The sequence below is a fragment of the Guyparkeria sp. SCN-R1 genome (assembly GCF_003932495.1).
Lineage (GTDB): Bacteria > Pseudomonadota > Gammaproteobacteria > Halothiobacillales > Halothiobacillaceae > Guyparkeria.
On the sequence record NZ_QZMT01000013.1, the window covers coordinates 1 to 84,734 of the forward strand.

At 64.0% G+C, this 84,734-nt stretch carries 89 protein-coding genes and 3 tRNA genes; 75 read left to right on the forward strand and 17 right to left on the reverse strand.

What is annotated here, in order from left to right:
• The first annotated feature begins 128 nt into the window (after window positions 1–128).
• The 40 genes from D5687_RS08025 to rplQ all read left to right on the forward strand — a co-directional run bounded on the left by D5687_RS08025 (window position 129) and on the right by rplQ (window position 30,085).
• Window positions 129–204, forward strand: a tRNA-Trp gene (locus D5687_RS08025).
• A 75-nt stretch (window positions 205–279) separates the two neighbouring features.
• Window positions 280–651 (forward strand): preprotein translocase subunit SecE, encoded by a 372-nt coding sequence (secE, locus tag D5687_RS08030; RefSeq protein ID WP_125199260.1) that lies wholly within the window; start codon window positions 280–282, stop codon window positions 649–651.
• Between the two features lie 10 nt (window positions 652–661).
• Window positions 662–1,195, forward strand: coding sequence for a transcription termination/antitermination protein NusG (gene nusG, locus D5687_RS08035; RefSeq protein ID WP_125199261.1), 534 nt, complete (start codon window positions 662–664; stop codon window positions 1,193–1,195).
• A 62-nt stretch (window positions 1,196–1,257) separates the two neighbouring features.
• On the forward strand, window positions 1,258–1,689 hold the full coding sequence (gene rplK / locus D5687_RS08040; protein WP_125199262.1) for a 50S ribosomal protein L11: 432 nt from the start codon (window positions 1,258–1,260) through the stop codon (window positions 1,687–1,689).
• A gap of 1 nt (window position 1,690) precedes the next feature.
• Window positions 1,691–2,386, forward strand: a complete 696-nt coding sequence (gene rplA / locus D5687_RS08045) for a 50S ribosomal protein L1 (RefSeq protein WP_125199263.1) — start codon at window positions 1,691–1,693, stop codon at window positions 2,384–2,386.
• A gap of 266 nt (window positions 2,387–2,652) precedes the next feature.
• Window positions 2,653–3,180 (forward strand): 50S ribosomal protein L10, encoded by a 528-nt coding sequence (gene rplJ / locus D5687_RS08050; protein ID WP_125199264.1) that lies wholly within the window; start codon window positions 2,653–2,655, stop codon window positions 3,178–3,180.
• Window positions 3,181–3,210: 30 nt separating this feature from the next.
• Window positions 3,211–3,591, forward strand: a complete 381-nt coding sequence (gene rplL / locus D5687_RS08055; RefSeq protein WP_125199265.1) for a 50S ribosomal protein L7/L12 — start codon at window positions 3,211–3,213, stop codon at window positions 3,589–3,591.
• Between the two features lie 237 nt (window positions 3,592–3,828).
• Complete coding sequence (gene rpoB / locus D5687_RS08060; protein WP_125199266.1) at window positions 3,829–7,995, forward strand: DNA-directed RNA polymerase subunit beta; 4,167 nt, start codon at window positions 3,829–3,831, stop codon at window positions 7,993–7,995.
• A gap of 77 nt (window positions 7,996–8,072) precedes the next feature.
• Window positions 8,073–12,287 carry a DNA-directed RNA polymerase subunit beta' gene (gene rpoC, locus D5687_RS08065; RefSeq protein ID WP_125199267.1) on the forward strand — a complete coding sequence of 1,405 codons (4,215 nt, stop codon included), beginning with the start codon at window positions 8,073–8,075 and terminating at the stop codon, window positions 12,285–12,287.
• Between the two features lie 100 nt (window positions 12,288–12,387).
• Entirely contained in the window at window positions 12,388–12,762 is a 375-nt protein-coding gene (gene rpsL, locus D5687_RS08070) for a 30S ribosomal protein S12 (RefSeq protein WP_125199268.1), read from the forward strand.
• A gap of 18 nt (window positions 12,763–12,780) precedes the next feature.
• Window positions 12,781–13,251, forward strand: a complete 471-nt coding sequence (gene rpsG / locus D5687_RS08075; protein ID WP_058574778.1) for a 30S ribosomal protein S7 — start codon at window positions 12,781–12,783, stop codon at window positions 13,249–13,251.
• A gap of 29 nt (window positions 13,252–13,280) precedes the next feature.
• Complete coding sequence (gene fusA, locus D5687_RS08080; RefSeq protein WP_125199269.1) at window positions 13,281–15,377, forward strand: elongation factor G; 2,097 nt, start codon at window positions 13,281–13,283, stop codon at window positions 15,375–15,377.
• Between the two features lie 46 nt (window positions 15,378–15,423).
• The gene (tuf, locus tag D5687_RS08085) at window positions 15,424–16,614 is read left to right on the forward strand and encodes an elongation factor Tu (RefSeq protein ID WP_125199270.1); all 1,191 of its coding nucleotides are present in this window, start codon (window positions 15,424–15,426) and stop codon (window positions 16,612–16,614) included.
• Window positions 16,615–16,620: 6 nt separating this feature from the next.
• Window positions 16,621–16,932, forward strand: a complete 312-nt coding sequence (gene rpsJ, locus D5687_RS08090) for a 30S ribosomal protein S10 (protein WP_125199271.1) — start codon at window positions 16,621–16,623, stop codon at window positions 16,930–16,932.
• Window positions 16,933–17,107: 175 nt separating this feature from the next.
• Window positions 17,108–17,752 carry a 50S ribosomal protein L3 gene (rplC, locus tag D5687_RS08095; RefSeq protein WP_125199272.1) on the forward strand — a complete coding sequence of 215 codons (645 nt, stop codon included), beginning with the start codon at window positions 17,108–17,110 and terminating at the stop codon, window positions 17,750–17,752.
• An 11-nt stretch (window positions 17,753–17,763) separates the two neighbouring features.
• On the forward strand, window positions 17,764–18,372 hold the full coding sequence (rplD, locus tag D5687_RS08100; protein WP_125199273.1) for a 50S ribosomal protein L4: 609 nt from the start codon (window positions 17,764–17,766) through the stop codon (window positions 18,370–18,372).
• Window positions 18,369–18,662 (forward strand): 50S ribosomal protein L23, encoded by a 294-nt coding sequence (locus D5687_RS08105; RefSeq protein ID WP_125199274.1) that lies wholly within the window; start codon window positions 18,369–18,371, stop codon window positions 18,660–18,662. Before rplD ends, D5687_RS08105 begins: the two co-directional genes overlap by 4 nt.
• Before the next feature lie 19 nt (window positions 18,663–18,681).
• Window positions 18,682–19,509: a 50S ribosomal protein L2 gene (gene rplB, locus D5687_RS08110; RefSeq protein WP_125199275.1), complete on the forward strand. Its 828-nt coding sequence runs from the start codon at window positions 18,682–18,684 to the stop codon at window positions 19,507–19,509.
• 20 nt (window positions 19,510–19,529) lie between these two features.
• Window positions 19,530–19,805 (forward strand): 30S ribosomal protein S19, encoded by a 276-nt coding sequence (rpsS, locus tag D5687_RS08115; RefSeq protein WP_125199276.1) that lies wholly within the window; start codon window positions 19,530–19,532, stop codon window positions 19,803–19,805.
• Between the two features lie 12 nt (window positions 19,806–19,817).
• Window positions 19,818–20,150: a 50S ribosomal protein L22 gene (gene rplV / locus D5687_RS08120; RefSeq protein WP_125199277.1), complete on the forward strand. Its 333-nt coding sequence runs from the start codon at window positions 19,818–19,820 to the stop codon at window positions 20,148–20,150.
• Between the two features lie 9 nt (window positions 20,151–20,159).
• Window positions 20,160–20,831: a 30S ribosomal protein S3 gene (rpsC, locus tag D5687_RS08125; protein ID WP_125199278.1), complete on the forward strand. Its 672-nt coding sequence runs from the start codon at window positions 20,160–20,162 to the stop codon at window positions 20,829–20,831.
• A gap of 28 nt (window positions 20,832–20,859) precedes the next feature.
• On the forward strand, window positions 20,860–21,273 hold the full coding sequence (gene rplP / locus D5687_RS08130; RefSeq protein WP_125199279.1) for a 50S ribosomal protein L16: 414 nt from the start codon (window positions 20,860–20,862) through the stop codon (window positions 21,271–21,273).
• Window positions 21,273–21,464: a 50S ribosomal protein L29 gene (gene rpmC, locus D5687_RS08135; protein ID WP_125199280.1), complete on the forward strand. Its 192-nt coding sequence runs from the start codon at window positions 21,273–21,275 to the stop codon at window positions 21,462–21,464. The genes rplP and rpmC overlap by 1 nt, the downstream gene beginning before the upstream one ends.
• Window position 21,465: 1 nt before the next feature.
• Window positions 21,466–21,735: a 30S ribosomal protein S17 gene (rpsQ, locus tag D5687_RS08140; protein ID WP_125199281.1), complete on the forward strand. Its 270-nt coding sequence runs from the start codon at window positions 21,466–21,468 to the stop codon at window positions 21,733–21,735.
• A gap of 11 nt (window positions 21,736–21,746) precedes the next feature.
• The gene (gene rplN / locus D5687_RS08145) at window positions 21,747–22,115 is read left to right on the forward strand and encodes a 50S ribosomal protein L14 (RefSeq protein WP_058574709.1); all 369 of its coding nucleotides are present in this window, start codon (window positions 21,747–21,749) and stop codon (window positions 22,113–22,115) included.
• Between the two features lie 12 nt (window positions 22,116–22,127).
• Window positions 22,128–22,448, forward strand: a complete 321-nt coding sequence (rplX, locus tag D5687_RS08150; RefSeq protein WP_125199282.1) for a 50S ribosomal protein L24 — start codon at window positions 22,128–22,130, stop codon at window positions 22,446–22,448.
• Between the two features lie 14 nt (window positions 22,449–22,462).
• Window positions 22,463–23,002: a 50S ribosomal protein L5 gene (rplE, locus tag D5687_RS08155; RefSeq protein ID WP_125199283.1), complete on the forward strand. Its 540-nt coding sequence runs from the start codon at window positions 22,463–22,465 to the stop codon at window positions 23,000–23,002.
• An 18-nt stretch (window positions 23,003–23,020) separates the two neighbouring features.
• Window positions 23,021–23,326: a 30S ribosomal protein S14 gene (gene rpsN, locus D5687_RS08160; protein WP_125199284.1), complete on the forward strand. Its 306-nt coding sequence runs from the start codon at window positions 23,021–23,023 to the stop codon at window positions 23,324–23,326.
• A 12-nt stretch (window positions 23,327–23,338) separates the two neighbouring features.
• The gene (gene rpsH / locus D5687_RS08165) at window positions 23,339–23,731 is read left to right on the forward strand and encodes a 30S ribosomal protein S8 (protein ID WP_125199285.1); all 393 of its coding nucleotides are present in this window, start codon (window positions 23,339–23,341) and stop codon (window positions 23,729–23,731) included.
• A 15-nt stretch (window positions 23,732–23,746) separates the two neighbouring features.
• Window positions 23,747–24,274 (forward strand): 50S ribosomal protein L6, encoded by a 528-nt coding sequence (rplF, locus tag D5687_RS08170; RefSeq protein ID WP_125199286.1) that lies wholly within the window; start codon window positions 23,747–23,749, stop codon window positions 24,272–24,274.
• Window positions 24,275–24,288: 14 nt separating this feature from the next.
• The gene (rplR, locus tag D5687_RS08175) at window positions 24,289–24,642 is read left to right on the forward strand and encodes a 50S ribosomal protein L18 (protein WP_125199287.1); all 354 of its coding nucleotides are present in this window, start codon (window positions 24,289–24,291) and stop codon (window positions 24,640–24,642) included.
• Between the two features lie 12 nt (window positions 24,643–24,654).
• On the forward strand, window positions 24,655–25,170 hold the full coding sequence (rpsE, locus tag D5687_RS08180; RefSeq protein WP_125199288.1) for a 30S ribosomal protein S5: 516 nt from the start codon (window positions 24,655–24,657) through the stop codon (window positions 25,168–25,170).
• On the forward strand, window positions 25,167–25,364 hold the full coding sequence (gene rpmD / locus D5687_RS08185) for a 50S ribosomal protein L30 (protein WP_125199289.1): 198 nt from the start codon (window positions 25,167–25,169) through the stop codon (window positions 25,362–25,364). Before rpsE ends, rpmD begins: the two co-directional genes overlap by 4 nt.
• Complete coding sequence (rplO, locus tag D5687_RS08190) at window positions 25,364–25,792, forward strand: 50S ribosomal protein L15 (protein ID WP_125199290.1); 429 nt, start codon at window positions 25,364–25,366, stop codon at window positions 25,790–25,792. Before rpmD ends, rplO begins: the two co-directional genes overlap by 1 nt.
• Before the next feature lie 3 nt (window positions 25,793–25,795).
• Window positions 25,796–27,130, forward strand: a complete 1,335-nt coding sequence (gene secY, locus D5687_RS08195) for a preprotein translocase subunit SecY (protein ID WP_125199291.1) — start codon at window positions 25,796–25,798, stop codon at window positions 27,128–27,130.
• 80 nt (window positions 27,131–27,210) lie between these two features.
• Window positions 27,211–27,570: a 30S ribosomal protein S13 gene (gene rpsM / locus D5687_RS08200; protein ID WP_125199292.1), complete on the forward strand. Its 360-nt coding sequence runs from the start codon at window positions 27,211–27,213 to the stop codon at window positions 27,568–27,570.
• Window positions 27,571–27,604: 34 nt separating this feature from the next.
• Window positions 27,605–27,994: a 30S ribosomal protein S11 gene (gene rpsK, locus D5687_RS08205; RefSeq protein ID WP_125199293.1), complete on the forward strand. Its 390-nt coding sequence runs from the start codon at window positions 27,605–27,607 to the stop codon at window positions 27,992–27,994.
• 28 nt (window positions 27,995–28,022) lie between these two features.
• A complete protein-coding gene (gene rpsD / locus D5687_RS08210) occupies window positions 28,023–28,646 on the forward strand; it encodes a 30S ribosomal protein S4 (RefSeq protein WP_125199294.1) in 624 nt (207 codons plus the stop codon).
• 20 nt (window positions 28,647–28,666) lie between these two features.
• On the forward strand, window positions 28,667–29,662 hold the full coding sequence (rpoA, locus tag D5687_RS08215) for a DNA-directed RNA polymerase subunit alpha (protein ID WP_125199295.1): 996 nt from the start codon (window positions 28,667–28,669) through the stop codon (window positions 29,660–29,662).
• A 24-nt stretch (window positions 29,663–29,686) separates the two neighbouring features.
• A complete protein-coding gene (rplQ, locus tag D5687_RS08220; RefSeq protein WP_125199296.1) occupies window positions 29,687–30,085 on the forward strand; it encodes a 50S ribosomal protein L17 in 399 nt (132 codons plus the stop codon).
• A gap of 102 nt (window positions 30,086–30,187) precedes the next feature.
• Here rplQ and D5687_RS08225 read toward each other — a convergent pair whose 3' ends face one another.
• A complete protein-coding gene (locus tag D5687_RS08225) occupies window positions 30,188–30,577 on the reverse strand; it encodes a DUF302 domain-containing protein (protein WP_125199297.1) in 390 nt (129 codons plus the stop codon).
• Between the two features lie 262 nt (window positions 30,578–30,839).
• Between D5687_RS08225 and D5687_RS08230 the strand changes: the two genes are divergently transcribed.
• Complete coding sequence (locus tag D5687_RS08230) at window positions 30,840–31,481, forward strand: hypothetical protein (protein ID WP_125199298.1); 642 nt, start codon at window positions 30,840–30,842, stop codon at window positions 31,479–31,481.
• An 88-nt stretch (window positions 31,482–31,569) separates the two neighbouring features.
• Here D5687_RS08230 and uvrB read toward each other — a convergent pair whose 3' ends face one another.
• Window positions 31,570–33,618, reverse strand: a complete 2,049-nt coding sequence (uvrB, locus tag D5687_RS08235; RefSeq protein WP_125199299.1) for an excinuclease ABC subunit UvrB — start codon at window positions 33,616–33,618, stop codon at window positions 31,570–31,572.
• 149 nt (window positions 33,619–33,767) lie between these two features.
• On the opposite strand from uvrB, the gene rnr reads away from it, so the two are divergent.
• The 9 genes from rnr (at window position 33,768) to D5687_RS08280 (ending at window position 44,615) form a co-directional block, all read left to right on the forward strand.
• Window positions 33,768–36,230 carry a ribonuclease R gene (gene rnr / locus D5687_RS08240; protein ID WP_125199300.1) on the forward strand — a complete coding sequence of 821 codons (2,463 nt, stop codon included), beginning with the start codon at window positions 33,768–33,770 and terminating at the stop codon, window positions 36,228–36,230.
• 11 nt (window positions 36,231–36,241) lie between these two features.
• A complete protein-coding gene (gene rlmB / locus D5687_RS08245; RefSeq protein ID WP_125199301.1) occupies window positions 36,242–37,012 on the forward strand; it encodes a 23S rRNA (guanosine(2251)-2'-O)-methyltransferase RlmB in 771 nt (256 codons plus the stop codon).
• Window positions 37,013–37,148: 136 nt separating this feature from the next.
• Window positions 37,149–38,330, forward strand: a complete 1,182-nt coding sequence (locus tag D5687_RS08250; RefSeq protein WP_125199302.1) for a pyridoxal phosphate-dependent aminotransferase — start codon at window positions 37,149–37,151, stop codon at window positions 38,328–38,330.
• Window positions 38,331–38,417: 87 nt separating this feature from the next.
• Complete coding sequence (recA, locus tag D5687_RS08255) at window positions 38,418–39,464, forward strand: recombinase RecA (protein WP_125199303.1); 1,047 nt, start codon at window positions 38,418–38,420, stop codon at window positions 39,462–39,464.
• Between the two features lie 15 nt (window positions 39,465–39,479).
• Window positions 39,480–39,965: a regulatory protein RecX gene (locus D5687_RS08260; protein WP_125199304.1), complete on the forward strand. Its 486-nt coding sequence runs from the start codon at window positions 39,480–39,482 to the stop codon at window positions 39,963–39,965.
• Between the two features lie 95 nt (window positions 39,966–40,060).
• On the forward strand, window positions 40,061–42,676 hold the full coding sequence (gene alaS / locus D5687_RS08265) for an alanine--tRNA ligase (protein WP_125199305.1): 2,616 nt from the start codon (window positions 40,061–40,063) through the stop codon (window positions 42,674–42,676).
• 151 nt (window positions 42,677–42,827) lie between these two features.
• The gene (locus D5687_RS08270; RefSeq protein WP_125199306.1) at window positions 42,828–44,060 is read left to right on the forward strand and encodes an aspartate kinase; all 1,233 of its coding nucleotides are present in this window, start codon (window positions 42,828–42,830) and stop codon (window positions 44,058–44,060) included.
• A gap of 80 nt (window positions 44,061–44,140) precedes the next feature.
• A complete protein-coding gene (gene csrA / locus D5687_RS08275; RefSeq protein ID WP_125199307.1) occupies window positions 44,141–44,338 on the forward strand; it encodes a carbon storage regulator CsrA in 198 nt (65 codons plus the stop codon).
• 184 nt (window positions 44,339–44,522) lie between these two features.
• Window positions 44,523–44,615, forward strand: a tRNA-Ser gene (locus D5687_RS08280).
• A 155-nt stretch (window positions 44,616–44,770) separates the two neighbouring features.
• Here D5687_RS08280 and D5687_RS08285 read toward each other — a convergent pair.
• The 5 genes from D5687_RS08285 to glyQ form a co-directional block, all read right to left on the reverse strand.
• Complete coding sequence (locus D5687_RS08285; protein WP_125199308.1) at window positions 44,771–45,535, reverse strand: SDR family NAD(P)-dependent oxidoreductase; 765 nt, start codon at window positions 45,533–45,535, stop codon at window positions 44,771–44,773.
• A gap of 11 nt (window positions 45,536–45,546) precedes the next feature.
• Complete coding sequence (locus D5687_RS08290; RefSeq protein WP_125199309.1) at window positions 45,547–46,473, reverse strand: fructosamine kinase family protein; 927 nt, start codon at window positions 46,471–46,473, stop codon at window positions 45,547–45,549.
• Window positions 46,436–47,182 carry a 1-acyl-sn-glycerol-3-phosphate acyltransferase gene (locus tag D5687_RS08295; protein ID WP_125199310.1) on the reverse strand — a complete coding sequence of 249 codons (747 nt, stop codon included), beginning with the start codon at window positions 47,180–47,182 and terminating at the stop codon, window positions 46,436–46,438. The genes D5687_RS08290 and D5687_RS08295 overlap by 38 nt, the downstream gene beginning before the upstream one ends.
• A 17-nt stretch (window positions 47,183–47,199) precedes the next feature.
• Window positions 47,200–49,278 (reverse strand): glycine--tRNA ligase subunit beta, encoded by a 2,079-nt coding sequence (gene glyS / locus D5687_RS08300; protein WP_125199311.1) that lies wholly within the window; start codon window positions 49,276–49,278, stop codon window positions 47,200–47,202.
• 73 nt (window positions 49,279–49,351) lie between these two features.
• Window positions 49,352–50,278: a glycine--tRNA ligase subunit alpha gene (glyQ, locus tag D5687_RS08305; RefSeq protein WP_125199312.1), complete on the reverse strand. Its 927-nt coding sequence runs from the start codon at window positions 50,276–50,278 to the stop codon at window positions 49,352–49,354.
• A 902-nt stretch (window positions 50,279–51,180) separates the two neighbouring features.
• Between glyQ and D5687_RS08310 the strand changes: the two genes are divergently transcribed.
• From D5687_RS08310 to speD, 8 genes are all read left to right on the forward strand, one after another.
• Window positions 51,181–51,852, forward strand: coding sequence for a hypothetical protein (locus tag D5687_RS08310; RefSeq protein ID WP_125199313.1), 672 nt, complete (start codon window positions 51,181–51,183; stop codon window positions 51,850–51,852).
• A 90-nt stretch (window positions 51,853–51,942) separates the two neighbouring features.
• Window positions 51,943–52,110, forward strand: a complete 168-nt coding sequence (locus D5687_RS11290; RefSeq protein WP_158611818.1) for a hypothetical protein — start codon at window positions 51,943–51,945, stop codon at window positions 52,108–52,110.
• A 47-nt stretch (window positions 52,111–52,157) separates the two neighbouring features.
• Entirely contained in the window at window positions 52,158–52,343 is a 186-nt protein-coding gene (locus tag D5687_RS08315; RefSeq protein ID WP_125199314.1) for a hypothetical protein, read from the forward strand.
• Between the two features lie 110 nt (window positions 52,344–52,453).
• Window positions 52,454–53,623, forward strand: coding sequence for an endonuclease/exonuclease/phosphatase family protein (locus tag D5687_RS08320; RefSeq protein WP_125199315.1), 1,170 nt, complete (start codon window positions 52,454–52,456; stop codon window positions 53,621–53,623).
• A 164-nt stretch (window positions 53,624–53,787) separates the two neighbouring features.
• Entirely contained in the window at window positions 53,788–54,810 is a 1,023-nt protein-coding gene (trpD, locus tag D5687_RS08325) for an anthranilate phosphoribosyltransferase (RefSeq protein ID WP_125199316.1), read from the forward strand.
• Window positions 54,811–54,887: 77 nt separating this feature from the next.
• Window positions 54,888–55,697: an indole-3-glycerol phosphate synthase TrpC gene (gene trpC / locus D5687_RS08330; protein ID WP_125199317.1), complete on the forward strand. Its 810-nt coding sequence runs from the start codon at window positions 54,888–54,890 to the stop codon at window positions 55,695–55,697.
• Between the two features lie 10 nt (window positions 55,698–55,707).
• Window positions 55,708–56,130 carry an OsmC family protein gene (locus D5687_RS08335; RefSeq protein ID WP_125199318.1) on the forward strand — a complete coding sequence of 141 codons (423 nt, stop codon included), beginning with the start codon at window positions 55,708–55,710 and terminating at the stop codon, window positions 56,128–56,130.
• 438 nt (window positions 56,131–56,568) lie between these two features.
• Entirely contained in the window at window positions 56,569–57,405 is an 837-nt protein-coding gene (speD, locus tag D5687_RS08340; RefSeq protein WP_125199319.1) for an adenosylmethionine decarboxylase, read from the forward strand.
• Window positions 57,406–57,416: 11 nt separating this feature from the next.
• Here speD and D5687_RS08345 read toward each other — a convergent pair whose 3' ends face one another.
• Complete coding sequence (locus tag D5687_RS08345) at window positions 57,417–58,673, reverse strand: (Fe-S)-binding protein (RefSeq protein WP_125199320.1); 1,257 nt, start codon at window positions 58,671–58,673, stop codon at window positions 57,417–57,419.
• A gap of 405 nt (window positions 58,674–59,078) precedes the next feature.
• On the opposite strand from D5687_RS08345, the gene rplM reads away from it, so the two are divergent.
• Window positions 59,079–59,507 carry a 50S ribosomal protein L13 gene (gene rplM, locus D5687_RS08350; protein ID WP_125199321.1) on the forward strand — a complete coding sequence of 143 codons (429 nt, stop codon included), beginning with the start codon at window positions 59,079–59,081 and terminating at the stop codon, window positions 59,505–59,507.
• A 12-nt stretch (window positions 59,508–59,519) separates the two neighbouring features.
• On the forward strand, window positions 59,520–59,912 hold the full coding sequence (rpsI, locus tag D5687_RS08355) for a 30S ribosomal protein S9 (RefSeq protein ID WP_125199322.1): 393 nt from the start codon (window positions 59,520–59,522) through the stop codon (window positions 59,910–59,912).
• A 348-nt stretch (window positions 59,913–60,260) separates the two neighbouring features.
• Here rpsI and D5687_RS08360 read toward each other — a convergent pair whose 3' ends face one another.
• Both D5687_RS08360 and D5687_RS08365 read right to left on the reverse strand, forming a co-directional pair.
• Window positions 60,261–61,541 (reverse strand): SEL1-like repeat protein, encoded by a 1,281-nt coding sequence (locus D5687_RS08360; protein WP_158611819.1) that lies wholly within the window; start codon window positions 61,539–61,541, stop codon window positions 60,261–60,263.
• A gap of 294 nt (window positions 61,542–61,835) precedes the next feature.
• Complete coding sequence (locus tag D5687_RS08365) at window positions 61,836–62,657, reverse strand: outer membrane protein assembly factor BamD (protein ID WP_125199324.1); 822 nt, start codon at window positions 62,655–62,657, stop codon at window positions 61,836–61,838.
• Between the two features lie 220 nt (window positions 62,658–62,877).
• Here D5687_RS08365 and rluD point away from each other — a divergent pair, with 220 nt between their 5' ends.
• The 8 genes from rluD to pyrE all read left to right on the forward strand — a co-directional run bounded on the left by rluD (window position 62,878) and on the right by pyrE (window position 71,258).
• Window positions 62,878–63,870, forward strand: coding sequence for a 23S rRNA pseudouridine(1911/1915/1917) synthase RluD (gene rluD / locus D5687_RS08370; RefSeq protein WP_125199325.1), 993 nt, complete (start codon window positions 62,878–62,880; stop codon window positions 63,868–63,870).
• A complete protein-coding gene (gene pgeF, locus D5687_RS08375; protein ID WP_125199326.1) occupies window positions 63,851–64,624 on the forward strand; it encodes a peptidoglycan editing factor PgeF in 774 nt (257 codons plus the stop codon). Before rluD ends, pgeF begins: the two co-directional genes overlap by 20 nt.
• A gap of 16 nt (window positions 64,625–64,640) precedes the next feature.
• Entirely contained in the window at window positions 64,641–65,165 is a 525-nt protein-coding gene (locus D5687_RS08380) for a glycine cleavage system protein R (RefSeq protein ID WP_125199327.1), read from the forward strand.
• A 2-nt stretch (window positions 65,166–65,167) separates the two neighbouring features.
• Entirely contained in the window at window positions 65,168–65,659 is a 492-nt protein-coding gene (gene def / locus D5687_RS08385; protein WP_125199342.1) for a peptide deformylase, read from the forward strand.
• A gap of 149 nt (window positions 65,660–65,808) precedes the next feature.
• The gene (locus D5687_RS08390; protein WP_125199328.1) at window positions 65,809–66,669 is read left to right on the forward strand and encodes a DMT family transporter; all 861 of its coding nucleotides are present in this window, start codon (window positions 65,809–65,811) and stop codon (window positions 66,667–66,669) included.
• Window positions 66,670–66,868: 199 nt separating this feature from the next.
• Window positions 66,869–69,457: an ATP-dependent chaperone ClpB gene (gene clpB, locus D5687_RS08395; RefSeq protein ID WP_125199343.1), complete on the forward strand. Its 2,589-nt coding sequence runs from the start codon at window positions 66,869–66,871 to the stop codon at window positions 69,455–69,457.
• Window positions 69,458–69,571: 114 nt separating this feature from the next.
• Entirely contained in the window at window positions 69,572–70,558 is a 987-nt protein-coding gene (locus D5687_RS08400) for a TIGR00341 family protein (RefSeq protein WP_158611820.1), read from the forward strand.
• A gap of 52 nt (window positions 70,559–70,610) precedes the next feature.
• Window positions 70,611–71,258, forward strand: coding sequence for an orotate phosphoribosyltransferase (pyrE, locus tag D5687_RS08405; RefSeq protein WP_125199330.1), 648 nt, complete (start codon window positions 70,611–70,613; stop codon window positions 71,256–71,258).
• 104 nt (window positions 71,259–71,362) lie between these two features.
• On the opposite strand, the gene rpsT is transcribed toward pyrE, so the two are convergent.
• Complete coding sequence (gene rpsT, locus D5687_RS08410) at window positions 71,363–71,623, reverse strand: 30S ribosomal protein S20 (protein ID WP_125199331.1); 261 nt, start codon at window positions 71,621–71,623, stop codon at window positions 71,363–71,365.
• Window positions 71,624–71,762: 139 nt separating this feature from the next.
• On the opposite strand from rpsT, the gene D5687_RS08415 reads away from it, so the two are divergent.
• Window positions 71,763–74,078: a primosomal protein N' gene (locus D5687_RS08415; protein ID WP_240031464.1), complete on the forward strand. Its 2,316-nt coding sequence runs from the start codon at window positions 71,763–71,765 to the stop codon at window positions 74,076–74,078.
• A gap of 57 nt (window positions 74,079–74,135) precedes the next feature.
• On the forward strand, window positions 74,136–74,474 hold the full coding sequence (locus D5687_RS08420) for a P-II family nitrogen regulator (protein ID WP_125199332.1): 339 nt from the start codon (window positions 74,136–74,138) through the stop codon (window positions 74,472–74,474).
• A 36-nt stretch (window positions 74,475–74,510) separates the two neighbouring features.
• Here the strand turns inward: D5687_RS08420 and thiO are convergent, their stop codons facing one another.
• The 5 genes from thiO to D5687_RS08445 all read right to left on the reverse strand — a co-directional run bounded on the left by thiO (window position 74,511) and on the right by D5687_RS08445 (window position 79,922).
• Window positions 74,511–75,587: a glycine oxidase ThiO gene (gene thiO / locus D5687_RS08425; RefSeq protein ID WP_158611821.1), complete on the reverse strand. Its 1,077-nt coding sequence runs from the start codon at window positions 75,585–75,587 to the stop codon at window positions 74,511–74,513.
• 416 nt (window positions 75,588–76,003) lie between these two features.
• Window positions 76,004–76,077, reverse strand: a tRNA-Gly gene (locus D5687_RS08430).
• A gap of 260 nt (window positions 76,078–76,337) precedes the next feature.
• Complete coding sequence (locus tag D5687_RS08435) at window positions 76,338–77,492, reverse strand: PilT/PilU family type 4a pilus ATPase (RefSeq protein WP_125199334.1); 1,155 nt, start codon at window positions 77,490–77,492, stop codon at window positions 76,338–76,340.
• 93 nt (window positions 77,493–77,585) lie between these two features.
• Window positions 77,586–78,731, reverse strand: a complete 1,146-nt coding sequence (locus D5687_RS08440) for a PilT/PilU family type 4a pilus ATPase (protein WP_125199335.1) — start codon at window positions 78,729–78,731, stop codon at window positions 77,586–77,588.
• 141 nt (window positions 78,732–78,872) lie between these two features.
• Complete coding sequence (locus D5687_RS08445) at window positions 78,873–79,922, reverse strand: type IV pilus twitching motility protein PilT (RefSeq protein WP_125199336.1); 1,050 nt, start codon at window positions 79,920–79,922, stop codon at window positions 78,873–78,875.
• A gap of 131 nt (window positions 79,923–80,053) precedes the next feature.
• On the opposite strand from D5687_RS08445, the gene D5687_RS08450 reads away from it, so the two are divergent.
• The 5 genes from D5687_RS08450 (at window position 80,054) to metW (ending at window position 84,069) form a co-directional block, all read left to right on the forward strand.
• Complete coding sequence (locus D5687_RS08450; protein ID WP_125199337.1) at window positions 80,054–80,716, forward strand: YggS family pyridoxal phosphate-dependent enzyme; 663 nt, start codon at window positions 80,054–80,056, stop codon at window positions 80,714–80,716.
• 75 nt (window positions 80,717–80,791) lie between these two features.
• Window positions 80,792–81,631, forward strand: a complete 840-nt coding sequence (gene proC, locus D5687_RS08455) for a pyrroline-5-carboxylate reductase (protein ID WP_125199338.1) — start codon at window positions 80,792–80,794, stop codon at window positions 81,629–81,631.
• A gap of 59 nt (window positions 81,632–81,690) precedes the next feature.
• Window positions 81,691–82,242 (forward strand): YggT family protein, encoded by a 552-nt coding sequence (locus D5687_RS08460; RefSeq protein ID WP_125199339.1) that lies wholly within the window; start codon window positions 81,691–81,693, stop codon window positions 82,240–82,242.
• A 31-nt stretch (window positions 82,243–82,273) separates the two neighbouring features.
• Window positions 82,274–83,467 carry a homoserine O-acetyltransferase gene (locus D5687_RS08465; protein ID WP_125199340.1) on the forward strand — a complete coding sequence of 398 codons (1,194 nt, stop codon included), beginning with the start codon at window positions 82,274–82,276 and terminating at the stop codon, window positions 83,465–83,467.
• Window positions 83,464–84,069: a methionine biosynthesis protein MetW gene (metW, locus tag D5687_RS08470; RefSeq protein WP_125199341.1), complete on the forward strand. Its 606-nt coding sequence runs from the start codon at window positions 83,464–83,466 to the stop codon at window positions 84,067–84,069. The genes D5687_RS08465 and metW overlap by 4 nt, the downstream gene beginning before the upstream one ends.
• A 26-nt stretch (window positions 84,070–84,095) precedes the next feature.
• Here the strand turns inward: metW and D5687_RS08475 are convergent, their stop codons facing one another.
• A complete protein-coding gene (locus D5687_RS08475) occupies window positions 84,096–84,629 on the reverse strand; it encodes a class I SAM-dependent methyltransferase (protein WP_370271313.1) in 534 nt (177 codons plus the stop codon).
• Window positions 84,630–84,734 lie beyond the last annotated feature (105 nt).

Consider the following 84,734-nt stretch of genomic DNA (forward strand, 5'->3'; position numbering starts at 1 on the left):
CCGCGAAGGCGGCCGCACCGTCGGCGCCGGCGTCGTTTCCAAGATCATCGAGTAACCCGCAACGGGTTGCGTCAAGGCGCGGAGTCGGATAGACTTCGCGCTCTTTTTTCGCGGTAGGCGAAAACACTAGGGCAGTAGCTCAACTGGCAGAGCAACGGTCTCCAAAACCGTAGGTTGGGGGTTCGAGTCCCTCCTGCCCTGCCACTTCCGTGCAGGGGGTGCCCGCCGGGTCCGGTTCGCCGGCCGGCGGGTGCTGTCTTTGAAGCGTGAGTTCCTAACATGTCGGAAAAGTCCGTACAGCCCACGTCGTCTGGCCTGGATTCAGCCAAGATCGCGATCGCGATCCTGCTGATCATCGCCGGCATCGTGGGTTATTACCTGCTTGATGACCAGCCGTTGTTCCTGCGCATCCTGGCTGTTGTGGCAGGCGCGGGGCTCGCGATCGCCGTGGCGTACACCACGGCTGTCGGGCGGTCGATCTGGCAGTTCACCTTCGACTCGCGTCTCGAGGTCAAGAAGATGGTCTGGCCGACGCGTCAGGAAGCGACGCAGACGACCCTCGTGGTCATCCTGCTCGTCATCCTGATCGGCCTGTTCCTCTGGGGCGTCGACTCGCTGCTGGGTTGGATCGTTCGCAGCATTACCGGTTAGGAGGCTTTACATGGCGATGCGCTGGTACGTCGTCCAGGCGTTCTCACAGTACGAAAACAGCGTCAAGAAGGCGCTTGCCGAGCGCATCGAGCGCGCCGGTCTGGAGCATCTGTTCGGCGAGATCCTGGTTCCCTCCGAGGAAGTGGTCGAGATGCGCGACGGCGTCAAGCGTCGTTCCGAGCGCAAGTTCTTCCCGGGTTACGTGCTGGTCCAGGTCGACATGACGGACGAGGCGTGGCACCTGATCAAGTCGGTGCCGCGGGTGCTGGGCTTCATCGGTAATTCCGGTGGTAAGCCGACGCCGATCACCGAGCGCGAGGCCGAGCAGATCCTCAACCGGGTCAAGGACTCGACCGAAAAGCCGAAGCCGAAGACGCTGTTCGACGTAGGCGAGATGGTGCGTGTCTGCGACGGCCCGTTCAACGACTTCACCGGCACGGTCGAGGAAGTCAATTACGAAAAGAGCCGCCTGCGCGTTGCGGTCAGCATTTTCGGACGTTCCACTCCGGTGGAACTGAATTTCGACCAGGTCGAGAAGACCTGATTAGTCGACAAACGGGGAGCCTGGCCCTGCGCCGGGCGCTACTACCCACTTGAGAGGTCATCATGGCTAAGAAAGTCTCCGCTTACATCAAGCTTCAGGTGCCTGCCGGTCAGGCCAACCCGTCGCCCCCCATCGGTCCTGCGCTGGGTCAGCACGGCGTCAACATCATGGGCTTCTGCAAGGAGTTCAACGCCGCGTCGGGCAACATCGAGCCGGGTCTTCCCGTTCCGGTGGTGATCACTGTCTATCAGGACAAGTCGTTCACCTTCATCATGAAGACCCCGCCGGCGGCGATCCTTCTCAAGAAGGCCGTTGGCATCAAGAGCGGTTCCGCCGAGCCGAACAAGACCAAGGTCGGCACGGTTACCCGTGATCAGCTCGAAGAAATTGCCAAGACCAAAGAGCCGGACCTGACGGCCAAGGATCTCGACGCCCGTGTGCGCACCATTGCCGGTAGCGCCCGCAGCATGGGCCTGAACGTGGAGGGTGTGTGAGATGGCCAAGTTGAGCAAGCGTCAGAAGCAGATCGCCGAGAAGATCGATCGTAACCGCCAGTACGGTGCCGAAGAAGCCTTCGCCCTGCTGAAGGAAGTCTCCACGGTCAAGTTCAACGAGTCCGTTGATGTCTCCGTCAACCTGGGCGTTGATCCGCGCCGTTCGGACCAGATGGTTCGTGGGTCCACCGTCCTGCCGCGTGGCACCGGCCAAGACGTGCGTGTCGCCGTATTCGCCCAGGGCGCGAACGCCGAGGCCGCTACGGAAGCCGGTGCCGACATCGTCGGCATGGACGACCTGGCCGCCGAGATCAAGCAGGGCCGTATGGACTTCGACGTCGTCATCGCCTCTCCGGACGCGATGCGAGTGGTTGGTCAGCTGGGCCAGATCCTGGGTCCGCGTGGCCTGATGCCGAACCCGAAGGTAGGCACGGTTTCCACCGACGTGGCCACCGCGGTCAAGAATGCCAAGGCCGGTCAGGTGCGCTACCGCACCGACAAGAACGGCATCATCCACTGCACCATCGGCAAGGTGGATTTCGAGCCGGCGGCGCTGATCGAGAACCTCAATGCCTTGGTCGGTGACCTGAACAAGGCCAAGCCGTCCGCGGCCAAGGGCGTATACATGAAGCGTGTATCCGTCTCCACCACGATGGGCCCGGGCCTGGTGGTGGATCAGGGTTCGCTCGCGGAATAACCGCAGCGCAACCCACTGAATAACCGGCCTCGACCGTCGTGTCGAGGCCGGTCACGTTCTTTGGACTGCCGGTATTGATACCGGTGGCGTCAAAGACCGCAGGCGCGGGCGAGCGTGCTCTCCCGCTTAATCAAGAAAGCCTGCGCAGACGGTCAGAGTCCCGATGATTTCATGTCTGGGTGGCCGTTGAGAAGGGCGATTCGTGCACCGCATGAATCGGTTTCAAACGAAAAGGGCTTGTCCCTTTGCAACCGTAGGTAAGAGACGTGGCATTAACCTTCGATCGCAAGAAGTTGGTTGTCGCAGAAGTCGCCGAGGTTGCATCCAAGGCCTACTCGGCGGTTGGCGTCGAGTATCGAGGCTTGACGGTCTCGCAGGTCACCGAGCTTCGCGTCAAGGCGCGTGAGCAGGGTGTTTACCTGCGTGTCGTCAAGAACACCCTGGCCAAGCGCGCCCTGGAAGGCACCGAGTACGAATGCATGAGCGATGCCCTGCGTGGCCCGCTCATCCTCGCGTTCTCGATGGACGACCTGGGCTCCGCGGCGCGTCTGATGAAGGACGCGACCAAGGAGATGTCGCAGCTTGAAGTCCAGTTCGTGTCCTTGGGTGGCGAACTCCTCCCGGCTTCCGCTCTTGAACGCGTTGCCAGCCTGCCGACCCGTGAGGAAGCGCTTGCGCAACTCATGGCGACCATGCAGGCGCCGGTCACCAAGCTGGCCCGTACCTTCAACGAGGTTCCGGGCAAGCTGGTGCGTACCGTGGCAGCGATTCGCGACCAGAAAGAAGCGGCTTAACCTTTTTCATCACTTTTCAGGTACTCAATCATGGCAGTTACAAAAGACGATATCCTCGAAGCGATCTCCAACATGTCCGTCATGGAGGTCGTTGAACTGATCTCCGACATGGAAGAGAAGTTCGGCGTAAGCGCGGCAGCCGCCGTTGCCGCCGCTCCGGCAGCCGGTGGTGGCGAAGGCGCCGCTGCTGCAGAAGAGCAGACCGAATTCGACGTGGTCATGACCTCGTTCGGCTCCAACAAGGTTTCCGTCATCAAGGCGACCCGCGAGCTGACCGGTCTGGGCCTCAAGGAAGCCAAGGAACTGGTCGAAGGTGCTCCGAGCACCATCAAGGAAGGCGTCGAGAAGGCAGAGGCCGACACCATGAAGGCCAAGCTCGAAGAGGCAGGCGCTTCCGTCGAGCTCAAGTAAACGAGTGCAAGGGTCGCTTAACCACAGCACCCAGGTACAGGCTGGTGGCCTTCGGGTTGCCGGCCTTTACGCGCTTGTTGGGCGTCCTTTCGCGATCGGATTATCGGTCTGATCGCGAAAGGTTGCCCGGGGCGGCTGGCTGCCGCCCCACACAGGGGGATTGGATCCCCGCGCGCCACGGCGTGCATCGCCAGTTCGCTGGCGATCACACTCAGATTGTCCCGACGAGGAAAGTAGATGAGCTATTCATTCACTGAGAAGAAGCGAATCCGCAAGGACTTCGGCAAGCGTGCCGAGGTCCTGCCGGTCCCCTATCTGTTGACCACGCAGGTGAAGTCCTATGAGGGCTTCCTGCAGCAGGGTGTGGCGCAGAAGGAGCGCCGCAACATCGGGCTCCACGCGGCGCTGGGTTCGGTGTTTCCGATCGCAAGCCACTCGGGCAATGCTGAAATCGATTACGTCGATTATCACTTCGGCGAGCCGGCCTTCGACGTGCGCGAATGCCAGATTCGCGGGCTGACCTACTCGGCACCGCTGCGGGTCAAGCTGCGCCTGGTGATCTATGACAAGGAAGCCCCGGCGGGTTCCAAGGTGGTCAAGGACATCCGAGAGCAGGATGTCTACATGGGCGAGATCCCGCTGCAGACCGAGAGCGGTACCTTCGTCGTCAACGGGACCGAGCGCGTCATCGTCTCCCAGCTGCACCGTTCGCCGGGCGTGTTCTTCGACCACGACAAGGGCAAGACCACCACCTCCAAGCGGATGCTCTTCTCCGCGCGGGTCATCCCGTACCGCGGCTCCTGGCTCGACTTCGAGTTCGACCAGAAGGACCTCGTCTACGTCCGCATCGACCGTCGCCGCAAGATCCCGGCGTCGATCCTGCTGCGCGCGCTGGGCTACAACAACGAGGAGATGCTCGACATCTTCTTCGAACACGACGAATTCCGCGTCGACGGCGAGGAACTGGCCCTCACGCTGGTCCCCGAGCGTCTCAAGGGCACCGATGCGGCCTTCGATATCGAGGTCAACGGCGAGACCGTCGTCAAGGCGGGCAAGCGCATCACCGCCAAGCACGTGCGTGATCTCAACAACGCCAAGATCGACAGCCTGCCGGTACCGGCCGAGTTCGTCGTCGGTCGTACGCTGGCGAAGGACGTGGTCGACACCGACAGCGGTGAAGTGATCGCGAACGCCAACGACGAGATCACCGAGGAGATGCTGGCGACCTTCCAGAAGGCCGGCATCGAGTCGTTCAAGACGCTGTACTACAACGAGGTCGATCGCGGCCCGTACATGTCGCTGACCCTGCGCAACGATCCGTCGACCACCCCGCTCGAAGCGATGGTCGAGATCTACAAGATGATGCGTCCGGGCGAGCCGCCGACCAAGGATGCCGCCGAAGGCCTGTTCCATGGTCTGTTCTTCTCCGAAGAGCGTTACGACCTCTCCGAGGTTGGCCGGATGAAGTTCAACCGTCGACTCGAGCGCGAGGGCGATTCCGGTCCGGGCATCCTCTACGACGCCAAGTACTTCGGTCGTCTGGCCGAAGGCGGCAACGAGGATGCCAAGAAGCGGTTCGAGGAAAGCGGCGACCTGTCCGACATCCTCGACGTGCTGATGGAGCTGATCGCCATCCGCAACGGTAACGGCAAGACCGACGATATCGACCACCTCGGCAACCGTCGCATCCGTTCGGTGGGCGAGATGGCCGAGAACGTCTTCCGCATCGGCCTGGTGCGTGTCGAGCGCGCCGTCAAGGAGCGCCTGACCCAGGCCGAGAGCGAAGGCCTGACTCCGCAGGACCTGATCAACGCCAAGCCGGTCGCGGCCGCGGTGAAGGAATTCTTCGGCTCCTCGCAGCTGTCGCAGTTCATGGACCAGAACAACCCGCTCTCGGAGGTCACGCACAAGCGTCGTATCTCCGCGCTCGGGCCGGGCGGTCTCACCCGTGAGCGCGCCGGCTTCGAGGTGCGTGACGTACACACCACGCACTACGGTCGCGTCTGCCCGATCGAGACGCCGGAAGGCCCGAACATCGGCCTGATCAACTCGCTGGCCGTGTTCGCCCAGACCAACACCTACGGCTTCCTCGAGACGCCGTACCGCAAGGTGGTCGACGGCAAGGTGACCGCCGACGTCGACTGGCTGTCGGCCTACGAGGAAGAGAAGTTCACCATCGCCCAGGCAAACGCTCCGCTGGCCGAGGACGGCACGCTGACCGGTGAGCTGATCTCGGCACGCAAGTCGGGCGAGTTCATGCTCTCCGATCCGTCCGAGATCCAGTACATGGACGTCTCGCCGAAGCAGATCGTTTCGGTGGCGGCTTCGATCATCCCGTTCCTGGAGCACGATGACGCCAACCGCGCCCTGATGGGCTCGAACATGCAGCGTCAGGCCGTGCCGACCCTCAAGGCGGACAAGCCGCTGGTCGGCACCGGGATGGAGCGCGTGGTCGCGACCGACTCCGGTGCCTGTGTGGTTGCCAAGCGCGGCGGTCTGGTCGACCGCGTCGACGCCTCGCGCGTCGTGGTGCGGGTCAAGGCCGAGGAGGCCACCCAGGGCGAGGTCGGTGTGGATATCTACAACCTCACCAAGTACACCCGTTCGAACCAGAACACCTGCATCAACCAGCGTCCGCTGGTGAAGGTGGGTGACCGGATCGAGAAGGGCGACGTGCTCGCCGACGGCCCGTCCGTCGACATGGGCGAGCTGGCACTGGGCCAGAACATCTTCTGTGCCTTCATGCCCTGGAACGGTTACAACTTCGAGGATTCGATCCTCATGTCCGAGCGGGTCGTGCGTGAAGACCGCTTCACCACCATCCACATCGAGGAACTCAACTGCGTCGCCCGCGACACCAAGCTGGGCGCGGAAGAGATCACCTCGGACATCCCCAACGTCGCCGAGAACCTGCTGAACAAGCTGGACGAGGCGGGCGTGGTGCACATCGGTGCCGAAGTCAGCCCGAACGACATCCTCGTGGGCAAGGTGACGCCGAAGGGCGAAACACAGCTCACCCCGGAGGAAAAGCTCCTCAGAGCCATCTTCGGTGAGAAGGCCTCGGACGTGAAGGACACCTCGCTTCGCGTTCCGCAGGGGATCGAGGGCACCGTCATCGACGTACGTGTCTTCACCCGTGACGGCATCGAGAAGGACAGCCGGGCCCGTGCCATCGAAGAGGCCGATCTCGACGCGGTGCGCAAGGATCTCAAGGATCGCATGCGCATTATCGAGGGCGACATCCAGGCCCGCGTTCGCGAGCTGCTGCTGGGCAAGGTCGCCGTTGGTGGCCCGACCGGCGTGAAGGCCGGTGGCAAGATCACCGCGGCCCAGCTCAACAAGGTCGATCCGGCCAAGTGGTTCGAGATCCGCGTCGAGGACGAGGCCGCCGCCGGTGCGCTGGAGGAATACAAGGCCCAGCTCGAGCGCGAGAAGGCCGACGCCGAGGCGCGCTTCGAGGACAAGAAGCGCAAGATCCAGCAGGGCGACGACCTGCAGCCGGGCGTGCTCAAGATGGTCAAGGTGTATGTGGCGGTCAAGCGTCGCATCCAGCCGGGCGACAAGCTCGCCGGCCGTCACGGCAACAAGGGTGTCATCTCGATGATCGTGCCCGAGGAAGACATGCCGTACATGGAAGACGGCACGCCGATGGACATCTGCCTCAACCCGCTGGGTGTCCCGTCGCGGATGAACATCGGTCAGATCCTCGAGACGCACCTGGGCCTGGCGGCTCGCGGTCTGGGTCACCAGATCGAGAAGCGCCTCAAGCTCGAACGTGAGAAGGCGATCAAGGAGTTGCGCGCGTTCCTCGACAAGGTCTACAACCACCGGGACGAGCCGACCGTCGACCTCGACAGCCTGACCGACGACGAGCTAATCGAGATGGCCGGCAACCTCAAGAAGGGCGTGCCGATGGCGACTCCGGTCTTCGACGGCGCGGTCGAGGACGAGGTCAAGCACATGCTCAAGCTCGCCGAGATGCCGGAGAACGGCCAGGTGCAGCTGTACGACGGTCGCAGTGGCGAGCCGTTCGAGCGTCAGACCACCGTCGGTTACATGTACATCCTGAAGCTCAACCACCTGGTCGACGACAAGATGCACGCGCGTTCGACCGGCCCGTACAGCCTGGTCACCCAGCAGCCGCTGGGCGGCAAGGCGCAGTTCGGCGGCCAGCGCTTCGGCGAGATGGAGGTCTGGGCACTGGAGGCATACGGCGCGGCGTACACGCTGCAGGAAATGCTGACGGTCAAGTCCGACGACGTCGACGGCCGGAACAAGATGTACAAGAACATCGTCGATGGCGATCACCGTATGGACGCGGGCATGCCGGAGTCCTTCAACGTGCTGTTGAAGGAGATCCGTTCGCTCGGGATCAACATCGAGTTGGAACAAGACGACGAGTGATTTCCGGGGCATGGGCCAACCGGGCGGGTGCCCGGGTCCATGGTGCCGTGTGACAGAACACGTTAGGCAGGTAGTCAATGAAAGAATTGCTTAATCTGATGAACCACGAGGTCGGCGAAGAGGACTTCGACCACATCCGTATCTCGCTGGCCTCCCCGGAGATGATCCGTTCCTGGTCGTTCGGCGAAGTGAAAAAGCCGGAGACCATCAACTACCGCACCTTCAAGCCGGAGCGCGATGGCCTTTTCTGCGCCAAGATCTTCGGCCCGGTGCGGGACTACGAGTGCCTCTGCGGTAAGTACAAGCGCCTCAAGCACCGCGGTGTGGTGTGCGAGAAGTGTGGCGTCGAGGTCACGCTCTCCAAGGTCCGCCGCGAGCGCATGGGCCACATCGAGCTGGCCTGCCCGGTAGCGCACATCTGGTTCCTGAAGTCGCTGCCGAGCCGTATCGGCCTGCTGCTCGACATGACGCTGCGCGACATCGAGCGGGTGCTGTACTTCGAGGCCTTCATCGTCACCGATCCGGGCATGACCACCCTGAACAAGGGCGATCTGCTCACCGACGAGATGTACATCGAGGCGCTCGAGCAGTTCGGCGACGAGTTCGAGGCCGGCATGGGTGCCGAGTCGATCCAGAAGCTCCTCAAGGAGATCGTGCTGGACGACGAGATCCTCAAGCTGCGCGACGAACTGGCCGAGACCGGTTCCGAGACCAAGATCAAGCGCATCACCAAGCGCCTGAAGCTGCTCGAGTCGTTCCGCTCTTCCGGTAACCGTCCGGAGTGGCTGGTCCTGACCCAGCTGCCGGTCCTGCCGCCGGACCTGCGTCCGCTGGTACCGCTGGACGGCGGCCGGTTCGCGACCAGTGACCTCAACGATCTCTATCGCCGGGTCATCAACCGCAACAACCGCCTCAAGCGTCTGCTCGAGATCAACGCGCCGGACATCATCCTGCGCAACGAGAAGCGCATGCTGCAGGAGTCGGTCGACTCGCTGCTGGACAACGGTCGTCGCGGTCGCGCGGTCACCGGCACCAACAAGCGCCCGCTGAAGTCGCTCGCCGACATGATCAAGGGCAAGCAGGGGCGCTTCCGCCAGAACCTGTTGGGCAAGCGCGTCGACTACTCGGGCCGTTCGGTCATCGTGGTCGGCCCGACCCTGCGTCTGCACCAGTGCGGTCTGCCCAAGAAGATGGCGCTCGAGCTGTTCAAGCCGTTCATCTTCGGCAAGCTCCACCGTCGTGGTCTCGCCACCACCATCAAGGCCGCCAAGAAGCTGGTCGAGCGGGAAGGTGCCGAGGTCTGGGACGTGCTCGAGGAAGTGATCCGCGAGCACCCGGTGCTGCTCAACCGCGCGCCGACCCTGCACCGTCTGGGCATCCAGGCGTTCGAGCCGACCCTGATCGAGGGCAAGGCGATCCAACTGCACCCGCTGGTCTGCTCGGCCTACAACGCCGACTTCGACGGTGACCAGATGGCCGTGCACGTGCCGCTGTCGCTCGAGGCGCAGTCCGAAGCGCGCGCACTGATGATGTCGACCAACAACGTCCTGTCGCCGGCCTCCGGCGAGCCGGTCATCGTGCCGTCGCAGGACATCGTGCTCGGCATCTACTACATGACGCGTTCCAAGGTGAATGCCCGTGGCGAGGACATGATCTTCGCGGACCTCGACGAGGTGCAGCGCGCCTACGACAACGGTCAGGTCGAGCTGGGCGCGCTGGTGCGCGTTCGGATCACCGACTGGACCCGCGAGGAAGACGGCACGGTCGAGTCCAAGACGGCGATCGTCGAGACGACCGTCGGCCGGGCCCTGCTGTACCGTATCGTGCCGGAGGGCATTCCCTTCGCGCAGATCAACAAGGACATGGGCAAGAAGCCGATCTCGGCCCTGCTCAACTACGTCTACCGTCACCTGGGCCTGAAGGACACCGTGGTCTTCGCCGACCAGCTGATGTACACGGGCTTCCGGTACGCGACCCGTTCGGGCATCTCCATCTGTTCCGACGACATGATCGTCCCGGAATCCAAGGATGCCGAACTGGCGTCTGCCGAGGCCGAGGTCAAGGAGATCCAGGACCAGTACGGTCAGGGTCTCGTGACCGAGAAGGAGCGTTACAACAAGGTCGTCGACATCTGGTCGCGCGCCAACGACTCCATCTCCCGCTCGATGATGGAGCAGCTGGGTGCGCATACCGTCAAGGACAAGGAAGGCAACGACGTCACGCAGAACTCGTTCAACGCCATCTTCATGATGGCCGACTCCGGCGCCCGGGGTTCGGCGGCGCAGATCCGGCAGCTGGCCGGCATGCGTGGCCTGATGACCAAGCCGGACGGGTCGATCATCGAGACGCCGATCACCGCGAACTTCCGCGAGGGTCTGAACGTACTGCAGTACTTCATCTCGACCCACGGCGCCCGTAAGGGTCTGGCGGATACCGCCCTGAAGACCGCGAACTCCGGTTACCTGACCCGTCGCCTGGTCGACGTGGCGCAGGATCTGGTGGTCACCTCCGACGACTGCGGCACTACCACCGACGGTCTGAAGATGACCGCCGTGATCGAGGGTGGCGACGTGGTCGAAGGTCTGGGCAACCGGATCCTGGGTCGCGTGACCGCCAAGGACCTGGTCGTGCCGGGTTCCGAGGAAGTCCTGCTGCCTGCCGGCACGCTGATCGACGAGGCGATGGTCGCGCGGATCGAGCAGTCGGGCATCGACGAGGTCTGGGTCCGTTCGGCGATCACCTGTGAGGCACGCCACGGCGTCTGTGCCAAGTGTTACGGGCGTGACCTGGCGCGCGGCGAGCCGGTCAACCTCGGCGAGGCGGTCGGTGTCATGGCGGCCCAGTCCATCGGTGAGCCGGGTACCCAGCTCACCATGCGGACGTTCCACATCGGTGGGGCGGCCTCCCGTTCGGCCGCGGCCAGTTCCGTGGAAAACAAGGCCACCGGTACGGTTCGCCTGCACAACCTGCGTACGGTCAAGAACCGCGATGCCGACCTGGTGGCGGTTACCCGCTCCGGTGAGCTGGGCGTGCTGGACGAGCAGGGCCGTGAGCGCGAGCGCTACAAGGTCCCCTACGGCTCGGTCATCCGCGTCAAGGACGGCGAGAAGGTCGACGCCGGCACCACGCTGGCCAACTGGGATCCGCACACGCACCCGGTTGTCAGTGAGGTAGAAGGCTTCGCCCGTTTCTCGGACTTCGTCGATGGTCAGTCGGTAAAGACCGAGACCGACGAAATCACGGGCCTGTCCTCGCAGATCATCATCGACCCGGCGCAGCGTTCCGGCACCGCCAAGGACCTGCGTCCGGCGATCGCCCTGACCGATGGTGACGGCAACCCCGTTAACCTGCCGGGTACGGAGATCCCCGCGATCTACGTCCTGCCGGCCGGCGCAATCATCGGTATCAACGATGGTGCCGAGGTGCAGGTGGGTGACGTCGTGGCGCGCATTCCGCAGGAGTCGCAGAAGACCCGCGACATCACCGGTGGTCTGCCGCGTGTTGCGGATCTCTTCGAGGCCCGCAAGCCCAAGGAGCCGGCGATCCTGGCCGAGCACACCGGTACGGTCAGCTTCGGCAAGGAGACCAAGGGCAAGCAACGTCTGGTGATCACCGACGAGAACGGCGAGCAGCACGAAGAGCTGATCCCGAAGTATCGCGTGATCAATGTCTTCGAGGGCGAGCACGTCGAGCGTGGCGAGATTATCGCCGATGGCGAACTCGCACCGCACGACATCCTGCGTCTGCGTGGTATCGCGGATCTCGCGAACTACATCGTCAAGGAAATCCAGGACGTCTATCGCCTGCAGGGCGTCGGCATCGACGACAAGCACATCGAGGTGATCGTTCGCCAGATGCTGCGCAAGGTCGAGATCGTCGAGTCGGGTGACTCCGGTTACCTGCGTGGTGACCAGGTCGACAAGGCGCGGCTGGTCGAGGAGAACGCAGCACTCGAGAAGGACGGCAAGTTCCCGGCGAAGTCCGAGCCGATGCTGCTCGGCATCACCAAGGCTTCCCTGGTGACCGAGTCGTTCATCTCCGCGGCGTCGTTCCAGGAGACCACTCGGGTGCTCACGGATGCCGCCACCCGCGGCGGTCGCGACGAGCTGCGTGGCCTCAAGGAGAACGTCATCGTCGGTCGCCTCATCCCTGCGGGCACCGGTCTGGCGCACCACGAGGAGCGTCGCCGTCGGCGTCACGCCGCGCTCGATCAGGCCAACGACCTGTTCGGTGCGCCGGCTGAAGCCGCCGAGGTCGAGGTGACTGCCGAGGAGAATGGCAACGAGGAGTGAGCTTGCGTTGACAGCAACGCGGCAACTGCATAGAATCACTGCCCTTTACGGCGGGCAACTGTGCCCGTCGTGCTAGTTTTTGGTCGGAGAATACGGATACATGGCTACTATCAATCAGCTAGTGCGCAAGCCGCGCAAGCGCATGGTCGAAAAGACCAGCGTGCCCGCGCTGGAGCGCTGCCCCCAGCGTCGCGGCGTTTGCACGCGCGTTTACACCACCACCCCGAAGAAGCCGAACTCGGCCCTGCGTAAGGTTGCCCGTGTGCGCCTGACCTCAGGATACGAGGTCACCGGTTACATCGGTGGTGAAGGTCACAACCTGCAGGAGCACTCGGTCGTGCTGATCCGCGGCGGTCGTGTAAAGGATCTCCCGGGTGTGCGCTATCACGTCGTCCGCGGCAGCCTCGATACCCAGGGTGTCGAGAAGCGCCGTCAGGGTCGTTCCAAGTACGGCGCCAAGCGTCCGAAGAGCTAATCAACGGTAGGATTTGAGATGCCCCGTAGAAGAGAAGTCCCCAAGCGCGAGATTCTGCCGGATCCGAAATTCGGCAACGTCACCGTCGCGAAATTTATCAACATGATCATGCTCAGCGGCAAGAAGGCCGTTGCCGAGCGTCTGCTGTATGACGCGATGGACATGATCGAGTCCAAGGGCAAGGGTCACCCGGTCGAGGTCGTCGAGAAGGCGTTGGAAAACGTCGCCCCGTCGGTCGAGGTCAAGTCCCGCCGTGTTGGTGGTGCGACCTACCAGGTGCCGGTCGAGGTTCGCCCGGTGCGTCGCTCGTCACTGGCCATGCGCTGGTTGATCGAGGCCGCCCGCAAGCGTGGCGAGAAGACCATGGCCCAGAAGATGGCCGGTGAGCTGTCGGACGCTGCCGAAGGTCGTGGTTCCGCTGTGAAGAAGCGTGAAGACACGCACCGCATGGCCGAGGCCAACAAGGCCTTCGCGCACTTCCGCTGGTAACCCGACGCTTTATTTAAGAGGTACTTTTCGTGTCCCGTACGACTCCGCTCGAGCGCTATCGCAACTTCGGCATCATGGCCCACATCGATGCCGGCAAAACCACGACCTCCGAGCGCATCCTGTTCTACACGGGTGTGTCCCACAAGATCGGTGAGGTCCATGAAGGCGCCGCCACGATGGACTGGATGGAGCAGGAACAGGAGCGTGGTATCACCATCACCTCCGCTGCGACCACCGCGTTCTGGCAGGGTATGGACCAGCAGTTCCAGAAGCACCGTCTGAACATCATCGATACCCCCGGGCACGTCGACTTCACCATCGAGGTGGAGCGTTCCCTGCGTGTACTCGACGGTGCGGTCTTCGTTCTCTGCGCGGTCGGCGGCGTCCAGCCGCAGTCGGAGACGGTCTGGCGGCAAGCGAACAAGTACCGTGTCCCGCGCCTGGCGTTCGTCAACAAGATGGACCGCCAGGGCGCCGACTTCTTCCGTGTCATGGACCAGTTGAAGAAGCGCCTCGGTGCGGTTCCGGTGCCGGTCGTCATCCCGATTGGTGCCGAAGACGAGTTCCAGGGCGTGGTCGACCTGATCCGCATGAAGGCGATCTACTGGAACACCGACGACATGGGCATGACCTATGACGAGCGGGACATTCCGGCAGAGCTGCAGGACGACGCCGAGACCTATCGCGAGCAGATGGTCGAGGCCGCTGCCGAGGCCTCCGAAGAGTTGATGGAGAAGTACCTCGAGAACGGCGAGCTGAGCGACGACGAGATCAAGCAAGGTCTGCGTCAGCGCACGCTTGAGAACGACATCATCCCGGCGCTCTGTGGTACCGCGTTCAAGAACAAGGGCGTGCAGCGCCTGCTTGATGCCGTCATCGAGTTCCTGCCGGCCCCGACCGAAGTGCCGGACATCAAGGGCGAGCTGCCGGACGGCACCGAGGCCTACCGCAAGACCGGTGACAACGAGCCGTTCTCGGCGCTGGCGTTCAAGATCATGACCGATCCGTTCGTCGGTTCGCTGGCGTTCTTCCGGGTCTACTCCGGTAGCGTCAACGCCGGTGACGCCGTCCTGAACTCCACTCGTGGCAACCGCGAGCGCATCGGCCGTATTCTCCAGATGCACTCCAACTCCCGCGAGGAAATCAAGTCGGTCTACTCCGGTGATATCGCCGCGGCCGTCGGTCTGAAGAACGTCACCACCGGCGAGACGCTCTGTGATCCGAACAGCCCGATCATCCTGGAGCGCATGGAGTTCCCGGAGCCGGTTATCGCGGTAGCCGTCGAGCCCAAGACCAAGTCCGACCAGGAAAAGATGTCGCAGGCCCTCGGGCGTTTGGCGCAGGAGGATCCGTCCTTCCGTGTCCGCACCGACGAGGAGTCCGGTCAGACCATCATCTCCGGCATGGGCGAGCTGCACCTGGACATCCTGGTCGACCGCATGCGCCGTGAGTTCAAGGTCGAGGCGAATATCGGCAAGCCGCAGGTCGCCTACCGCGAGACGATTCGCGGCACGGTCGAGCAGGAAGGCAAGTTTGTGCGTCAGTCCGGCGGTCGTGGTCAGTACGGTCACGTCAAGCTGCGCATCGAGCCGATGGAAGAAGGCGGTGGCTTCGCGTTCGAGAACAAGATCGTCGGCGGCGTGGTACCGAAGGAATACATCCCGGCGGTTGAGCGCGGCGCGGAAGAGCAGCTGCAGAACGGCGTCATCGCCGGTTACCCGATGGTCGACGTCAAGGTCACGCTGTACGATGGCTCGTACCACGAGGTCGACTCGAACGAGATGGCGTTCAAGGTGGCTGGCTCCATGGCCACGAAGGAAGGCTGCGCCAAGGCCAACCCGGTATTGCTCGAGCCGATGATGAAGGTCGAGATCGAGACCCCGGAAGAGTACATGGGCGACGTCATCGGCGACGTCAACCGGCGCCGCGGCATGGTGCAGGGCATGGAAGACGTGCACGGCGGCAGCAAGCAGATCAAGGCCGAAGTGCCGCTGTCCGAAATGTTCGGTTACGCCACCGACCTGCGCTCCGCGACCCAGGGCCGTGCGACCTACTCCATGGAGTTCGGTCGTTATGCCGAGGCCCCGAAGAGCGTGGTCGAGGAAGTGATCAAGGGTAATTCCTGATAACGCCGCGATCTCCTGAATTTGTTTCCAGTTGAGGATGTAAGACATGTCCAAAGAAAAATTTGAACGTTCCAAGCCGCACGTAAACGTCGGCACGATCGGTCACGTAGACCACGGCAAGACCACGCTGACCGCGGCGATCACGCACGTGATGTCCACCACCTACGGTGGCCAGGGCATGGCGTTCGACCAGATCGACAAGGCGCCGGAAGAGAAGGCGCGTGGCATCACGATCTCGACCTCTCACGTCGAGTACGAGTCCGACAAGCGTCACTACGCCCACGTCGACTGCCCGGGTCACGCCGACTACGTCAAGAACATGATCACCGGTGCCGCCCAGATGGACGGCGCAATCCTGGTGGTTTCCGCCGCTGACGGCCCGATGCCGCAGACCCGTGAGCACATCCTGCTCTCGCGTCAGGTTGGCGTTCCGTTCATCGTCGTGTTCCTGAACAAGGCCGACATGGTCGACGATCCGGAGCTGCTGGAACTGGTCGAGATGGAAGTCCGTGACCTCCTCTCCCAGTACGACTTCCCGGGCGACGACACCCCGATCATCACCGGTTCGGCCCTCAAGGCGCTGGAAGGTGACACCTCCGAAATTGGTGCCCCGGCCATCGTCAAGCTGGTCGAGGCCATGGACGACTACATCCCCGAGCCGGATCGCGCCGTCGACGGTGCCTTCCTGATGCCGGTCGAGGACGTGTTCTCCATCTCCGGTCGTGGCACCGTGGTGACCGGTCGCGTCGAGCGCGGCATCGTCAAGGTCGGCGAAGAGATCGAGATCGTTGGTCTGAAGGACACCCTCAAGACCACCGTTACCGGTGTCGAGATGTTCCGCAAGCTGCTCGACCAGGGTCAGGCTGGTGACAACATCGGCGTCCTGCTGCGCGGCACCAAGCGCGACGAAGTCGAGCGTGGTCAGGTTCTCTGCAAGCCGGGCACCATCAAGCCGCACACCCAGTTCGAGGCCGAGGTCTACGTTCTGTCGAAGGAAGAGGGTGGTCGTCACACCCCGTTCTTCAACGGCTACCGCCCGCAGTTCTACTTCCGTACCACCGACGTGACCGGCGCTTGCGAGCTGCCGGAAGGCACCGAGATGGTCATGCCGGGTGACAACGTGGCGATGACCGTCACGCTGATCGCGCCGATCGCGATGGAAGAAGGTCTGCGCTTTGCTGTCCGCGAAGGCGGCCGCACCGTCGGCGCCGGCGTCGTTTCCAAGATCATCGAGTAATTAAGTATGTCAGGACAAACGATTCGCATCCGGCTGAAGAGCTTCGATCACCGTCTGATCGACCGTTCGACCGCGGAGATCGTCGAGACCGCGCGCCGTAGTGGCGCGCGGATCAAGGGCCCGATCCCGCTGCCGACCCGCAAGGAGCGGTACACCGTGCTGACTTCGCCGCACGTCAACAAGGACGCGCGCGACCAGTACGAGATCCGCACCCATAAGCGCGTACTCGACATCGTCGACCCGACCGACAAGACGGTCGACCTGTTGATGCAGCTTGACCTGGCCGCCGGCGTGGATGTCCAGATTCGTCTGAACTGATCCGCCCGCAAGCCAACTGAAACGCGCCGGCCAAAAGCCTTTTGGCCCGGCGCGTTTTCTGTTATAGTGCCGCGCTCTTGTTCAGCCCGATGCGTGCTCAAACCGCGTCGGGCTGGTTTTTTCCGGCGATCCGGTCAATCGAAATCGGCGTCGAAGTGCATAAGAGGAAATAACAATGGCTTTAGGTGTTGTCGGTCGTAAGGTCGGCATGACCCGAGTGTTTGACGAGTCCGGCGCTTCCACGCCGGTGACCGTCATCGAGGTCGAGCCGAACCGCGTGACTCAGAAGAAAGTTGATGATGTCGACGGGTACACCGCCCTGCAGGTAACCGTAGGCGAGCGTCGCCCGAATCGGGTGACCAAGCCGATGGCCGGTCACTTCGCCAAGGCGTCGGTCGCTGCCGGTCGTACCGTGCGCGAGTTCCGCGTTGATGCCGACGTGCTCGGTAACTACGAGGCGGGTAACGAGATCACGGTCGAGATCTTCAACGACGTGCCGTCCGTTGATGTCACTGGCACCAGTAAGGGTAAGGGCTTCGCCGGCACGGTGAAGCGTCACAACTTCCGTACCCAGGACGCCACTCACGGTAACTCCCTGTCCCACCGTGTGCCGGGTTCCATCGGCCAGAACCAGACCCCGGGTCGCGTGTTCAAGGGCAAGAAGATGGCCGGCCACATGGGTGACGAGCGCGTCTCCGCGATGAACCTCAAGGTGGTTCGCGTTGACGTCGAGAACGGTCTGCTGCTGGTGAAGGGTGCCGTTCCGGGCGCCACCGGTGGCGACGTGCTCGTTCGTCCGTCGGTCAAGATCAAAGCGTGAGGTCGTCAGGTATGGATATCCAAGTCAAGAACGGTTCCGCGCTGAATGTCTCCGAGCAGGTCTTCGGCCGGGAATACAACGAAGCGCTGGTCCACCAGGCCGTGGTCGCATACCTGGCCGGTGGTCGCGCCGGAACGAAGCGTCAGCTGAGCCGCGCCGAAGTCTCCGGTGGCAACACCAAGCCGTGGCGTCAAAAGGGCACGGGCCGCGCCCGTGCCGGCACCACCCGTGGGCCGATCTGGCGCACCGGTGGTGTCACCTTTGCCGCCCGTCCGCGTGATTTCTCGCAGAAGATGAATCGCAAGGCGTACCGCGCCGCGATGCGTTCGATCTTCTCCGAGCTGCTGCGCCAGGACCGCCTGGTCGTGGTCGAGTCGCTCACCGTCGATGCGCCCAAGACCAAGCAGGTCATCAAGGCCCTCAACGACCTCGGCGTCGAGAAAGGCAAGCGCCTGATCGTCACCGAGGCAATGGACGAGGCATTGCTGCTGGGGTCGCGCAACGTGATCGAGCTGGGTTACCGCACGGCCGGCACGCTGGACCCGGTCAGCCTGGTGGACGCCGACAAGGTCGTCATCACCCAGGGCGCGCTGAAGATGGTTGAGGAGTGGCTGTCATGAATTCGGAAAAGCTTTACGACGTGCTGCGCGCCCCGGTGGTCACCGAGAAGACCGCCCGCGCCGGCGAGTTCAACCAGTACGTGTTCCAGGTGGCGACCTCCGCCTCCAAGTCGCAGATCAAGGCGGCGGTCGAGCAGGTGTTCGAGGTCAACGTCGAGGCCGTTCAGGTGGTCAACCAGCGTGGCAAGACCCGCCGGTTCCGTGGCATGCCGGGTCGGCGTGCCGACACCAAGAAGGCCTACGTCACGCTCGCCGAAGGTCAGACCATCGATTTCGGCGCGGCCGGCTAAACAGTAGGGGATTCAACTCATGGCTTTGAAAGTTGCAAAACCGACTTCTCCGGGTCGCCGTGGCGTCGTCGAGGTAGACCGCTCCAAGCTCTATAAGGGCAAGGGCTACGCGCCGCTGCTCGAGAAGAAGCACGGCTCGGGCGGGCGTAACAACGCCGGTCGGATCACCACCCGTCACATCGGTGGTGGTCACAAGCAGCACTACCGCAAGATCGACTTCAAGCGCATCAAGGACGGCATTCCCGCCCAGGTTGAGCGCATCGAGCACGATCCGAACCGCTCGGCGCACATCGCGCTGCTGAAGTACGCCGACGGTGAGCGTCGCTACATCATCGCGCCGCGTGGCGTCGAGGTGGGTCAGGCGATCGTTTCCGGCGTGGATGCCCCGATTCGTCCGGGCAACGCCCTGCCGCTGTACTCGATCCCGGTTGGTACCACCATCCACGCGGTCGAGCTCAAGCCGGGCAAGGGCGCCCAACTGGCACGCAGTGCCGGCGGCGCCGTCCAGCTGGTTGCTCGGGACGGTTCCTACGCCACCATCCGCCTGCGTTCCGGCGAGATGCGCAAGGTGCTCTCCGAGTGCCGTGCCACGGTGGGCGAGGTGTCCAACCAGGAGCACAGCCTTCGCCAGCTCGGCAAGGCCGGCGCCAAGCGCTGGCGCGGCGTCCGTCCGACTGTCCGTGGTGTCGTGATGAACCCGGTCGATCACCCCCACGGCGGTGGTGAAGGTCGGACCTCCGGCGGTCGTCATCCGGTTACGCCCTGGGGCGTGCCGACCAAGGGTTACAAGACACGTACGAACAAGCGTACTGACAAGTACATCATTCGTCGTCGTAACAAGAAATAGAGCAATAAGAGGGCTTTAAGGTGCCACGTTCACTCAAGAAAGGTCCCTTCGTGGACCACCACCTGATGAAAAAAGTGGAAGAGGCCGCGGCCGCTAACAGCCGCCGGCCCATAAAGACCTGGTCGCGCCGCTCGATGATCCTTCCCGACATGATCGGGTTGACCATCGCGGTGCACAACGGTCGTCAGCACATCCCGGTGCTGGTCAACGAGAACATGGTTGGCCAGAAACTCGGCGAGTACGCACCGACGCGTACTTACCGAGGCCATGCCGCCGACAAGAAAGCCAAGCGTTAAGGAGGCTCCGTGATGCAAGCAGTAGCACTACACCGGTTTGCCCGGATCTCCCCGCAAAAGGCTCGTCTGGTGGCCGACCAGGTGCGTGGCGTCAACGTCGCCAACGCGCTGGAGTCCCTCCAGTTCTCGACCAAGAAGGGTGCCGCGATCATTCGCAAGGTGGTCGAGTCGGCCATCGCGAATGCCGAGAACAACGAAGGTGCGGACGTCGATCGTCTTTGCATCTCCGAGATCATGGTTGACGAAGGCCCGACCCTGAAGCGGTTCCGTGCGGCGGCGAAAGGCCGCGGTGTGCGGATCCTCAAGCGGACCAGCCACATCAAAGTCGTCGTCAGCGAGCGCTAAGGAGCAGTCATGGGTCACAAAGTACATCCGGTAGGCTTCCGGCTTGGGATCTCCTCCGACTGGAGCTCTCGCTGGTATGCCGACAACAAGAATTTTTCCGACTACCTCGAGCAGGACGTCCGTACTCGCAAGTACATTCGTCAGCGTCTGAAGGACGCCTCCGTCTCGCGTGTACAGATCGAGCGCCCGGCCCGTTCGGCCGCCGTCACGATCCACACCGCGCGTCCGGGCATCGTTATCGGCCGCAAGGGCGAGGACATCGAGCGTCTGCGTACCGAGATCGCCCCGATGCTGGGTCTCGAGCGCAGTGCGGTGAAGGTCTCCGTCGAGGAGATCCGCAAGCCCGAGCTGGACGCGCAGCTGGTTGCCGAGTCCATCGCTCAGCAGCTCGAGCGCCGCGTCATGTTCCGTCGCGCGATGAAGCGGGCGGTACAGACCACCATGCGTCTTGGCGCGGGCGGCGTGAAGGTAAACGTGGCGGGTCGCCTGGGCGGCGCCGAGATCGCGCGTACCGAGTGGTACCGCGAAGGCCGCGTACCGCTGCACACGCTCCGTGCGGACATCGACTACGGCATGGCAGAGGCCCAGACCACCTACGGCATCATCGGTGTCAAGGTCTGGATTTTCAAAGGCGAGGTGTTCGGTGTGCCGGGCAGCGACGACGGCAAGTCGGCCGCCTGATCAACGAATTGAAGTGGAGCTTTGAAAAATGCTGCTGCCAAAACGTACAAAATTCCGCAAGCAGTTCAAGGGCAAGAATCGCGGCGTTGCCAATAACGGCAACAAGGTGAGCTTCGGCGAATTCGGCCTGAAGACCCTTGAGCGCGGAAATATTACTTCCCGTCAGATCGAGGCTGGCCGTCGTGCCATCTCTCGTCACGTGAAGCGGGGCGGTAAGATCTGGATTCGGATCTTCCCGGACACCCCGATTACCCAGAAGCCCCTGGAAGTCCGTATGGGTAAGGGCAAGGGCAGCGTCGAGCACTGGGTTGCCAAGGTGCAGCCGGGCAAGATGCTGTACGAAATCGAGGGGGTCAGCGAGGACGTGGCGCGCGAAGCTTTCGAACGCGCTTCCGCCAAGCTGCCCGTGAAGACCACGTTCGTAACACGGTTGGTGATGTGATGAAGGCAACAGAATTGCGTGAGAAATCCGTCGACGAGCTGCGCGAAGAGCTGTTGGCCGTCAAGCGCGAGCAATTCAACCTGCGCATGCAGCATGCCACGGGCCAGGAGGCGAAGACCCACCTGGCGCTGGAAGCGCGTCGCAATGTTGCTCGTATCAAGACCGTGATTGCGGAAAAGGAGCGTGCCTGAGATGACGACGGTATCCGAAGAAAAGAATGTCCGCACCCGTGAAGGGGTGGTTGTCAGCGACAAGGGCGACAAGTCCATTACGGTCGCGGTCGAGCGTCGCGTGCAGCATCCGCTGTACGGCAAGTACATGACGCGCACCAGCAAGTTGCGGGTGCATGACGAAGAGAACACCTGTCGCCAGGGCGACCGCGTCGAAGTTCGCGAGACGCGTCCGATCTCCAAGAACAAGACCTGGACCCTGGTCCGCGTTGTCGAACGCTCGGCTGAGTAAGGAGTTTCGTCATGATTCAGATGCAAACCGTGCTGAATTCGGCAGATAACAGCGGCGCGCGCAAGGTCCAGTGCATCAAGGTGCTGGGCGGCTCGCATCGTCGTTACGCCGAGATCGGCGACGTAATCAAGGTGTCCGTGAAGGACGCGATCCCGCGTGGCCGCGTCAAGAAGGGCGAGGTCTACAACGCGGTGGTTGTTCGCACGGCCAAGGGCGTGCGTCGTCCGGACGGGTCGCTGATCCGTTTTGACGGCAACGCGGCGGTTCTTCTGAACGCCCAGCTGCAGCCGATCGGTACCCGGATCTTTGGCCCGGTCACCCGCGAGCTGCGTGGCGAGAAGTTCATGAAGATCGTCTCGCTCGCGCCAGAAGTGATTTAAGAGGGGGTCGAGATGCGCAAGATTCGCCAAGGTGACGACGTGGTCGTCGTCACCGGTAAAGACAATGGTCGTCGTGGCACCGTGCTGCGGGTCGTTGAAGATGGGGCCCGAGTGGTCGTCGAAGGGGTCAACATGGTGAAGAAGCACCAGAAGCCCAATCCGATGATCGGACGGACCGGCGGCATCATCGAAATGGAGAAGCCCATTGATATCTCCAACGTGATGCTGTTTAATCCGGCCTCCGAAAAAGGCGACCGGGTCGGCTTCAAGACGCTTGAAGACGGTCGAAAGGTTCGTTATTTCAAATCCAACGGCGAAGTCGTTGACGCTTAACAGGAAACAGAGAAATGGCTCGACTTCAGGAATACTACTCCAAGACGTTGCGTGGCGAGCTCGCCAAGAAGCTCGAACTCGACAACGTAATGGCCGTTCCGAAGCTGACCAAGATTACGTTGAACATGGGCCTGGGTGATTCCGCTCGTGACAAGAAGGTAATCGATAGCGCAGTGGAAGAACTCGGCCTGATCACCGGTCAACAGCCGGTGGTGACGTATGCGCGCAAGTCGATCGCGGGCTTCAAGCTCCGCGAAGGCATGCCGTTGGGTGTCAAGGTCACCCTCAGGGGACGTACCATGTACGAATTCCTCGATCGGTTGATCCATGTGGCGAGTCCCCGTATCCGTGACTTCCGTGGCCTGAGCCCGAAGTCGTTCGATGGTCGTGGCAACTACAGCCTCGGGGTTCGCGAACAGATCATCTTCCCGGAAATCGACTTCGACAAGGTCGATCAGGTCCGGGGTATGGATATCACGATCACAACGACCGCGAAGGACAACGACCAGGCCCGGGCATTGCTCGACGGCTTCGGTTTCCCCTTCCGTCGTTAACAGAGACGAAACGAGACTATGGCTAAGAAAAGCATGATTGCTCGCGAGGTCAAGCGCCAGAAGCTTGCTCGCCAGTATGCCGACAAGCGTGCCAAGCTGCGCGCGATCGTCGCCGACCCCGAAGTGGAGTTCGACGAGAAGATGGCGGCCTCCGCCGCGCTGGCAAAGCTGCCGCGCGATTCTTCCTACACCCGCCAGGTGCGCCGCTGCGCACTGACCGGTCGTCCGAAGGGCGTCTACCGGAAATTTGGCATGGGTCGCAACAAGCTGCGCCAACTGGCCATGTCCGGGGAAATCCCGGGCCTGCGCAAGTCGAGCTGGTAAGGAGAACGCGTTATGAGTATGAATGATCCGATCGCGGACATGCTGACGCGCATCCGCAACGGCCAGGCCGCGCGCAAGCCGGAGGTTCGCATGCCGGCCTCCAAGTTCAAGAAGGCAGTTGCCGAGACGTTGAAGGACGAAGGCTACATCGCCGACATCCGCGTCGAGGGCGACAAGAAGCCGACACTGGTGGTCACCCTGCGTTATTTCGAAGGCAAGCCGGTCATCGAAAAGCTGAACCGCGTTTCCCGTCCCGGGTCGCGCAAGTTCTTCGGCGCCGAGGACCTCCCGCAGGTACTCGGTGGTCTGGGTGTTGCCGTGGTTTCCACCTCCGAAGGTGTGATGCCGGACCGTGAAGCACGTCGTCGCAATATCGGCGGCGAAGTCGTCTGCTTTGTTTCGTAACCGGTTGGGGGATTTATGAGTCGAGTAGCACGAAAGCCGGTCGCGGTCCCCAAGGGTGTCGAGGTCAAGCTCGAAGACCAGGTTCTGTCCTTTAAGGGCAAGAACGGTGAGCTGACCCTGAATGTTCACCCGACGGTCGGCGTGACCTTCGAAGACAACGAGATCCGATTCGCACCGAACAGTGATGACAACATTCCGATGGCCGGCACCATGCGTTCCCTGGCACAGGGTAGCGTCGACGGTGTCGCCAACGGGTTCGAGATCAAGCTCCAACTGGTCGGCGTCGGTTACCGCGCTCAGGTACAGGGTCGGACCCTGAACCTGCAGCTGGGTTTCTCGCATCCGATCGATTACCCGCTGCCGGACGGCGTCACCGCGGAAACCCCGTCGGCGACGGAAATCATCATCCGTGGCGCGGACAAGCAGAAGGTCGGCCAGGTGGCTTCCAACGTGCGGGCACTGCGTCCGCCGGAGCCTTACAAGGGTAAGGGTGTCAAGTACGCGGATGAGCGCATCCTGCGTAAGGAAGCCAAGAAGAAATAATCGAGGGTGACGCGATGAATGAAAGTACAAAACAGCGGCTGCGCCGCGCACGTCGCACCCGGGCGAAGATCAAGCAGCTCGGCGTCCATCGCCTGAGCGTGCACCGGAGCAGCAACCATACCTACGCTCAGGTCTTCGCACCGGAAGGTCAGGTAATCGCCACTGCTTCCACGGTAGGCAAGGGTGTACTCGCCGACGGCGAATTCGGTGGCAACGTGGCCGCCGCCAAGAAGGTGGGCGAGGCCATTGCCAAGGCTGCCCTGGAGAAGGGCATCGAGTCCGTGGCGTTTGATCGCTCGGGTTTCATTTACCACGGGCGTGTCAAGGCACTTGCCGACGCGGCACGCGAAGCCGGCCTGAAGTTCTAAAGAGGTGAAGCAATGAGCCGTAACGCAAAAGACGTCTCGAACGAAGGCCTGATCGAGAAGCTGGTCACGATCAACCGCGTGTCCAAGGTCGTCAAGGGTGGCCGCCAGTTCTCGTTCACCGCGCTGACCGTGGTGGGTGATGGCGAAGGCCGTGTTGGCTATGGCTACGGCAAGGCAAAAGAAGTGCCGGCCGCTATCCAGAAGGCAATGGACCGTGCACGCAACAGCATGATTGACGTGCCGCTCCGTGACGGGACCCTCCACTACCAGACCAAGGGCCGTCATGGTGCCGGTCGGGTGTTCATGAAGCCGGCATCGGAAGGTACTGGTGTCATCGCCGGCGGCGCAATGCGTGCCGTCTTCGAGGCAGCAGGCGTCCGTAACGTGCTGGCCAAGTGCATCGGGACCCGCAATCACATGAACGTGATCCGGGCGACGATCAATGGTCTCTCCCAGATCCAGTCGCCGGAAGCGGTTGCTGCCAAGCGCGGCAAGCGTGTCGAGGAAATCCTGGGGGATGAGGCATGAGTCAGAAGGCTAATGGCAAGATCCGGGTGCGCCTGGTTCGGTCGATGAATAATCGACTCGAGTCCCACAAGGCCTGCGTTCGTGGGCTGGGCATCCGCCGTATGCACCAAGAGGTGGAAGTGGCCGGTACCCCGGAAAACCGGGGCATGATCAATCGCGTCCACTACATGCTCGACGTACAGGAAGCGAAGTAATGCGTTTGAACAAACTTTCCCCTGCCGAGGGTAGCCGCAAGGACGCCAACCGCGTCGGTCGCGGTATCGGTTCCGGGCTGGGCAAGACCGGCGGTCGTGGCCACAAGGGCCAGAAGTCTCGTTCCGGCGGCTTCCACAAGACCGGCTTCGAGGGCGGTCAGATGCCGTTGCAGCGTCGTCTGCCGAAGATGGGCTTCCGTGCGGCCAAGTCGCTGTACCGGGCGGAGATCCGCACCGCGGAACTCAATCGCCTGGACGGCGAGGTCACACTCGCGTCGCTCAAGGCCGCTAACCTGATCCGCAACGACGTCAAGAGCGTCAAGATCATCCTTCAGGGTGACGTGGAGAAGAAGCTGCAGGTCAAGGGTCTGGCGATCAGCAAAGGCGCGCGCCAGGCGATCGAAGCCGCCGGTGGTTCAGCGGAGTAAAGAGTGGCACAGGCAAACTCAGGGATAGGCGCACTTGCCGGGGCCGGTCGTTTGACCGAGCTCCGGCAACGTATTTTCTTCGTCATCATGGTGCTCGTGGTGTACCGGATCGGGACGTTCATCCCGCTGCCGGGCATCGACGTGGATGTCATGAAGGCGCTTTTCGAGCAGAACTCCGGCGGCATCCTGGGCATGGTGAACATGTTCTCCGGCGGGGCGCTCTCGCGCATGTCCCTGTTTGCCCTGGGCGTGATGCCGTACATCTCGGCGGCGATCATCGTGCAGTTGCTCACGGCAGTGGTGCCGTCGCTGGAGAAGCTGAAGAAAGAAGGCGAGGCGGGTCGGCGCAAGATCACCCAGTACACCCGCTACGGCACACTCGGCCTGGGCCTAGTCCAGGCGCTGGGCGTGTCGATCGCGCTGCAGGGTCAGTCGGTCGGCGGTTCGCCGCTGGTGTTCGCCCCCGGCATCGCCTTCGTGTTCATCGCCACCCTGACCCTAGTCAGTGGCACGATGCTGCTGGTCTGGCTGGGCGAGCAGATCACCGAGCGCGGCGTGGGTAACGGGATTTCCCTGATCATCTTCGCCGGCATCGTCGCGGGGCTGCCGAGCGCCATTGGCGGCACGGCCGAGTTGGTCCGCACCGGTGAGCTGCACGTGTTCACGATGTTGATCCTGGGCGTGCTGATCCTCGCGGTCACTGCGTTTGTCGTGTTCGTCGAGCGCGGTCAGCGCCGGATCACAGTGAACTACGCGCGGCGCCAGCAGGGTCGCGGCATGGCGGGGCAGCAGTCCTCCCACCTGCCGTTGAAGCTGAACATGGCGGGCGTCATTCCGCCGATCTTCGCCTCGAGCATCATTCTGTTCCCGGCGACGGTGGGTAACTGGTTCGGGCAGCAGGAAGGCATGGGTTGGCTCGCCGACCTGTCCAACACGTTGTCGCCGGGTCAGCCGCTGTATGTGCTGTTCTACGCGGCCGCGATCATCTTTTTCTGCTTCTTCTACACCGCGCTGGTGTTCAATGCCCGCGAGACCGCGGACAACCTGAAGCGCTCGGGTGCGTTCGTTCCGGGGATCCGCCCCGGCGAGCAGACCGCGCGCTACGTGGACAAGGTGCTGACCCGTCTCACCTTCTGGGGCGCGATCTACATCACCGCGGTCTGCCTGCTGCCGGAGTTCCTGATCCTGTACTGGAACGTGCCGTTCTACTTCGGCGGTACGTCTCTGCTGATCATCGTGATCGTGTTGATGGACTTCATGTCGCAGGTGCAGTCTCACCTGGTTTCGCACCAGTACGACAGCCTGGTTCGCAAGGCACATTTCAAGAACGGGCTGTAATCACACGGCCCGTCGTTTCCGTTTGCTATTGACGGCGCGTTGCGTTACGCTTTCGCGCTCTTTTTTGGGGTGATATATCGATGGCACGTATTGCTGGGATCAACATTCCCGTTCAGAAACATGTGGTCATTGGCCTGACTTCCATCTACGGAATCGGCTCGACCCGCGCCAAGCAGATCTGCGAAGCCACCGGCGTGGCCGAGGATCGCAAGGTGCGCGACCTGTCCGAGGCAGAGGTTGAGGCCCTGCGTGCGGAAGTCGGCAAGTATGTAGTAGTCGAAGGCGACCTGCGTCGCGACGTTTCCATGAACATCAAGCGTCTGATGGACCTTGGTTGTTACCGTGGTCTGCGTCATCGCCGTGGTCTGCCGTTGCGTGGACAGCGCACACGCACTAACGCACGGACTCGCAAGGGTCCGCGGCGCCTGGTCAAGCGCTAATCAGGCTTAATATTCTTTCGAGAGTAGGATCTTAATGGCTAAAGCAAGTCAAGGTACCCGTAAAAAGGTAAAACGCGTCGTCACCGATGCGGTCGCGCATATCCATGCGTCGTTCAACAATACGATCGTGACGATCACCGACCGTCAGGGCAACACCCTCAGCTGGGCGACTTCCGGGGGCTCGGGCTTCCGCGGTTCTCGCAAGTCGACCCCGTTCGCCGCCCAGGTTGCGGCCGAACGTGCCGGCGAGGCAGCCAAGGTATATGGGGTCAAGAACGTCGATGTTGAAGTCAAGGGCCCCGGCCCGGGTCGCGAGTCGACCATCCGCGCGCTCAACGCCGTGGGCTTCAAGGTGGGCGTAATCACTGACGTTACCCCCATCCCGCACAATGGTTGCCGTCCGCCCAAAAAGCGTCGCGTTTGACGGTGCGTTTGTAAGGAGTATTTGACTTATGGCTCGTTATCTCGGTCCTACTTGTAAGCTTGCCCGGCGCGAAGGCACGGATCTTTTCCTCAAGTCCGGCGTCCGCGCACTGGAAGACAAGTGCCATCACGATCGCGCCCCTGGCCAGCACGGCTCCGGCCGTCGCCAGAAGGTGTCGGACTACGGTCTGCAGCTGCGCGAGAAGCAGAAGCTGCGTCGTATCTACGGTGTGCTCGAGCGGCAGTTCCGTAACTACTACAAGCGCGCTGCGCAAATGAAGGGCTCCACCGGCGAGAACCTGTTGCAGATTCTCGAGTGCCGCCTGGACAACGTTGCGTATCGCATGGGCTTTGGCGCCACGCGCGCCGAGGCACGGCAATTGGTGTCGCATCGCGGCCTGCTGGTCAACGGCGAGGTGGTCAACATCCCGTCGTACCAGGTTTCCATGGAAGACGTGGTCTCGGTTCGCGAAAAGGCGAAGAAGCAGCAGCGCGTCAAGGATGCCCTCGAACTGGCCGCCCAGCGCGAAGTCGTGCCGTGGGTCACGGTCGATTCCAGCAAGATGGAAGGCGTCTTCAAGGCCGTTCCGACTCGGGACGAATTGCCGGCGGACATCAACGAATCGCTCGTAGTCGAGCTGTATTCGAAGTAAACGGTTTTCGGGGGTACGTAATGCAACTGGGTTCTACAGAGCTTCTCAAGCCGCGCCTGGTCGACGTGGAAACGATCGACGACACCCATGCGCGCGTCGTGCTGGAGCCGTTGGAGCGTGGATTTGGCTACACGCTGGGCAATGCGTTGCGGCGTATCCTGCTCTCGTCCATCCCGGGCGTTGCCGTCACTGAGGCGGAGATCGAAGGCACACTCCACGAGTACAGCGCACTCGAGGGCGTCCAGGAGGACGTGCTCGAGATCCTGCTCAATCTCAAGGGGCTGTCGATCACCATGCACGGCCGCGACGAGGCGGTGCTGAGCATCAAGAAGACCGGTCCGGGGACCGTGACCGCCGCCGACATCAAGGCGGATCACTCGGTCGAGATCATGAACCCGGATCACGTCATCGCGACCCTGCGTGACGATGCCGAGCTGAACATGACGTTCAAGGTCGAGCGTGGCATGGGTTACGTGCCGGCTAGTGCCCGTCGTGACGACGAGGAAACGACGGTCGGGCGTCTGCTGATCGACGCATCGTTCTCGCCGCTGCGGCGCGTGGCCTACTCGGTCGAGCGGGCACGTGTCGAGCAGCGCACTGACCTCGACTCGCTGGTGCTCGACATCGAGACCAACGGTTCGATTTCGGCCGAGGACGCCATCCGCCAAGCGGCTGGCATCCTGGTCGATCAACTGTCGGTTCTGGTCGATCTCAAGGCGGAAAAGGCCGAGCCGGTCGAAGAGCAGGCCCCGTCGGTTGACCCGGTACTGCTGCGTCCGGTTGACGACCTGGAGCTGACCGTTCGTTCCGCGAACTGCCTCAAGGCGGAAAACATCTATTACATCGGCGACCTGATCCAGCGGTCGGAAATGGAATTGCTCAAGACCCCGAACCTTGGCAAGAAGTCCTTGACCGAGATCAAGGACGTGCTTGCCAAGCAGGGGCTGTCCCTCGGGCAGAAACTGGAGAACTGGCCGCCGGCCGAGCTCCAGAATCTGAGCGAATCCAAGATTTGAACGAAATTTTTTGGAGTATTTGACATGCGTCATCGTCAATCCGGTCGGCAGTTGGGTCGTAACGCCTCACAGCGCAAGGCGCTGATGCGTTCGCTCACCAATGCCCTGATCGAGCACGAGGTCATCAAGACCACGGTTCCCAAGGCCAAGGAGCTGCGTCGCGTCGCCGAGCCGCTGATCACCCTGGCCAAGGAAGACAGCGTCCACGCGCGCCGTCAGGCCTTCGCGAAGGTCGGCAACAAGAGCACCGTCGGTAAGCTGTTCTCCGACGTCGGCCCGCGCTTCAAGGAGCGCAACGGCGGTTACCTGCGTATCCTGAAGTGCGGCTATCGCGCAGGCGACGCAGCGCCGATGGCCTACGTCGAGCTTGTCGAGCGTAGCGCCGAGCCGGCACCCGCCGTCGAGGAAGCTGCCGCCGAGTAATTCGGCAATCGGCGGGCGATGCGTCCGCCAAAATGTAGAAAGCCCGCCATTTCGGCGGGCTTTTTCTTGTTCTGGGGGTGTTGGCATCGCCGTGGGCGAGGGTCAGGCGCTGACTGTTTCCTCGATGATGCGGTTCATCGTCTGCTCGACCTCGGTCGCGACATTGGTCAGCGCGGCGTCGTCGCTCAGCATCGAGAGCATGGCAGTCGGGCGGATCATCGAAACGATGACCTTTCCGTCGCGCTCGTAGACGGCGATGCGGCAGGGCAGGGCGTTGGCGAGGTCCATTCGGACGGCAAGCACCTCGGCGGCACGCTTGGGGTTGCAGACTTCGAACACCCGGCATTGCGGGGCGAAGTCGACGCCCTTGGCGTTGAGCGTGCCGTGGATGTCATGCGTGTGCAGCAGGCCAAACCCATTGGCCGGTACGGCATCACTCAATCGTTGGCAGGTGGTCTCGAAATCGTGCGGACTGTGGTGTTCGTCGATCATGGGTCAGTTGCTCCGATTGGTTTGTATTCGGGGGGCAAGCTTAGCAAACCGGTCCGGTGTCTAATGATTCGGTTCGAGGAGCCTAGTTGCGAAGCGGCTGACGGTCTCCTACGATGCAGGAGGTTTCGCGACGGCCGATATACGGGGTTCGCCATGATTATGGAACTTTCCGAATGAAACGGCTGTCGCACCTTTCTATCGGGGCTCGGCACCCGGCACGTATTCCGTGCAAAGCCGAATCATTTAAATGAGGAGTGATTGCATGTCCGTTTGGAACCAGAAGTTGCGCAAATCCGTGATGGCCGCCGGTGTCTCCGCTGCGCTCGCCTTCAGCGGCGCGGCCGTGGCCCAGCAGGGCGGTCAGGCTGCCCCGCACGGTGGTCAGGGCGGCGCTCCGGCACAGGGTCAGATGCCGGAAATGACCGACGAACAGCGCCAGCTGATGGAAGAGATGCGCTCGGTTCAACAGGAGCTCCAGCAAACCCAGGCGAAGCTGAGCGAGATGGAGCAGCAGGCCTACGAGAACAACCCGGAGCTGGGTCAGAAGCGTGAGGCGCTGCAGGCCAAGATCGCCGAAAAGATGTCCAGCGGCGGCTACGACGCCGAGAAGGAATTCGAGGAGATGAAGGCCACCATGTCCAAGTACGAGGGTGGCGAGCAGCAGCCGTCCGAGGAAGAGGTCGAGGCCTTCCGTCAGCAGCAGCAGGAATTCCAGCAGCGTCAGCAGCAGGCCTTCCAGAACGAGGAAGTGCAGAGCATGGCTCAGGACCTGCGTGGTGACGTCGAGCAGGTAATGAAGGAAAACAATCCGGAAGCCGAGGAGCTGTTCGCCAAGATGGAGAAGCAGTCCGAGGAAATGCAGCAGCTGCGCGAAAAGGCCATGGAGATGCGTCAGGGCGGCTAATCGTCCCGGGCTCTTCGAGCCGATAAAGGCCGATCCCTGATGGGATCGGCTTTTTTTTTATGCCGCCGGCGCCGCGCGGTTTGCCGAGTCAGTCGTCGCTGTAACCCGGCTCCGTGGCGCCGAAGAAGGCCTCCTTGAGTTTTTGCAGCTCGTCGCGCGCCTGGGCGGCCGCCTCGAACTCCAGGTCGCGCGCGTGGCGGTGCATCTCGGCCTCGAGGGTCTTGATGCGCTTGGCGGCCTGGTCCGGTGACAGGGTGGCGTAATCAGCCGGTGCCTCGGCTGCCCTGTCCGCCCCGCGACGCTTGCGCCCCGGGCGGGCGCCGGGGATGCGGGATTCACCGGCCTCGAGAATATCCTCGACGCTCTTCTGGATGCCGCGCGGCGTGATGCGCATCGCCTCGTTGTGCGCCAGCTGCTTCTCGCGGCGGCGGTCGGTCTCGTCGATCGCCTTGCGCATGGCATCCGTGATGGTGTCGCCGTAGAGGATGGCCTTGCCCTCGAGGTTGCGGGCCGCCCGCCCGATCGTCTGGATCAGCGAGCGTTCCGAACGCAGGAAGCCCTGCTTGTCGGCGTCCAGGATGCCAACCAACGACACCTCGGGGATGTCGAGCCCTTCTCGGAGCAGGTTGATGCCGACCAGCACGTCGAACTCACCCAGCCGCAGGTCTTGGATAATCTCGACGCGCTCGACGGTATCGATGTCCGAGTGCAGGTAGCGCACCCGCACGTCGTGCTCCATCAGGTAATCGGTCAGGTCTTCCGCCATGCGCTTGGTAAGCACGGTGACCAGCACCCGCTGATTTTTCTCGGCGCGCAGGCGAATCTCGGAGAGCAGGTCGTCGACCTGGCTGGCGACCGGACGGACCTCGATCTGCGGGTCGACCAGCCCGGTCGGGCGGACCACCTGCTCGGCGATCTGATCGGCATGCGTCTCCTCGTAGGGGCCGGGCGTGGCCGAGACGTAGACCGTCTGGGGCATCAGGCGCTCGAACTCGTCGAACTTCAAGGGGCGGTTGTCCATTGCCGAGGGCAGGCGGAAACCGAAGTTCACCAGCGTTTCCTTGCGTGAGCGGTCGCCCTTGTACATGCCGCCGAGCTGCGGGACGGTGACGTGCGACTCGTCGATGATCAGCAGGGCGTCCGATGGCAGGTAGTCATAGAGACAGGGGGGCGGCTCGCCCGGCTGGCGTCCCGAGAGGTAACGCGAGTAGTTCTCGATCCCGTTGCAGTAGCCGAGCTCCTGGATCATCTCGATGTCGAAGCGGGTGCGCTGGGCCAGGCGTTGCGCCTCGACCAACTTGTCCTGCGATTCGAGATCCTTGAGGCGCTCGTCGAGCTCGACCTTGATCTGCTCGATCGCGCTTAGCAGCCGCCCACGCGGGGTGACGTAGTGCGAGGAGGGGTAGACCGTGTAGCGCGGCACCCGGCGGCGGACCTGGCCGGTGAGCGGGTCGAACAGGGTGATTTGTTCGATCTCGTCGTCGAACAGCTCGATGCGCACGCCCTCGTCGTCGGCCTCGGCCGGGTGGATGTCGATCACGTCGCCGCGCACCCGGTAGGTGCCGCGACGAAACTCCATGTCGTTACGGGTGTACTGCATCTCGGCCAACCGCCGGATGATCTGGCGCTGGGAGACCTGATCGCCGCGCACCAGGTGCAGGATCATCTTGAGATAGGCCTCGGGGTCGCCCAGGCCGTAGATCGACGAGACGGTGGCGACGATGATGACGTCCCGGCGCTCGAACAGGGCCTTGGTGGCGGACAGGCGCATCTGCTCGATGTGCTCGTTCACCGAGGCATCCTTCTCGATGAAGGTGTCCGAGGCCGGCACGTAGGCCTCTGGCTGGTAGTAGTCGTAGTAGGAAACGAAGTACTCCACCGCGTTGTGCGGGAAAAACCCCTTGAGCTCCCCGTATAGCTGCGCGGCCAGCGTCTTGTTGGGCGCGAGCACAAGTGCCGGACGCTGCACCTCGTGGATGACGTTGGCCATCGTGAAGGTCTTCCCCGAGCCGGTCACCCCGAGCAGGGTCTGGTGCATCAGCCCGTCGTTGAGACCCTCGACGAGGGTCTCGATGGCGCGGGGCTGGTCGCCGGCCGGCTGGTAGTCTGTTGCGATCTGGAAACGGTGTTCTGACATGGGGTGGGAGTATATAGGCTTGACCCTCGGCTTTCCGACGGCTTTTGCTTTATGATGCCCGGCTATATCCCTCGCTACAGCCGCCGATTTCTCGTTGATTTACGGCCGAGTTTCGCGAGTGACTTCCCAGACGCACTTTTCAGGTATCCATGACCGATTCAAACCTCGAAGACCCGAATGCCCCGCGCGAGGCCGAGAAATACGAAAACCCCGTGGCCAGTCGCGAGTTCCTGCTCGACCTGTTGGGCAAGCAGGACGGCCCGATCACGCTCAACCGGCTGATCAGCGAGCTCGGCTACGACGGTGACGAGGAGCGCATCGAGGGTCTGCGGCGACGCCTGCGGGCGATGGAGCGCGATGGCCAGGCCATTCGCAATCGCCGCGGCGGCTACGTGCCGGTGACCAAGGCCGAACTGGTGCGTGGCCGGGTGATCGGTCACCGCGACGGTTTCGGTTTCCTGGTGCCGGACGAAGGTGGCAACGACGTCTTCCTCTCGCCGCGCGTCATGCGTGCCCTGCTGCATGGCGACCGCGCCGTGGTGCAGGTGGTCGGCGAGGACCGCCGCGGTCGTCCCGAGGGTGCGCTGGTCGAGGTGATCGAACGGGCCAACGCCGAGATCGTCGGTCGATTGGTGATCGAGGCGGGCGTGGCGTTCGTCATCCCCGACAACACCCGCATGACCCAGGACGTGCTGATCCCGATGGAGGCGCTCGGTGGGGCGAGCGACAGCCAGATCGTCCGGGTCGCGCTGGTCGAGCAGCCGACCCAGCGGCACAAGCCGGTCGGCAAGATCATCGAGGTGCTGGGCGATCACATGTCGCCGGGCATGGAGATCGATGTCGCCATCCGCGCCCACGGCATTCCCCATGAATGGCCGGAAGAGGTCGAGCGCCACATCGAGCACATGAGCGACCAGGTCGCCGAGGAAGACAAGGTCGGCCGGGTCGACCTGCGCGACGTGCCGATGGTCACTATCGATGGCTCGGATTCCAAGGACCTCGACGACGCAGTCTTCTGTGAGCCGACCCCGAAGGGCTTCCGCCTGATGGTGGCGATCGCCGACGTGTCGCACTACGTGCGTATCGGCTCGGCGCTCGACGAGGAAGGCTTCCGCCGCGGGACCTCGGTCTACTTCCCGGGTCGCGTGGTGCCGATGCTGCCCGAGATCCTCTCGAACGGCCTGTGCTCGGTGAACCCGGACGTGGATCGCCTCTGCCTGTGCGCGGAGATGCTGATCAACAGCCAGGGGCAGATTATCCGCTCGCGCTTCTTCGAGGGCGTGATGAAGAGCCACGCGCGCCTGACCTACGACAACGTCGCGGCCATGCTGCTCGATAACGACCAGCAAGAGCGCGACAAGCACGCCCATGTCATCAAGCCGCTCGAGGCGCTGCATGACCTGTACAAGGTGCTGCGGGCCGAGCGCGAGTCTCGCGGGGCGATCGACTTCGATACTATCGAGACCAAGATCGTCTTCGGCGAGAACCGCAAGATCGAGGCGATCGTGCCCTACGAGCGCAACGACGCGCACAAGATCATCGAGGAATGCATGATCGCGGCGAACGTTGCCGCTGGTCGCTTCCTTGCCCGTCGCAAGATCCCGTCGCTCTATCGCGTCCACGATCGCCCGGGCGCCGAGAAGATCGACGACCTGCGCGCTGCGCTCAAGGAGAAGGGGTTGACGCTCGGTGGCGGCGAGAAGCCGAGCCCGGCCGACTTCAACGCCCTGATCGCCGAGGCGAAGGACCGTCCGGACTTCGCCACCGTACAGACCCTGCTGCTGCGCTCGCTTCAGCAGGCGGTCTACGCGCCGGACAATCTGGGTCACTTCGGTCTGGCCCACGAGCACTACGCGCACTTCACCTCGCCGATCCGTCGCTACCCGGACCTGATGGTCCACCGCGCCATCCGGCACGTGTTGCGTACCGGTGCCGCCGAGGAGTTCCCGTACAGCCACGAGGAGATGCTGCTGATCGGCGAGCATTGCTCGAACAACGAGCGACGTGCCGACGAGGCGACGCGCGATGCCACCGACTGGCTCAAGTGCGAGTTCATGCTCGACAAGGTCGGTAATGTCTACGAGGGCCGGGTGGCATCCGTGCTGGGCTTCGGTCTTTTCGTCCAGCTCAAGGATTTCTTTGTCGACGGCCTGCTGCACATCACCGCTCTCAAGCGTGATTTCTATCACTTCGATCCGGTGACCGTCTCGCTCAAGGGTGAGCGCAGTGGCAAGACCTACTCGCTCAACGACACCATCCACGTGCGGGTCGCGCGCGTCGACCTGGACGAGCGCAAGATCGACTTCATGCTGCCGGAAGACGAGGAAGTCGCCGGTGGCGAGGACCAGTCGAGTGCCGAGCCGGGCAGCGACGAGGACAAGTCCTCGAAAGGCCCGGAGAAGTCGGAAAAGTCGGAGAAAGGGCCGGAGAGTTCGGACGACAAGTCCGGCGACGAGGGCAGCGGGGGCGCCAAGAAGCGCCGTCCGCGCCGCCGGCGTCGCCGCAAGCCTCATGATGGCGGCGACGCCGGCGGCCAGGATGATGGTCAGGGGCAGGGCCAGCCCGAAAACAAGGGCAAGGCCGGCGATTCGTCCGACGACTCGTCCAACTGATCGCCACCGCGATGGCCCGTCCCCAAGAACCCACCTGGATCGGCGGTTTTCATGCCGTCGAGGCCGCGTTGCGCGAGCGCCCGGAGCGCATCGATCGGGTCGCCCTGTCGGGGCGTGATGATCGCCGCGCCCGTCGCCTGCAAGCGCTCGCCGAACGGGCGGGCGTCACGGTGGAGTCGCGTGACGAGCCCTGGTTCGACAAGCTGCGCAGTGATGGCCGGCCCTTGAAACACCAGGGGGTCGCGGCGCTGGTGGCCCTGAGCCAGGCCGGTGACGAGCAGGATCTCGCTGTGTTGCTCGACGGTAGCGATCAAGTGCCTCTGTTGCTGGTCCTCGATGGCGTCACCGATCCGCATAATCTGGGCGCCTGCCTGCGCGCTGCCGAGGCGGCCGGGGTGCTCGCGGTGATCGCGCCGAAGGACCGGGCCTGCGGCCTGACCCCCGCCGCCCGCATGACGTCCGCGGGTTCGGCCGAGCGGCTGCCCTTCTTCCAGGTGACCAATCTGGCCCGCACCCTGGCCGATCTCAAGGCGCGTGGCCTGTGGATCGTCGGGGCGGCCGGCGAGGGGCCGGTCTCCCTCTACGAGAGCGATTTTGCCTGCGAGCCGGTCGTCCTGGTGATGGGTGCCGAGGGCGGTGGCCTGCGTCGCCTGACCCGTGAGCGCTGCGACCAATTGATCCATATCCCGATGGCACCGAGTGTCGAGAGTCTGAACGTGTCGGTGGCCTCGGCCGTCTGCCTGTTCGAGTTCCGGCGCCAGCGACTGGCGTCCGCCACCTGAGGCAGCAGCGCCCCCCCCGGTTGCTCCCGTCGAAACCGGCTGGCGTTTCCGGTAAAATGCCGACCGAATCATTTCAATATGGTCCGGTGTTCCCGCGCCCACCGGCGAACGCCTAGCCAGGGAGTCAGCTGCCGTCATGAACCTTTCCGACCGGGTCCGCCGGGTCCGTCCCTCACCGACACTTGCCGTCACCGCCAAGGCCGCCGAACTGCGTGCCGCCGGCCGCGACATCATCAGCCTCGGTGCCGGCGAGCCGGACTTCGACACCCCGAAGCACATCGGTGAGGCGGGCATCCAGGCGATCCGCGACGGCTTTACCCGCTACACCGCGGTCGAAGGCATCGTCGAGCTGCGCCAGGCGATCGCCGACAAGCTCAAGAACGAGCAGGGGCTCGAATACGGCCTGGACCAGATCATCGTTTCCACCGGCGGCAAGCAGAGCATCTTCAATCTCTGCCAGGCCCTGCTCAATCCGGGCGACGAGGCCATCATCACCGCCCCCTACTGGGTGTCCTACCCGGACATGGTGCGCCTGGCGGGCGGCGAGCCGGTGATCGTCTCGGCCGGCCAGGAGCAGGGGTTCAAGATGACTCCGCGCCAGCTGGCCGCCTCGATCACCGACAAGACCCGGCTGGTGATGCTCAACAGCCCCTCCAACCCGACCGGCGTGGCCTACACCCGCGAGGACTGGGCCCAGCTGGCGGATGTCCTGCGCGATCACCCCGAGATCGTGATCGCCACCGACGACATGTACGAGAAGATCCTCTGGGCCGACGAGCCGTTCTCGAACATCGCGATGGTGGCGCCGGACCTCCTGCCGCGCACCGTGGTCCTGAACGGCGTGAGCAAGGCCTACGCGATGACCGGCTGGCGGATCGGCTATGCCGCCGGTCCGGCCGACCTGATGAAGGCGATGAAGGTGATCCAGTCGCAGAGCACCTCGGGTGCCTGCTCGATTGCCCAGAAGGCGGCCTGCGAGGCGATCGCCGGGGACCAGTCGGAGATCGACGCGATGGTGGGCGCCTTCCGCGAGCGCCACGACTTCATCGTCGATGCGCTCAACGAGTTGCCGGGCGTGTCCTGCCTGCCCGGGCAGGGCGCCTTCTACAGTTTCCCGGACGTCTCCGCGGCCATGAAGGCCCTGGGCGTCGAGGACGACGTCGCCTTCTCCGAGCACCTGCTCGAGCAAGCCGGCGTCGCCGTGGTGCCGGGGTCGGCCTTCGGCGCCCCGGGCCACGTCCGCCTGAGTTACGCGACCAGCCTGGATGCGCTGCGCGAGGCCATCGACCGGATCCGCGCGGTCCTGTCGGCGGCCTGATCGAAACGTTTTTCTATGGCGGCCGGCAGGGAGGCTGGCCGCATTTCACTGCCTGCATTTCAAGCCCGAAGGGTTGGGAGTTGATTGATGGATGAGAACCGCAAGAAGGCCCTGAGCGCCGCCCTGTCGCAGATCGAACGCCAGTTCGGCAAGGGGGCGGTGATGCGCATGAACGACGAGGGACGACGGAATGTCCCGGCCATCAGTACCGGCTCGATCTCGCTGGATGCCGCGCTCGGCATCGGCGGTCTGCCGCGCGGTCGCGTGGTCGAGATCTACGGCCCGGAATCCTCGGGCAAGACCACGCTGACCCTGCAAACCATTGCCCAGGCGCAGAAGGAAGGCGGCACCTGCGCCTTCATCGACGCCGAGCACGCGCTGGACCCGGGCTATGCCGAGAAGTTGGGCGTGAACGTCGACGACCTGCTGGTTAGCCAGCCGGACACGGGCGAACAGGCCCTCGAAATCGCCGACATGCTGGTCCGTTCTGGTGCGGTCGACGTGGTCGTGATCGACTCGGTCGCCGCCCTGGTGCCCAAGGCCGAGATCGAGGGCGAGATGGGCGACAGCCACGTCGGTCTGCAGGCGCGCCTGATGAGCCAGGCATTGCGGAAGCTGTCCGGGAACATCAAGCGCACCAACTGCATGGTGATGTTCATCAACCAGATCCGCATGAAGATCGGTGTCACCTACGGCAGCCCGGAGACCACCACCGGCGGCAACGCGCTCAAGTTCTATGCCTCGGTGCGCCTCGACATCCGCCGTGTCGGCGCGGTGAAGAAGGGCGAGGAGATCATCGGCAACCAGACCCGCATCAAGGTGGTCAAGAACAAGATGGCGCCGCCGTTCAAGGTGGTCGATTGCGACATCCTCTACGGCGAGGGCATCTCGCACCTGCTGGAGCTGGTCGACCTGGGTGCCAAGCACGGCATCATCCAGAAGGCGGGTGCCTGGTACTCCTACGGCGAGACCCGGATCGGCCAGGGCAAGGACAATGCACGCCAGTTCCTTGCCGAGAACCCCGAGATGGCCGAGGAGATCGAGGCCCAGGTGCGCGAGATCATGATGCCCAAACCGGTCGCGGCCGAGACCGAGCTCGAAGCCAACGAGACACCGGTCGACGAGACCTCCTAAGGTCGACCACGCCCCGTGGACGACGAGAAACGCCGCCTGCTCGATTGCGAGAAGCGTGCGGTCGGTCTGCTCGCCCGGCGCGAGCACAGCCGGCTGGAGCTTGCCCGCAAGCTGGCCGATCGGGGTTTCACCGCCGATGAGGTCGAGCCGGTCCTCGAGCGTCTGGCCGACGAGGGTTGGCAGTCGGATCAGCGCTACGCCGAAAGCCTGATCCGTGCCCGGTCGGCGCGTCGCTACGGCCCGGACCGTATTGCCCACGAGTTGGCCCAGCAGGGTGTCGACGAGTCGGTAGCTGGCGCGGCCTTCGCCGCCGAGCCGCAGGACTGGGAGGCGCTGGCGCGCGAGCAGTTGGTCACGCGCTTTCGTGAGCCGGCCGAGGATTTCCCCGAGCGCGCCCGCCGACACCGGCACCTCGTCCGCCGCGGCTTTCCGCCTGACCTCGCCCACGAGCTGGCTGGCTGGTGGCCCGATTCGGACGAGTCCGATTCGGACCTTCTCTAGTCGGCGGCCCAACACTTCCCCTTGCACATCGGAAATGGCATCGGACTGCGCTACAATCCGCGCTTTGTCCTCCCGCTTTCCGAGATGGTTCGTGCATGAAAACCAGCGCCGAGATTCGTCAGTCCTTTCTGGATTTCTTCGCCGAGCGAGGTCACGAGATCGTGCCTTCCGCGTCGTTGATTCCGGCCAATGACCCGACGCTCCTGTTCACCAACGCCGGGATGGTGCCCTTCAAGGAGGCCTTCCTCGGCCAGGAGAAGCGCGCCAATCCGCGCGCGGTCTCGGTGCAGCGCTGCGTGCGCGCCGGCGGCAAGCACAACGACCTCGAGAACGTCGGCTATACCGCCCGGCACCACACCTTCTTCGAGATGCTGGGTAACTTCAGCTTTGGTGACTACTTCAAGGACGAGGCGATCCGCTATGGCTGGGACTTCCTGACCAAGACCCTGGGTCTGCCCGCCGAGCGCCTGCTGGTGACCGTCTACGAGACCGACGACGAGGCCTTCGCCCACTGGCGCGATGACATCGGCCTGCCCGAGGACCGCATTCTGCGTATCGGCGACAAGCCGGGCGGCGGTTCGGACAACTTCTGGCAAATGGGCGATACCGGTCCCTGCGGTCCCTGTTCCGAGATCTTCTACGACCACGGCCCGGAGATCCCCGGTGGCCCGCCGGGCTCGCCCGACGAGGACGGCGATCGTTTCATCGAGATCTGGAACATCGTCTTCATGCAGTACGACCGGGCGGCCGACGGCACGCTCAGCGACCTGCCCAAGCCGTCGGTCGATACCGGCATGGGGCTCGAGCGTCTCGCGGCGGTCATGCAAGGCGTGCACTCGAACTACCAGATCGACCTGTTCCAGCACCTGATCGACGCGGCCGCCGAGGCGACCGGCGCGAGCGACCGCGAGTCGAGTTCGCTCAAGGTCGTCGCCGACCACATCCGCTCCTGTGCCTTCTTGATCGTCGACGGGGTCCGCCCGGGCAACGAGGGGCGCGACTACGTGCTGCGCCGGATCATCCGCCGGGCGGCCCGCCACGGCCACAAGCTGGGTCAGGACGCGCCGTTCTTCCACAAGCTGGTCGGGCCGTTGGTCAAGGAGATGGGCGATGCCTATCCGGAGCTGGTCAAGGCCGAAGACGAGGTCGCCCGGGTCCTGCTCGCCGAGGAAGAGCGTTTCCTGCAAACGCTCGCCTCGGGCATGCAGGTGCTCGAGCAGGCGGTTGCCGGCTTGCCCGCCGGCGGCACGATCGACGGTGAGACGGCCTTCAAGTTGTACGACACCCACGGTTTTCCGCTGGACCTGACCGCGGACATCGCCCGCGAGCGTGGATTGTCGGTGGACGAGACCGGCTTCGAGCGCGAGATGGCCGAACGTCGCGCCCAGTCCCGCGCGGCAAGCCATTTCATCGCCGAGACGATCAAGATCGGCACCGACGAACCGACCGAGTTTGCCGGCTACGAGCGCGAATCCCTCGAGGCCACAGTGGCTGCTGTGGCCCGCGAGGGCAGCCAGGCCGAGGCGCTCGATAGAGGCCAGGACGGCGTGGTCGCACTCGACCGCACGCCGTTCTACGCCGAATCCGGTGGCCAGGTGGGCGATACCGGCGTGATCGAATCGGCCAATGGTCGCTTCGTCGTGCATGACACCCAGAAGCAAGGCGGCGTCTTCCTGCACCACGGCACGCTCACCGACGGGCACCTGGCCCCGGGGGATGCGGTCACCGCGCACATCGATGCCGACCGCCGCGCCGAGATCCGCCTAAACCACTCCGCCACGCATCTGCTGCACGCCGCGTTGCGTGACGTGCTCGGCGATCACGTCCAGCAGAAGGGCTCACGGGTCGGCCCCGAAACCCTGCGCTTCGATTTCTCGCACGACAAGCCGGTCACCCGTGAACAACTGCGGCAGATCGAGCGACTGGTCAACGCCCAGGTGCGCGAGAATAACGCGGTCGAGACCCGCGAGATGGCGATCGACGATGCGCGCGCGGCCGGTGCCATGGCGCTGTTCGGCGAGAAATACGGCGACACCGTGCGCGTAGTGACCATGGGGCCGTTCTCGATGGAGCTCTGTGGTGGCACCCACGCCCGCCGGGGCGGTGATATCGGCCTGTTCAAGATTCTGGCCGAGTCGGGCGTGGCTTCCGGCGTGCGCCGGATCGAGGCGGTCACCGGGGCGGCCGCGCTGGCCGAGGCCGAGAGCGCCGACCAGACGGTGGGCGAGATTGCCGAGCTGCTGCGCGGGCCAAAGACCGAGGCGGCCGAGCGGGTCGCGCAGATGCTGGAGCGCTCCCGTCAGCTTGAGCGTGAGCTGGCCAAGCTCAAGGCCGAACTGGCCTCGGCCAGCGGTGACGAACTGGCTGACAGTGCCGAGACCATCGGCTCGGCCAAGGTGCTGGTCGCCGAGTTACCCGGCGCGGACGCCGGCGCCCTGCGCGAGAGCATGGACAAGTTGCGCGACAAGCTCGGCACCGCCGCGATCCTGCTGGGTACCGTCGATGACGGCAAGGTGCGTCTGGTCGCCGGGCTGTCCAAGGACCTGACCAAGACCTTCAAGGCGGGCGACTGGGTCAACGTCGCCGCCGCCGAGGTTGGCGGCAAGGGGGGCGGTCGACCGGACATGGCGCAGGCCGGCGGCAGCCAGCCCGAGCGTCTCGCCGAGGCCCTGTCCGCGGCCCGCGCCTGGGTGGCCGACCAGCTGGACTGAACCCCGGTGCCGGTTTGCTGTCGAAGCGTCGCGAGCCGGCTCATGGATGAAAAAGTCAATCGGGCGGTTTATACTGCCCGGCTGCTTTGACTTTCTCACGTCAGCGACAAGGAGCTGGTGCCGTGATGCCGGTGCCAAGGAAAACCACACTATGGCGTTAATCGTACAGAAATACGGCGGTACCTCGGTCGGTACGGTCGAGCGTATCCAAGCGGTCGCCGAGCGCGTGCAGCGTTCGGTGGCCAACGGCGACTCGGTGGTCGTCGTGGTCTCGGCCATGAGTGGCGAGACCAACCGCCTGATCGGCATGGCCAACGAGATTCAGGCCGAGCCGACCCCGCGTGAGCTGGACACCCTGGTCGCCACGGGCGAGCAGGTCACCATTGCGCTGCTGTCCATGGCCCTGCAGGCGCGCGGCCAGGACGCGCGGTCCTATACCGGCGCGCAGGTGCGCATCCTCACCGACAGCACCCATACCAAGGCGCGTATACAGTCGATCGATACCGACACCATCCGCGGCGATCTCGATGCCGGTCGCGTGGTCGTGGTCGCGGGGTTTCAGGGCGTGGACGAGCACGGCCAGATCACCACGCTCGGCCGGGGCGGGTCGGACACCTCGGCCGTGGCCCTGGCCGCGGCTCTCAAGGCCGACGAGTGCCAGATCTACACCGACGTCGACGGCGTGTACACGACCGATCCGCGTGTCGTGCCCAAGGCCCGCCGGCTCGACCGGATCACCTTCGAGGAGATGCTGGAAATGGCCAGCCTGGGCTCGAAGGTCCTGCAGATCCGCTCGGTGGAGTTCGCCGGCAAGTACAACGTGCCCCTGCGGGTGCTGTCCTCGTTCCAGGACGGCCCCGGCACCCTGATTACCCTGGAGGAAGACGGCGTGGAAGAACCAGTAATTTCCGGGATCGCGTTCCACAAGGACGAGGCCCAGCTGACCATCAAGGGCGTGCCGGACAGCCCCGGGATCGCCTACAAGATCCTCGGCCCGATCGGCGAGGCCAACATCGAAGTCGACATGATCCTGCAGAACATCGGGGCTGATGACACCACCGACTTCACGTTCACGGTGCATCGCAACGATTTCGACAAGGCTCTCGGCCTCATGCGCACGACCGCCGAAGAGCTGGGCGCGCGCGAGGTCTCCGGCAACCACAACATCGTCAAGATCTCGCTGGTGGGTGTGGGCATGCGTTCGCACGCCGGCATTGCCTCGAAAATGTTCCGGGTGCTGGCCGAGGAAAAGATCAATATCCGCATGATCGCCACGTCCGAGATCAAGATCTCGGTGGTGATCGACGACAAGTACCTGGAGCTGGCGGTGCGTGCGCTGCACGACGCCTTCGAACTGGATACTCCGGAAGTATCCCTGAGCTGATCGTCGGCTTACAGACTAATATCCGGCATGGTCCCCGACGGAACACAGGTGGGGCCGCAAAACACAGAGAGTGACCAGATATGTTGATTTTGACTCGCCGCATTGGTGAGGTGCTGCGCATCGGCGACGACGTCGCCATCACGGTGCTCGGCATCAAGGGAAACCAGGTCCGAATCGGTATTGACGCGCCCAAGGATGTCGCCGTGCATCGCGAGGAAATCTATCAGCGCATCAAGAGCGAAACGGAGCAGGGCGGAGAAGACGACACCTCGAACTGAGGTCGTTCCGTCATGACCATTCCGTCGCCGTCGTATGCTCGGGTTGCCCTAGGGTGATCCGTTCGCGAGGCGTGGTGTTTGGGCGTGCCCTCAACGGCGTGGTTGAGCGCCCCGATAAGGCGACCCGCCGCGTTTCGGCGGCATTGATTCCTGCGGTCAAAGCCGCTACCATGCGGCGCTTGTTGGAGAGGTGGCCGAGTGGCTGAAGGCGCTCCCCTGCTAAGGGAGTAAGGGGTTTATAGCCCCTTCGAGGGTTCGAATCCCTCTCTCTCCGCCACATCAGAAAAGCCCCGCCGGGCAATTGGCGGGGCTTTTTGCTGTCTGGCCTGCCGCCAGGGAGCCATCTGCGGCGTTGCGGCCCTTGTAAAGGGCGACGGCCCTTCACGGCGGGCCGCGCCTTGCATCTGGACCCCTGGGGGTCCCGCAGAGATGTTATCGATTCGTACAGTCCTTCCTTAGTGACTCGTACTCCGCCGGGGCGAGGATCTGGCGCAGGTCGACGAAACTGCCGCTCTCGAATTCCTTCAGGCCCGGTAGCGCCTCGAGAATACGCTCGGCCGCGGCGGCCGGTGACAGCAACGTGTCGGTGCCGCGAGCGGCGTGGATGCGTTCAAGGGCGGGAAAGCGCTCGGTGTCCGACAACTCGCAGAGCGTGTCGATGATGCGGGTGTCGACCAGTCCCGGTGCGATCGCCGCCACGTGGGTGTCGGGAAATTCGTGGGCATACAGCCGGCAGAGCATGTTCAGTGTCGCCTTGGACAGGGCGTAGCCACCCCAGCCGCGGTTGCCGAGCACCGCCGCCCCCGAGGAGATCGCGACGATCTGGTCGATGGCGATATTCGATGCCAGCAGCCAGTCGAGGATCACCTTGTTCGTCCAGACGTTGATGTCCATGATCTCGCGCAGTCGCTCCACCGACACGGAGCTCAGGTCCTCGATCTCGCCGAGGATGCCCGCATTAAGTACCACCAGATCGAGGTGATCGACGCCGGCCAGCAACTGGTCCATGGCGGGGCCGATCGCCTCGAGGTCGGATAGGTCGCAGTGCACGTCGACTACCCGGTCGGCCAGGGCTGCGCAGCCACGTCGACTGCAGCCGTACATCCGGTAGTCTCGCTCGAGCAAGGCATGGCTCAAACCCAACCCGAGGCCGCTGCTGTTGCCGGTGATCAGTGCGCTGCGGGCCTGGTTCGTCATGGTTGCCTCCTTCAGCGGATGTCAGCGAGTAACTGGCGAATCATGCCGTCGGCCTGACTGCCGTAGCCGCCACCGAACAGGTTGAAGTGGTTGAGGACGTGATAGAAGTTGTAGAGCCTCTTGCGCACCCGGTAGCCGGGATCGAGCGGCAGGTGGGCCTGGTAGGCCCGGTAGAAGCCGGGCGAAAAGCCGCCGAACAGTTCGGTCATGGCGATCTCGGCTTCGCGATCGGCGCGGTAGGTGGCCGGGTCGAACAGGACCGGCGTGCCGTCGGCCAGCGCGCCGTGGTTCGCCCCCCACATGTCGCCGTGGATCAGGGCGGGGTAGGGGCGATAGTCGGTGAAGAAGGCGGGCAGCGCCTCGACCAGTTCCTGGCCGGCATCGATGCTGCGCGTCGCGAGCCCGCGTTCGGCGGCCCACTCGAGTTGCGGGGCGAGGCGCCGCTGACCGTAGAACCGGGCCCAGTCGTCGTCTTCGCCAGCCAACTGTGGCATCGCACCGATGAAGTTGTCTTCCGGCCAGCCGAAGGCCGGCTGCGGTTCGGCATGCAATTCGGCCAGCGCCTCGCCCAGGGCGGTGTCGTTGACGGGGCCTAGATCGAGCCACTCAAGCAGCAGGTAGGCCGTGCCCTCCACGCTGCCGGTGGCGATCACCTGCGGGGTGCGGATGCGGGTGCCCAGGGCCTCGAGTCCGCGCGCCTCGGCCGGGAACATGCCGTCACCGCGGTCGGCATGGGTCTTGATGAACAGCGGGGCGACATCGGTTTCCAGGCGGGCGGCATCGGCGATGCAGCCGCCGCCGACAGACTGGTGTCCGCGCAAGACGAGGTGGGGGTGTTCGGCCAGCTTTGCCCGTAGTCCGCCTGCGGGCGTGTCGACATTGTGAAGGCCCGTCAGGGCGTCATCGAGCAGTATCTGGAAGTCGGGTCGGGCAGCCATAGCGTTGGTAGAGTTCTTCCTGCTTGGTTTCAATCCAGTCCTGGACGATCGCGTTGACTTCGCTCGCGGTGCGTCCCTCGGTCTCGACCGGCGGGCCGAAGACGACGTGGATCGTGCCGGGGCGCATCAGAAAACCTTGCTTGGGCCAGAGACAGCCGGAATCGATGGCCACGGGGATCACGGTGGCCTTTGCGTGCACGGCCAGCTTGGCGCCGCCGATCCGATAGTGCGGCCGTGCGCCCGGCCGGGTGCGGGTGCCTTCGGGGAAGATCACCACGTCGCGGCCCTGGGCAAGTGCGGCGGCCCCCTTCTCCATGATCTGCTCCAGGGCCTGGCGCCCGGCGGCGCGATCGATGGCAATGGCCTCGATGCCCTGGAGCCCCTGGCCGAAGATCGGGATGCGCAGCAGTTCACGCTTGAGCACGAAGGCCGCCAATCGCAGCACCGTGGGCAGGAACATCGTTTCCCAGGTCGACTGGTGCTTGGGCAGTACGACGCTGCCGCCTTCCTTGGGCACCTGGTCGAGGCCCTGCACCTCGTAACGGATGCCGGTGACGTGGCGGGCGAGCCAGAGGATCGAGCGACCGAAGGAAAACAGCCGGTAATAACGCCGTTCCAGCGGTCGCGTGAAGCTGATCAGCAGCACCGGGATGTGCAGGATCAGCGATAGCGTGCCCAGCACGTAAAAGCAGACCGTGCGCAGCCACATGAGGGCGATCGACTGGTTCACGACTGCAGTTGCGAGACGTCGGCGATGGCCAGGAACAGGGCATTGAGCCGCGCCAGCAGCGCGAGCCGGTTATCGCGCAGCGCCTCGTCCTCCGCCATCACCATGACCGAGTCGAAGAAGGCATCCACCGGTTCGCGCAGCGCGGACAGCGTGCTCAGGGCGGCGGTGTAGTCGCCCTCGGCCAACAGCCCATCCAGCCTCGGGCCGATCGCATCGAGCGCCTCCCACAACCGCTGCTCGGCCGGTTCGACCAGGCGCGCCTCGTCGACGGACTCGGGCACCGGGCCGTCGTGCTTCTTGAGGATGTTGCTGATGCGTTTGTTGGCCGCGGCCAGTGCTTCGGCCTCGGGCAGCTCGATGAAGGCGTTGACCGCTCGCATGCGCTGCTCGAAGTCCAGCGGCCGGCGGGTGCCGGTCATCGACACGGCCTGGAACACGTCGCTGCGGATGCCGCGATCGAGGCTGTAGCGATGCTGGCGCTCGGTGATGAATTCGAACACGCCCATCACGTGCTCGCCGGCCTCCGGGACCTTGTCCGACAGCCCCTCGGCCGCGGCGTTGAGCAGGTCGACCAGATCGAGGTCCAGCTCCTGCTCGACCAGGATGCGCAGCACGCCCAGCGCGGCGCGACGCAGGGCGAATGGGTCCTTGGCGCCGGTGGGCGCCTGGCCGATGGCGAAGATGCCCATCAGGGTGTCGAGCCGGTCGGCCAGGGCCACGGCCTGCGCTACCCCGCCACGCGGCAGGTCGTCGCCGGCGCGACGCGGGCGATAGTGATCGTCCAGGGCGATGGCTATCTCCTCGTCCATGCCCTCGTGCGTCGCCAGATAGCGGCCGATGGTGCCCTGCAAGCCGGCGAACTCACCCACCATCTGGGTCTGCAGGTCGCACTTGCTCAGGCGAGCCGCCCGGCGGGCGGCCTGCGGGTTGGCATCGATCTGCTTGGCGATGGTCTCGGACAGCTGCTCGATGCGCAGCACCTTGTCGAACACGCTGCCCAGGCGCTTCTGGAACACCAGGTGCTTGAGCGATTCGAGGTGCGATTCCAGCGGGGTCTTGAGATCGCCTTCCCAGAAGAACATCGCATCGGAAAAGCGCGGGCGGATGACACGCTCGTTGCCGTGGCGCACCGCCTCGATGTCGCGACTGTCGATGTTCGCCACGGTGATGAACCACGGCATCAGCGCGTCGTGTGCATCCAGGACCGGGAAGTATTTCTGGTCGTCCTGCATGGTGTACATCAGCGCCTCGTGCGGCACGTCGAGGAAACGCGCCTCGAACTCGCCGGCCACGGCCACCGGCCACTCGACCAGGGCGGTGACCTCGTCGAGCAGGTCGGTATCGATATGGGCGCGGCCGCCGATCTCGTCGGCCTTGGCCTTCACCTGCGACTCGATGTGCGCCCGGCGCTCGGCGAAGTCGGCCAGGACAAAGCCTTGCTTCTGCAGGGTGGCGGCGTACTCGCTCGGGGCGCTCACGGTCAGTGCCTCCGGGTGGTGGAAGCGGTGGCCAAAGGTCTGGTTGCCGGCGGCGTGACCGAACAGGGTCATGTCGACGATCTGCTCGCCATGCAGGGCGAGCACCCAATGCACCGGGCGGATGAACTCGGCCTTGGAGGTGCCCCAGCGCATGCGCTTCGGGGTGGGGAGCTTGTCCAGCGCGCGCTCGACGATGGCGGGCAGCAGGTCGGCGGCGTTCTGACCCGGCTCGGTATAGCGGTGGACCAGCCACTCGCCCTTGTCGGTCGTCATGGTCTCGAGCTGGTCGGGCGACACACCGCAGCCGGTGGCGAAGCCGGTCAGGGCCTTGGTCGGGTTGCCCTCGGCATCGTAGGCGGCCTTGACTGCCGGGCCGCGGCGCTCGACTGCCTTGGGGGCGGTGGCGCGGGCCAGGTCGTCGACCAACAGGGCCAGTCGGCGCGGCGCAGCAAAGGCCGTGAGCTTGCCGTGGGCCAACCCCGCCTCGTCCAGCCCGGCCCGGATCTCGTCTTCGAGCGCGTCGCGCAGGGTGGTCAGGGCCTTGGGCGGGAGTTCCTCGGTGCCCAGTTCGAAAAGAAAGTCCGCCGTGTCAGTCATGAAAGTCCGTACCTGTTGGCAATGCGTAGTCGTCGTGGCGTGGCCCGATTGGCCGGGTGCGCCCGGTGCGTAATCAGCCTTGTGTCTGGTTCGCCATGGGGAAGCCCAGCGCCTCGCGGGCAGCAAAGTAGCGCTCGGCCACGGCGCGGGCCATGGTGCGCACCCGCAGGATGTAACGCTGGCGCTCGGTCACCGAGATGGCGCGACGCGCGTCGAGGAGGTTGAAGGCGTGCGAGGCCTTGAGCACCTGCTCGTAGGCCGGCAATGGCAGGTCGGCCTCCACCAGGCGCAGGCACTCGCCTTCCGCGTGGTCGAAGTGCTGGAACAGGAACGCGGTGTCGGCCTGCTCGAAGTTGTAGGTCGACTGCTCGACCTCGTTCTGGTGGTAGACGTCGCCGTAGGTAATCACCCCGGCATCCGAGCGCGACCAGACCAGGTCGTAGACGTTCTCGACCCCTTGCAGGTACATCGCCAGGCGTTCGAGACCGTAGGTGATCTCGCCCGAGACCGGATCGCAGTTGAGCCCGCCGACCTGCTGGAAGTAGGTGAACTGGGTCACCTCCATGCCGTTGAGCCAGACCTCCCAGCCCAGGCCCCAGGCGCCCAGCGTCGGCGACTCCCAGTTGTCCTCGACAAAGCGGATGTCATGGGTCAGCGGATCGAAGCCCAGCCGGGTCAGCGACTCCAGGTACAGGTCCTGGATATTGTCCGGCGAGGGCTTCAACAGCACCTGGAACTGGTAGTAGTGCTGCAGCCGGTTGGGGTTGTCACCGTAGCGCCCGTCGGTCGGCCGGCGCGAGGGCTGCACGTAGGCGGCACGCCACGGCTCAGGGCCGATCGAGCGCAGGAAGGTGGCCGGGTGGAACGTGCCGGCGCCGACCTCGATATCCAGCGGCTGGAGGACCGCGCAACCTTGCTCGGCCCAGAAGCTCTGCAAGGCCAGGATCAGGCCCTGGAAGGTCGACAGGTCGAAGCGCGTTTCGATGGAAGGCTGACTCATGAGAATTCTTGTGTAGATCGTGTCTGGACGCGGCCCCTAGAGGGACCAAACGCAAAGCGGCCATAGTATACCGATGGGCGGTGGCTCTGCACGGGCAAGGCGGTTGCCAGAGAGGATGTCCGCTAACGACCAGATGGTCTCGTCGCTATCTGGTAGGCATTAACTGGTAAGGAGGCTAGTCCGCTGATTCTCACCAAGGCAGATCGAAGGAGTATTCCCCTTGGCGTCTTGCCTCACGAGCGAAGGGCAGCCGGGTCGCTAGCGCACCTCAATGCCGCCTTGTTCCGCTCCGGGAGTTGCTTTTTCCCTCAGACGCTCGTCGTACCCCATCCGATTCGTTTCGCTGGTCATGCGTATTTGCATTAAGGCATACGCCCATCTGTCGCGCCTGGTTAAGGTTTTAGTTCGAAATTGATGGTAAACCTAATGAATCTAGTAGGAAATTACGACCGGTTTTGGTTCCCCAGAGCGGTGAACTAATTCCAGTCGGTCGCTGTCTACTAATGCGCTTGTCCGATCGTCGCGTGTTTCTAATGGCGTAATGGAGTGGCCGGCCGCCGAGCGCGGTGACGTGGAATGTATTGTTGAAAATGAATATAGCCCCCTGGTTCAGGGAGGGGCGTGGCCGGTGACGCCCTGTGAAAACAAAACTGTCTAACACCAGAGTATGGCGGCTTTATGCAAAAACGGTAGTAATGCTCTTTTTGGCCTTTTTCTTTAACTTAAGGGGCTTGTGTGATGTCAACAACAGATCGTGATTGATATTGAACTTTGTCCTGCCTGGAAAGCTGAAAGAGGCCGGGTGTTAAGCCGCGGTTGGAACGTCAATTTGTAGTTATGCATTTAACGAGGTCGTGGCCGCGGGGCTTTTTTGTGGTTTTGTAGTAAGGAGGAAGTGGCTCTTGTCCCAGGAAGTACATCCGTTAACCGCGTATCTGCGGGCAAACTTCGTTCAGAGGAAACTCAAAGATATTACCGGCGGTCGCTATGGCGATTTCACGGACGCCCAGTTGGCAAATATCGTTGGTCAACTTCACAAGTTGGCTGAACATATTCATGATGAGAAACTCACGGATGCTCTCAGTTCGAGAATGGGTTTGTCCAAATCACTCAAGCAGTTGCCACGGGATCAAATTTCTTGGTGGACTGTTGACATGTCGTCACTAGTTACAGTGCTCTGGCTCGGCGATCTCCCGCATGAGATTACGCACGGTACTCTGGCAGATATTGTTTCTCTCGTCCGAAACCCTGACAATCGAAGCGTCGCGCCTTATTTCTATGACAAAGTGCATCGATTAAGTAAACTCCCATTCATTCTCGAGCTCCCTTCTTTGGTGGTTGCCCCGTCCTATAGCCAGAGGTCAGCCCGCAAGAATCATTGTTCTGGTCCCGGAAACACCGGAGCAGCATGTACCGTAAATCGACTCGAAGAGGGCGAAGCGTATATCGAAGACGGCAATCACAGGGCCGTCGCGCAACTCCTTGCGGGGAAGACGGACTCGATAACCGTGATCAGGTATGACATGGTGACCAACCAAACAAATTCAGCCGACGCAGAAAACCACGTGGCATAACATGATGGCCAACCAAACAAATTCAGCCGACGCAAAAAGCCGCGCGGCTGATTTGTGGTGTTAGGCGCAAGCAAAATCGAAGAGCTCTTGATGGATTTATTTGCCGAGTTTAATCGAAAAAGCATCGATGGCAGACAAATAGATACGCTGATAGGGATAAGAAAAGGGCTTGCGGCTGACGGTAAAATAGACCAATCAGGAGCCGAATTCATCTTAAACCGTATTATTCAGGCCCGTCAAAATACAGAAACCCGGTAATAATAAATCTATTAAATAAAGTCGATTCTATGCTGGAGGATGGAGTCTTGGCTCCAGATGAACCTGCCGAGCTGTTCAGTGTCCTTCATGAAATTAATGGCGAACCATCTGAAATGGGTGAGTTAGCAAAAACAACATCAGTCCCAATAGACCATCCACTTCCATCTCTAACATTTGAAGCCACGGAATTTCTTTTTACAGTTCTAACTGCTAAATCTGTTTCTTCGCTTTGAATCGATTGCGCCCCTTAAGTCTTGTTGCGTGAGCTTTTAGCCGATTTTCTTGTTCAAGCGTGGCTCGCTCGCGAAACCATCAGACCGGTCAACGGAGCAAACTAGGCATCATGTCAGTGATAATTGAAAGGAAAATCGTCTTTTTCCTATGCCGGCTTGCCGTGGGTCTGCTTGCGCTGGTGTTGATCGTCGGTACCGTAATCCCCTTGCTCCACAGCAACGCCTGGTGGGTGCGCATCTTCGATTTTCCGCGAGTACAGATCGCCCTACTGACCGGGTTGACACTGGCGGGCTATGTGGCACTGCGTCTTTACGGATCATTAGGGGGGTGGGACTACGCGCTCGCTGCGTTGGTCGGGCTGGCCTTGGTGTGGCAGCTCATTTCCATCGCTCCCTACACAGCGCTTTATCCCAAAGAGATGTCGGCCAGCCGCGCCGAAGACGATTCCAACCGCATATCGCTCCTAGTGTTTAATGTGCTCTCCGACAATCGTGACGTCGCGGCCTTGCGTGATCTGATACGCGATACCGATCCTGACATCATCCTGTTAAGCGAGCCGGACCAGTGGTGGCTTGAGCAGCTCGACGGCCTGGAAGACGACTATCCCTACACGCTACTTCAGCCGCAGGACAATGATTACGGAATGCTGCTTTATTCCCGGCTCAAGCTGAAAGATCCTGAGGTCCGATTCTTGATTGACCCGGCTGTTCCGTCGTTTCGCGCGCAGGTCCGGCTCCGTTCAGGGAGCCTCGTTACCTTCTATGGCGTGCATCCTCGCCCTCCTGGTATCGAAAGGCCCGACGAAGAACAGGACAGCAGTAGGGAGAAAACGGCGGGAGAAGAGGGCGAAGACGGCGATCGCGTCGATTCCGATGTGCGGGATGCCGAGTTGCTGCTGATTGCCTCGGAGGTGAAGGAACTGGGGAGTGTGCCGGTCATCGTTGCCGGTGATTTCAACGACGTGGCCTGGTCCCGGACCACGCACCAATTTCAGCGGATCGGAGGATTGCTCGACCCACGGGTCGGCCGAGGTTTGTTGAATACCTTTGACACCAGAAGCCGGTTCCTGCGCTATCCACTGGATTACGCCTTCGCGTCTCGGCATTTCTTGCTTGCCGAGTTGCATCGACTTCCCGATATCGGATCCGACCACTTTCCTATCTTCGCGGTCTTCGACTACAACCCGGAGAGCTTGTCGGAAAACGACCCGCCTCAGCCAGACGCTGGCGATGCACGGGAAGCTGACGAGGCCATCGAGGAAGGGAAGTCCAACGACTGAGGGATTAGATCGGATAGGGAAGACGTTGGGCGGGTAGTCATTGTCTCGGAGGATGCGCCTGCCCCAAGGGGGTGAAACGCTTTCCTCTTGGCTCGAGTGCTGCGCAACATCCTCGCCTCGTGCTACCGTTCCCCGCCTGACCCACGCCGGACCCCGAACACCCCATGGACATTCGCGAAGCCATTGCCCGCACCGTCGACCGTCATGACCTGAGCCGCGAGCAGATGTACGCGGTCATGCACCAGATCATGGCCGGCGAGGCCACGCCGGTGCAGGTCGCCGGCCTGATGGTCGCGCTGCGCATGAAGGGTGAGACCATCGACGAGATCACGGCCGCCGCCGAGGTGATGCGTGAGCTGGCGGTGGGTGTGCAGGTCGACGTGCCGCACCTGGTCGACATCGTCGGTACCGGCGGCGACGGCTCGGCGCTGTTCAATGTCTCGACCGCCTCGAGCTTTGTGGTCGCCGCGGCCGGCGGTCACGTCGCCAAGCACGGCAACCGCTCGGTCACCAGCCGTTCGGGTAGTGCCGACATGCTCGAAACCGCCGGCGTGAACCTCGAGGTCGACAGCGATTGCGTCGCCCGTTGCGTGCGCGAGCTGGGCATCGGCTTCATGTTCGCCCCGCGCCACCACGGCTCGATGCGCCACGCCGCCGTGCCGCGCAAGGAGCTGGGGGTGCGCACGCTGTTCAATGTCCTTGGGCCCCTGACCAACCCGGCCGGCGCGCCGGCGATGCTGCTGGGCGTCTACAGCAGCGACTGGCTCGAACCGCTGGCCGAGGTGATGCAGCGCCTCGGCGCGCGCCACGTGCTGGTGGTGCACAGCCACGACGGCCTTGACGAGATCTCGCTGGCCGAGGCGACCGAGGTGGCCGAGCTGAAAGACGGCACGGTGCGTCGGTTCCGCGTCGAGCCGGAGGACTTCGGCATCACGCGCCAGCCGCTCGACCGCCTGATCGTCGATGGCCCCGAGCAGAGTGTCGCCTGCGTGCGTGCCGCCCTGGGCGGCGAAGCCGGTCCGGTTGCGGACATGATCGCGCTCAATGCCGGGGCGGCGATCTACGCCGCGGATCTGGCCGAGGATCTGGTTGCCGGCGTGGCCACCGCCCAGCGGTTGCTGGCCGAGGGGCGCGCGCTGGACAAGCTTGAGCAGCTGGTCGCCATGACCCGGGCCTGCCACGCTTGATACGTGTCTGATATTGCCCGGTCGGGGATGGAGTCGTCCTCGGCCAACCCACCCATTTATTCCCGGTCGTGACTGCCGTGACTGATACCCCCGATATCCTGAAAAAGATCATTGCCCGCAAGCGCGTCGAGGTGGTCGCTGCCCGCCAGGTGACCCCGCCGACCGTGATGGAAGACCAGGCGCTGGCCGCCGATCGTCCGCGCGGCTTCGAGCGTGCGATCGAGAGCCGGGTGGCCGAAAAGCGCCCGGCGGTAATCGCCGAAATCAAAAAGGCCTCGCCCAGCCGCGGTGTGCTGCGCGACCCGTTCGACCCTGTGGCCATCGCCAAGAGCTACCAGAAGGGCGGGGCGGCCTGCCTGTCGGTGCTGACCGATCGCGACTTCTTCCAGGGCGATGCCGAGTACCTCAAGGCGGCCCGCGCCGCTTGCCGCCTGCCGGTGCTGCGCAAGGACTTCCTGATCGAGCCCTACCAGGTCGACGAGGCGCGCGCGATGGGTGCCGACTGCGTACTGCTGATCGCTGCGGCGCTCGACGACGAGACGATGCATGCCCTGCACGACCGCGCCCGCCACTGGGGCATGGACGTACTGGTCGAGGTGCACGATCACGACGAGCTGCTGCGGGCGCTCCAGCTGGATACCCGACTGATCGGCATCAACAACCGTGACCTGCGCAGCTTCGATGTCAGCCTGGACGTGACCCTCGAGTTGCTGCACGACATCCCGGACGACCGGCTGGTGGTCACGGAAAGCGGCATCCTCGGTATCGAGGACGTGCGGCGCATGCGCAGCCACGACGTGCATGCCTTCTTGGTGGGTGAGGCGTTCATGCGCGCCGAGGACCCGGGCGAGGCGCTGGCGGAACTGTTCGAACTCAACCAGTCGTAAGGGAGTGGTGATGAAGGCACGAGTGAAATGGGTCGACGGCATGGCGTTCATGGCCGAGGCCGACAGCGGGCACGCCATCGTCATGGACGGCGCGCCGGAGATCGGCGGTCGTAACGCCGGGCCGCGACCGATGGAGATGGTGTTGATGGGGCTGGGCGGCTGCACCGCCATCGACGTGATGATGATCCTGGGCAAGCAGCGCGAGCCGGTGGAAGACTGCTGGATCGAGCTGTCCGCCGAGCGGGCGGATGTGAAGGCGCCCAAGGTGTTCACCACCATTCATACCCGTTACGTGGTGGTCGGTCGCGGGCTGGACCCGAAGAAGGTCGAGCGGGCGGTGAACCTGTCGGCGGAGAAGTACTGCTCCGTGTCGGCGATGCTGCGCGACTCGGTCGAGCTGACGCATGACTTCGAGATTCGCGAGCCGGAGTAGCGGGCACCCCGGAGAGCCGCTGTGCCACCCGATTGTGGCGTCGCGTGCGGACTCGGGACATCCCTGTCCCTCGCAAGCGCAAGCAAGGCTTGCGTCCGGAATGGCTCCCGGCCATTCCGTCGCTCGCTCCTCTCGATTCGCCGAGATCGAGTCGAGACGTACGAAGTGCGCTCGGAGAGTGCCGGCCAAGGATGGCCGGCATCCGCCTATCTAACGATATGTCTCGTCCCTCGCTCCGCGGCTCCTTGCACTCGGGCGGCTCGCGACGGTTCTCCGGGGCGCCCGCCCCAGTCGGTATCTCGCGGTGGGCGCCGGCCGTTGGTGACAAGCCTCGGGGGAGCGGTTTACACTTTGCGGCAATCACATGTCGTCGGTTTTACGTGCGACGCATCTACACGCCCGGCCGGCAGGTCGGGCGCTTTGTTTCAGGGGGTAGTCATGGGTGAGCCGTCGGTCACCTTGCACGGGTTCAACAACCTCAGCAAGACGCTGAGCATGTCGATATTCGACATCTGTTATGCCAAGACCCGGGCACAGGTCAACGAGTACATCGCCTACATCGACGAGGTCTACGACGCCGACCGGCTGACCCAGATCCTGACGGATGTCACCGAGATGATCGGGGCGAACATCCTCAATGTCGCCCGGCAGGACTACGAGCCGCAGGGGGCGTCGGTGACCATCCTGATCTCCGAGGAGCCGGTGATCGCCGAGGGCATCGACTACCACGAGGAGCCGGGACCGTTGCCGGGGGATGGCGAGCTGGCCCGTGATTCGGTGGTGGCGCACCTCGACAAGAGCCACATCACGGTGCACACCTACCCGGAGAGCCACCCGGAAAACGGCATCTCCACCTTTCGGGCCGACATCGACGTGTCCACCTGCGGGCGGATTTCGCCGCTACGCGCGCTCAATTACCTGATCCACAGCTTCGATTCGGACATCGTGACGCTTGATTACCGCGTGCGTGGCTTTACCCGCGACGTGCATGGCAAGAAGCACTTCATGGATCACGAGATCAACTCGATCCAGAACCACATGTCCGAGGACACGCGCGAGCGCTACCAGATGATCGACGTGAACGTGTACCAGGAGAACATCTTCCACACCAAGATGCTCCTGAAGGACTTCGATCTGGACAACTACCTGTTCGGCCACGGCACCGACGACTACAGCCCGCAGGTCTGCAACCGCATCGAGAAGGCGTTGAAGAAGGAGATGTACGAGATCTTCTATGGCCGGAACCTGGCCGATGCGGACGTTCCTTCCGGCTGATCGGCGGTTGATCAGCGGCTCGCGGCGGCGATCGACTCGGCGAGCAACTCCACCGGCTGCTTGACGACCAGCTTCGCGCCCGCCGCGAGGTGGGTCGCGCAGCCGACATTGGCGCTGACCACCAGATCGGGCGCCAGCTGTTTGATGGATGCGAGTTTCGGCTCGCGCAGGCGCTCGGCCTGTTCCGGGTAGAGCAACACGTGCATCCCGGCCGCCCCGCAGCAACGCGCGTTGCCGTCGATCTCCAGTAATTCGAGTCCCGGGATGGCTTCGAGCAGCCGTCGACTGACATCGGGTTGCGCCAGGTGATTGCGCTGGCTGCATGGGGTGTGCAGCGCGACGCGGTGGTCGAGTCTCGCCAGGCGGGGCCATTCTGCCGGCTCGCGCTCGAGCAACCACTCGGTGATCTCGCGGATCGTCAGGCCGTGCGAGGCCGGCAAGGCGGCAAGTTCGGCCGAGCAGGCCGTGCCCACCACGATTATCTCGTCGACGCCGGCCGCCTTGAATGCGGCCGCGTTGCGTTCGCGCTGGCGAGCCGCCGCTTCGGGCTCTCCGCTGTGGGCATGCATGGCGCCGCAGCAGATCTGATCCCTCGGTATGACGGGTTGGTAGCCGAACGCGGTGATGGCCGCTCGGGCGGCGGCCACGGCGGGGGCGTTCATGGCCGCGCCGGTGCAGCCCATGAATAGGCCCACCCGCCCACGGTATGACTTCGGCTCCTGGGTCGATGCCTGCGGTGGTGTGGCGTGGCTCAGCTGGCGGGGCAGGGCGCGACCCATCGGCCCGGCCAGTCGACGTGCCATGCCACCCAGTCCCAGTCGTTGCATGCCGCGATACACCTGCCAGGCCATGCCGAGGCGTCGACGCCTTGTCAGCAGTTGGTCGCGCAGCAGGCGCCAGAACCACGCCTCGCCTCGCGGGTGCGTGGCGGGTGCCGACTCCTGGGCCAGGCGTGTTCGGCCGTTGTCGATCAGCCGTCCGTAAGCGACCCCCGAGGGGCAGACGGTCTCGCAGGCGCGGCAGGTCAGGCAGGTGTCCAGGTGCCGGCTGACATCGGCATCCGGTGGCAGCTCGCCCTGGCTGATGCCGAGCAACAGGCTGATCCGCCCGCGAGGGCCATCGGCCTCGTTGTGGGTCAGGGAGAAGGTGGGGCAGTGCGGCACGCAGATCCCGCACATCACGCAGTCGAGCGCATCCGACTGGATGGCCTGGTCGAGCGTGGTCGATGGGGGCTGGCCCGCGGAGGCGGTCGGGTTGGGCGAGTTCATGTTCAAAGAGTGCAGTGGCCCGGTGGGGTGGTCAAGGCGCCGTGCCCGTTGTGGCGAGCCGTTGGGCGACGCGCCGACGGGGCGGGAAGAAAATGCAGGGCGGGGGTTGACGACCCGTGGAGTATTAGTATATCTTGATACCGTGAATTGCTTATCCTCCTTTGGTGGTTCTTGTTGTTGCCGGCTCCTGCCGGCATTTTTTTTGCCTGGAATATCTCCAAGGAAGAATTGAATGCTTTTGGGCGCGGAAAGTCCTTCGCTTTCCGCGCCGATGCGTTTTATACTCCGCGGTTCTCCACGTTCGGGCCGGTTGAAAAATCGGCCTTGCGGGGTGCGATGCCTTCGGGTAGACTTCGCGCCCTCTTGAAATCAATGTATCGCTTCTGGTTTGGGAGCTGTCGATCCATGAAAACCTATTCCGCCAAGCCGGCCGAGGTCAAACGCGACTGGTACGTCATCGATGCATCCGGCAAAACGCTGGGTCGCCTGGCTACCGAGGTCGCCCGCCGCCTGCGTGGCAAGCACAAGGCCGAGTTCACCCCGCACGTCGATACCGGTGACTACATCGTTATCGTCAATGCGAAGGACATCAAAGTCACTGGCAAGAAGGCCAGCGACAAGATGTATCACTTCCATACCGGGTTCATCGGCAACATGAAGCACTTCACCTTCGAGAAGCTGATGGAGCGTTCCCCGGAGCGCGTCATCGAGCTGGCCGTCAAGGGGATGCTGCCGAAGAATGCGCTCGGTCGCCAGATGTACACCAAGCTCAAGGTCTACGCCAACGCCGAGCACAATCATCAGGCGCAACAGCCCCAGCCGCTCGAGATCTAAGAGAGACTACTCATGGCAATGACACAGAATTACGGAACCGGTCGTCGCAAGAGATCCTCTGCACGGGTCTTCCTGCGTCCGGGTACCGGCAACATCACCATCAACGGCAAGAGCATCGAAGACTTCTTCGGTCGTGAAACTGCCCAGATGGTCGTTCGCCAGCCGCTGGAACTGCTGGAACTGGGCGACAAGTTCGACGTCGTCGCGACCGTTGCTGGCGGTGGCCCGAGCGGCCAGGCCGGTGCCGTTCGTCACGGTCTGACCCGTGCGCTGATGGACTATGACGAAGCACACCGTCCGAAGCTGCGTGAAGCCGGCTTCGTGACCCGTGACGCTCGTCAGGTCGAGCGTAAGAAGGTCGGCCTGCGCAAGGCACGTCGTTCGGTACAGTTCTCCAAGCGCTGATCCGACGCCTTGCCGGCCTCGAGCCGGCCACCTCGAAAGCCCCGCCCTCGTGCGGGGCTTTTGCTTTGTCTGCTATTTGCTCTCACGGGGCTTGCCGGGGAGGGGAGGCATCGTCGCGGTCAGCGCGTAGGCTGCCGGCAGAAGATAAGCCTTGGGGTCAGAAAGGGGAGGGGTGCCGAGTGCCGATCGGGATTCGGCGATCCCGGGGGAAAGGCGCTAGCCCGGTGGTGCGTTGCCCGGTTATCCCTGGCCCCAAAGGTGGTTCTCGTTGGGGGCCGGCAAGCCGCCCGAGTGAAGGCGATGCCTTTGGCCCGGCGCGGTTTGCGTGCGCCGCGCGGGGCGGACGCCTTAGTCTTCGAGTCTGATCCGGCGCAGGGTGTAGTCGCCACCATGGTTGGCCATCACGAAGCCTTGGAAGGGATCGCGCAGGCTGTTGTCCTGCACGCTCAGCAGGTTCCGGCCGTCCACGCGAACCTGCATCTGTCCATTCCGGTCACGGGTCCAGACGATGCCGTGGAACTGGCCGTCCTCGAGATCGAGTCTGCCGTCATGGCGGGCCACGACCTCGGCATTCCCGGAAAACAGCCGGATCAGGCTGAGTCCCGGCTGCGCACCGGCGGAGTAGATCAGGCGATAACCGGTGCCCTGGGGGCGGTTGCCCTGGAACAGCCCCACTGCCAGGCTGCCGGGACGCTGCTGGGAGGCGAAATCCAGTTCCATCCTGAACGCGTTGTCGACGGGGGCATTGACGAAGATCTCTGCCGGCTCCACGGCAGCGGGCGCCTCGTCCTGCCGGTCATTGCTCCGCTGATCGAGGATCATGCCCAGCACGGCCAGGCCGATCTCCTCCGGTCGGTCGGAGCTCAGGCCGCGCGAGTCGCGGTCGGTCACCTGTTGTGTGTCCACGATGCTGCGCAAGCCGTTCTGATCGACCTCGAATTTTCCGCTAAGCACCGTCCAGGCGGGATTGCGACGATAATCGCCGTCGCTGAAGTTGTCCCGCAGGGCAACCTCGGACGAGGTGTCGGGCGCGGCCACCTCGTCCGTCTCGGTCTGGCGCAAGCGTTGCAGCAGGTCGGTCGATGCGCGGCCGTTCTGAGAGATACCCATGTCGGCCTGGTACTGGTATATGGCGTTGCGGGTTCGGCTTCCCATGGCGCCATCCGTCGGACCGGCGTCGTAGCCGAGTCGATTGAGCTCGCGCTGAATCTCGACCACGGTTTCCTGATCCGACAGGGAATTGATGTCGGGCCGTGATTGCGAGCCCGCCGCCTCTTGCTGCCGCCAGTCCCGCGCCGCCTGCTGTGCCCTGGCGATCTGCGAGGACGTCATGCGTTCGGCCAGCGCATCTCGCGCGCCGGCGGCATGGCGGTGGCCGCGGGACGCGGCCAGGTTGTACCACTTGTGTGCCTGCACGAAATCCTGGGTGGTGCCGTTGCCGGCCGCATGCAGGCGACCCAGCATGTACTGGGCATCGGCATCCCCGCGTTTGGCCGCGTCACCGAATTGCTGCAATGCCTGGCGGTATTCCTGCTGCTCGAAGTGGCGCATGGCGTCGTTGAAATCGGCGCTGGCCAATCCGACGGACCCGAGGAGGAGAAGAGTGAGTGCGAGTGTCTTGATGATCACGGTGGTCCCTCCAGTGGACAGGCGTATCGTCCGCAACATCATGATGCTGGGGAGGTCAGGGAGGCCGTTGACTGAGGCCTCTTGCTCTTGGAGCGTAGCACTGAGGCGGGCAAGGTGCGTGATATAGCGTGCTTTTTTTCTGACCACGCGCAAAGCGTTTCCAGGCAAAGTGCAGTGCCCCCGTTTTCGGGTTGGAGGCATGGCGCTGTACAAAAAGAAAGGGCCGACGGCATTGCCATCGGCCCTTTCTTTTCTTGGCCCTGCCGGAAACCCGGCCGAGACGCATCACTCGCTTCAGGAGTCCTCGTCGTTGGCCTGACGCGTTGCCTCGAGAATCTCTTCGGCATCCTGGCGTTCCTGTTCGAGGCCCAGCTTGTCGTAGGCGCGAATCAGGAGCTCCAGTGCCGGGATGGTCGAGGTCGAGCCGTTGTACTTGTCGAGTGCCGATTGCGCCCGATTGGCGGCGGCAAGCCACGCGCCGCGTCGCATGTAGTATTCGGCGACCTGGACCTCGTGTTTGGCCAGCGAGTTGCGTACCTCGATCAGGCGGCGGCTGGCGTCGTCGACATACTGGCTGTCGGGGTATTGCTCGACCAGGCGAGAGAAGGACTTGTACGCCTCCTCGATAACCGATTGGTCGCGCTTGGAGAGGTCCGGCGGCGCGATCTTGTTGATCAGCGAATCGCCACGGCTCATGTTGGCCAGGCCCTTGAGGTACAGGGCATAGGCCACATTGTCACCACGAGGGTGCAGCTGGATGTAGCGATCCGCGGCGGCGATCGCCGAATCCGGTTCGTCGTACTTGTAATAGGCGTACGCGACTTCCAGTTGGGCCTGTTCGGTGTAGGCGCCGAACGGGTAGCGGCCTTCCAGGGTCTCGTACTTCTTTATCGCCGTCTCGTAGTCGCCCCGCCGCATTGCCTCGTTGGCTTCCTGGTAGAGCTGGCCAGCCGACGCGGTCGGGTCGGAGAGGTCCACGCGGTCGTCGTCGGACTTCGAGAACCAGGAACAGCCGCTGGCGAACGTGACCATGCCGGCGATCAGGGCCGCGCGGGCAAGGTGCCGGGGAAGGGAGCGGCGAGTGGCCGGGCGGTTACGGTCGCGATGCTGGGTCATGATCAGGAGTGAAGGGCCGCTGGCAGTAGTGAGTGGACTCCGCCCGCCCAAAGGCGCATGGTACGGCGCGTTGATGGGGCGGGCGTTAGCGGATAATCTTCGCAGATAAGATGCTAAAAACCAACCAATCTCATGGCGGGTGTTTGCCCGTCTTTTTCATGTCTCGACGGACGGCGCCACGGCGCGCTCCCGTGACCTTTGGATGGCTGATTTCCGATCGATGGATGTAGAACGTACCTTGTTGATTCCCGCCGAGCAGGCGGGCATGCGTCTCGACCAGGCGGCCGCGCAGCTGTGGCCGGACTTCTCCCGCAGCCGACTCCAGGAATGGATCAAGGGTGGCCAGGTGACGGTGGACGGCCGGTCGATGCGTCCGCGCGACACGGTGCTGGGCGGCGAGAAACTGTCCCTGCGAACCGAGCTGGAGCAGCAGAGTGAGGATCGTCCCCAGGACATTCCACTGGATATCGTCTTCGAGGACGAGCACCTGCTGGTGGTCAACAAGCCGGTCGACCTGGTCGTTCACCCCGGGGCGGGCAATCCGGATGGTACGCTGGTCAATGCATTGCTTCACCACGATCCCGAGCTGGCCCTGCTGCCGCGAGCCGGAGTGGTGCACCGGCTGGACAAGCAGACCAGCGGGCTCCTGGTCGTGGGCAAGACCCAGGCGGCCTATCAGGCACTGGTGGCCGACCTGGCCGAACGGCGCATCGGCCGTGAGTATGACGCGGTGGTGATTGGCCATCTGATCGCCGGCGGCACGGTCGACGAGCCGATCGGGCGGCATGCCCGCGATCGGCAGCGCCAGGCGGTCGTGGCCCAGGGCAAACCGGCCGTGACGCATTACCGGGTCGTCGAGCAGTTCGGCGAGCACACCTGGTTGCGCGTCAAGCTCGAGACCGGGCGGACGCACCAGATCCGGGTGCATATGGCGCACATCCGCCACCCGATCGTGGGTGATCCGGTCTATGGAGGGCGCCCGCGCCTGCCGCGGGGTGCCGAGGACATGTTGGTCGATGTGCTGCGCGACTTCGGTCGCCAGGCCCTGCATGCCCGGCGGCTGACGCTCACTCATCCCGAGACCGGCGAGACGCTGTCGCTCAAGGCGCCGATGCCGGATGATATGGACGAATTGATCGAACTGCTGCGCGACTATCGCGACGGTAACGACGAAGGAGAGGCCGAGGTTATCTATGTCACGGATCCCGACTGACGCCCCCGAGGGCAGTCGCTTCATCGAGGCCACCTGGCCGGCGCCGGGCGGCGTGCGTGCCGGCGTGACCACCCGGATCGGCGGCCATAGCCGGCCGCCGTTCGATGGCTTCAACCTGGCGACTCACGTCGGTGACGATGCCGAGGCCGTGGCGGCCAATCGGGCCGAGCTGGTCGAGATGCTCGCGCTGCCGGAGCCGCCTCGCTGGCTGAACCAGACGCATGGCACTTCGGTCGTTGGGCCGGAGGTGCCGACTGATCGTCCCGAGGGCGATGCGGCCTATACCGATCGCCCCGGCGAGGTGCTGGCGGTGCTGACCGCCGATTGCCTGTCGGTGACGCTTGCCAGCCACGATGGCAGCGAGGTCGCGGTTGCCCATGCCGGCTGGCGCGGTCTGGCCGCTGGCGTGATCGAGCGCACCGTCGATCGCTTTTCGGTGGCGGGTGATGAGTTGATGGCCTGGCTGGGTCCGGCAATCGGTCCGGCGCATTTCGAGGTGGGCGAAGAGGTGCGCGAGGCGTTCATGCGCGAATACCCCGCCGATGCCTCGGCCTTCCGTGGTGCGGCCGAACCGGGCCGGTTCCATGCCGACCTGTTCGCCCTGGCCCGATCCCGCCTGCGTCGGCAGGGGATCACGCGCGTGTATGGCGGCGAGCGGGACACCTACGCGCTGCCCGAATTGTTCTACTCGTATCGCCGCGACCAGGGCGAGACCGGCCGGATGGCCACCCTGGTCTGGCGCGAAATAGACTGACAAGAGGAAGACCGAAATGACGCAACCTTGGCTCTTGCTGACCTTGGTCGGGGCGGATCGGCCCGGCATCGTCGCCCATGTCACCCGGGTGTTGTTCGGCGTGGGCGCCGAGCTCGGCGAGACGGCCATGATGCGGCTGGGCAACCAGTTCGCGATCATGATGATGGTGCGTGGCGCCGGCAACCCCGAGGAGGTGGCCGGTCTGCTCGAATCCACCCGCGCCGATTTTGGCCTAAAGCTGCACGTCGACGAGATCGACGCGGCCCTGCACCAGCATCGCGAGCCGGACGTGTCGGTGATCGTGCACAGCGCCGATCGCAGCGGCATCGTCAGTGAGGTCACCGCCGCGCTGCTCGAGGCGGGCATGAATATCCTCGACCTGCGCTCGGACGTGGGCGGCTCGAGCGACAAGCCTATCTACATCATGCAGATCGACGGTGAGAGCAGTCAGGGGATCGAGCCGATCGAGCAGTGCGTGGCGCGCTTCGCCGATCAGGGGCTGACCGTGCGTGTCACCCCGCTCGAAACGATGCGGGGGTGAGCGTGGAGCCACTGCCGATCCTGACCTACCCGGACGAGCGCCTGAAAACGGTCTGCGAGCCGGTCGAGCAATTCGACCCGGAGTTGCGGGAATTTGCCGAACACCTGCAGCACACTGCGGACCTCGGCCCCTCGGCGGTGGGTATCGCCGCGCCGCAGGTGGGGCGCATGCAGCGGCTGTGCCTGGTGGATGCCACGCGTGCCAAACGCCCGGTGGACAACAATGGTCCCCTGGTACTGGTGAACCCGGCGATCACCAACTGGAAGGGCTTTGCCGTCGGTCGCGAGGGCTGCCTGTCCATTCCCGATTACACCGGCAAGGTGATCCGTGCGGAGACCATCGAGCTGACCGCGCAGGACATCGAGGGGCGCACGGTCACCTTCAAGATGAAGGGCTTCGAGGCACGCATTGCCCAGCACGAGATCGATCACCTCGACGGCATCCTGTTCCTCGACCGGCTCGTGAGCCGTCACGCGGATTTGCGAGAACGGTAACGCCCTGATCCGCAACGCGTTACGGGCACCTGCCTGCTACGGTTGTTGAGACGCGGGCCGTGCAGAGTTTCCCCAAGCTGGTCCGCGCGTCGGCCGGCATCGGGTGCCTGCCGACCTGGCCGTCGGGGAGGTGCCCCGGGGAGGTGCCCATGGGTATCGCGCTGGTCATGCTTGCTGCCGTTCTCTGGGGCGTGTCCGGCGGGATTGCCGCCGTGCTTATCGAGCGGGGCTGGGACCCGCTGGTCGTCTCCTTCTATCGTGGCGTGGTCGGCTTTCTCTGTTTCGCCGCCTGGTGGCTGGCGAGGTTCGCCGTCATCCCGTTCCCGGACCGGCGTGCGATCCTCTGGTCGGCACTTGCCGGTCTCGGGGTCGCGGGCAACTTCATCTTCTACTTCCTCAGCATCTCGCAGGCCAACGTCGCGGTCGCGGTGACACTCATGTACACCGCCCCGATCTACGTCTACCTGGTTTCGCTTGCGACGGGTGCGGTGCGGCTGACTCCTGGGTTCGTGGCGGCGATCGGCTCGGTCTTGCTGGGCGTGGCGCTGCTCACTCAACTCGTCGGCAGTGAGAATCTGTCGGGGCTGTCCGTTGCCGGTGTGGCCGCGGGGGTTGCGGCCGGTATCTCCTACGCGGTGTTCCTGTTCGGTTTTCGAAACGCGGCGATCCGCACCTCGCCGGTGGTTGCCCTGGGCGTGGCCTTCCTGGTGTTCCTGCTGGTCATGGCGCCGCTGGTCGATCCGGGCAAGGTCGTATCCGCCTCGCTGTCCGACGATGCCCACTTGTTCTTGCTGCTCGGGCTGTTCGGCGCCGGGATTTCATTCGTGTTCTACGTGCTTGGCCTGAGGCGGGCCTCGCCGGTCGCCGTGGCGCTGGTGGCCGCGGTCGAACCGGTTACCGCGTCGCTCTTCAGCCTGGTGGTGCTGGGCCAGTCGCTCGCCCCATTACAGTGGCTGGGGATGGTCGTGATCATCGCCACCGTTACCGCTCTGGCGGTTCGGCAGCATTGAGTGTCGTTGAATCGTGGTCCGGCTGACACGGGACGGTCAGCTGGTGGCGGGATAACGGCAGGATTAGCTCGGCATAAGGGTGTCTCGTGGACGTCCGCCGCCGCCTTCTCGCCCGGCCGGGCCTTGAATACCCGTGTCGCGGGCCTACATTCCAAGGCAGTGATACGAATTCAAGGCATACGAGGTGCTTTACATGCGGATGGACAAACTGACCGCCAAATTCCAGATGGCACTGGCCGATGCGCAGTCGCTGGCCGTGGGCCAGGACCACCAGTTCATCGAGCCGGTCCACCTGATGGTGGCGCTGCTCGACCAGGAAGGTGGCACCGTGCGTCATTTGCTGACGCAGTCGGATATCAACGTCAACATGCTGCGCTCGCAACTGGGCGAGCTGCTCGACCGGCAGCCCGCCGTTTCCGGCGGCGAGGCCGGCGAGGTGCACATCTCCAACGACCTGTCGCGCCTGCTCAATGTGACCGACAAGCTGGCACAGAAGCGCAGTGATCAGTACATCTCCAGCGAGCTGTTCGTGCTGGCGATGATCGAGGACAAGAGCGAGCTGGGCGAGACCCTGCGCCGTGCGGGTGCCTCCAAGGGGGCAATCGAGCAGGCGATCGACAAGCTCCGCGGCGGCCAGTCGGTCGACGATCCGAACGCCGAGGACGCCCGTCAGGCCCTGGAGAAGTACACCATGGATCTGACCGAGCGTGCCGAGCAGGGCAAGCTCGATCCGGTGATCGGTCGTGACGAGGAGATTCGTCGCGCCATCCAGGTATTGCAGCGTCGCACCAAGAACAACCCGGTGCTGATCGGTGAGCCCGGCGTGGGCAAGACCGCCATCGTCGAGGGGCTGGCCCAGCGCATCGTCAACGGCGAGGTGCCCGAGGGGCTCAAGGACAAGCGAGTCCTGTCCCTCGACATGGGCACGCTGCTGGCCGGGGCGAAATTCCGAGGCGACTTCGAGGAGCGCCTCAAGGGCGTTCTCAACGATATCTCCAAGGCCGAGGGCCGGGTGATCCTGTTCATCGACGAAATTCACACCATGGTCGGTGCCGGCAAGGCCGAGGGCGCCATGGATGCCGGCAACATGCTCAAGCCGGCGTTGGCACGCGGCGAGTTGCACTGCATCGGCGCGACCACGCTCGACGAGTACCGCCAGAACATCGAGAAGGACGCCGCGCTCGAGCGCCGCTTCCAGAAGGTGCTGGTCGACGAGCCCAGTATCGAGGACACCATCGCCATCCTGCGCGGTCTCAAGGAGCGCTACGAGGTTCACCACGGCATCGAGATCGGCGATCCGGCCATCGTTGCCGCCGCCCAGCTCTCGCAGCGCTACATCACCGATCGGCAGTTGCCCGACAAGGCAATCGACCTGATCGACGAGGCGGCCAGCCGCATCCGCATGGAGATCGATTCCAAGCCCGAATCGATGGATCGCCTCGAGCGCCGCCTGATCCAGCTCAAGATCGAGCGCGAAGCGCTGAAGAAAGAATCCGACGAGGCGAGCAAGAAGCGGCTGGCCAACCTGGATGAAGAGGTCGATCAGCTCGAACGCGAGTACTCCGACCTCGAGGAGATCTGGAAGTCGGAAAAGGCGGCCGTGGCCGGCACGACCCATATCAAGGAGGCCCTCGACCGCGCGCGGACGGAGTTGGAAACCGCCCGGCGTGCCGGCGACCTGACCCGCATGTCCGAGCTGCAGTACGGGCGCATCCCCGAGCTCGAGCGCGAGCTGGTCGAGGCGCAGTCCAAGGAGGAAGAGAGCGAGGGCGCGGCACCGAAGCTGTTCCGCAGCACGGTGGGCACCGAGGAGATCGCCGAGGTGGTCTCGCGCTGGACCGGCATCCCGGTCTCGAAAATGCTCGAGGGCGAGAAGGACAAGCTCCTGCGCATGGAAGAGGCGCTGGGCAAGCGGGTCATCGGCCAGTCCGAGGCCGTCGAGGCGGTGTCCGATGCCATCCGCCGCTCGCGCGCCGGCCTGTCCGATCCCAACCGCCCCAACGGCTCGTTCATGTTCCTCGGCCCCACGGGCGTGGGCAAGACGGAGCTGACCAAGGCGTTGGCGACGTTCCTGTTCGATACCGAGGAGGCGATGGTGCGGATCGACATGTCCGAGTTCATGGAGAAGCACTCCGTGGCGCGGCTGGTCGGGGCGCCCCCGGGCTACGTCGGTTACGAGGAGGGCGGGTATCTGACCGAGGCCGTCCGCCGCAAGCCCTACTCGGTGATCCTGCTCGACGAGGTGGAAAAGGCCCACCCGGACGTGTTCAACATCCTGCTGCAGGTGCTCGATGACGGTCGTCTGACCGACGGGCAGGGGCGGACGGTCGATTTCCGCAACACGGTAATCGTTATGACCTCGAACCTCGGTAGCCAGCGGATCCAGGAGCTGGCCGGTCAGGATGCCGATTACGAGCAGATGAAGACCGAGGTGCTCGAGATCGTCGGTCAGCACTTCCGGCCCGAGTTCATCAACCGGGTCGACGACGTGGTGGTCTTCCATCCGCTCGATCGCAGCGAGATCCGCAAGATCGTCGACATCCAGATCGAGTACCTGCGCAAGCGATTGGCGGATCGCGAGATCGGGCTCACGCTCACGGATGCGGCCCTTGATGCGCTCGGCGAGGCAGGCTTCGACCCGGTATACGGGGCTCGACCGCTCAAGCGGGCCATCCAGCATCGGCTCGAGAACCCGCTGGCCCAGGCAATCCTCAAGGGCGAGTACCTGCCGGGCGAGACGGTCACGGTCGACATGACCGAGGGCGAGCTTAGGCTCGGCAAGGGGTGATCGAGGCGGGCTGACCGCCCGACAGTCCCGACTCGAAGGCCATCGGTGGCGACGCCGGTGGCCTTTTTCGGTTAAGGTTTGCGCCACGTTTCCCACCAGCGCAAGGATCCACGCGTGGCCCTCAAGATCATCGAAATCGTCGCGCCGGCCAGCGAGAAGGCTGCGATCGCCCGCATTGCCGATTCGCACGAGGTGGTCGACTGGTGGCGCACCTCCTCGTTCGAGGACGAGCGGTTCTCCACCGAGCTGGTGGTGCGGCCCGAGGGGCAGCAGGAGGTGCTCGACGATCTGCAGCAGATCCTCGATCGCTGCGAGAACGCGCGCATTATTATCCGCGGCGTGCAGGCGACCCTGCCGGCCGCTGGTGACGAGGAGGGCGAGGCCGAGTCGAGCCGGTCGACGGCCGCGCGCTCGCGCGAGGAACTCTACGCCGAGGTCGCCGGAGGCGGGGCCATCACCTCGACCTACCTGCTGCTGTGCGGGTTATCGGCGGTTGTTGCCGCGATGGGCATGCTCGAGGACAGCGTGGCGGTGGTGATCGGCGCGATGGTGATCGCCCCGTTGCTGGGACCGAACCTGGCGCTGGCGTTGGGGACCACGCTTGGCGATCCCGACTTGTCCCGCCGCGCGGTCGCGGCGAGTTTCGTCGGACTGGGTCTGTCGGTCGGTCTGGCCCTGATGATGGGGCTGGTGCTCGATCCGGTCAGCAACAGCCAGTTGCTCGATCGCACGGATGTCAGCTACCCGGCCATGATCCTGGCGTTGGCATCCGGGGCGGCGGCGGTGCTGTCGCTCACCTCCGGTGCGGCGGCCGGCCTGGTTGGGGTGATGGTGGCCGTCGCCCTCATGCCGCCGGCGGCCGCTTTGGGGCTGTTCGTTGGCTGGGGGCAGTGGGACAATGCGATCTCGGCCGGCCTGATGCTGGCGATCAACATCGCGGCCATCAATCTGTCGGCCAAGCTGGTATTCGTGCTCAAGGGCATCTCGCCGCGGCACTGGCCGGAGAAGACCCGCGCCCGTCGCTCGATGCGCTGGTCCTTCGCCTTCTGGGGTATCTCCTTGCTGATACTCGCCGGTTTGATCTGGCTGGCCAAGTACTGATAGCCCCAATCGACCATTCACCCATCGTTTGCATCACGAGGAAAATCGACCCGTGCAGGATTATCGTCAGGCCTTTGTCCAGTTTGCCGTGGAGCATCAGGCGCTCCGTTTTGGTGAGTTCACGCTCAAGTCCGGGCGCGTCAGTCCGTACTTCTTCAATGCCGGCGCGTTCGCCGACGGGCGGGCGCTGGCCGCGCTGGGCGGGTTCTATGCCGACGCGATTCTGGATGCCGGGATCGAGTTCGACGTGTTGTTCGGCCCGGCCTACAAGGGCATTCCGTTGGCCGCGGCCACGGCAATCGCGCTGGCCGAACGAACTGGTGAGGCGGTGCCGTGGTGCTTCAATCGCAAGGAGGCCAAGGACCACGGTGAAGGCGGCAACCTGGTTGGTGCGCCGCTGGCAGGAAGGGTGTTGATCATCGACGACGTGATCACCGCCGGCACGGCGATCCGCGAGTCACTGGATCTGATCCGGGCCAACGACGCGACCGCGGTGGGAGTGGCCGTGATGATGGATCGTCAGGAGCGCGGTCAGGGTGAACTGTCGGCGATCGGCGAGCTCAAGCGTGATCACGCACTCGACGTCGTGGCGATTGCCAACCTCGACGGGTTGATCGAGTTCTGTGCCAGCGATGCGAGTCTGGCCGAGTCGGCCGAGGCGATGGCAGCCTACCGACGCGAGTTCGGCGTGACCGACTGAGATCGATCGGTTGCCGCAAAAGAAAAGGCCCCGCTGAAAAGCGGGGCCTCTTGCGTTCCGGTAACAGCGCGGCGGGAAACCCGTGTGCTACTGACCGGACGAGATCAGATCGACTTGATGCGGTTGACCAGGGTCGACTTGCGACGCGCAGCGGTGTTGCGCTTGAGAATGCCCTTGGTCACCATCCGGTCGAGGACCGGCTGGGCAGCGCTGTAGGCTTGCTGCGCCTTTTCCGCATCACCGTCTTTCACGGCCGAGATGACGGCCTTGTAGGCGGTGCGTACCTGCGAGCGCATTGCCATGTTGTGCTGGCGGGCTTTCTCCGCCTGGCGAACGCGCTTTTTGGCTTGAGCGGTATTGGCCACGGGTAAACTCCTCGATTCGGCTATAAGGTCGGATGAGCTTGATGTAAATATCAATTCAAGGCGCGGGATTATGCCATATGGTCGGGGATAGTCAAGCAGCCGACCCTTGATAGGGTGACAGGGTTGCTTGGATGGTCGCTTGCGTTTTCCCGGCGTCGCCCCATTCCCGGGCAACGGCGACCGACGCGCCTGCGGTATCCTCCACATCATGGATCTCGACGCCCCCGATAATCTCCATTCCAACCCCGATGCGCCGGTGCGCCCCGACACGCCAGTCGGTGCCGCGACCGCCTGGACCGCGGTGGTACCGGGGCCGTTTTTCGGTGGGTTTACCTATCATTTCGATCTCGACACCGGGCCGGTGCCCGCGCCCGGCGTGCGGGTGCGCGTGCCCTTCGGTCAGTCAGAGCGGGTGGCGCTGGTCCTCGAACCGGCCCCGAATGACGAGCAGGAGACACGGCCGATCCTCGAGGTGCTCGACGCGGCACCGCTACTGGATGCCGAGACGCTGGCTTGCCTGCGTTGGGCGGCGGCCTATTACCACCACCCGTTGGGCGATGTGGTGTTCGCCGCTCTGCCCAAGGTCCTGCGCGGTGAGCGCCGCCTCGAGGTCGAGGCGCTGGCATCGACCCCCGCCGGCCGAGAGGCGTTGAGCGAAGGAGCAGCGCGGGGTGAACGGCAACGCGAGGCGCTGGAGGCGCTGGCTGCATCCAAGCAACCCGTGCCGGCCGCCAAACTGGGCCCGGCTGCGGTGCGCCGCCGGCTGGTGGAGAAGGGCTGGGCCGAGTCGACCCGGATCACCGCACCGGCCGACTGGCCCGTGCCGGCCGAGCCGGGGAGCGAGGCGGCACCCGCACTAAATCACCAGCAGCAGGACGCGGTCGAGGCCGTCGTTTCGGGCGGTGACGGGTTCCAGGCCTGGTTGCTTCACGGGGTGACCGGCAGCGGCAAGACCGAGGTCTACCTGGCCCTGATCGAGCGCGAGCTGGCCGCCGGTCGGCAGGTGCTGGTGGTGGTGCCCGAGATCTCGCTTACCCCGCAACTGATTGACCGCTTTGCACGGCGACTGGCGGTGCAGCCGGCCGTCCTGCACTCGGGGCTGGCCGATGGTGAACGCCTGACCGCGTGGCGGGCGGTTGCCGCCGGCACGGCCGGGCTGGTGATCGGGACGCGTTCGGCGGCCTTCGTGCCGTTGGCCCGGCCGGGCCTGATCGTGGTCGACGAGGAGCACGATGCCGCGCTCAAGCAGCAGGAGGGGTTTCTCTATCACGCCCGCGATGTGCTGGTCTGGCGGGCGCGACAACTGGCCATTCCCATTCTATTGGGTTCGGCGACTCCGTCGCTCGAAAGCCTGCGGCATGCCTGGGCGGGGCATTATCGTCATTTGCGGCTGAGCGAACGGGCCACCGGCGCGCGCATGCCCGCGATCCATTGTCTGGACGTGCGAGGCCAGACGATGGAGGCGGGACTTTCGCCGGCCCTGTTAAGGGCGATCGAACGACATCTGCTCGATGGGGGGCAGGTGATGCTCTATCTCAACCGGCGTGGCTATGCCCCCAGCCTGCTCTGCCATGCCTGCGGTTATGTCGCCGGGTGCCCCCATTGCGATGCCTTCCTGACCTGGCACCGGCAGATTGGTCGGCTGCGCTGCCATCACTGCGGCTTCGAGCAGGGCGTGCCGGCGGAGTGCCCGGCCTGCCAGGCGCCGTTGTCGGTGCGCGGGCTGGGCACCGAGCAGCTCGAGGACGTGCTCGCCGCGCGCTTTCCGGGGTTCGGCATCGTGCGCCTGGACCGGGATGCCACCGTCGGCAAGGGCGTGATGGCCGAGAGCTTGGCTCGCATCGCCCGGGGCGAGGCCCGGCTGGTGGTGGGCACGCAGATGTTGGTCAAGGGGCACGATTTTCCCGGCGTGACGCTGGTGGGCGTGGTCAATGCGGATCAGGCGCTGTTCGCCTCGGACTTTCGCGGCCCCGAGCGTTTTGCCCAGTCGCTGTTGCAGGTGGCCGGGCGTGCCGGCCGCGCCGAGCGTCCGGGCGAGGTGCTGGTGCAAACCCACGACCCCGATCATCCCGTGCTGCGCCGATTGCTGGCGGAGGACTATGAGGCGGTGATGGCCGGCCAGTTGACCGAACGCGAACAGGCGGAGTTGCCGCCGACGCGCTTCGCCGGACTGATTCGCGCGGATGCGCCGCAAGCGGATACCGCCCGCGCGTTTTTGGCGAAGGTCGCCGAGGAGTTGCGGGAAAGTTTCGGCGAGGAGTTGTCCGTCTGGGGGCCGGTGCCGGCGCCGCTGGCGCGTCGTGCCGGGCGGTATCGTTTCCAGCTGTTACTGCTCGCGCGGGTGCGCAGTACCCTGCACCGTGCCCTGTGGCAGGTGGACGATTCGGTCGGCAGCCGGCGGCTGGGTGGGCGGCTGCGCTGGTCGATCGATGTCGACCCGATTGATCTGGCCTAACTGACCGATCGAGTGCATTACACTGTGGGGAAATCCCCTTGTCTGGAGAATAGCGACGTGAAGAAGATCGAAGCGATTATCAAGCCGTTTCGGCTGGACGATGTGCGTACTGCCCTGATGGACCTGGGCATCAACGGCCTGACTGCCACCGAGGTCAAGGGTTTCGGTCGGCAGAAGGGGCATACCGAGCTCTATCGCGGTGCCGAGTACGTGGTCGATTTCCTGCCCAAGGTTAAGCTCGAGGTGGTTGTCAGCGATGACCAGGAAGACCCGGTCGTCGATGCCATCGTCAAGGCCGCCTACTCGGGCAAGATCGGCGACGGCAAGATCTTCGTCTCTCCGGTGGGGCGCGCGGTACGCATTCGCACCAGCGAGGAGAACGAGGACGCGCTTTAACGCGCTGTTTCCTTAATCCTTCTGTCAGGAACGACATCAGGCGTCGATCAGGCGCTCGAGGCGATAGGGGGTCGGGTCGAGGGCCGTGGGCCGGCCGACCATGCGGTCGGCGAGCAGTTCGGCGGTCGCCGGGGCCATGGCCAGCCCGTTGCGAAAGCCGCCCGTGTTGGTCCATAGCCCCGCAATCGACGGATGCTCCCCCAGCAGCGGGATCTCGTCGCTCGAACCCGGCCGCAGGCCGGCCCAACGATGCGTGATACGGGCCCCGGCCAGTTGCGGCCAGAGTTGGCAGGCGTGGGCGTGCAGCCGCTCCTGCGCCTCGGCATCCACCGTCTTGTCGAAGCCCGCGTATTCCACCGTCGAGCCCACCACCACCGAGCCGTCCCGCCGCGGGATCAGGTAGACGCCGTCATCCATCAGGATGCGATCCAGCGCGTTCTCCGGTCGGGGCTCGAGGCGCAGCATCTGTCCACGAACCGGGAACAGGCTGCCTGCCGGCAGGCCCGGGATCAGCGCCTCGCTCCAGGCGCCGGCCGTGATGACCACCCGTTCGGCGTGCAGATCCCCTTGGCTGGTCGCTACCCCGGTCACACGTCCCGTATTCAGCAACAACCCCTCGGCCGCGCATTGCTCGTAGAGATTGATGCCGCGGGCGCGCAAGGTATCGGTCAGCGCGTCGAGCAGGTAGGGGTTGCGCACGTTGGCCACCTCCGGCAACCACAAGGCATGGGCATCCCCTTGCTGGCGCCATTGGTGCGCAATCCCGGCCGATGCGAGCGTCGCGCTGATCAACTCGGTGGTCTCGCCTTCGCCGACCGGGTCGAGGATTTCCATGCCGCTGACCCAGCGCTCGGGATCGATGTTGGAGTCGAGCGAGGCGAGCAGATCGGGATAACGGCGCATGCCCTCGGCGGCGAGGGCCAGTACGGGCTGGGGGTAGCGCCAGGCGTACAGCGGGCAGAGGATGCCGCCGCCGGCCCATGAGGCCTCGGTGCCAGCGCGATGGCGGTCGAGCACGGCCACCCTGGCGCCGTCGCGCTGCAAGGCGAGCGCGCTGGTCAGGCCGGCGATGCCGGCGCCGACGACAATGATGTCGAAGCGGTTCGAGCTCACGGGAGGATCATGCAACCTAAGGAACCTCTGCACGAATCGATAGTGTCTCTGCGGGACCGCCAAGGGGCCAGATGCAAGGCGCGGTGCGCAGTGAATGGCCGTAGCCATTGGCAAGCGCCGCAACGAAGCAGGTGGTCCCTTGGCGGCCCGCCCTGGCGGGGCTTGCGGATTTGTCCGCACTCGTCGTTACCGGCCCTCGACGGGCCCGAGTAATTACCTTGGGCCCGCCTTCGGGCCGGCGCCTCGATTGCGAACAAACCCGCAAGCCAGAGGCACCATCGATTCGTGCAGAGGTTCCGAAGGCCGCTGCCGGACACGGCCCGATGGCCGGCCCGATCGCCGCCTCGGCGGAATCAGGCGGGGCCGCCGACAATCCCGTGGAACGGGAGGGCGTCGCGGGCGGCGTCCGGGGAAACTGGAGCGGGTGAAGGGAATCGAACCCTCGTCTTAAGCTTGGGAAGCTTCTGCTCTACCATTGAGCTACACCCGCAGGATTTGGTGTGTCCCGCCGCTATTCCTGTGACATTCAGAGCTCGGCTGAATCGACTGGTCGATCCAGCCGAGCTCCCTTGGGCGAGCCGGCAAGCACTCATCCGCGGCGTTATGGCTCTTGGCAAGGACGATGCCATTGCCTGCGAGCCATGCCTTGCGTCTAAGCACTTGCCGACACGCTGAGAGTCACAGGAATAACGGCGGGATACACCGGGGGGATTATCCTGTCCGGCCGGCGCAAACGCAAGCGATGTTGGATCAGTCGAGCGGCGGCAGTTCGTTGCTGTCCGACTTGTCGCTCTTGATGCCGCTGGAGTCGGCAGCCGCGGCCTTGAGTTCGTCCTGGCCGCTTCCGAAGCTCATCAGCCATTCCATGTTGCTGCGACTGTCGGCATTCTCCAGCGCCTCGTCGCGCGATATCAGTCCCTTTTTGAAGAGCTCCAGGATCGACATGTCGAATGTCATGGCGCCGCTGGAGGCATTCTTCTGCATCGACTCCTTGATCGCGTCGACCTCGCCGCGCTTGATCAGGTCGGAGATCAGCGGCGTGTTGATCAGGATTTCCACCGCCGGCAGCCGTTTGCCGCCACTGCCGATGATCAGGCGCTGCGAAATGATGGCCTTGAGGTTCAGCGACAGGTCCATCAGCAACTGGTCGCGCGACTCCGACGGGAAGAAGCGGATGATGCGGTCGAGCGCCTGGTTGGCGTTGGTCGCGTGCAGGGTGCTGAGGCACAGGTGGCCGGTGTCGGCATAGGCCAGTGCATGTTCCATGGTCGCCCGGTCGCGCACCTCGCCGATCATGATCACGTCCGGTGCCTCGCGCAGGGCCTCCTTGAGGGCCGCGGCGTACGAGCGGGTGTCGACTCCCACCTCGCGCTGGTTGACCACCGAGTTGCGGTGCTTGAAGGCGAATTCCATCGGATCCTCAACGGTGAGGATATGCCCGGGACGCGCCTCGGCGCGGTGGTCGATCATGGCGGCCAGCGTGGTGGACTTGCCCGAGCCGGTCGACCCGACCACCAGGATCAGGCCGCGACGCTCGGTGATCAGGTCCTCGACCACCATCGGCAGGTTGAGGTCGGCCGCCCGCGGGATCTCCGCCTGGATGTAGCGGATCACCAGCGACCACTCGCCACGCTGCATGAAGACGTTCATCCGGAAGCGACCGGTGCCCGGGCGGGACAGTGCGACGTTGAGCTCGAGGTTCTCGAGGAAATCGTCGATCTGGTGCTGGTTCAGCACCGAGCGGGCAAGTTCCTCGACTTGGCCGGCTCGCAGCCGGTCCTTGCCGATAAAGCGCATCTCGCCCTGGATTTTGATCGCGGGCGTGGTCCCGCTGGAGAAGTACAGGTCGGAGCCTTCCTTGTCAGCGAGCAGCTTCAGGTAGGGTTCGAGGCTCAGTTGGCTCATGGGGCTGGGTCCTGTTCAGTTAGGGAAGCTCTGCACGAATCCGATAAGGCTCTGCGTGTCTTGAGCCGGGCAGAGCTTCCCTTGGCGGTCGGGTCAGTCGGCCTCGACCTTGAGATCGTCTTCGGAGTCGTCCTGGCGGCTCTTGGGCAGGCCGCGATTGCTTTCCAGCTTGATGCGCAGGCGCAGGTCGTTGACGGAATCGGCCTTGCTGATGACCTCGTCGTAGTCGGCCTGGTGGCTGTCGTAGAGGTCGAACAGGGCCTGGTCGAATGTCTGCATGCCCAGTTCGCGCGAGCGCTTCATCACTTCCTTGATCTCGGAGACATCGCCCTTGAAGATCAGGTCGCCGATCAGGGGGGTGTTGATTAGTACCTCGACGGCCGGAACCCGGCCCTCGCCATCCGCCTTGCGCAACAAGCGTTGCGAGATGACCGACTTGAGGTTGAGCGACAGGTCCATCAACAACTGCTGACGCCGCTCTTCGGGGAAGAAGTTGATGATGCGGTCCAGTGCCTGGTTGGTGTTGTTCGCGTGCAGCGTGGCCAGGCACAGGTGGCCGGTCTCGGCGAAGGCAATGGCGTGGTCCATGGTCTCGCGGTCGCGGATCTCGCCGATCAGGATCACGTCTGGGGCCTGGCGCAGGGTGTTCTTGAGTGCGGCGGCGAAGGACTCGGTATCCACGCCCACCTCGCGCTGGGTGACCAGGCAGCCCTTGTGCTTGTGGACGAACTCGATCGGGTCCTCGATGGTGACGATGTGCCCACGCGAATTTTCGTTGCGATAGTCGAGCATCGCCGCCAACGAGGTGGACTTGCCCGAGCTGGTGGCGCCGACGAAGATCACCAGGCCCCGTGCGGTCATCGCGATCTCGCCCAGCACGTCGGGGAGCTTGAGGTCGTCGAAATTGGGGATGTCCGAGCGGATCATCCGCAGGACCATGCCCTCGCTGCCACGCTGCATGAACGCGTTGACACGAAAGCGTGCTATCCCCGGCAGGGCGATGGCGAAGTTCGCCTCGTGGGATTCCTCGAAATGGGCCACCTGCTTGTCCGTCATGATCGAGCGGACGAGCATCTGGGTGTTTTCCACCGAGAGCTTCTGATCGGTCAGGTGGACGACCTTGCCGTCGATCTTGGCCGATGGCGGTGCGCCGACGGTGACGAACAGGTCGGAGGCGTCGCGTTCAACGGCCCGTTTGAGGAGGGCTTGTACGTAGTTGGCTGCTTGCTGACGGTCCATCGAGAATTCCCGGCTTGCGTTGTCCGCCTCGCCGCACTGGCCGGCATGGCGGAGATGTGTGGGTGAGGCGGGCGAGGTTACGAGTTGCCACTTGCGGCGCCGTTGCGACCCGCCCGAGTGCAAACGATTGCCTTGGGCGCGCTATCGGAAGTCGTCCTTGTTCTTTGCCCGGCCGCGCGCGAGTTCCTTGGAAACCGCGCCGCGCGAGACCAGCTGCTTGAGGTTCTGATCGAGCGTTTGCATCCCCTGTGCCTGGCCGGTCTGGATCGCGGAGTACATTTGCGCGACCTTGTTCTCGCGGATCAGGTTGCGGATCGCCGGCGTGCCCAGCATGATCTCGTGGGCCGCGACGCGCCCGCCGCTGATCTTCTTGAGCAGGGTCTGCGAAATGACCGCGCGCAGGGACTCCGAGAGCATCGCGCGCACCATGTCTTTCTCCGCCGACGGGAAGACGTCGATGATCCGGTCGATGGTTTTGGCCGCCGAGTTGGTGTGCAGCGTGCCGAACACCAGGTGGCCGGTCTCCGCGGCGGTCAGGGCCAGGCGGATGGTTTCGAGATCACGCAGTTCGCCGACCAGGACCACGTCCGGGTCTTCGCGCAGCGCCGAGCGCAATGCGGCGTTGAAGCTGTGGGTGTCGCGATGGACCTCGCGCTGGTTGACCAGGCATTTTTTCGATTCGTGGACGAATTCGATCGGGTCCTCGACCGTGAGGATATGGTCGTTGCGATGGTCGTTGACGTAGTCGATCATCGCCGCGAGCGTGGTCGACTTGCCCGAGCCGGTCGGGCCGGTCACCAGGACGATGCCGTTGGGGTAGTCGCACAGGTCCTGGAAAACCTTCGGCGCGTCGAGCTGCTCTAGGGTGAGCACCTTGCTCGGGATGGTGCGGAAGACCGCACTCGCGCCGCGGTTCTGATTGAAGGCGTTGACACGGAAGCGGGCATGGCCGCGCAGTTCGAAGGAGAAGTCGACCTCGAGGTTGTCTTCGTACTCCTTGCGCTGCCGGTCGTTCATGATGTCGTACACCATGGAATGGACATCCTTGTGGTCCATTACCGGCACGTTGACCTTGCGGATGTCGCCGTCGATCCGCACCCGGGGCTGCTCGCCGGCCGAGAGGTGGAGGTCCGATGCCCCGTTCTTGACGGTGAACATCAGCAGGGAGTCGATATCTCGGGATTCGGCCATGCGATCGTCCTTTGCGGGGGAGGCCCCGTTACAAGTCCATTGGTGGTGCCTGCCGAAGGCCCGGAGCGCCGCAGTGACGCGGCTCGGCCTTCGTTGCAGACAAGGTAAAACGAACACGCACAAGGTGCAAGATGGGAAATCGAGAAAGCGCATACCACGGCATCCGCGAGCGCATCGAGGCGGCGAGTGCCGATCGTCCCGCCGGTTCGGGCGAGGTCAGGCTGGTGGCCGTCAGCAAACGCCAGCCGGTCGAAGCCATCCGGACGCTCGCCGAACTGGGTCAGCGGGACTTCGGCGAGAATTACCTGCAGGAGGCGATCGACAAGCAGGCCGAGCTGGCTGACCTGCCGTTGACCTGGCATTTCATCGGCCCGATCCAGTCGAACAAGACCCGCGCGATCGCCGCCCACTTCGATTGGGTGCACAGTGTCGATCGTGCCAAGGTCGCCCGCCGTCTGGGCGAACAGCGCGACCCGGCGATGGGCCCGCTGAACGTGCTGATCCAGGTCAATATCGACGGCGAGGAGAGCAAGTCCGGGGTCGAGCCGGTCGATGTGCCCGGCATCGCCGCCGCCTGTGCCGAATACCCGACGTTGCGGCTGTGCGGGTTGATGTGCATCCCGCGACCGGGGAATACCGCGGCCTTCGGTCAGCTTGCGGCGCTCAACGCGTCACTGGCCGAGCCCTTGCCCGACCTGTCGATGGGGATGAGTGGTGATTTCGAGGCAGCGATTGCCGAGGGTGCAACCATCGTGCGGGTCGGCACGGCGTTGTTCGGTCAGCGCGATTCCTGAGGAGCAACCGCTGCCGGTTGCCATTCGTGTTATTTTTCTGGGTTACGGATTCACGCACACAGGGCAGGTGAGACAATGAATGCCTCGCGGATAGCTTTCATCGGTGGCGGCAACATGGCTGCCGCACTCATTGGCGGCATGCTCAAGGACGCGCCGGCCGGCGCTAGGCCATCGATCGTGGTGGCCGAGCCCGATGCCGATCGGCGGCGCGCCCTGGGTGAGCAGCTCGGTGCGGAGACGACCGACGACAACAACGCGGCCATCGACGGCGCCCAACTGGTGGTGCTGGCGGTCAAGCCGCAGGTGATGCAGACGGTTGCCGAAGACCTGGCCCCTCATCTGACAGCGGGCCAGCTGGTGGTCTCGATTGCCGCGGGCATCCCGGTAGCCGCCCTGGCCCGATGGCTCGACGGCCATGCGGCGATCGTGCGTGCCATGCCCAACACCCCGTCGATGGTCGGCTGCGGCGCCACTGGGTTGTTCGCCGCCGAGGCGGTCAGCCGCGAGCAGCACAGCGATGCCGAATCGCTGATGCGGGCAGTCGGCGTGGTGCAGTGGCTTGACGACGAATCGCAGATCGACGAGGTCACGGCGCTGTCCGGCAGCGGCCCTGCCTATGTCTTCTACCTGATGGAATCGATGCAGGCGGCCGCCGAGGATATGGGCATGGCGCCCGACGTAGCCCGCCTGCTGACCCTGGAGACCGTCTTCGGTGCGGCCAAGCTGGCCCTGGCTGCAGACGACTCGCCGGCCGAGTTGCGCCGTCGGGTCAGTTCGCCGGGCGGGACCACCGAGCGGGCCATTGCTGCGCTGGACGAGGCGGGCGTGCGCGATGCCTTTGCCCGGGCGATTCGTGCCTCGCGTGACCGCAGCCGGGAGCTGGCCGCCGACGTCGACGATCGCGCGGCCGATTGATCCGGTCGTTTTCGGGCCGGCCTGCCGGCCCCAACCATTAACCTGTCGAGTAGTTCTGAATGAGCGGTAGCTTCGGGGATCCGAGCGTTTTTCTGGTCCGGGTGCTTTTCGAGCTGGTGGCCTTCGTCGCCTTCGCCCGGTATTTCCTGCAATTGTTCCAAGCGAACTTCTACAACCCGGTCACCCAGGCGATCGTCAAGATCACCGATCCGGTACTCAACCCGCTGCGCACGGTGATCAAGCCGGTGGGTCGCCACGACTTCGCCGCGCTGGTTTTCGGCGTGGTGATGGTGGCGTTGATGGTCTGGGCGATCACCGCCATGCAGGGTGTTGGCATGACCGGCACCGGCGTGTTGATCGGTACGATCTATTTCACGTTTCTGACGGTGACCAACCTGTTCTTCTGGACGGTGCTGCTGCGCGCGGTGGCCTCCTGGCTGGGCAATGATCGCTCGCCCGGCGTGGCCTTCCTCGCCGATCTCACCGACCCGGTGGTTGATCCCATTCGCCGCGTATTGCCGCCGATCGGCGGGATCGATCTCTCGCCGCTTGCCGTGCTGCTGATCATCCAGGTCGCCCAGATGGTGGTCGGCAACCTGCTGATGGGCTGAACGCGACGCGATGAATGCCAAGGGGACGTTGATGAGCGAATCCACCGCAAAGAATCCGCCGGCCGACGGCCCGACGCACCAGCCGGGTTCGGTCGGGTTGGTCGCGCCGCAGACCGCGCACATCGACACGCCCCTGCTGCTCGACTGCGGTCGCCGGATCGAGGAATACGAACTGGTCTACGAGGCCTACGGCGCGTTAAACGAGCGGGCCGACAACGCCGTGCTCATCTGTCATGCGCTGTCGGGTGACCATCACGCCGCCGGCCGGCACCGCCCCGAGGACCGCAAGCCGGGCTGGTGGGATACCGCCATCGGACCGGGCAAGCCGATCGATACCGACCGGTTCTTTGTCGTCTGCGTGAACAACCTGGGTGGCTGCAAGGGGTCGACCGGGCCGTTGTCGGAGAACCCGGAGACCGGACGACCCTACGGTCCGGACTTCCCCATCCTCACGGTGCGCGACTGGGTCAATAGCCAGCACGCGCTGATGCGCCGGCTCGGGATTTCCCGTTGGGCGGCGGTCGCCGGCGGCAGCCTCGGTGGCATGCAGGTGATGCAGTGGGCGATCAGCTATCCCGAGGCGGTCACCCACGCGGTCGTGATCGCCGCGGCGCCGAAGCTCTCGGCGCAGAACATCGCCTTCAACGAGGTGGCGCGCCAGGCGATCATCACCGACCCGGATTTCCACGACGGCCGCTACGCCGAGCATGGCGTGATCCCGCGGCGCGGCCTGATGCTCGCGCGCATGCTCGGCCACATCACCTATCTTTCCGATGATGCCATGCGCGCCAAGTTCGGCCGCGAGCTGCGTTCGGGCAAGGTGCAGTACGGCTTCGACGTCGAATTCCAGGTTGAGTCCTACCTGCGCTACCAGGGCACGAGTTTTGTCGACCGCTTCGATGCCAACACCTACCTGTTGATGACCAAGGCGCTGGACTATTTCGACCCGGCCGCCGAGGCCGATGACGACCTGGCCACCGCGCTCGCGCCGGCCACGGCTCGCTTCCTGGTGGTGTCGTTCACCTCCGACTGGCGTTTCTCGCCGGTGCGCTCGAAGGAAATCGTCCGGGCGCTGCTGGCCACGGGTAAGTCGGTTTCCTATGCCGAGGTCGAGGCGCACCAGGGACACGACGCGTTCCTGATGCCGATTCCCTACTACCACCAGGTGCTGCGCGGCTACTTCGACAATATTGCCCGCAACATGACCGAGGAGGCAGGCGCATGAATCGCCCCGACTGGGATATCGTCACCGGCTGGATTGGCGAAGGGGCCCGCGTGCTCGACCTGGGTTGCGGCGACGGGGCGCTGTTGCGCCACCTGATCGCCGAGCGCTCGGTACGCGGGGTGGGCATGGAGGTCGACGACGAGCGGGTTGCCCGTGGCGTCGCGGCCGACCTGAACATCATCCAGGCGGATCTCGATGACGGCATACGCGACTGGTTCGGCGTGCACAGCTTCGACTACGTGCTGGTCAGCCAGACCATCCAGGCCATTCGCCATCCCGAGCGCCTGCTCGGGGAGATGCTCGATATCGCCTCGGAGGGCATCGTCACCTTCCCCAACATGGGTTACTGGCGCAATCGCTGGCAACTGGGGGTGCAGGGGATGATGCCGACCACCAAGGCGCTGCCCAACCCCTGGTACAACACGCCCAATATTCACCTCTGCACCCTGCGTGACTTCGAGTCGCTGTGCGAGGGGTTGGGCATCGAGATACTCGACCGGGCCGTGGTCGACCAGAACCGCCGCAGTTCACCACTGCTGCGCGCGCTACCCAACTGGTTCGGCGAGCACGCGATCTACCGCATCCGCAAGCGCGTGCCCTGACCCCGCTTGCCTCACCTCAGGTGAGGCTATTCCTTCACCGCGCGATGCACGGTGTAGGTCTTGCCCTGCTTGACCTTTTCGTAGTTGCCGAACTGCTCCTTCATCGTGCGCTTGAAGTACTCGCGCAGGCCGTTGATCGATACGAACCAGACCTCGCCGCCGCGGTTGAGGCCCCGCCAGGTGTCGAACAGCATGATCTGCCACATCTCCTTGCCCACCTTGGCCGGCACGTTCGAGTAGAGCCGATCGAACCCCTCGCCATCCACCGCCGACAGGCCGTTGGACAACCGGGCCTCGGCGTTCTCCAGCCGATTGCGGCCCAGGTTGCCCTGGGCGTAGTCGACCGCGACAAAATCCTTGTCCAGCAGGATCACCCGACCGTCCGGGCAGGCCTTGGCCATGGTGGCCCCGATGGGTCCATAGCCACAGCCCAGATCGACGATGGTGCTGCCGGCCGGCGGGGCCGGGGTGTGCTCGAGCAGCAGGCGGGTGCCGGCGTCGATCTCGCGCGGGGAGAACAGCCCCCAGGTGGAATGCAGGGTCAGCCGCTGGCCGAGCAATTCGCAATCGATAATCTGGTCGCGACGCAGGGCGGCGATGGTCTTGGCGTGGTAGCGTCCCGGGAAGTGGTGTAAATCTGGCGGGGTGAGGAGGCCACCGTGGCC

What these genes read in the sequence shown, in the direction of transcription:
- secE (WP_125199260.1), top strand. Translation starts at nt 280, where the DNA reads ATGTCGGAAAAGTCCGTACAGCCCACGTCGTCTGGCCTGGATTCAGCC.
- nusG (WP_125199261.1), top strand. Translation starts at nt 662, where the DNA reads ATGGCGATGCGCTGGTACGTCGTCCAGGCGTTCTCACAGTACGAAAAC.
- rplK (WP_125199262.1), top strand. Translation starts at nt 1,258, where the DNA reads ATGGCTAAGAAAGTCTCCGCTTACATCAAGCTTCAGGTGCCTGCCGGT.
- rplA (WP_125199263.1), top strand. Translation starts at nt 1,691, where the DNA reads ATGGCCAAGTTGAGCAAGCGTCAGAAGCAGATCGCCGAGAAGATCGAT.
- rplL (WP_125199265.1), top strand. Translation starts at nt 3,211, where the DNA reads ATGGCAGTTACAAAAGACGATATCCTCGAAGCGATCTCCAACATGTCC.
- rpoB (WP_125199266.1), top strand. Translation starts at nt 3,829, where the DNA reads ATGAGCTATTCATTCACTGAGAAGAAGCGAATCCGCAAGGACTTCGGC.
- rpoC (WP_125199267.1), top strand. Translation starts at nt 8,073, where the DNA reads ATGAAAGAATTGCTTAATCTGATGAACCACGAGGTCGGCGAAGAGGAC.
- rpsL (WP_125199268.1), top strand. Translation starts at nt 12,388, where the DNA reads ATGGCTACTATCAATCAGCTAGTGCGCAAGCCGCGCAAGCGCATGGTC.
- rpsG (WP_058574778.1), top strand. Translation starts at nt 12,781, where the DNA reads ATGCCCCGTAGAAGAGAAGTCCCCAAGCGCGAGATTCTGCCGGATCCG.
- tuf (WP_125199270.1), top strand. Translation starts at nt 15,424, where the DNA reads ATGTCCAAAGAAAAATTTGAACGTTCCAAGCCGCACGTAAACGTCGGC.
- rpsJ (WP_125199271.1), top strand. Translation starts at nt 16,621, where the DNA reads ATGTCAGGACAAACGATTCGCATCCGGCTGAAGAGCTTCGATCACCGT.
- rplC (WP_125199272.1), top strand. Translation starts at nt 17,108, where the DNA reads ATGGCTTTAGGTGTTGTCGGTCGTAAGGTCGGCATGACCCGAGTGTTT.
- rplD (WP_125199273.1), top strand. Translation starts at nt 17,764, where the DNA reads ATGGATATCCAAGTCAAGAACGGTTCCGCGCTGAATGTCTCCGAGCAG.
- D5687_RS08105 (WP_125199274.1), top strand. Translation starts at nt 18,369, where the DNA reads ATGAATTCGGAAAAGCTTTACGACGTGCTGCGCGCCCCGGTGGTCACC.
- rplB (WP_125199275.1), top strand. Translation starts at nt 18,682, where the DNA reads ATGGCTTTGAAAGTTGCAAAACCGACTTCTCCGGGTCGCCGTGGCGTC.
- rplV (WP_125199277.1), top strand. Translation starts at nt 19,818, where the DNA reads ATGCAAGCAGTAGCACTACACCGGTTTGCCCGGATCTCCCCGCAAAAG.
- rpsC (WP_125199278.1), top strand. Translation starts at nt 20,160, where the DNA reads ATGGGTCACAAAGTACATCCGGTAGGCTTCCGGCTTGGGATCTCCTCC.
- rplP (WP_125199279.1), top strand. Translation starts at nt 20,860, where the DNA reads ATGCTGCTGCCAAAACGTACAAAATTCCGCAAGCAGTTCAAGGGCAAG.
- rpmC (WP_125199280.1), top strand. Translation starts at nt 21,273, where the DNA reads ATGAAGGCAACAGAATTGCGTGAGAAATCCGTCGACGAGCTGCGCGAA.
- rpsQ (WP_125199281.1), top strand. Translation starts at nt 21,466, where the DNA reads ATGACGACGGTATCCGAAGAAAAGAATGTCCGCACCCGTGAAGGGGTG.
- rplN (WP_058574709.1), top strand. Translation starts at nt 21,747, where the DNA reads ATGATTCAGATGCAAACCGTGCTGAATTCGGCAGATAACAGCGGCGCG.
- rplX (WP_125199282.1), top strand. Translation starts at nt 22,128, where the DNA reads ATGCGCAAGATTCGCCAAGGTGACGACGTGGTCGTCGTCACCGGTAAA.
- rplE (WP_125199283.1), top strand. Translation starts at nt 22,463, where the DNA reads ATGGCTCGACTTCAGGAATACTACTCCAAGACGTTGCGTGGCGAGCTC.
- rpsN (WP_125199284.1), top strand. Translation starts at nt 23,021, where the DNA reads ATGGCTAAGAAAAGCATGATTGCTCGCGAGGTCAAGCGCCAGAAGCTT.
- rpsH (WP_125199285.1), top strand. Translation starts at nt 23,339, where the DNA reads ATGAGTATGAATGATCCGATCGCGGACATGCTGACGCGCATCCGCAAC.
- rplF (WP_125199286.1), top strand. Translation starts at nt 23,747, where the DNA reads ATGAGTCGAGTAGCACGAAAGCCGGTCGCGGTCCCCAAGGGTGTCGAG.
- rplR (WP_125199287.1), top strand. Translation starts at nt 24,289, where the DNA reads ATGAATGAAAGTACAAAACAGCGGCTGCGCCGCGCACGTCGCACCCGG.
- rpsE (WP_125199288.1), top strand. Translation starts at nt 24,655, where the DNA reads ATGAGCCGTAACGCAAAAGACGTCTCGAACGAAGGCCTGATCGAGAAG.
- rpmD (WP_125199289.1), top strand. Translation starts at nt 25,167, where the DNA reads ATGAGTCAGAAGGCTAATGGCAAGATCCGGGTGCGCCTGGTTCGGTCG.
- rplO (WP_125199290.1), top strand. Translation starts at nt 25,364, where the DNA reads ATGCGTTTGAACAAACTTTCCCCTGCCGAGGGTAGCCGCAAGGACGCC.
- rpsM (WP_125199292.1), top strand. Translation starts at nt 27,211, where the DNA reads ATGGCACGTATTGCTGGGATCAACATTCCCGTTCAGAAACATGTGGTC.
- rpsK (WP_125199293.1), top strand. Translation starts at nt 27,605, where the DNA reads ATGGCTAAAGCAAGTCAAGGTACCCGTAAAAAGGTAAAACGCGTCGTC.
- rpsD (WP_125199294.1), top strand. Translation starts at nt 28,023, where the DNA reads ATGGCTCGTTATCTCGGTCCTACTTGTAAGCTTGCCCGGCGCGAAGGC.
- rpoA (WP_125199295.1), top strand. Translation starts at nt 28,667, where the DNA reads ATGCAACTGGGTTCTACAGAGCTTCTCAAGCCGCGCCTGGTCGACGTG.
- rplQ (WP_125199296.1), top strand. Translation starts at nt 29,687, where the DNA reads ATGCGTCATCGTCAATCCGGTCGGCAGTTGGGTCGTAACGCCTCACAG.
- D5687_RS08225 (WP_125199297.1), bottom strand. Translation starts at nt 30,577, where the DNA reads ATGATCGACGAACACCACAGTCCGCACGATTTCGAGACCACCTGCCAA.
- D5687_RS08230 (WP_125199298.1), top strand. Translation starts at nt 30,840, where the DNA reads ATGTCCGTTTGGAACCAGAAGTTGCGCAAATCCGTGATGGCCGCCGGT.
- uvrB (WP_125199299.1), bottom strand. Translation starts at nt 33,618, where the DNA reads ATGTCAGAACACCGTTTCCAGATCGCAACAGACTACCAGCCGGCCGGC.
- rnr (WP_125199300.1), top strand. Translation starts at nt 33,768, where the DNA reads ATGACCGATTCAAACCTCGAAGACCCGAATGCCCCGCGCGAGGCCGAG.
- rlmB (WP_125199301.1), top strand. Translation starts at nt 36,242, where the DNA reads ATGGCCCGTCCCCAAGAACCCACCTGGATCGGCGGTTTTCATGCCGTC.
- D5687_RS08250 (WP_125199302.1), top strand. Translation starts at nt 37,149, where the DNA reads ATGAACCTTTCCGACCGGGTCCGCCGGGTCCGTCCCTCACCGACACTT.
- recA (WP_125199303.1), top strand. Translation starts at nt 38,418, where the DNA reads ATGGATGAGAACCGCAAGAAGGCCCTGAGCGCCGCCCTGTCGCAGATC.
- alaS (WP_125199305.1), top strand. Translation starts at nt 40,061, where the DNA reads ATGAAAACCAGCGCCGAGATTCGTCAGTCCTTTCTGGATTTCTTCGCC.
- D5687_RS08270 (WP_125199306.1), top strand. Translation starts at nt 42,828, where the DNA reads ATGGCGTTAATCGTACAGAAATACGGCGGTACCTCGGTCGGTACGGTC.
- csrA (WP_125199307.1), top strand. Translation starts at nt 44,141, where the DNA reads ATGTTGATTTTGACTCGCCGCATTGGTGAGGTGCTGCGCATCGGCGAC.
- D5687_RS08285 (WP_125199308.1), bottom strand. Translation starts at nt 45,535, where the DNA reads ATGACGAACCAGGCCCGCAGCGCACTGATCACCGGCAACAGCAGCGGC.
- D5687_RS08290 (WP_125199309.1), bottom strand. Translation starts at nt 46,473, where the DNA reads ATGGCTGCCCGACCCGACTTCCAGATACTGCTCGATGACGCCCTGACG.
- D5687_RS08295 (WP_125199310.1), bottom strand. Translation starts at nt 47,182, where the DNA reads ATGTGGCTGCGCACGGTCTGCTTTTACGTGCTGGGCACGCTATCGCTG.
- glyS (WP_125199311.1), bottom strand. Translation starts at nt 49,278, where the DNA reads ATGACTGACACGGCGGACTTTCTTTTCGAACTGGGCACCGAGGAACTC.
- glyQ (WP_125199312.1), bottom strand. Translation starts at nt 50,278, where the DNA reads ATGAGTCAGCCTTCCATCGAAACGCGCTTCGACCTGTCGACCTTCCAG.
- D5687_RS11290 (WP_158611818.1), top strand. Translation starts at nt 51,943, where the DNA reads ATGGATTTATTTGCCGAGTTTAATCGAAAAAGCATCGATGGCAGACAA.
- D5687_RS08320 (WP_125199315.1), top strand. Translation starts at nt 52,454, where the DNA reads ATGTCAGTGATAATTGAAAGGAAAATCGTCTTTTTCCTATGCCGGCTT.
- trpD (WP_125199316.1), top strand. Translation starts at nt 53,788, where the DNA reads ATGGACATTCGCGAAGCCATTGCCCGCACCGTCGACCGTCATGACCTG.
- D5687_RS08335 (WP_125199318.1), top strand. Translation starts at nt 55,708, where the DNA reads ATGAAGGCACGAGTGAAATGGGTCGACGGCATGGCGTTCATGGCCGAG.
- speD (WP_125199319.1), top strand. Translation starts at nt 56,569, where the DNA reads ATGGGTGAGCCGTCGGTCACCTTGCACGGGTTCAACAACCTCAGCAAG.
- D5687_RS08345 (WP_125199320.1), bottom strand. Translation starts at nt 58,673, where the DNA reads ATGAACTCGCCCAACCCGACCGCCTCCGCGGGCCAGCCCCCATCGACC.
- rplM (WP_125199321.1), top strand. Translation starts at nt 59,079, where the DNA reads ATGAAAACCTATTCCGCCAAGCCGGCCGAGGTCAAACGCGACTGGTAC.
- rpsI (WP_125199322.1), top strand. Translation starts at nt 59,520, where the DNA reads ATGGCAATGACACAGAATTACGGAACCGGTCGTCGCAAGAGATCCTCT.
- D5687_RS08365 (WP_125199324.1), bottom strand. Translation starts at nt 62,657, where the DNA reads ATGACCCAGCATCGCGACCGTAACCGCCCGGCCACTCGCCGCTCCCTT.
- rluD (WP_125199325.1), top strand. Translation starts at nt 62,878, where the DNA reads ATGGATGTAGAACGTACCTTGTTGATTCCCGCCGAGCAGGCGGGCATG.
- pgeF (WP_125199326.1), top strand. Translation starts at nt 63,851, where the DNA reads ATGTCACGGATCCCGACTGACGCCCCCGAGGGCAGTCGCTTCATCGAG.
- D5687_RS08380 (WP_125199327.1), top strand. Translation starts at nt 64,641, where the DNA reads ATGACGCAACCTTGGCTCTTGCTGACCTTGGTCGGGGCGGATCGGCCC.
- D5687_RS08390 (WP_125199328.1), top strand. Translation starts at nt 65,809, where the DNA reads ATGGGTATCGCGCTGGTCATGCTTGCTGCCGTTCTCTGGGGCGTGTCC.
- clpB (WP_125199343.1), top strand. Translation starts at nt 66,869, where the DNA reads ATGGACAAACTGACCGCCAAATTCCAGATGGCACTGGCCGATGCGCAG.
- D5687_RS08435 (WP_125199334.1), bottom strand. Translation starts at nt 77,492, where the DNA reads ATGAGCCAACTGAGCCTCGAACCCTACCTGAAGCTGCTCGCTGACAAG.
- D5687_RS08440 (WP_125199335.1), bottom strand. Translation starts at nt 78,731, where the DNA reads ATGGACCGTCAGCAAGCAGCCAACTACGTACAAGCCCTCCTCAAACGG.
- D5687_RS08445 (WP_125199336.1), bottom strand. Translation starts at nt 79,922, where the DNA reads ATGGCCGAATCCCGAGATATCGACTCCCTGCTGATGTTCACCGTCAAG.
- D5687_RS08450 (WP_125199337.1), top strand. Translation starts at nt 80,054, where the DNA reads ATGGGAAATCGAGAAAGCGCATACCACGGCATCCGCGAGCGCATCGAG.
- proC (WP_125199338.1), top strand. Translation starts at nt 80,792, where the DNA reads ATGAATGCCTCGCGGATAGCTTTCATCGGTGGCGGCAACATGGCTGCC.
- D5687_RS08460 (WP_125199339.1), top strand. Translation starts at nt 81,691, where the DNA reads ATGAGCGGTAGCTTCGGGGATCCGAGCGTTTTTCTGGTCCGGGTGCTT.
- D5687_RS08465 (WP_125199340.1), top strand. Translation starts at nt 82,274, where the DNA reads ATGAGCGAATCCACCGCAAAGAATCCGCCGGCCGACGGCCCGACGCAC.
- metW (WP_125199341.1), top strand. Translation starts at nt 83,464, where the DNA reads ATGAATCGCCCCGACTGGGATATCGTCACCGGCTGGATTGGCGAAGGG.